This window comes from Acinetobacter sp. TR11 (assembly GCF_027105035.1).
GTDB lineage: Bacteria > Pseudomonadota > Gammaproteobacteria > Pseudomonadales > Moraxellaceae > Acinetobacter.
Genome location: NZ_CP114256.1, coordinates 2,189,796 through 2,305,138 on the forward strand (window position 1 = coordinate 2,189,796; position 115,343 = coordinate 2,305,138).

The 115,343-nt window shown below is 38.3% G+C and carries 102 protein-coding genes, 3 tRNA genes, 1 other RNA gene, 3 pseudogenes and 1 CRISPR repeat array (2 of these 110 cut by a window edge); of the genes and pseudogenes, 46 read left to right on the plus strand and 63 right to left on the minus strand.

Going from position 1 to position 115,343, the window contains the following annotated elements; genetic code table 11:
* A protein-coding gene (locus O1450_RS10440) for a CmpA/NrtA family ABC transporter substrate-binding protein (protein WP_269228356.1) crosses the window boundary here: on the plus strand, positions 1–1,153 show its 3' portion. It extends 221 nt beyond the left edge of the window; 1,153 of the gene's 1,374 nt are visible here — the last part of the coding sequence; its start codon lies off the left edge, out of view; the stop codon is at positions 1,151–1,153.
* 110 nt (positions 1,154–1,263) lie between these two features.
* Here O1450_RS10440 and O1450_RS10445 read toward each other — a convergent pair whose 3' ends face one another.
* On the minus strand, positions 1,264–1,443 hold the full coding sequence (locus tag O1450_RS10445) for a hypothetical protein (RefSeq protein WP_004663092.1): 180 nt from the start codon (positions 1,441–1,443) through the stop codon (positions 1,264–1,266).
* A 214-nt stretch (positions 1,444–1,657) separates the two neighbouring features.
* Here O1450_RS10445 and O1450_RS10450 point away from each other — a divergent pair, with 214 nt between their 5' ends.
* Positions 1,658–2,893, plus strand: a complete 1,236-nt coding sequence (locus tag O1450_RS10450) for a pyridoxal phosphate-dependent aminotransferase (RefSeq protein ID WP_005157664.1) — start codon at positions 1,658–1,660, stop codon at positions 2,891–2,893.
* 68 nt (positions 2,894–2,961) lie between these two features.
* Here the strand turns inward: O1450_RS10450 and O1450_RS10455 are convergent, their stop codons facing one another.
* Together O1450_RS10455 and O1450_RS10460 are read right to left on the minus strand one after the other, a co-directional pair.
* Entirely contained in the window at positions 2,962–3,381 is a 420-nt protein-coding gene (locus tag O1450_RS10455) for a GFA family protein (protein ID WP_269228357.1), read from the minus strand.
* A gap of 251 nt (positions 3,382–3,632) precedes the next feature.
* A complete protein-coding gene (locus tag O1450_RS10460; RefSeq protein WP_269228358.1) occupies positions 3,633–4,064 on the minus strand; it encodes a hypothetical protein in 432 nt (143 codons plus the stop codon).
* A 235-nt stretch (positions 4,065–4,299) separates the two neighbouring features.
* Between O1450_RS10460 and O1450_RS10465 the strand changes: the two genes are divergently transcribed.
* The 3 genes from O1450_RS10465 (at position 4,300) to O1450_RS10475 (ending at position 5,150) form a co-directional block, all read left to right on the plus strand.
* Positions 4,300–4,375 (plus strand) — tRNA-Asn (locus tag O1450_RS10465).
* 200 nt (positions 4,376–4,575) lie between these two features.
* A tRNA-Asn gene (locus O1450_RS10470) sits at positions 4,576–4,651 on the plus strand.
* A 58-nt stretch (positions 4,652–4,709) separates the two neighbouring features.
* Complete coding sequence (locus O1450_RS10475; RefSeq protein WP_269228359.1) at positions 4,710–5,150, plus strand: DUF2726 domain-containing protein; 441 nt, start codon at positions 4,710–4,712, stop codon at positions 5,148–5,150.
* A 21-nt stretch (positions 5,151–5,171) separates the two neighbouring features.
* Here O1450_RS10475 and O1450_RS10480 read toward each other — a convergent pair whose 3' ends face one another.
* From O1450_RS10480 to glnA, 5 genes and pseudogenes are all read right to left on the minus strand, one after another.
* Complete coding sequence (locus O1450_RS10480; RefSeq protein ID WP_269228360.1) at positions 5,172–5,378, minus strand: hypothetical protein; 207 nt, start codon at positions 5,376–5,378, stop codon at positions 5,172–5,174.
* 106 nt (positions 5,379–5,484) lie between these two features.
* A pseudogene (locus tag O1450_RS10485) lies at positions 5,485–6,430 on the minus strand (alpha/beta hydrolase family protein).
* A gap of 104 nt (positions 6,431–6,534) precedes the next feature.
* Positions 6,535–7,416: a 4-hydroxybenzoate octaprenyltransferase gene (ubiA, locus tag O1450_RS10490; protein WP_269228361.1), complete on the minus strand. Its 882-nt coding sequence runs from the start codon at positions 7,414–7,416 to the stop codon at positions 6,535–6,537.
* A gap of 15 nt (positions 7,417–7,431) precedes the next feature.
* Positions 7,432–7,923: a chorismate--pyruvate lyase family protein gene (locus O1450_RS10495; RefSeq protein ID WP_269228362.1), complete on the minus strand. Its 492-nt coding sequence runs from the start codon at positions 7,921–7,923 to the stop codon at positions 7,432–7,434.
* A gap of 125 nt (positions 7,924–8,048) precedes the next feature.
* Positions 8,049–9,464: a type I glutamate--ammonia ligase gene (glnA, locus tag O1450_RS10500; RefSeq protein ID WP_171062418.1), complete on the minus strand. Its 1,416-nt coding sequence runs from the start codon at positions 9,462–9,464 to the stop codon at positions 8,049–8,051.
* A gap of 623 nt (positions 9,465–10,087) precedes the next feature.
* On the opposite strand from glnA, the gene O1450_RS10505 reads away from it, so the two are divergent.
* The 8 genes from O1450_RS10505 (at position 10,088) to O1450_RS10540 (ending at position 16,966) form a co-directional block, all read left to right on the plus strand.
* A complete protein-coding gene (locus tag O1450_RS10505) occupies positions 10,088–10,672 on the plus strand; it encodes an aminodeoxychorismate/anthranilate synthase component II (protein WP_269228363.1) in 585 nt (194 codons plus the stop codon).
* A 347-nt stretch (positions 10,673–11,019) separates the two neighbouring features.
* On the plus strand, positions 11,020–12,378 hold the full coding sequence (locus tag O1450_RS10510; RefSeq protein WP_269228364.1) for an L-cystine transporter: 1,359 nt from the start codon (positions 11,020–11,022) through the stop codon (positions 12,376–12,378).
* A 258-nt stretch (positions 12,379–12,636) separates the two neighbouring features.
* On the plus strand, positions 12,637–13,686 hold the full coding sequence (gene trpD, locus O1450_RS10515; RefSeq protein ID WP_042862535.1) for an anthranilate phosphoribosyltransferase: 1,050 nt from the start codon (positions 12,637–12,639) through the stop codon (positions 13,684–13,686).
* 9 nt (positions 13,687–13,695) lie between these two features.
* Positions 13,696–14,502, plus strand: coding sequence for an indole-3-glycerol phosphate synthase TrpC (gene trpC, locus O1450_RS10520; RefSeq protein ID WP_269228365.1), 807 nt, complete (start codon positions 13,696–13,698; stop codon positions 14,500–14,502).
* A gap of 140 nt (positions 14,503–14,642) precedes the next feature.
* Positions 14,643–15,062, plus strand: a complete 420-nt coding sequence (locus tag O1450_RS10525; protein WP_269228366.1) for a hypothetical protein — start codon at positions 14,643–14,645, stop codon at positions 15,060–15,062.
* 198 nt (positions 15,063–15,260) lie between these two features.
* Complete coding sequence (locus O1450_RS10530) at positions 15,261–15,950, plus strand: Smr/MutS family protein (protein ID WP_269228367.1); 690 nt, start codon at positions 15,261–15,263, stop codon at positions 15,948–15,950.
* 90 nt (positions 15,951–16,040) lie between these two features.
* Positions 16,041–16,589: a GTP cyclohydrolase I FolE gene (gene folE, locus O1450_RS10535; RefSeq protein ID WP_017397502.1), complete on the plus strand. Its 549-nt coding sequence runs from the start codon at positions 16,041–16,043 to the stop codon at positions 16,587–16,589.
* A gap of 14 nt (positions 16,590–16,603) precedes the next feature.
* Positions 16,604–16,966 (plus strand): cupin domain-containing protein, encoded by a 363-nt coding sequence (locus O1450_RS10540; protein WP_269228368.1) that lies wholly within the window; start codon positions 16,604–16,606, stop codon positions 16,964–16,966.
* 36 nt (positions 16,967–17,002) lie between these two features.
* Here O1450_RS10540 and O1450_RS10545 read toward each other — a convergent pair whose 3' ends face one another.
* The 4 genes from O1450_RS10545 to hemE all read right to left on the minus strand — a co-directional run bounded on the left by O1450_RS10545 (position 17,003) and on the right by hemE (position 21,530).
* The gene (locus O1450_RS10545) at positions 17,003–18,883 is read right to left on the minus strand and encodes an Lnb N-terminal periplasmic domain-containing protein (RefSeq protein ID WP_269228369.1); all 1,881 of its coding nucleotides are present in this window, start codon (positions 18,881–18,883) and stop codon (positions 17,003–17,005) included.
* 79 nt (positions 18,884–18,962) lie between these two features.
* Positions 18,963–19,433 (minus strand): DUF3015 family protein, encoded by a 471-nt coding sequence (locus tag O1450_RS10550; protein WP_004663119.1) that lies wholly within the window; start codon positions 19,431–19,433, stop codon positions 18,963–18,965.
* A gap of 186 nt (positions 19,434–19,619) precedes the next feature.
* Positions 19,620–20,384, minus strand: a complete 765-nt coding sequence (locus O1450_RS10555) for a DUF817 family protein (RefSeq protein ID WP_420002356.1) — start codon at positions 20,382–20,384, stop codon at positions 19,620–19,622.
* 72 nt (positions 20,385–20,456) lie between these two features.
* Positions 20,457–21,530, minus strand: coding sequence for a uroporphyrinogen decarboxylase (gene hemE, locus O1450_RS10560; RefSeq protein ID WP_269228371.1), 1,074 nt, complete (start codon positions 21,528–21,530; stop codon positions 20,457–20,459).
* 200 nt (positions 21,531–21,730) lie between these two features.
* Between hemE and O1450_RS10565 the strand changes: the two genes are divergently transcribed.
* A complete protein-coding gene (locus O1450_RS10565) occupies positions 21,731–22,933 on the plus strand; it encodes a L,D-transpeptidase family protein (protein ID WP_269228372.1) in 1,203 nt (400 codons plus the stop codon).
* A 62-nt stretch (positions 22,934–22,995) separates the two neighbouring features.
* Here the strand turns inward: O1450_RS10565 and O1450_RS10570 are convergent, their stop codons facing one another.
* Positions 22,996–24,258 (minus strand): GGDEF domain-containing protein, encoded by a 1,263-nt coding sequence (locus O1450_RS10570; protein ID WP_269228373.1) that lies wholly within the window; start codon positions 24,256–24,258, stop codon positions 22,996–22,998.
* 162 nt (positions 24,259–24,420) lie between these two features.
* Here O1450_RS10570 and pyrC point away from each other — a divergent pair, with 162 nt between their 5' ends.
* The 4 genes from pyrC (at position 24,421) to O1450_RS10590 (ending at position 27,047) form a co-directional block, all read left to right on the plus strand.
* Positions 24,421–25,455 carry a dihydroorotase gene (gene pyrC / locus O1450_RS10575; RefSeq protein ID WP_034602647.1) on the plus strand — a complete coding sequence of 345 codons (1,035 nt, stop codon included), beginning with the start codon at positions 24,421–24,423 and terminating at the stop codon, positions 25,453–25,455.
* Positions 25,440–26,105, plus strand: a complete 666-nt coding sequence (rnt, locus tag O1450_RS10580) for a ribonuclease T (RefSeq protein WP_269228374.1) — start codon at positions 25,440–25,442, stop codon at positions 26,103–26,105. Before pyrC ends, rnt begins: the two co-directional genes overlap by 16 nt.
* A 19-nt stretch (positions 26,106–26,124) precedes the next feature.
* A tRNA-Glu gene (locus O1450_RS10585) sits at positions 26,125–26,200 on the plus strand.
* 163 nt (positions 26,201–26,363) lie between these two features.
* Entirely contained in the window at positions 26,364–27,047 is a 684-nt protein-coding gene (locus O1450_RS10590; protein ID WP_269228375.1) for a glutathione binding-like protein, read from the plus strand.
* Between the two features lie 5 nt (positions 27,048–27,052).
* Here O1450_RS10590 and O1450_RS10595 read toward each other — a convergent pair whose 3' ends face one another.
* The 6 genes from O1450_RS10595 to O1450_RS10620 all read right to left on the minus strand — a co-directional run bounded on the left by O1450_RS10595 (position 27,053) and on the right by O1450_RS10620 (position 37,220).
* Positions 27,053–28,297: an NADH:flavin oxidoreductase/NADH oxidase family protein gene (locus tag O1450_RS10595; RefSeq protein ID WP_269228376.1), complete on the minus strand. Its 1,245-nt coding sequence runs from the start codon at positions 28,295–28,297 to the stop codon at positions 27,053–27,055.
* A 111-nt stretch (positions 28,298–28,408) separates the two neighbouring features.
* Complete coding sequence (locus tag O1450_RS10600) at positions 28,409–30,004, minus strand: ABC transporter ATP-binding protein (RefSeq protein WP_269230463.1); 1,596 nt, start codon at positions 30,002–30,004, stop codon at positions 28,409–28,411.
* Positions 29,982–30,992 (minus strand): ABC transporter permease, encoded by a 1,011-nt coding sequence (locus tag O1450_RS10605; protein WP_269228377.1) that lies wholly within the window; start codon positions 30,990–30,992, stop codon positions 29,982–29,984. Before O1450_RS10605 ends, O1450_RS10600 begins: the two co-directional genes overlap by 23 nt.
* Positions 30,992–32,062, minus strand: a complete 1,071-nt coding sequence (gene yejB / locus O1450_RS10610; RefSeq protein WP_269228378.1) for a microcin C ABC transporter permease YejB — start codon at positions 32,060–32,062, stop codon at positions 30,992–30,994. Before yejB ends, O1450_RS10605 begins: the two co-directional genes overlap by 1 nt.
* Positions 32,063–32,078: 16 nt before the next feature.
* Positions 32,079–33,929: an extracellular solute-binding protein gene (locus O1450_RS10615; protein ID WP_269228379.1), complete on the minus strand. Its 1,851-nt coding sequence runs from the start codon at positions 33,927–33,929 to the stop codon at positions 32,079–32,081.
* 6 nt (positions 33,930–33,935) lie between these two features.
* On the minus strand, positions 33,936–37,220 hold the full coding sequence (locus O1450_RS10620) for a lytic transglycosylase (RefSeq protein WP_269228380.1): 3,285 nt from the start codon (positions 37,218–37,220) through the stop codon (positions 33,936–33,938).
* Positions 37,221–37,500: 280 nt separating this feature from the next.
* Here O1450_RS10620 and dnaQ point away from each other — a divergent pair, with 280 nt between their 5' ends.
* The 3 genes from dnaQ to nudC all read left to right on the plus strand — a co-directional run bounded on the left by dnaQ (position 37,501) and on the right by nudC (position 41,387).
* Entirely contained in the window at positions 37,501–38,862 is a 1,362-nt protein-coding gene (dnaQ, locus tag O1450_RS10625) for a DNA polymerase III subunit epsilon (protein WP_269228381.1), read from the plus strand.
* 126 nt (positions 38,863–38,988) lie between these two features.
* Positions 38,989–40,635 carry a chemotaxis protein gene (locus tag O1450_RS10630; RefSeq protein WP_269228382.1) on the plus strand — a complete coding sequence of 549 codons (1,647 nt, stop codon included), beginning with the start codon at positions 38,989–38,991 and terminating at the stop codon, positions 40,633–40,635.
* Complete coding sequence (gene nudC, locus O1450_RS10635) at positions 40,635–41,387, plus strand: NAD(+) diphosphatase (RefSeq protein ID WP_269228383.1); 753 nt, start codon at positions 40,635–40,637, stop codon at positions 41,385–41,387. The genes O1450_RS10630 and nudC overlap by 1 nt, the downstream gene beginning before the upstream one ends.
* Positions 41,388–41,404: 17 nt before the next feature.
* Here nudC and O1450_RS10640 read toward each other — a convergent pair whose 3' ends face one another.
* From O1450_RS10640 to O1450_RS10655, 4 genes are all read right to left on the minus strand, one after another.
* Positions 41,405–42,277, minus strand: coding sequence for an alpha/beta hydrolase (locus O1450_RS10640; protein WP_269228384.1), 873 nt, complete (start codon positions 42,275–42,277; stop codon positions 41,405–41,407).
* Positions 42,278–42,280: 3 nt separating this feature from the next.
* Positions 42,281–42,991, minus strand: a complete 711-nt coding sequence (locus O1450_RS10645) for a BON domain-containing protein (RefSeq protein WP_269228385.1) — start codon at positions 42,989–42,991, stop codon at positions 42,281–42,283.
* 70 nt (positions 42,992–43,061) lie between these two features.
* Entirely contained in the window at positions 43,062–43,469 is a 408-nt protein-coding gene (locus O1450_RS10650; RefSeq protein WP_269228386.1) for a YraN family protein, read from the minus strand.
* 13 nt (positions 43,470–43,482) lie between these two features.
* A complete protein-coding gene (locus tag O1450_RS10655; protein ID WP_269228387.1) occupies positions 43,483–44,415 on the minus strand; it encodes a penicillin-binding protein activator in 933 nt (310 codons plus the stop codon).
* Between the two features lie 16 nt (positions 44,416–44,431).
* Here O1450_RS10655 and rsmI point away from each other — a divergent pair, with 16 nt between their 5' ends.
* Entirely contained in the window at positions 44,432–45,271 is an 840-nt protein-coding gene (gene rsmI, locus O1450_RS10660) for a 16S rRNA (cytidine(1402)-2'-O)-methyltransferase (protein ID WP_269228388.1), read from the plus strand.
* 122 nt (positions 45,272–45,393) lie between these two features.
* Here the strand turns inward: rsmI and O1450_RS10665 are convergent, their stop codons facing one another.
* On the minus strand, positions 45,394–46,284 hold the full coding sequence (locus O1450_RS10665) for a LysR family transcriptional regulator ArgP (RefSeq protein WP_269228389.1): 891 nt from the start codon (positions 46,282–46,284) through the stop codon (positions 45,394–45,396).
* Between the two features lie 103 nt (positions 46,285–46,387).
* Here O1450_RS10665 and O1450_RS10670 point away from each other — a divergent pair, with 103 nt between their 5' ends.
* On the plus strand, positions 46,388–46,990 hold the full coding sequence (locus O1450_RS10670; RefSeq protein ID WP_269228390.1) for a LysE/ArgO family amino acid transporter: 603 nt from the start codon (positions 46,388–46,390) through the stop codon (positions 46,988–46,990).
* A gap of 62 nt (positions 46,991–47,052) precedes the next feature.
* Here the strand turns inward: O1450_RS10670 and O1450_RS10675 are convergent, their stop codons facing one another.
* From O1450_RS10675 to ubiH, 3 genes are all read right to left on the minus strand, one after another.
* Positions 47,053–47,301: a hypothetical protein gene (locus O1450_RS10675; RefSeq protein WP_269228391.1), complete on the minus strand. Its 249-nt coding sequence runs from the start codon at positions 47,299–47,301 to the stop codon at positions 47,053–47,055.
* 174 nt (positions 47,302–47,475) lie between these two features.
* Positions 47,476–48,708 carry an FAD-dependent monooxygenase gene (locus O1450_RS10680; RefSeq protein WP_269228392.1) on the minus strand — a complete coding sequence of 411 codons (1,233 nt, stop codon included), beginning with the start codon at positions 48,706–48,708 and terminating at the stop codon, positions 47,476–47,478.
* Positions 48,705–49,916 carry a 2-octaprenyl-6-methoxyphenyl hydroxylase gene (ubiH, locus tag O1450_RS10685; protein WP_269228393.1) on the minus strand — a complete coding sequence of 404 codons (1,212 nt, stop codon included), beginning with the start codon at positions 49,914–49,916 and terminating at the stop codon, positions 48,705–48,707. Before ubiH ends, O1450_RS10680 begins: the two co-directional genes overlap by 4 nt.
* Positions 49,917–50,184: 268 nt before the next feature.
* Between ubiH and O1450_RS10690 the strand changes: the two genes are divergently transcribed.
* A complete protein-coding gene (locus O1450_RS10690; protein WP_269228394.1) occupies positions 50,185–50,637 on the plus strand; it encodes a DUF6985 domain-containing protein in 453 nt (150 codons plus the stop codon).
* Between the two features lie 71 nt (positions 50,638–50,708).
* Here the strand turns inward: O1450_RS10690 and pepP are convergent, their stop codons facing one another.
* Both pepP and O1450_RS10700 read right to left on the minus strand, forming a co-directional pair.
* Positions 50,709–52,028, minus strand: a complete 1,320-nt coding sequence (gene pepP / locus O1450_RS10695) for a Xaa-Pro aminopeptidase (RefSeq protein WP_269228395.1) — start codon at positions 52,026–52,028, stop codon at positions 50,709–50,711.
* A 63-nt stretch (positions 52,029–52,091) separates the two neighbouring features.
* Positions 52,092–52,724, minus strand: a complete 633-nt coding sequence (locus tag O1450_RS10700) for a UPF0149 family protein (protein WP_269228396.1) — start codon at positions 52,722–52,724, stop codon at positions 52,092–52,094.
* Positions 52,725–52,790: 66 nt separating this feature from the next.
* Here O1450_RS10700 and O1450_RS10705 point away from each other — a divergent pair, with 66 nt between their 5' ends.
* The 3 genes from O1450_RS10705 to ssrS all read left to right on the plus strand — a co-directional run bounded on the left by O1450_RS10705 (position 52,791) and on the right by ssrS (position 53,896).
* Positions 52,791–53,345, plus strand: a complete 555-nt coding sequence (locus O1450_RS10705; protein WP_269228397.1) for a hypothetical protein — start codon at positions 52,791–52,793, stop codon at positions 53,343–53,345.
* 2 nt (positions 53,346–53,347) lie between these two features.
* Positions 53,348–53,635 (plus strand): cell division protein ZapA, encoded by a 288-nt coding sequence (locus O1450_RS10710; RefSeq protein ID WP_269228398.1) that lies wholly within the window; start codon positions 53,348–53,350, stop codon positions 53,633–53,635.
* Positions 53,636–53,714: 79 nt separating this feature from the next.
* Positions 53,715–53,896, plus strand: a non-coding RNA gene (gene ssrS, locus O1450_RS10715) — 6S RNA.
* A 109-nt stretch (positions 53,897–54,005) separates the two neighbouring features.
* Here the strand turns inward: ssrS and O1450_RS10720 are convergent.
* The 3 genes and pseudogenes from O1450_RS10720 to O1450_RS10730 form a co-directional block, all read right to left on the minus strand.
* A pseudogene (locus tag O1450_RS10720) lies at positions 54,006–54,446 on the minus strand (SMI1/KNR4 family protein).
* A 174-nt stretch (positions 54,447–54,620) separates the two neighbouring features.
* Positions 54,621–55,859 (minus strand): putative solute-binding protein, encoded by a 1,239-nt coding sequence (locus tag O1450_RS10725; RefSeq protein ID WP_269228399.1) that lies wholly within the window; start codon positions 55,857–55,859, stop codon positions 54,621–54,623.
* A 162-nt stretch (positions 55,860–56,021) separates the two neighbouring features.
* A complete protein-coding gene (locus O1450_RS10730) occupies positions 56,022–58,733 on the minus strand; it encodes a heavy metal translocating P-type ATPase (RefSeq protein ID WP_269228400.1) in 2,712 nt (903 codons plus the stop codon).
* Between the two features lie 100 nt (positions 58,734–58,833).
* Between O1450_RS10730 and O1450_RS10735 the strand changes: the two genes are divergently transcribed.
* Positions 58,834–59,214, plus strand: coding sequence for a MerR family transcriptional regulator (locus O1450_RS10735; RefSeq protein WP_269228401.1), 381 nt, complete (start codon positions 58,834–58,836; stop codon positions 59,212–59,214).
* A 56-nt stretch (positions 59,215–59,270) separates the two neighbouring features.
* On the opposite strand, the gene O1450_RS10740 is transcribed toward O1450_RS10735, so the two are convergent.
* On the minus strand, positions 59,271–59,471 hold the full coding sequence (locus O1450_RS10740; protein ID WP_005217587.1) for a hypothetical protein: 201 nt from the start codon (positions 59,469–59,471) through the stop codon (positions 59,271–59,273).
* Positions 59,472–59,877: 406 nt separating this feature from the next.
* Here O1450_RS10740 and O1450_RS10745 point away from each other — a divergent pair, with 406 nt between their 5' ends.
* From O1450_RS10745 to O1450_RS10765, 5 genes are all read left to right on the plus strand, one after another.
* Positions 59,878–60,465 (plus strand): 5-formyltetrahydrofolate cyclo-ligase, encoded by a 588-nt coding sequence (locus O1450_RS10745; RefSeq protein WP_269228402.1) that lies wholly within the window; start codon positions 59,878–59,880, stop codon positions 60,463–60,465.
* A 144-nt stretch (positions 60,466–60,609) separates the two neighbouring features.
* Positions 60,610–63,039: an endopeptidase La gene (gene lon, locus O1450_RS10750; protein WP_269228403.1), complete on the plus strand. Its 2,430-nt coding sequence runs from the start codon at positions 60,610–60,612 to the stop codon at positions 63,037–63,039.
* A 323-nt stretch (positions 63,040–63,362) separates the two neighbouring features.
* Complete coding sequence (gene rlmH / locus O1450_RS10755; protein WP_004663191.1) at positions 63,363–63,842, plus strand: 23S rRNA (pseudouridine(1915)-N(3))-methyltransferase RlmH; 480 nt, start codon at positions 63,363–63,365, stop codon at positions 63,840–63,842.
* Between the two features lie 100 nt (positions 63,843–63,942).
* Positions 63,943–64,716, plus strand: a complete 774-nt coding sequence (locus O1450_RS10760) for a DODA-type extradiol aromatic ring-opening family dioxygenase (RefSeq protein WP_269228404.1) — start codon at positions 63,943–63,945, stop codon at positions 64,714–64,716.
* Positions 64,717–64,897: 181 nt separating this feature from the next.
* Positions 64,898–66,004: an META and DUF4377 domain-containing protein gene (locus O1450_RS10765; protein WP_269228405.1), complete on the plus strand. Its 1,107-nt coding sequence runs from the start codon at positions 64,898–64,900 to the stop codon at positions 66,002–66,004.
* 88 nt (positions 66,005–66,092) lie between these two features.
* Here O1450_RS10765 and O1450_RS10770 read toward each other — a convergent pair.
* Positions 66,093–66,383: pseudogene (locus O1450_RS10770) on the minus strand (NADP-specific glutamate dehydrogenase); the annotation flags it as partial.
* Between the two features lie 103 nt (positions 66,384–66,486).
* On the opposite strand from O1450_RS10770, the gene O1450_RS10775 reads away from it, so the two are divergent.
* Together O1450_RS10775 and nth are read left to right on the plus strand one after the other, a co-directional pair.
* The gene (locus O1450_RS10775) at positions 66,487–67,287 is read left to right on the plus strand and encodes an RnfABCDGE type electron transport complex subunit B (protein WP_269228406.1); all 801 of its coding nucleotides are present in this window, start codon (positions 66,487–66,489) and stop codon (positions 67,285–67,287) included.
* A complete protein-coding gene (gene nth / locus O1450_RS10780) occupies positions 67,288–67,974 on the plus strand; it encodes an endonuclease III (protein WP_269228407.1) in 687 nt (228 codons plus the stop codon). It abuts the gene before it with no gap.
* Here nth and O1450_RS10785 read toward each other — a convergent pair.
* The 9 genes from O1450_RS10785 to O1450_RS10825 form a co-directional block, all read right to left on the minus strand.
* A complete protein-coding gene (locus O1450_RS10785) occupies positions 67,971–68,153 on the minus strand; it encodes a hypothetical protein (protein ID WP_034602651.1) in 183 nt (60 codons plus the stop codon). The genes nth and O1450_RS10785 overlap by 4 nt on opposite strands.
* 64 nt (positions 68,154–68,217) lie before the next feature.
* Positions 68,218–69,402: a VWA domain-containing protein gene (locus O1450_RS10790; RefSeq protein WP_269228408.1), complete on the minus strand. Its 1,185-nt coding sequence runs from the start codon at positions 69,400–69,402 to the stop codon at positions 68,218–68,220.
* 3 nt (positions 69,403–69,405) lie between these two features.
* Positions 69,406–71,763 (minus strand): DUF5682 family protein, encoded by a 2,358-nt coding sequence (locus O1450_RS10795; RefSeq protein ID WP_269228409.1) that lies wholly within the window; start codon positions 71,761–71,763, stop codon positions 69,406–69,408.
* 76 nt (positions 71,764–71,839) lie between these two features.
* Positions 71,840–72,922, minus strand: a complete 1,083-nt coding sequence (locus tag O1450_RS10800; RefSeq protein WP_269228410.1) for an ATP-binding protein — start codon at positions 72,920–72,922, stop codon at positions 71,840–71,842.
* Positions 72,923–72,954: 32 nt separating this feature from the next.
* Positions 72,955–74,592 carry a hypothetical protein gene (locus O1450_RS10805; RefSeq protein WP_269228411.1) on the minus strand — a complete coding sequence of 546 codons (1,638 nt, stop codon included), beginning with the start codon at positions 74,590–74,592 and terminating at the stop codon, positions 72,955–72,957.
* Complete coding sequence (locus O1450_RS10810) at positions 74,583–75,914, minus strand: SWIM zinc finger family protein (protein WP_269228412.1); 1,332 nt, start codon at positions 75,912–75,914, stop codon at positions 74,583–74,585. Before O1450_RS10810 ends, O1450_RS10805 begins: the two co-directional genes overlap by 10 nt.
* Positions 75,915–76,098: 184 nt before the next feature.
* Positions 76,099–76,752 (minus strand): adenylate kinase, encoded by a 654-nt coding sequence (gene adk, locus O1450_RS10815; protein ID WP_269228413.1) that lies wholly within the window; start codon positions 76,750–76,752, stop codon positions 76,099–76,101.
* Positions 76,753–76,835: 83 nt separating this feature from the next.
* The gene (locus O1450_RS10820) at positions 76,836–78,149 is read right to left on the minus strand and encodes a hypothetical protein (protein ID WP_269228414.1); all 1,314 of its coding nucleotides are present in this window, start codon (positions 78,147–78,149) and stop codon (positions 76,836–76,838) included.
* A gap of 63 nt (positions 78,150–78,212) precedes the next feature.
* Entirely contained in the window at positions 78,213–78,734 is a 522-nt protein-coding gene (locus O1450_RS10825; RefSeq protein WP_269228415.1) for a hypothetical protein, read from the minus strand.
* Between the two features lie 241 nt (positions 78,735–78,975).
* Between O1450_RS10825 and mrdA the strand changes: the two genes are divergently transcribed.
* Together mrdA and rsmD are read left to right on the plus strand one after the other, a co-directional pair.
* Entirely contained in the window at positions 78,976–80,976 is a 2,001-nt protein-coding gene (gene mrdA / locus O1450_RS10830) for a penicillin-binding protein 2 (RefSeq protein WP_269228416.1), read from the plus strand.
* Positions 80,976–81,524: a 16S rRNA (guanine(966)-N(2))-methyltransferase RsmD gene (rsmD, locus tag O1450_RS10835; protein WP_269228417.1), complete on the plus strand. Its 549-nt coding sequence runs from the start codon at positions 80,976–80,978 to the stop codon at positions 81,522–81,524. The genes mrdA and rsmD overlap by 1 nt, the downstream gene beginning before the upstream one ends.
* Here the strand turns inward: rsmD and O1450_RS10840 are convergent.
* Together O1450_RS10840 and O1450_RS10845 are read right to left on the minus strand one after the other, a co-directional pair.
* Positions 81,521–81,925: a hypothetical protein gene (locus O1450_RS10840; protein ID WP_269228418.1), complete on the minus strand. Its 405-nt coding sequence runs from the start codon at positions 81,923–81,925 to the stop codon at positions 81,521–81,523. The genes rsmD and O1450_RS10840 overlap by 4 nt on opposite strands.
* Before the next feature lie 79 nt (positions 81,926–82,004).
* Positions 82,005–82,610 carry a GNAT family N-acetyltransferase gene (locus O1450_RS10845; RefSeq protein WP_331276171.1) on the minus strand — a complete coding sequence of 202 codons (606 nt, stop codon included), beginning with the start codon at positions 82,608–82,610 and terminating at the stop codon, positions 82,005–82,007.
* Positions 82,611–82,755: 145 nt separating this feature from the next.
* Between O1450_RS10845 and O1450_RS10850 the strand changes: the two genes are divergently transcribed.
* Positions 82,756–83,106 (plus strand): hypothetical protein, encoded by a 351-nt coding sequence (locus tag O1450_RS10850; protein WP_269228420.1) that lies wholly within the window; start codon positions 82,756–82,758, stop codon positions 83,104–83,106.
* Between the two features lie 38 nt (positions 83,107–83,144).
* Positions 83,145–83,783 carry a DUF2238 domain-containing protein gene (locus O1450_RS10855; protein ID WP_269228421.1) on the plus strand — a complete coding sequence of 213 codons (639 nt, stop codon included), beginning with the start codon at positions 83,145–83,147 and terminating at the stop codon, positions 83,781–83,783.
* A 72-nt stretch (positions 83,784–83,855) separates the two neighbouring features.
* Here O1450_RS10855 and sohB read toward each other — a convergent pair whose 3' ends face one another.
* From sohB to O1450_RS10890, 7 genes are all read right to left on the minus strand, one after another.
* Positions 83,856–84,818 (minus strand): protease SohB, encoded by a 963-nt coding sequence (sohB, locus tag O1450_RS10860; protein WP_269228422.1) that lies wholly within the window; start codon positions 84,816–84,818, stop codon positions 83,856–83,858.
* Positions 84,819–84,964: 146 nt separating this feature from the next.
* Complete coding sequence (gene pstB, locus O1450_RS10865) at positions 84,965–85,879, minus strand: phosphate ABC transporter ATP-binding protein PstB (protein ID WP_269228423.1); 915 nt, start codon at positions 85,877–85,879, stop codon at positions 84,965–84,967.
* Between the two features lie 14 nt (positions 85,880–85,893).
* Positions 85,894–87,276 (minus strand): phosphate ABC transporter permease PstA, encoded by a 1,383-nt coding sequence (gene pstA / locus O1450_RS10870; RefSeq protein WP_269228424.1) that lies wholly within the window; start codon positions 87,274–87,276, stop codon positions 85,894–85,896.
* Positions 87,273–88,652: a phosphate ABC transporter permease subunit PstC gene (gene pstC / locus O1450_RS10875; protein WP_269228425.1), complete on the minus strand. Its 1,380-nt coding sequence runs from the start codon at positions 88,650–88,652 to the stop codon at positions 87,273–87,275. Before pstC ends, pstA begins: the two co-directional genes overlap by 4 nt.
* A 99-nt stretch (positions 88,653–88,751) precedes the next feature.
* Positions 88,752–89,783, minus strand: coding sequence for a substrate-binding domain-containing protein (locus O1450_RS10880; protein WP_269228426.1), 1,032 nt, complete (start codon positions 89,781–89,783; stop codon positions 88,752–88,754).
* Positions 89,784–90,304: 521 nt separating this feature from the next.
* Positions 90,305–91,837 carry a pyridoxal phosphate-dependent decarboxylase family protein gene (locus tag O1450_RS10885; RefSeq protein WP_269228427.1) on the minus strand — a complete coding sequence of 511 codons (1,533 nt, stop codon included), beginning with the start codon at positions 91,835–91,837 and terminating at the stop codon, positions 90,305–90,307.
* A gap of 3 nt (positions 91,838–91,840) precedes the next feature.
* Positions 91,841–93,211, minus strand: coding sequence for a diaminobutyrate--2-oxoglutarate transaminase (locus O1450_RS10890; protein WP_004652118.1), 1,371 nt, complete (start codon positions 93,209–93,211; stop codon positions 91,841–91,843).
* A 465-nt stretch (positions 93,212–93,676) separates the two neighbouring features.
* Here O1450_RS10890 and O1450_RS10895 point away from each other — a divergent pair, with 465 nt between their 5' ends.
* Together O1450_RS10895 and O1450_RS10900 are read left to right on the plus strand one after the other, a co-directional pair.
* Entirely contained in the window at positions 93,677–94,378 is a 702-nt protein-coding gene (locus tag O1450_RS10895; protein WP_269228428.1) for an SIMPL domain-containing protein, read from the plus strand.
* Positions 94,379–94,567: 189 nt separating this feature from the next.
* Positions 94,568–95,137, plus strand: coding sequence for a transposase (locus O1450_RS10900; RefSeq protein ID WP_269228429.1), 570 nt, complete (start codon positions 94,568–94,570; stop codon positions 95,135–95,137).
* Between the two features lie 185 nt (positions 95,138–95,322).
* On the opposite strand, the gene O1450_RS10905 is transcribed toward O1450_RS10900, so the two are convergent.
* Positions 95,323–95,943: a TetR/AcrR family transcriptional regulator gene (locus O1450_RS10905; RefSeq protein ID WP_269228430.1), complete on the minus strand. Its 621-nt coding sequence runs from the start codon at positions 95,941–95,943 to the stop codon at positions 95,323–95,325.
* A 113-nt stretch (positions 95,944–96,056) separates the two neighbouring features.
* Here O1450_RS10905 and O1450_RS10910 point away from each other — a divergent pair, with 113 nt between their 5' ends.
* Positions 96,057–96,524, plus strand: coding sequence for a hotdog fold domain-containing protein (locus tag O1450_RS10910; protein ID WP_269228431.1), 468 nt, complete (start codon positions 96,057–96,059; stop codon positions 96,522–96,524).
* Between the two features lie 53 nt (positions 96,525–96,577).
* Here O1450_RS10910 and O1450_RS10915 read toward each other — a convergent pair whose 3' ends face one another.
* Entirely contained in the window at positions 96,578–97,672 is a 1,095-nt protein-coding gene (locus tag O1450_RS10915; protein ID WP_005217637.1) for a fatty acid desaturase family protein, read from the minus strand.
* Between the two features lie 14 nt (positions 97,673–97,686).
* Positions 97,687–98,754, minus strand: coding sequence for a ferredoxin reductase (locus O1450_RS10920; RefSeq protein ID WP_269228432.1), 1,068 nt, complete (start codon positions 98,752–98,754; stop codon positions 97,687–97,689).
* Positions 98,755–98,892: 138 nt separating this feature from the next.
* Between O1450_RS10920 and fabR the strand changes: the two genes are divergently transcribed.
* The 3 genes from fabR (at position 98,893) to dps (ending at position 101,394) form a co-directional block, all read left to right on the plus strand.
* On the plus strand, positions 98,893–99,591 hold the full coding sequence (gene fabR, locus O1450_RS10925; protein ID WP_269228433.1) for an HTH-type transcriptional repressor FabR: 699 nt from the start codon (positions 98,893–98,895) through the stop codon (positions 99,589–99,591).
* 85 nt (positions 99,592–99,676) lie between these two features.
* The gene (locus O1450_RS10930; RefSeq protein WP_269228434.1) at positions 99,677–100,693 is read left to right on the plus strand and encodes an AI-2E family transporter; all 1,017 of its coding nucleotides are present in this window, start codon (positions 99,677–99,679) and stop codon (positions 100,691–100,693) included.
* 206 nt (positions 100,694–100,899) lie between these two features.
* Complete coding sequence (gene dps, locus O1450_RS10935) at positions 100,900–101,394, plus strand: DNA starvation/stationary phase protection protein Dps (RefSeq protein WP_269228435.1); 495 nt, start codon at positions 100,900–100,902, stop codon at positions 101,392–101,394.
* Positions 101,395–101,454: 60 nt separating this feature from the next.
* Here the strand turns inward: dps and rapA are convergent, their stop codons facing one another.
* A complete protein-coding gene (rapA, locus tag O1450_RS10940; RefSeq protein ID WP_269228436.1) occupies positions 101,455–104,283 on the minus strand; it encodes an RNA polymerase-associated protein RapA in 2,829 nt (942 codons plus the stop codon).
* Between the two features lie 186 nt (positions 104,284–104,469).
* The gene (locus O1450_RS10945) at positions 104,470–105,114 is read right to left on the minus strand and encodes an RluA family pseudouridine synthase (RefSeq protein ID WP_269228437.1); all 645 of its coding nucleotides are present in this window, start codon (positions 105,112–105,114) and stop codon (positions 104,470–104,472) included.
* Positions 105,115–105,483: 369 nt separating this feature from the next.
* Between O1450_RS10945 and O1450_RS10950 the strand changes: the two genes are divergently transcribed.
* Complete coding sequence (locus O1450_RS10950; protein ID WP_269228438.1) at positions 105,484–105,825, plus strand: DUF5713 family protein; 342 nt, start codon at positions 105,484–105,486, stop codon at positions 105,823–105,825.
* A gap of 43 nt (positions 105,826–105,868) precedes the next feature.
* Here O1450_RS10950 and hemL read toward each other — a convergent pair whose 3' ends face one another.
* The 6 genes from hemL to csy2 all read right to left on the minus strand — a co-directional run.
* Positions 105,869–107,170 carry a glutamate-1-semialdehyde 2,1-aminomutase gene (gene hemL / locus O1450_RS10955; RefSeq protein ID WP_269228439.1) on the minus strand — a complete coding sequence of 434 codons (1,302 nt, stop codon included), beginning with the start codon at positions 107,168–107,170 and terminating at the stop codon, positions 105,869–105,871.
* A gap of 51 nt (positions 107,171–107,221) precedes the next feature.
* Positions 107,222–107,833 (minus strand): thiamine phosphate synthase, encoded by a 612-nt coding sequence (gene thiE, locus O1450_RS10960; protein WP_269228440.1) that lies wholly within the window; start codon positions 107,831–107,833, stop codon positions 107,222–107,224.
* Positions 107,834–107,879: 46 nt separating this feature from the next.
* The gene (locus tag O1450_RS10965; protein WP_269228441.1) at positions 107,880–108,821 is read right to left on the minus strand and encodes a S1 family serine peptidase; all 942 of its coding nucleotides are present in this window, start codon (positions 108,819–108,821) and stop codon (positions 107,880–107,882) included.
* Between the two features lie 188 nt (positions 108,822–109,009).
* A CRISPR array of direct repeats spans positions 109,010–113,544; the repeat unit is 28 nt; unit sequence ATTCTAAGCTGCCTACATGGCAGTGAAC.
* Between the two features lie 131 nt (positions 113,545–113,675).
* Positions 113,676–114,290, minus strand: a complete 615-nt coding sequence (gene cas6f / locus O1450_RS10970; RefSeq protein WP_269228442.1) for a type I-F CRISPR-associated endoribonuclease Cas6/Csy4 — start codon at positions 114,288–114,290, stop codon at positions 113,676–113,678.
* 3 nt (positions 114,291–114,293) lie between these two features.
* Positions 114,294–115,307 (minus strand): type I-F CRISPR-associated protein Csy3, encoded by a 1,014-nt coding sequence (gene csy3 / locus O1450_RS10975; protein WP_269228443.1) that lies wholly within the window; start codon positions 115,305–115,307, stop codon positions 114,294–114,296.
* Positions 115,308–115,333: 26 nt separating this feature from the next.
* A protein-coding gene (gene csy2 / locus O1450_RS10980) for a type I-F CRISPR-associated protein Csy2 (RefSeq protein ID WP_269228444.1) crosses the window boundary here: on the minus strand, positions 115,334–115,343 show its 3' portion. Its footprint extends 878 nt past the window's final position; 10 of the gene's 888 nt are visible here — the last part of the coding sequence; the start codon falls outside the window, past its right edge; its stop codon occupies positions 115,334–115,336.

Consider the following 115,343-nt stretch of genomic DNA (forward strand, 5'->3'; position numbering starts at 1 on the left):
CGAAGTACAACCCAACTGGAAGCTATTATATACACGTGTACAAAAAGGTGAATTAGACGGCGCGCAAATGCTTGCTGCGATGCCACTTGCGTCCATGACTGCAACACCAAGCGGTACAGAAATTATCACGCCATTTACCATGTCTTACAATGGCGCAGGGATCACCGTTTCAAATGCGATATGGTCGGAAATGAAAAATAATATTCCTGTAGAAGACGGTAAACCGCAGCATCCGATTAGTGCATCGGCGCTTAAACCGATTGTGAATCAATACAAACAAAAACATAAGTCTTTTAATTTAGGTATGACTTTTCCAACAGGCACACACAATTATATGTTGCGCTATTGGTTAGCCGCTGGCGGTATCAATCCAGGTATGTATGATCCAAATAAAAATGATTTGAGTGGTAATATCGGTGCTGACGTAACCCTTTCCGTTGTACCACCACCAGAAATGATGGCAAAAATGGTAACAGGAACAACCTTAGGATACTCAGTCGGTGAACCATGGAATCAAAAAGCAGTGAAAAAAGGCTTTGGTGTTCCTGTCATTACATCTGATGTGTTATGGGATAATGGTGCTGATAAAGTATTTGGAGTTACAGCATCGTTTGCAGAACAAAATCCAAATACCACAGTAAAAGTTGTAAAAGCACTCATTCGTGCATCAAGTTGGTTAGATGAAAATGATCGTATTAACCGCAAAGAAGCCGCTAGGATAATTTCTCAACCCAATTATATTGGTGTTGATGAAGATGTGATTTTACATAGCATGACAGGCGTTTTTGAATACGAAAAAGGAGATATTCGTCCTTTAAAATCATTTAATACCTTCTTTACAGGACAGTACGGTATTCCTTACTATTCAGATGCAATTTGGTGGTTAACTCAAATGCGCCGTTGGGGACAAATTGCGGAGACTAAACCGAATAATTGGTACCTTGAAACCGCTCAAAAAGCCTATCGCCCAGACATCTACACAAAGGCTGCAAATAGTTTAATCGCTGAAGGCAAAATGAAAAAAGAACAATTTCCAAACCTTGCAACAGCAACATTCATAAAACCACCACAAACCAGTCGTTTAGATGGAGTTGTGTTTGATGCCAATAAACCAACCGCATTTTTAGCAGCGTTTAAGATTGGTAATAAATAAAAATTAATCAAATAAAAAAAAGCCAATGATACGTTTATATAAACATGTCATTGGCTTTTTTATCGACTCATCTTTTAGGAAGCTACTGCGAAAGTATGCTCCATCAAAAACTATCGTTTCCCCATCGAACGACGTGTACCACGCGGTGGCATCCAAGTACGATCTGCATATTGCTCAGGTTTTGGTCGCACCTGATTATGCGTAGCATCCTCACAATCATCCTGAGTAGATGGCATAGGGAAAGGTAATTTGACTAAAGCTTTCTTGGCTTTAGGTTGTTGCGCAGTCATTGAAATTCTCTCGAAATTTAAATTTCTAGCGCCTATTGTAATAGATTTTTATTATTTTGCTAAAAATAAAATATGTAAAAAAGTACTGTACGATCTAAACCTATAATTTGGTAACTTTTTATTCAATCAAGGTAAGTTTCAGCCACAAATAAATCGATTTAAGCTAAAATGAGCTGCTTTTTTATTTTCTAATCCCATAAGAAGGAATAATGCCGTGGACGTACGTCTCTCTGATCGTGTCAATGCTATCAAACCGTCCCCTACACTTGCAGTAACCAACAAAGCCGCTGAGCTTAAAGCTGCTGGTAAAAACGTGATTGGTTTAGGTGCAGGCGAACCAGACTTTGATACCCCTCAACATATCAAAGATGCTGCAATTGAAGCGATTAATAAAGGCTTTACAAAATACACAGCTGTAGACGGTACTCCGAGCTTAAAAAAAGCAATTATCGCAAAATTAAAACGTGATAATAACTTAGACTACCAACCCAACCAGATTTTAGTATCTTGTGGTGGTAAACAAAGTTTCTTTAACTTGGCACTTGCTTTGTTAAACAAGGGTGATGAAGTAATCATTCCTGCACCATTCTGGGTAAGCTATCCAGATATGGTAATTATTGCTGAAGGTACGCCTGTTATTGTGAAATGTGGTGAAGAACAACGCTTCAAAATCACACCAGAACAATTGGAAGCTGCTATTACACCAAATACACGTTTACTTGTATTAAACAGCCCTTCTAACCCAACAGGTATGATTTATACTAAAGCTGAATTAGAAGCTTTGGCTGAGGTACTTCGTCGTCATCCACAAGTATTAATTGCTTCTGACGACATGTACGAACCAATTCGTTGGGAAGATGAGTTCTATAACATCGCAACAATTGCACCTGACTTATATGATCGTACAATTGTTCTTAACGGCGTATCAAAGGCGTATGCAATGACAGGTTGGCGTATTGGTTACGCTGCTGGTCCCGCAAAACTCATTGGTGCGATGAAAAACATTCAATCTCAATCGACATCTAACCCAACTTCAATTTCTCAAGTTGCAGCAGAAGCGGCATTGAACGGTCCGCAAGATGTATTAAAACCAATGATTGAAGCGTTTAAACGCCGTCATGACTTAGTTGTAAATGGTTTAAACGAAATCAACGGTATCTCTTGCTTACCTGCTGATGGCGCATTCTATGCCTATGCAAACATCCGTCCATTGATTCGTGCCAAAGGTTTAAAATCTTGCACAGAATTCTCTGAATGGTTGCTTGAAGAAACTGGTGTAGCTGTTGTACCCGGTGATGCTTTTGGTTTAGGTGGTTTTATGCGTATTTCTTATGCAACTGCTGATGATGTATTAGTTGATGCTTTAGCGCGTATTAAAAAAGCAGCAGACTCAATTGATGGTGTAGATGCCGCAATTGCTTCGATTGCAGCAGAAAAAGCCGCTCAATAATCTGAGTTGCGATAAAAAGAAGCTTCTTAATGAAGCTTCTTTTTTTTCTTTATGAATCAGCTAAAAATTTATTCTTTTGCTTCTGCATTAAATAAAGCAACTACATCAGCTTCAGTCATCTTTTTCGTTGCATTTTGAAATGCGTAAAACTCAGGCTTACTATCAATATAGATTTCCAAATCAAAATTCAAATCTTGGGGTGACTCATTCAATGCAAAAACATTAATATTGCAATAATTCTGATCTTTAGTCCGCCAAAATAAATTTGTGCCACAAGCATTACAGAACCCACGCTCGCCCCAAGCCGATGAATTATAGATAGAGAGATGGTCTTGTTTTAAAAATTTTAAGCTGCCCTGTTTCACATCAATCGTCATAATCACACCACTGGTCTGTCGACGACAAATTGAGCAATGACAAGCATGTACGTCATGATTGCTTAATTCAACTTCAAATGTGGTTTCACCACAAACACATTGTCCTTTCATTATAAATGAACCTTTTATTCAAAATTGTTATCAATTAATTTTAGAAGAAAATAAAAACATTGAATTTAATAATTTCTGCAACACGATCTTATATTCATAAGATACTTCAAAATAGTTTATTTGCTTTTACTTGACATACATCAGCTTAATTTAGATTGATACAAAAATAAGGGCGATAATATTAAAAATTATACAGTGACATACATATACGCCCTTTAATTTTATGCTGTAGATTTATGCTTACTATGACTTCATGCAATCGCTTTATTTTCATGAAAGTTTTTTGGTCGTGAGCATAAGTGACTGAAAACAGCATATTGCCAAATACTCTTCACTTGTACAGCTACAATTTTATTTTCTGCAACTGACCAAGCCAATGCAGTATTTGCACCCAAAATAAGCTCACCACCGAGCTGAAATAAGTACAAAGGGAAATGCTCATTCACCGTTAATACATTTTTCTGCGTCAATAAATTTTTAGCGTTTTGGATTTTCCATTTATCACCAAACCAAAGTTGCAATAAATCACCTAGAAATAAAACTTGTTGCTTAAATGGAAATGTATTTAAAAAACAGTTTTCAACTGATGTGTAATACTGCTGAGGATCTTCAATGATTTCAAGATAATGATCTTGATAAAAAGATAAATTTGAAAAAATAGATTGAATGCTAAGAATAGTCATTTTGACCTCCGATTTAGCCATTTTAGTGCTGGCAAGTTGGGTTAAATCCACACGGTCTAGATAAAAATCTAAACACTTTTCTGTTTCGAATCTAACAACAGCTTGATCAAAGTTCAAGTTATTTTTCCGATTTCGCCCCAATTGTGCAAATAAAAAGCATACAGTGAAAAAATGAAAGAAACATGACACTTTTAGCTTGACCGATTTTAAAAGCTGCCTATAATGGCATTCAGATTCTCCCATAGCTCAGTCGGTAGAGCGACGGACTGTTAATCCGCAGGTCCCTGGTTCGAGCCCAGGTGGGAGAGCCAAATTCAAAGAAGCCTATATCCAATATGATATGGGCTTTTTTATTGACCGAAATTCCCTCTAGCTCCTACTAAAAACAAAGTATCCTATCCATTAAATTTATAAAAATGCTGATAAAAAGTACAATCAAATCAATATTTAAATTTTTTGTTATTCAGCTCTTGACCATACTCCTATTCATGCATAGAATGCCTATCCAGATTCTCCCATAGCTCAGTCGGTAGAGCGACGGACTGTTAATCCGCAGGTCCCTGGTTCGAGCCCAGGTGGGAGAGCCAAAATTCTAAAAACCCACTCTTATTGAGTGGGTTTTTTATTCATGTATTGATAATAAATATGTTTGCATCTAATCAGATTATCTTTTTGCTTATTGGCTTGATTAGCACAGTATTACTTTTAATTAGTTGTCTACGTTCTTTTCTACCACAGCAGAAGTTTTTTGCTCGCCCTGTTATTACCACATTTGAATCAAAGATGTTCACGAGGCTAAAACAGGCATTCCCTAACAATCATATCCTTACACAAGTCGCTTTCAGTGCTTTAATTACCAGCGATCATTATAAAATTCGTAGTCAATTCAATCGCAAAGTGACTGATTTCGTGATTTTAGACCAAGAAATGAATGTATTGGCAATCATCGAACTTGATGATCCAAGTCATATTGGAAAAGAATTAGAAGACAAAAAACGCGATCAAATGCTTTTAGAGGCAGGGTATAAAGTGCATCGCTACACTCAAATTCCATCTGTAAAACAATTACAGATGGACATTCGATAAATCAAATTTTCTAATTAAGGATTATTCAGACTGAATTGCTGATTCAGCATTTTTCTGTTTTTCAAATTTCTTTGCAATTTCTGCATGTTGTTGATCGTATTTTTTCTTGGTTTGCGCATCACTTTTTGCAGCTAGAAAAGCCATTCCTACAATAAAGATCGGGATCAGAAGCCCCAGACTCATTAATAACCAAGGTATCGGCTTCTTTTCAGTAGATTGTTGACTCATAAATGATCCAGATTCCAATAACACAACTCATCTTAATGTAACAATATAACAAAAAAGAGCCGCTATGAAGAGACTCTTTTTTGAAAGTTATGATCTAAATAAAAGCTTAAAATTTACCTGTAGACTGAGCATTTTGACCCGCATCTTTTTGATCATCAGTCAGCACAATCCCCGTACCTGCTGACATATATTTTTGAATAAATTCCACTGCTTTTGCATTTCTACAAATGATCGCCTGCGTATGCGTTGCATTTGGTACGATATCCAATAAATAATTTTCATCATAAGCTGCTTATGGAAAGAATTTTAAAGCATTCTCTTTCATATTCTTAACCAACAGTTGCGTAACTGCTGGCAATACCGCTTGATCTTTTTCTCCCTGAATAAGTAAGACAGGTGTCTTAATTACTTTTTCTTTAGTCGAATTGGTTGCAGGCTGAGTCGCCGCTAAGAAATTTTGCACCACAACATCTTCTTTAAACTTAGTTAGATCAATACCAAACTGTGTGATTTGATGTGTAGGGTCTACTAAGAAAGCCAAAATCCCCGCTTTAAATTTCTCCTGTAATCCATTAGCGCTATCTGGAGCTAGATAACTCAAGCATGCACCATCATCGCCGGTACGACCATATGCTAAATCTGCGATACCTAACCCCTCATAATCAGGTGCAATCACAACGTAACCAGCCACCAATAGAGTATCAGCAAGGATTCTACAACGAGGATTAATCATATTTTTGCTTGGTGCCCAACCATCACCCACCCCAACAGTTCCATGTTCCCACACAACAATACGATAACAATCTACAGGTTTAGCAACTTTAGGAAAAAGCACCATCGCTGTTGCAGTTGCTGTTCGCCCTTGAACATTTGCAATTTTACAGGTCATTACTTTAATCGAAGCAGCAGTATTAACCGTATCAATCGCATAATTGCTTTCATACAAATGGGGGTTACTCGAATCTACTCCAGTGTAATCATCATTACATGCAGTTAAAAAATAATGCTGGAATAGAGAGTGTCATTGCTAAAGCAATTTTTGACCGTTTCATAAAATATCCTTTTGTCTTTGTTTCTTGCGCACGAAACTAGATGCTGCTTTATTAATGCACAAAAAAATGCCCCATATAGGACACTTTTCAACCAACAAGTCATTTTAAGACATTAATTCCAAAAAGATTCCCAGAAAAATTATCATTCCTACCCAACGATTGTGACGGAATGCCCAGAAACAAATCTGTGGTTCTCGATGTTTAGTTTTATATGCCTGATAAACAAAATCCCCTGCAACAATAAGTAATGCAATCATTCCAAACGGTATAAAAATATGTTGCAGATACAAAGCTGAGCCAATTAATAACAAGCTAATAAACTGTAATAAACCAATTATCTGTATATCGTAATTACCAAATAAAATTGCGGTAGATTTCACACCAATTTTCAAATCATATTCACGATCAGTAATTGCATATTGTGTATCATAAGCTACTGTCCAAGCCAAATTACCGAAATATAAAAGCCAACAGGTTAAATCTGGCGTTTGCCCAACCGCAGTATATGCCATCGGGATTGACCATGAAAAAGCAGCACCTAAAAACACCTGTGGTAAATTGGTAAAGCGTTTCATAAAGGGATAAATAAACGCTAAAAATAATGCACCAAATGACCAATAAAAGGTTTCGATGGGCAGGAAAAATAGCAACATAGCACTTGCAGTAACTAAAGCTAAAAATACAAAAACAGCCTCGCGAGCACGAATTATACCTGTAGCTAAAGGGCGTGTTTTTGTACGTTCAACATGCGCATCAACTTTACGGTCAGCAAAATCATTGATCGCACAGCCTGCTGCACGCATAAAAATAACACCCAAAATCATAAGCAATAATATTTTAAGATCTGGTGTCCCTTTTGCAGCAATCCACAAAGCCCACATAGTCGGCCAAAAAACCAATTCTGTACCGATTGGCTTATCAAAGCGGCATAAATAATAATAGGCTTCTAAACGTTGTCGCCAAGTCGTATGTTGCACTGTTTCCATGATGAATCCTTAGAGTCAATGCTGTTGAATAAACTGCTCAAATGCTGGGAGAAAAGTCTCTTGCACGATAAATTTACAACCATGCCAAGTATAACAACTTTGTCTAGTCCAACCTTCTTCTAGATAAATAACCCTTCTTTCACAAGCTGGATTAGTTCGTTGAAATAAAAACCAACCGATTGGCTTATTACGGATATGCCGAAATAATCGAGCTTTCTTGTGTAAGCTTAAAATTGGAAAAATACTTTTTGCTTTCACCCAAGCCTGCACCTGATTACCATATAGATTCGTTTCACGTACCCATGCAATATGGTGTGCTGGCATTTGCATCCACTGGCTATCGTTAAAGGTGAGTCGTTGAAAATGCTCATTGAGTCGCTCGACATGAAATGCCCCCTCCCCCAAATCAGTCAATTGCTGAGTGAGAGAACCAGATGCATACAACCATTTTTTTAATTCAGCTGGGATCTCTCGCCCCTTAATTCTGTTTGGTCGTAAATTTCGCATGCTTGGCTCACTAAAAACATCGCAACTAGTTTACATGAATTTCTTTGGAAAAAGCGTATGACTTTCAATTGAATCAAAAACATAAAAAAAGCTCGCCGAAGCGAGCTTTTTCAGAATCTAATGTATTACAGGCTGTAGTACATATCAAATTCAACTGGGTGAGTAGTCGTATTAAGACGACGTACATCTTCAGTTTTAAGTTCGATATATGCATCAAGCATTTCTTTAGTGAATACACCACCTTTTAATAAGAACTCGTGATCCGCTTCAAGTGCAGCAATTGCCATTTCTAAGTTATGAGCAACTGTTGGGATTTTTGCTTCTTCTTCAGGAGGAAGGTCATACAAGTTCTTATCAGCAGCTTCACCTGGATGGATCTTGTTCTGGATGCCATCAAGACCAGCCATTAACAATGCAGCAAAACCTAAGTATGGGTTCATTAATGGATCTGGGAAACGTGCTTCGATACGCTTGCCTTTAGGGCTAGAAACGTAAGGAATACGGATAGAAGCAGAACGGTTACGTGCTGAGTAAGCAAGCATAATCGGAGCTTCGTAGTGTGGAACTAAACGCTTATAAGAGTTTGTACCTGGGTTCGTGATTGCATTCAATGCACGAGCGTGCTTGATGATACCACCAATGAAGAACAATGCCATTTCAGATAAACCAGCATATTCATCACCAGCAAACAAGTTCTTGCCATCTTTAGAGATAGACATATGAACGTGCATACCAGAACCGTTATCACCTACCATTGGCTTAGGCATAAATGTCGCTGTTTTGCCATATTGATGAGCAACGTTCCAAACTGCATATTTGAACTGCTGAACTTCGTCCGCTTTACGAACCATAGTGTTGAAGCTCACACCAATTTCTAATTGGCAAGAAGCAACTTCATGGTGATGTACTTCTACACGACCAGGGCCCATGATGTCTTCGATACGTGCACACATTTCAGCACGCATGTCTTGATGAGAGTCAACTGGAGGAACTGGGAAATAACCGCCTTTAACGCGTGGACGATGACCAGAGTTACCTGCTTCGTAATCTTTACCTGTAGACCATGCAGCTTCTTCAGCGATTAATGTATGGCGAGCGCCAGACATATCGATGTCCCATTTCACTTCGTCAAAAACGAAGAATTCTGGTTCTGGACCAAAGAATGCAGTATCACCGATACCAGTAGATTTTAAATATTCTTCAGCACGACGAGCAATCGAACGTGGGTCACGCTCGTAACCTTGACCAGTAGATGGCTCGATTACGTCACAAGTTACAACAACTGTTGGCTCAGCAAAGAACGGGTCAAGAAAACCTGTTTCAGCATCTGGACGTAAGATCATGTCAGAAGCTTCAATGCCTTTCCAACCAGCGATTGAAGAACCATCAAACATTTTACCGTCTTCAAATGTATCTTCATCAATTGTGTCAGCTGGGTAAGTTACGTGTTGCTCTTTACCCTTAGTATCAGTAAAGCGAAAATCGACCCATTTTGCGCCACTTTCTTTGATGAGTTGAAGGACCTTGTTCGCCATGCTCATTTGCTCCAATGAAATTTTTATGCACTTGTTAAGTGCGTGTTAGTTGTTGATATATAATTAGCAATTATCATACCAACAATTTTAAAGCATACCTAAAACATTGAAATTCTTTGCAGAAAAAATGCTTTAAGCTCCATGTCCTATGTCCACTATAATGTTTGCTTTCACAAATGCACCATATTTAAACATTCCGATCCCAGCTAGTCCCCAAAATAGACATAACGAACCAAAGTGGTGCAAAACATATAACAGAGAACTAATGTAGTGCAAAAGCACACCATCACTAGTTAGCATAAATTGGCTTTTTATATCATTCTTTTTAACTTCATTCCAATCAATTCATTTAGACTTTTGGTTCACTTTGTATATTTTCACCCAAGTCATTCAATTTATGAAATTTATTATCTGTTTCTATGGTTCTTTATATCCTCGGTTTATAAATCCATCAAAACATCTATTAAACGAAATATTCAACATTGATCATTTGTTTTTGTTATGATTATTGTCCTCTATATCTAAGAAATGCCTTTACGACGCATATAGCGCGAAAGGAATATCGTTTTTAGATAGGTTTATCAAAAGCAAAAGCACAATAAAGTGCGTATTTTCAAAAGGTTATAATCATGCTTTTAATGATTGACAACTATGACAGTTTTACTTACAACATCGTTCAATATTTTGGCGAGTTGAATCAAGAAGTAAAAGTTGTTCGTAATGATCAAGTCACATTAGAAGATATTGAACGATGGCAGCCTAAATACTTGGTAATTGGTCCAGGTCCATGCTCACCAAGTGAAGCAGGAATTTCTATTCCTGCAATTAACCATTTTGCGGGTAAAATTCCTTTATTGGGTGTCTGTCTTGGACATCAAGCGATTGGACAGGCATTTGGTGGCAAGATTATCCGCGCTAAAACGGTTATGCATGGTCGTTTATCTGATATGCATCACAGTGACAAAGGAATTTTTAGTCACTTACCTTCCCCGTTTGCTGCTACACGTTACCACTCATTGGTAATTGAGCAAGAAACGTTGCCAGAATGTCTAGAGGTGACGTGCTGGACGAACCAAACAGATGGCACAATTGAAGAAATTATGGGCGTGAAACATAAAAAACTTCCTGTTGAAGGTGTTCAATTCCACCCCGAATCTATTTTGAGCGAACATGGTCATCAAATTTTTAAAAACTTCTTAGATATTTACGCTTAATTACTAAGTTTTATTTAAAAACAGCTTATTTGTATAATAGGCTGTTTTTATTTTGAACATATAAAATCACTATATAACTCATACACACTGATTATTTTTTCAGCATTAAAATCAAGACTTAAAAATTTAATTCAAAGCAAATCATTCTTTTTAAAAAATTAAAATATTTTTCATGTATTTCAGAAGAAGAAATTCATCCTCATTTTTTCAGTTCTAGAATTCCTTTTTAATTTTTTAGATTAAGTATAGTCATAGGAATGATTAAGCTTCATGGGTGCTGAATGATAGAATCTGAATCATTATTTTCTAGAGATCTCCCCCTGAAATATCAATCAGGATAACCTATTGTGAATATCTTAGTTTTATTGAATATTATTGTTTTTTTCTTGCTGATTGCAGGATTGTTTTTTAGTTACCGACAAGATTGGAGTCTTTCTAAAAAAGTACTGATCGGTATGATCGTAGGTATTATTTATGGTTTAAGTCTTAAAGCGATTTACAGCAAAAGTGCAATTATTGAACAATCTGTTACATGGTTCAATCTCATCGGTAATGGTTATGTTCAACTTTTACAAATGGTGATCATGCCACTTATTTTTATCTCCATTTTAAGTGCGGTCGTCAAACTCCATCAAACCACCTCTTTAGGTAAAATCAGCGTATTTGTTATTGGTATTTTACTGGTTACCACAGCAATTGCTGCTTTTGTCGGAATTAGTATTACTAACTTATTTGGTCTGACTGCCGAGGGCTTAGTCCAAGGCACTAAAGAAACTGCGCGCCTTGCTGCAATTCAAAGCGATTACATTGGTCAAGTCACGAACCTAGATATACCTAAACTACTTCTCTCTTTATTGCCACAAAACCCTTTTGCAGATTTAACAGGTATACGACCAACATCAATCATTAGTGTGGTGATTTTCTCAGCTTTTTTAGGTGTTGCAGCATTAAAATTGATGGATAAAGACCCGATCAATGGTGAGAGAATTCGACATGGTATCGAAGCATTACAAGCCTTGATTATTGGCTTAGTGCGTTTAGTGATGCAATTTACGCCTTATGGTGTATTAGCACTCATGGCGAAAATGGTCGCAACTGCAAACCTTGCTGACATTGTTAAGCTAGGTGAGTTTCTAGTCGCTTCTTATCTCGGTCTTGCCGTTATGTTTATTGTACATGGGCTAATTTTATTATTCGTTCGTGTCAACCCAATTGAGTTTTTCAAAAAAGTTTTTCCTGTACTTACTTTTGCATTTACAAGCCGCTCAAGTGCAGCAAGCATTCCTCTCAACATTGAAACACAACATAAACAATTAGGTGTTCCAGAAGGCATCGCCAGTTTTTCAGCATCATTTGGAGCAACAATAGGTCAAAATGGTTGTGCTGGTTTATACCCAGCTATGCTTGCGGTTATGGTAGCGCCTACAGTAGGAATTAATCCTCTTGATCCTTTATGGATAGCGCAACTGGTGACAATCGTTACACTGAGTTCAATCGGTGTCGCAGGTGTTGGTGGCGGTGCAACTTTTGCTGCTTTAATTGTATTACCAGCAATGGGGCTGCCAGTCACATTGGTCGCTCTACTTATCTCAATTGAACCTTTAATTGATATGGGCCGTACGGCTTTAAATGTAAATGGCTCTATGACTGCTGGTGTGGCAACAAGCCAAATACTTGGGCTTAGAAACAGCATCAATAACGATTAATCAAATATTGTTTCAATCAAAGCCAATCATTCGATTCGATGATTGGCTTTTAATTTTATACAGATCATGATTAGAAAAGATTAAGAACCACTCTACCTAGCTATTTAAATTAAAATCTAAGCACAAACATAAAACTGAGACTATTTTCTGCTAACATAGTCGATTAGCAAGTGAGCCTTTCTCACAAAACCAAGTCCTTCTTCTTTTTTAACCCACTTCACTTAAGAATTTTAATCATTAATGCTGTAACTCATGACTATGAATATCCAACAGGCTCTTAATCACATTACCAAAAACATTCATCTTACCCAGCCACAAATGGAAGATGTCATGCGTAGCATTATGCAGGGCGAAGCAACTGATGCACAAATCGGTGCGTTAATGATGGGCTTGCGCATGAAAGGTGAAAGTATTGATGAAATCACTGCAGCAGCACGCATTATGCGTGAGTTTGCAATTAAAATTGATGTGAGTGATATTCCTCACTTGGTTGATATTGTCGGCACAGGTGGAGATGGTCAGAATTTATTTAACGTCTCTACAGCTTCAAGTTTCGTTATAGCTGCTGCTGGTGCAACCATCGCCAAACATGGTAACCGTGGTGTGTCGAGTAAGTCAGGTTCATCCGATGTACTCGAACAAATGGGAATTCAGCTTGATTTAGATATGCAACAAACCGAACGCTGCATCCGTGAAATGGGTGTAGGTTTCCTATTTGCACCAAATCATCATAAAGCCATGCGTTATGCAGTCGCACCTCGTCGTGAGTTAGGGATTCGTAGTATTTTCAATCTACTTGGCCCATTAACAAATCCTGCTGGTGTGAATCGTTTTGTGATCGGGGTATTTTCAGATGAGTTATGCCGCCCTATCGCTGAAGTATTAAAGCAGTTGGGTGCAGTGCATGTACTGGTTGTACACTCTAAAGATGGTTTAGATGAGATCAGTCTTGCAGCACCAACCACAGTTGCTGAACTGAAAGATGGCGAAATTACTGAATGGACTTTGACACCAGATGATGTAGGCATTCCATCTCAAACACTAACTGGCTTAGTGGTCAACAGTTCAGAAGAAAGCTTAAAGCTAATCAAAGATGCTTTAAGCCGAGATAAATCAGATATTGGTGAAAAAGCAGCAAACATGATTGCACTGAATGCAGGTGCGGGTATTTATGTTGCTGGTATCACCAAGACTTACAAGCAAGCAGTTGAGTTCGCTCAAGATATTCTTTATGGCGGACAAGCTTTAGAAAAAATGAGTATCTTGGCTGAATTTACCAAGACATTAAAACAATCTCAGGCAGACTAAGGACTTCTCATGATCGATATTCAAAATACCATTTTAGGTAAAATTGTTGACCGCAAACATGAGGAGCTTGCAGCACGTTTAAAACAACGTAGTTTGTATGATGTTGAACAGTGGGCAAAAGAAGCAACACCTGTTCGTGGTTTTGCCAAGGCTTTACAACATAAACGTCCAGCCGTTATTGCTGAAATTAAAAAAGCGTCACCTTCTAAAGGTGTGATCCGAGCAGATTTCAATCCTGCTGAAATTGCACAGCAATATGAACAAGCAGGTGCTGCTTGCTTGTCTGTATTAACAGATGTGGATTTCTTCCAAGGTGCGGATGAAAATATTGCAATCGCACGTAATCACTGTGGCCTACCTGCGTTGCGCAAAGATTTCTTGGTTGATCCTTATAATGTTGTTGAAGCACGTGCGCTGCATGCAGATTGTATTTTATTGATCGTGGCATGTTTATCAGATCAACAGCTTGAGGAAATGTCGAAAACTGCATTTGAGCATCAACTTGATGTGTTGGTTGAAGTGCATGATGAATATGAATTGGAACGTGCATTAAAGCTTTCTGAGCAATGTATTCTAGGCGTGAATAACCGCAATCTTAAGACCTTTGATGTTGATTTAAATACTTCATTACGTTTAAAGAAATTGTTACCTGCTTCGCGTGTATTGGTTACTGAAAGTGGTATTGCAACGCCTGCTGATGTAGAAATGATGCAAGCCAATGATATTCATACGTTCCTTGTTGGTGAAAGCTTTATGAAACAGCCCCGTCCAGATCAAGCGTTTGGTGAGTTGTTTGGAAAAACTGAACAGGTTTAAATTTATGAGGTTCAAGGTAAAATTTTGCCTTGAACCTTTTAAATGATGCTAGAACTAAATATAAGTTCTTAATAAAGAATAAAAATTAGAGTTAGAAAATACCAATAGATTAATCAACGATTAAAGACTGATGAAAAAACATGAGTAATTTTTTATTAATTCTAGGGCTGATCTTTTTAGTTAGCTTTCCAATTTATAGTCATCTCTATTGCTATCAAAAAATTCAGAAGTTCAAAAATCCAAGAGTATTTTATTTCTTTATTTTAATTCCTGGAGTCATCTTTATTAGCAGCGGAATGTACTTTTCCCCTGTAGATACATTTATTAAATCTGAAGAATGCGGTGTAGTAGAACAATATAAAACTTTTCAGAAACGGAGAGGTCACTTCGAGCGCCTTGCAATTGTGATGGATCAATCTGGTTATATTCGTTATTTTGACTTCGATGATACTTTACCCCGTGTTCAAGTTAACCAACATATTTGCTTTGAACTGTACGACCGTTTAAAAAATAAAGGCTTAAACCAATCACGAATTATAAGGATTCTAACTCCCTCTTAATAAATGAAAAATTACAAACGTAGCTTCCGTAGATAATGGATAAAGAAACTAAATCAATTTATCCCATCAATACTTTGAAGCATTTATCATCACTTTAAAGCTCATATCGCTCCATGAATGCAATTCAGTTCAAATCATCACGGTTTCGGACTATAATTTTTCCATCTCTCTCGTATCTTGCATATTTTCTTAAAAATTATGAGTAAACATGATTCCTCGCTTTCTAAAGATCAGTTTAACTTACTGAAAGCCTTTAAAAAGCAAATCTCTAACCCTCAATCTAGCGCTATTGCAAAACAAGTTGAGGCAAAAAAAACTCAGGCTATCAATGAAGAGTTGGAAGATACTGAGCTTTTTAAAAAAGCCCTACTTGGGGTAAAACCTATCGACAATCAAAATATTGCAGACACCAAAGTCACACGTCGCAAAAAAGTTGATGCCCAAACTTTAGCAAAACGCGCAGCAGCCGAAGGTGGTACTGAGCAAGAGCTTACAGAAATTTCGGATACTCAAGCGATCTTAAATCCAGTGGCAAGCCAAGCGACTTTAAGCTATCGCATTGCAACCTTGCAGCACAAAGTCTTTGAAGATTTAAAAACAGGTAAAACTCGTTGGTTTGAAGCAGTCGATTTACATGGCTGTACCGTTGAACAAGCCCGAGCAGCCGTTCTACAGATCATTCAAATGGCAAAAGATGAAAATCAAAATGTCATCAAAATTGTTCACGGTAAAGGACCTGAAGCCATTTTAAAAACCTATGTCAATGGCTGGCTTAGACAACATCGTGATGTACTTGCATTTGTCAGCGCACCTGACAATCAAGGGGGTACTGGTGCTGTTTTAGTGCTCTTAAAACGTGCAGAAAAGAACCCAAAGCACAAACAATAATCGGCATTTGGTTCAAAATTAAGTTTTTGAGTCGTTTTCTGATACAATTCCCGTTTTGTTCAACCCACCTAAGTGAACATTGTTATGTCTATGCAGCAATCGTACGCAAATATTTTAACTGCCGTTGGTGAAGATCTAAATCGCCCAGGCTTAAAAGATACGCCTATGCGTGCGGCTAAAGCTTTTTCTTTTTTAACTTCTGGTTATAGCAAAACCCTTGAAGAAGTTACAAATAGTGCGGTTTTCCCATCCGATAACCACGAAATGGTATTGGTCAAAAATATCGAGTTTTATTCGCTTTGTGAACATCACCTTCTCCCTTTTTATGGTCGTGTCCATATTGCTTATTTACCTGAAGGTCAAGTTTTAGGTTTATCTAAATTTGCACGTATTACAGAAATGTTTGCGCGTCGTTTGCAAATTCAAGAAAACTTAACACAGCAAATTGCAGAAGCAGTTGCAGAAGTGACTCAGGCACGTGGTGTTGCGGTTGTGATTGATTCAGCCCATATGTGTATGATGATGCGCGGTGTCGGCAAACAAGAATCAACGACACGTACAGTTTCTTTTGTGGGTGATTTTAAAACGGATAAAGATGCACGTCGTGAGTTTTTAAGTGCTGTTCCTGAAAGCTATTAAGCTGAGCAATTAGAATGTCATCAGTTCAGTTAGCAGGTTTCGGCGATTTAATCGTAAATGAAGCAAATATTGATTACCCTCGTCCCGATCGTCTGGTTCGAGGTAATCCTGAACGTCTCACCTATAGCTTATATGAACATCCACATATGGACTGCGGTATTTGGAAATGTGAAATTGGTGCTTGGAATATTCAATTCGCTGACAATAAACAAGAGTTCTTTCAAGTGATTGAAGGAATTGTCCGTATCCATGATGCAAAAACTCATTCTTTTATTGAAGTGACTGCTGGAAATGCAGGGATTATCCCACCCGCATTTGTCGGTACATTTGAAGTCGTTGAAGCAGTTAAAAAATACTATGTCATCGTTGAAGTCTAGATACTGGAAATTAGCCTGATCCTAGTGATATCTTATCTAAAAAAACAGAACATAGCCTAAACCTACTTTATTCCAGTCTTTATGATCTTGTTGTTCAAAATCCAAATTCAGACGCAGAGCATGATTTGTATTCACACTATATTGTAGCTGTGTACCGACTCTTAAATTCCACTGGTTATGATCTTGCCAATACGGCAGTTCAACTTGCACCACACTATTAATATTATCAGACCATACGTTCATACAGCCTACAGTCGGCCCAACTCCAACACGCCAGCCTTTATCTAAATTTTTACCGCCTTGAATATGGCTTTGTAGTTGGGCATAACACAGATGTCGACGATCATAATCTGCCACGCTATAACCAACTTGCATATTTAGATTCATCACGCCATGTTGCTCATCTTCACTCAACTGCCCATTTTCAATGGCTTCCTGTTTCCAACCTAGATTAAATCCCCAAGTTGACGGCGATTTAAAAGGTTGAACTGGATTATAAGAATTCACTGACAATAGATCTAAATGTTCGAGCTTGAGCTTGTCATCACGATATTGCAGACTACCATCTAAAAATAGTAATTGTGTGCCTGTGCGATAACCTCCTTGTGGATCAATCAAATCGTGATAAGCCTGACGATGACCCAGCTCCACAAACTTTTGTCCTTGCACCTCACCCACATTCACTGACAAATTACGTGCATGATGCCCTTCTACAGGCTGCATTTTTGGACGCTCTGGTTGTTGGCGTTGCTTTTCAACTTCAATCTGACTTCTTTCAGCAAGAAGCTGTCTTAATTTTGGCTGAGCAATATTGGCATCAACTTGACGGCTGATATATTGTAGATATAAATCATCGTAAGCCATTTCTAAAATTTTGGCCTGATCTTGTGGTTGATATGCTTTTAAAATGGGTTGAACCTGATCTGTCTCGGTAAAGGCAACCTGATGAGCAACTTTGGCTAAAGCTGTACCATGCTGCTTGGCTTGAGCAAGTAATTGGGTTTCCAAAGCTGGTCGATACACGACTTCTTTCACTAAGTCTTGTTGATCGACAGCCTTCAAGGTTTCAATTGGAATGGCAGCATAGTTAAACTGCTGTTTTAAATTTAAATTTGGACGTACTAAATCAATTAAACCGAGTAAACGGTAAGCACAGTTATCACTGACAAAATAATAGGGAAAACTCACATGCTGCATTTCCCAAATATGTTCAACCAAAAAACGAGTTTCTTCAGGTGTTAAATTGAGCTCATATTCCCATAGATCACGGCTTTCAAAATCACCATACTCTTTTACTTTACGATAATACGGCATTAGTGAATATTCACCGGGATACTGTCCTGTTAAGCCCTTCCATGCATAGGACCAGTTATCATCACCTTTCACTGTGGCAGCATAGTTCACGGCATAGGACACTAGATTGAGTTGTTTCTGATCTTTAGGATCTAGACGCAGCAAAGTATGCCCAAACATCGAACTCGGATTGCCCATAAAGTCAGTGGCATAAACCAAAGTGGCTTTATGCGGCTTGATTTGATTGATCCAATCGTTAAATTCAACACAATTTACTTTTGGAAGTTGTTGTACATCAATATCGAGTTGTTGCATTAACCAACGACTACGTGCAGGAAACTTACAACGGATGGATTGGTTATCTGGGGCTTCAAGAAACAAGGCTTTAATATTTGCTTGTAATTCACTCTTTAAATTTGTTTTGCCGTCTTTGGCATAAAAATAACCAGCATAAGTGACTTCGCTGTTTTGTTTTTGATCGGCATACATCAAGCGTTGCCATGTGGTTTGATGATCTAATTGTTTTTGTTGAGCAAGGTCTAAATACTTTTGTAAATCAGATTCAACCGAGGCATATGTAAAATGACATATCAAAGATGTAAATACAAAAGTAGCTAATTTCATTCAATCGCAATTTTTAAAAATAATCAGAATAAGTATAAGAAAACCCTGCCATTAAGACAGGGTTTTATCGTGCAACAAATTAAACGTATGCTTTAAGCACAGCGTCTTTTGCCATCACGCTTTGTAAAGCATCTAAAACTTGAAGTGAGTTTGTATTTTTGCTTGAATAAATTTCAGCAAAGTTTGCTTTAGACACAGCAAAGAAGCGAGCTTTGTCGTTGGCTTTAATTTGCATTAATTCGGCAAGTACATTTAAACTTTCGCCTTGACCAACTGCCATATCACGCGCTAAAGACTCTGCATTTTCATTGGTAAATGTCACAACTTGAGCCGTTACTGTACCACCTTGACGGCATCCTAAAGTACCGAACGTAATCCCTAATAATTGGTTGGTAAAAATTCCATTGGTTGTTGCTGCAAGGATTTTAGGTGCAATACCTTTTTGACCTGCCCAAATTTGTGTACCAGCACCGCAACCAACATCATTATCAGCCATTGCAACACTTGAGCCAGCTGCTAGCAAAGCTGCTAATGCAATTTTTTTTAACATAAGAAATGTCTCCAGTCTCAATTATTTTTAACTATTTGTTATCACTATTGTGCTGTGTAATTGTTCTTACACAAAGATTAACATAACGAGGTTAAACTTTTTTAGCAAATAAATTTTGAAATATATATGAAATATTTATAACAAAAAGGAGCTCAATAAAAGCTCCATTTGCACGACTATAATCTTTTAGCGCAATCGCCAAGATCCATTTTTATCCCGCACACCTAATATTTTTAAAACCAAGACTAAACTTAAAAGTAATAATAGATACCAAGAACCTAACTTGCCCCAACCCACCATATGCCAAGCATCAACTTGGCTTGGATAAAGCCAAATTTTATAGAAAGTACTGATGTTCTCTGCAATCCAAATCAAAAAAGCAAGCAACAATAAAATCGGTAGCATAGGCACTTTAAAACGATGTTGCTGCAACTGAAAATAAAGCCGAGTTTTCCAAAAAATTACGATGCTCCAAATAAATAGCGCAAGACGAATATCAGGAATAAAAAACTTGCTCATAAAGTTAAGGTAAGACAACACTGCCAAACACAGCATATTGCCAAAATTCGGCAAATTCTCGAATGAAACATTATAGAGTCGCAAAGAACGAGCAAAAAAACTACCCACTGCTGAATACATAAACCCTGCAAACAATGGCACAGTCAGTAATTTAAATATGGCTGGTTGAGGATATTGCCATGAGGCAATCGCTGGATGGGTCAAAAATATTTCCATTCCCATCGCCATGATGTGGAATAAAGCAATCACTTTCGCTTCGGCCCATGACTCGAGCTTTAAATAAATTAGACAGGTTTGAATAATCAGCGCATAAAATAACAAATAATCGTAACGAAAAAAGCCCCAATATTCATGACTTCCCATCGGTGCGGTGACTGCAAATGCAATCAAAAGCAACAACCCAAATAAGGCAGCCGAAGCTGCCTTAGTCATGAAATTTAGGGATAATACGATCAACTGCACAAAATGAATCCTAGCGTGTTTAGTCTTGAAATATGCTCAATATCAACCTAAATATTTTGCGCTGTATTCATGTACAGTATCGACAAAAATCTTAGGTTGGGCAGGATCAACCCATTGGGTAATGCCATGACCTAAGTTTGCGATATACCCTGTTTTCTCACCATTTGCATACGCATCATCCAACATCGCTTTCACAGATTTTTCAATTGAAGCAGCTGAACCATAAAGCACAGCAGGATCTAAATTCCCTTGTAAAGCAGCACGCCCTGCAACCACATCACGTGCAGTATAAAGCGGTGTAGTCCAATCTAGACCAAACGCATCCGCACCTGTGGTCAGCATCGTCTCCAACCACTGACCGCCACCTTTCGTGAACACAATAATCGGAATACGTCGACCATCTTTTTCACGTTGTAATCCTGCAATAATCTTGGTCATATAATTCAATGAGAATTCAACATATTCTCTATGCGCTAGCGCACCGCCCCAGCTATCAAAAATTTGAATCGCTTGAGCACCTGCATCAATTTGTGCATTCAGATAATCAATCACTGAATCAGCAAGATGATCAAGTAAGGCATGTAACACTTCAGGTTGCGCATACATCATATTCTTAATGAAGCGGAATTCTTTACTTGAACCACCTTCAACCATATAGGTTGCTAAGGTCCAAGGGCTGCCCGAAAAACCAATCAGCGGCACTTGTCCATTTAAAGCAGATCGAATCGTTGAAACTGCATTCATGACATAAGCTAGATCTGATTTAGAATTTAGTTTAGGTAAATTCGCCACATCTTGTTCAGTGCGCACTGTTTTATGAAACTTTGGTCCTTCACCTGTTTCAAAATACAAACCCAGACCTAAAGCATCAGGTATAGTCAAAATATCAGAAAATAAAATCGCAGCATCAAGCTCATAGCGGCGTAACGGTTGTAATGTTACTTCGCAGGCAAATTCAGTATTTTTACATAGAGATAAGAAATCGCCTGCCTGAGCACGAGTTTCACGATATTCTGGTAAATAACGCCCTGCTTGACGCATCATCCAAACGGGTGTGGTGTCTACAGGTTCACGTAATAAAGCTCGTAAAAAACGATCATTTTTCAACGTTGTCATTACCAATCTCTAAATTTTTTCATGTTGAGTGCATCATAGCAAAGTTAACCTCGAATTTATAATTGAAAACCCATACAACAAATCAGACTTCAACTATTTTTTTTACTTGGACACAAAACTGCTACTGCAAGCTGTTCTATTTTCTGTAATACTTGCAATATCTTATATCTCAATATGAATAATTCTTAAGGTTGAATTACATGTTTGTTCGCTCATTACTCGCTATGAGTTTAAGTTGTATTCTTGCTAATGTTGCTTTTGCTGCCCCAACAACTGAGCAACCATTAAATCCAAAAAAAATCTCAGCTCCAGTTCAAGATCCTATTGACCCATTATCTATCGAGCGTTCTGCTGCATCGAGTGTAATGGCTCAATCCGCATCAAGTGTTGCTGTTCAAGCTGCTTCTGAGCCACAAGTCAATACGGGAGCTGCTTCAGCAATATCTCAAAAACTGGAAAATGCACCCGATACCACGACTACAACAGCACCAGCTGTCAAAGTTTCATGGACTTTAGACAGTTTGAATACAGCTGACTGGTATGAAAATATTGGTAAAGGTCAATTTCCTGTATATGCACGTGCACATGTGATGCTCAATAATGCTCATGCTTCACCTGGTGCAATTGATGGCTCAAATGGTAAAAATACACTAAAAGCAATTGCTTCATTTCAACAAATGAATGGCCTTACACCAACAGGTCAATTGACTAAAGAAACTTGGGATGCTTTAGTCGCTCAACAAAACAAACCAACATATATTGAATACACGATCACGGATGCGGACTTAAAAGGTCCATATGCGGATTCAATTCCTGCTGACTATGCACTACAAGCAAAAATGAAAGGTTTGTATTACACACGCGTAACAGAAATGTTGGGTGAAAAGTTTCATATGGATGAAGGTTTCCTCAAAAAACTAAATCCAACTGCAACGTTCAAAAAAGCAGGCGAAAAAATTATTGTTGCCAATGTGCGCAATGATTTGCCAGAAGATATTCATTTAATTGTGGCACATAAAGGTGCTCGTCAACTTTATTTATTCAATAGTCGTAATCAAATGATCGCGTCATTTCCTGCGACAATTGGTAGTTCTGATACACCATCTCCAACGGGTACGTATAAGGTTGTAGGAGTGACTAAAAATCCATACTACAGTTATTCACCTTCAAATTTCGTTCAAGGCAATAACCTTAAACCGCTCATGTTACCACCTGGTCCAAACGCACCAGTTGGTAATATTTGGATCGGTTTAAGCAAGCGATCTTTTGGGATTCATGGGACACCGAATCCTTCTTTGATTTCGAAGACAGCATCGCATGGTTGTATCCGTTTAACCAACTGGGATGCAAATGATTTAGGTGGAAAAGTACGTTCTGGCGTTACTGTAAAGTTCTTAGAATAATTTAGATTATTCAATAAAAAACCGAATACCATCAGTATTCGGTTTTTTTATCACGCTTTCTTTTATTCGACACTGGGCAAGGGTTGATAATAGATTTGGTTACGTCCAAGTTGTTTCGCTCTATATAGCGCTTTATCCGCAGTATGAATCACCGAATCTTGACTAGTTTTAGGATTGCCATTAAACACCGTAATACCCAAACTAATGGTCACATGATTAGAAACTAATGATTTTTCATGCGGAATCATCTGCCGATCAATCGCTCGATAGATATTGGTTGCTACAGCATATGCACCTTGAGCAGATGTTTCTGGTAAAAGCACAACAAATTCCTCGCCCCCATAACGTGCAATGAAATCCATGTGCCGAATTGAGCTTTTAATCGTTTTCGCAATCGCGGAAATAACTTGATCTCCCATCTGATGACCATAAAAATCGTTATAGTTTTTAAAATAATCAATATCTATAAATAATACTGACATTGCCTTACTTTCTTTACATGCGAGTTCATAGTAATAACTAAACATTTCTTCAAAAGTGCGTCTATTTGAGACCTTGGTTAACTCATCATGTTGGCTTAAATGTAGAAGCTCAGATGCTTGGAACCGCAAAATTTTTTCATCAATTTCAGCTATTTTCGTTTTTAGAAATAATTTTCTTTCCTTAGAGCTGAGCATTACACTAATCGAAAAACCCAACAATAGACTTCCTATAAACGTACGCCCTAACATTAAAAAATCACAGGGTACTTTGAGAAAGTATAACGACAATAAGATCACAATTGCTGCTGAAGAACCAATCCATAACATATGTTTGGGTTTAATCCCACTCAAAATAAAACCTAGCATATATAAGAATGCAATCAACACCATCGCCTGGCTTTGCAACACTGCATTAGAAATACTCATCATCAATAAAGATGGAAAAAGAATTGTGCAAAACACAATCACACAGGTTGCAGGATAAAATAATGGGTTAAGCCGTCTAAAACGGGAAAATGCCCAAAATGAAAATAATGCAACACCCACCACAACCAAACTAAGAATGCTATATATAAGATCTAATAGAAAGTGAGTACTTGTTCGAATAACCAATAAGTTTGATGGTAAAATCAAAAGTACAAAAATCGTATACGTAATCACCCCTTGACCAAAGAACTGAATCGCATTAATTCTAGTTCGATCAATATTAAATTGCCAAAACTCATTTTCGAGTTGGGTCGGCAAATTTTTCTGTGTTTTCTTGGTTCTAGACTGTGTAATGACTAACTGTTCTAGATCTTCTTTTTCTTTACATAACTGCTTAATATCATATTGATTTTCCATCCCTTTCACTCTTCTTATAATACTGTATTCTTGTCCAACATAAAAATAACACAATTTCTTATATTTTCATGTGCTTTACGTAACCACTTATCCATAATTGTAGTTACCATTTTCGCACTATATGCATTATTATTTATATTATTTTTAAGCCTGAAGTACGCCTTGAATACGATTACACTTTTACAGCCAGATGATTGGCACGCCCACTTGCGTGATGGATTAGCTTTAAAACGTACTGTTCCAGATCTTGCGAAACAATTTGCACGTGCGATCTGTATGCCGAACTTGGTTCCACCAGTCAAAACTGTAGAAGAAGCTTTGGCATATCGAGATCGTATTCTCGCTCATGTTCCCGAAGGACTTCACTTTGACCCACGTATGGTGCTTTATTTTACAGATTTCACTTCCCCTCAAGAAGTTCTTAAAATTAAAGAATCTGAATATGTAAATGCGATCAAACTCTACCCCGCTGGCGCAACGACAAATTCAGATAATGGCGTTAGCGATATTCGTAAAGTTTATGCCGTGATTGAACAACTTGAAGAACACCAAGTCCCGTTATTGTTACATGGTGAGGTTACTCACAATCATGTCGATATTTTTGATCGTGAAAAAAGATTCTTAGATGAAATTTTGTCTCCGTTATTAAAACAGTTCCCAAAATTAAAAGTTGTGTTAGAACATATTACGACAAGTGACGCTGCAAATTTTGTACTTGAACAAGATCGTAATGTTGCCGCAACGATTACACCGCAACATTTGCTCTTCAATCGTAATGACATGTTGGTCGGTGGTGTGAAACCTCACTTCTATTGTTTGCCAATTTTAAAGCGTCAAACACATCAAACCACATTATTAGAAGTTGCAACTAGTGGTAATCCAAAATTCTTCTTAGGTACTGACAGTGCACCACATGCCCAGAATGCCAAAGAGAATGCATGTGGTTGTGCGGGTTGCTACAGTGCGCCAAATGCAATCGAATTGTATGCACAAGCCTTTGATCAAGTGGGTAAGTTAGAACGCTTAGAAGGTTTCGCAAGTATGTTCGGTGCTGACTTCTATGGCTTACCGCGTAATACTTCAACAATCACTTTGGTAAAAGAAGAAAATACAGTTGCTGAATCTTTTGATTATCTAGAAGATCAAAAAATCATTCCACTTCATGCAGGTAAAACACTGCAATGGAGAAAAGTGTGACACAAGAAGAAAACAAAGCTCCTGTGATTGGTCAGCGTTTTCGTGGATTCTTACCTGTTGTTGTTGATGTTGAAACAGCAGGTTTTAATTCTCAAACTGATGCATTACTTGAAATTGCTTGTATCCCGATTGTCTATGATGAGCAAGGTCAGTTCATACCTGGCCCATCATTCCATGCACACATCAATCCTTTTGAAGGTGCAAACTTAGATCGTCGCTCATTAGACTTCATTGGAATTGATCCTTTTAATCCGATGCGTGTAGCGATGGCCGAAGATGAGCGAACAGCTTTACGTCGTATTTTCAAATCACTCACGGAAGTCCGAAAAGCACAGCATTGTACTCATGCAGTATTGGTAGGACATAATGCTCACTTTGACTTAGGTTTTTTACAAGCTGCAATTGCTCGATCTGGTACAAAAAATCAGAATCCCTTTCATAGCTTTTCGGTATTTGATACTGTGACTTTGAGCGCAGTGATGTTTGGTCAAACTGTGTTAGCACGTGCATGTATTCAAGCTGGCATCGAGTTTGATGGTAAAGAAGCACACTCTGCTTTATACGATACGCAAAAAACTGCTGAACTGTTTTGCTATATTTTGAACAAACTGTCTCCTCATCTTCTTGACACTTTGGTGACAGAGCCCTAATATACACCCACCTCAAGAAGTCCCTATCGTCTAGAGGCCTAGGACATCGCCCTTTCACGGCGGTAACCGGGGTTCGAATCCCCGTAGGGACGCCAAATTTTAAAAAGCCACTGCATCTTTAAGACAGTGGCTTTTTTATTGGTTCTTTATAAATAGAGCTGCTACAAAATAATTATTTTGAAAAATCTATTTTATTATCCTTAGTATATTTTCTACCCTATACTGAAAACAGATCAAAACCATAATTTTAAACCTAATATGCAAATCCGTTTATTCCACTTACAAAATTCACGTTCTCAACGCATCGTTTGGTTTTTAGAAGAATTAGGACTTCCCTACGAGTTAGTCATCAACCACCATTCAAACGTAGATGAAAAGAAAAACACACCGCATCAATTATCAAAATTTCCTACCGTTGAAATAATAAATCAAGAGCAAATTTTTATCTTAGCCGAAACTTCAGCGATTATTGATTACTTGTCTTATCTATATCCTCAGTTAAAGCAAAGTAAATTATTAGGACCACAACTTCAAAGTTTTTATTATTGGAAAAATTATTGTGAAGCCACATTTATTCCAGACCTATTACTCAAACAAATTTTTCACCAAATTGTACAACGTACGCCATTTCCTGTTCGCTTCGTTTCAAAGTTTTTAAAATATGGATTTGATCAAGGCTATTTAAATCCATCGTTACAGCAACAAATGACCATGATTGATAAGCATTTAAAAGATCACTCATGGTTTGCTGGAGATCAATTTACGATTGCAGATATTTTGATGTGGTTTCCATTACTGGCTTGCTCGCAAAATGACCATCAATTTAAACATATACAGCGTTATTTAGCCCAAATAGAAAACAGACCCGCCTTTAAAAAATCTTTAATTAAAGGGCAATGGTCTGCTTCTACATTTCAGTCCTATTGGACAATTGCGTGGTAATTCAGTTATGCCGATTTACGCGAATTGACTCGACCTTTAACAACAGCCTTAATATTGCCTTTTGCATAATTTAAAAACACAATTAAAGGTGACAATTTAGGATTTGGTTTTTTACCTTGTCCAATGGCCTTGAATTGTGCTGCATACCAAATGATTTCCATGATTGCCATTTTATCGACAAAAGGAATCCCTGTTTTAATTTGATTCACGGCATAACGTACATCATTGCCTGCAATTAAACGATCTGTTAAATCAGTTTCAACTGCCAATGGACGTGCAATACCAATAAAATCACATGCACCACTTTGAAGTGCTGCATTCATTCCTGCTACTGTACGGAAACCACCCGTTACCATCAATTTACACGCCACATGTTGGCGAATCTTTTCAGCAAATTCTAAGAAATAAGCTTCTCGTGCAATGGTACTGGCTTTACGTGATTCAGCTTTAGCACCCGCCATTGCAGGTGCTTCATACGTACCACCTGAGATTTCAATAATATCAATACCAGCTTCATCAATGGTTTTGAATACGGTAATGACATCTTCCTCAGTAATCCCACCGCGTTGGAAATCAGCTGAATTAAGTTTCACAGAAATGATAAAGTTTTCTGATGTTGCAGCACGGACAGCCTTATAAATTTCAACCAAGAAACGCATACGGTTCTCAATCGAACCACCCCATTGATCGGTACGTTTATTGGTTAATGGAGATAGAAATTGACTAATCAGATAACCATGCGCACCATGAAGCTGCACACCTTCAAATCCTGCTTTTTCACACACTGCTGCGGCTGTTGCAAAACGTTGAATAATATCTAAGATTTCTTCATGTTTAAGTTCTCGGGGAGTTCCAAACATTGCTGCAAGCATGGGACTAAAAGGAACTGCTGATGGTGCAACAGTTTCTTTATTCAAACCTTTCGGACATTGGCGACCAGGGTGAGACAATTGAATTAATTGCACCATGCCATATTTTTTACCAACATCAGCCCATTGCTTTAATTTTGCTAAGTCACGTTCAGTTTCAATCGCAACCACACCAGGTTCATTCTTGGCAGCAATATTGACCATCACATTGCCTGTAATCGCACAACCTAAACCGCCTTTTGCCCATGCCTCATACAAGCCTATGTGCAATTCATTTGGCTGCCCTTCGTGATTAGCAAGTGCTTCACTCATTGCCCCTTTTATAATGCGGTTTTTAAATGTGGTATTACGAATTTGAATACTGTCTGCAATCTGACTCATGGTCATCCCCTGTCTCAATTAGAGTATTTACTCTAATTTAATCTGATTATTGTAAGTGTCAAGCGTTCTTCCGATAAACTGACAATATCACATGTCAATTTAATTTCAATGCTAATATTCACTCGCGGCAATCAATTGACGGGTATACGCCGTTTGAGGCTGACTAAATAAAAGTGCTGTTGCTTGATATTCCAATACTTTCGCCTGATGCATCACCATGACTTTTTGGCACAAGGCTTTAATGACTTGCAAGTCATGACTGATAAACACATAACTGATCTGCTCTTGTTGCTGCAAACGGCGTAACAGTTGAATCATCGCCATTTGAGTGCTGCGATCTAATGCAGAAGTCGGCTCATCCAAAATCATCAATTTAGGCTTTAAAACCAAAGCGCGTGCCAGTGCGACCCTTTGTCGTTGACCACCTGAAAGTTGATGCGGATATTTGTTTTTATCCTCCAAAGAGAGTTCAACTTTCGTTAAAACGTCATCAATTTCCTCATCAGATCGTTGCTTGGTAATATTTTGAAGGTGAAGCCCTTCCGCAATAATTTGCTCAACAGACATACGAGGATTCAAGCTACTAAATGGATCTTGGAATACAATTTGAAAATCACGGCGTAGGGTGCGAAGTTGTTTTTGATTGAGTTGATTTAAGTTATGGGAATGCAAGAAAATTTCTCCTTCACTTGAAATCAAACGTGCAATTGCCAAAGCCAATGATGATTTTCCCGAACCACTCTCACCAACAATACCCAAAGCCTCGCCTTTGGACAAATTGAAATTTATTGAGTCCGCTGCGACTTTATACGTTTTAATTTGGTTCAATAAACCACGTTTGATAGGATACTTGACCGTGACATTTTTTAGTTCAAGTAATTTTTCACTTGGTGCTATTAATAGAGCTTGTCCAAAATCATGATTAAGTAAATTTCGTGTGTATGCCGTTTGAGGATGTGTAAAGATATCAATGGTATTGCCCTGCTCTTCTACGTGACCTTGATTCAGAACAACGACATGATCTGTATATTGCTTAACAAGATTTAGATCATGGCTAATCAAAATCATCGCCATGTTTCGTTGCTCTTGGAGTTTTTTTAACAACGTGAGAATCTGAGCTTGCAACACAACATCCAAAGCCGTTGTTGGTTCGTCCGCAATCAAAATCTCTGGCTCTAAAGCTAGAGCCATCGCCAACATCACACGCTGTCGTTGCCCACCCGACAACTCATGTGGATAGCATTTAAGAATTTGCGCTGCTTCAGCAATCCCAACATCCTGCAATAAAGAAAGTGTCTGTTGTCGAATATCCGCTTTAGAAACACCTTGCAAGATCAGGCTTTCAGCCATCATTTTTTCGACACGATGCAAAGGATTCAACGCAGTCATTGGTTCTTGGAAAATAATGGCAATCCGCTTGCCTCGAATCTGCTGTAACTGAATTGGACTTAAAGACAACAGCGCTTGACCTGCAAACTCAACTTGTCCTTGTACTGTTAGATTATTAGGTAACAATCCCAATAAAGCTAACGCACTGATTGATTTACCAGACCCACTTTCTCCCACAATCGCAACAGTCTGTGCAGGATAAACATCAAAACTCAAATCTTCCACAAGACGATGTCCTGTTTCATTTTGAATACTGAGTCGCTTAACTCTTAATAAAGCTGGATTTGAAACAGTATTATCGTCTTGGGTCAAATGCATCACGTGCCGCCTCCCCAATATAAATCAATAAAGACAATACAATCGCCAAAGTAAAGAATCCTGAAAGCACCAGCCAAGGTGCATCGAGATTATTTTTGCCTTGCAATAACAACTCCCCAAGTGAAGCGGCATCAGCAGGTAAACCATAACCCAGAAAATCCAATGCAGTTAAAGCGATAATATTGGCGGTCAACATAAAAGGTATTTGCGACAAGCTAGAACTCATGGCATTGGGTAAAATATGCTTAAAGATAATTTGATGATCACGAACACCTAATGCTTGAGCCGCACGAACATAGTCAAAATTTCGGGCACGTAAAAACTCTGCTCTGACTAATCCCACTAACTCTGTCCAACCAAACAACAACATGATCAAAAACAACCAATACACACTAGGGCTAAACATACTGACCAAAATCATGACGATAAAAAGCATAGGTAAACCACCCCACACTTCCAGAATCCTCTGCCCAATCAAGTCAATCCATCCCCCATAATAGCCTTGTATTGCACCGACAATAACACCGATCACAGCGGAACAAAGTGTCAGAGCAAATCCAAATAGGAGAGAAACACGCAAACCGTAGAGAATACGAGCGAATACATCTCGTCCCTGATCATCTGTTCCAAGCCAATTTTGTGAACTCGGTTTGGAGGGAACTGGTACAGTAAGCGAAAGATTTGGTGACTGATAAGAAAATGCAACGAGTGGAGAAATCATCCATCCTTGATTCTGAATCAGCTGTTTTACCGCAGGGTCTTGATAATCTGTCGCCGTTTCAAAAACACCACCAAACGTGGTTTCTGGATAATCTTTAAAAATAGGAAAATACAAGGACTGCTGATAACGAACCAACAAAGGTTTATCGTTGGCGATCAATTCCGCAAATAATGACAAAATAAAAATGATTAAAAATAGAATGAGACAACGGACACCCAATTTATTTTGTCTAAAACGGTGAAATCGTGCGCGCATCAGCGGTGACATCATGTTCCACCTCTCGCTTCAAAATCAATCCGAGGGTCAATCATTTGATAGAGCAAATCGCCAATTAAACGTAAGATCATTCCAAATAAGGTAAATAAAAATAAGGTTCCAAAAATCACAGGATAATCACGTTGGGTGATCGCCTCAAAACCCAATAAACCAATCCCATCGAGATTAAAAATAATTTCGATAAATAAATTGCCGACAAAGAAAATACCGACCAATGCTTCGGGTAAAGCTGCAACCACCACCAAAATCGCATTACGAAAAACATGCCCATAAAGTACCTGATTGTCATTTAAACCTTTTGATCGTGCCGTCAGAACATACGGTTTCTTTAATTCTTCTACAAAAGAATATTTGGTCAGATAGGTTCGTGCAGCAAAACTCCCCAATACCATACTCAGAATCGGTAAACTCATGTGCCATAGATAGTCTTTTATTTTTGCCAATAGGCTGAGTTGAGTAAAGTTTTCAGAGACCAACCCTTGTAATGGAAACCATTGTAGATAACTGCCCCCAGCAAAAAAAACGATGAGCAGAATGGCAAAGACAAATGATGGAATGGCATAACTCACCGCAAGTAATAACGAAGTAGATTGATCAAACAGTAAACCATTGTTTTTGGCTTTTTTAATTCCCAGTGGGATCGCAATCAAATAAATGAGAAAAGTACTCCATATTCCCAAAGACAGCGTGACAGGCAACTTTTCATAGAGCAGTTGTGTTACAGGTTTATCTTTAAAAAAACTGGTGCCAAAATCCAAGGTGAGATAGCCCTTGAGCATTAACCAAAAACGTTCATATGCAGGACGATCAAAACCATACTGTGCTTTGATCTTTTCAATCATCTCTGGACTTAACCCACGCGCCCCTTGATATTGAGCCAAGGTACTCAAACTGGATTGGGCATTATTCCCAACACCTAAACCTTGCGCATTCTGAATTTGCTGAATGGCTTGTTCGACAGGGCCACCTGGTGCAATTTGCACAATCGTAAAATTAATCAATAAAATGAAAAATAAAGTTGGGATCATCAATAACATTCTTTTCAGAATATAGTGAACCATCTAATAAGATCCTTAATTATTTTAAGTCAGATTTTCGTATAGGTTGGTCGAGTTTCTTCGCTTTCGTTCCATCCACCCACCAATATTCCCATCCTATAGAAAGCTTCGGTTTAATTTGAGGTTGCTGATAGATATCCCAATAAGCAAACCATCGCTCAGGTTTACCATAGGTCAGAATTTGATAATAACCTGCGCGTAATAAACGATCGAGTACATGTGTATAGAGCACCACATCTTCACGGCTTTTGGCTGCCACAATTTTCTCGATCATCTGATCAATTGCTGGGTTCTTTATCCCTGAATAGTTATAATTTCCTGCTTCATCCGCAGCAGCACTCCCCCAAAACTGGGCTTGCTCCTTACCAGGTGTCAAAGTTTGTGGCAATTTCAACATCATCATATCAAAATCTTGGTGGCGGATTCGCTCCATATATTGTGGAACATCCACCTGTCTAAGATTGACTTGGATTCCTAAACGATTCAAATTACGCACAAAAGGCATCAACTCACGTTGTGGATTTTCTTGCTGCATTAATAATTCAATACGAACCGCTTTACCCTGTCGATCATATAACTGATTACGACGAATTACATAACCTGCATCTTTTAAAATCTGTTGTGCAACCAATAAATTCTGCCGATTAAAACCACTCGCATCCGAAATAGGATAATGCCAATCGGCTAAAAGCCCCTGTCGCATGACTGAATTTAGTTGAGCGAAGAAAGGTTTCAGTACTTTTAACTCTTTAGCACTGGGTCGACCTGTTGCAGCCAAATCTGTATTATCAAAATAGCTTTGCAAACGCCAATTTTGATTAAAGAATAAAGCCTTATTTTGCCATTCAAAATCATAAGCATACGTAAGTGCTTTACGAAGATGAATATCATTCAGTGGTGAACGACGAATATTAAATACCAAGCTTTGAATATCGAGTGGTGTCCCCAAACGTGCTTTGTATTTTTTGATCTGACCTGCTTGCACGGCGGGAAAATGATAAGCTGTAACCCAATTTCGGATATTTTTTTCTTCATACAAATTGAATTGTCGAGATTTAAAACCCTCAAAACTGACGTCTAAATTCCGATAATACACATATTTGAGTCGATCAAAATTATAACGTCCTTTATTGACAGGCAAATCTTTTGCCCAATAGTTCGGACTGCGTTTATAGGTGATACTCCGCCCTGCATCAATTCGATCAACAATATAAGGCCCTGAACCGACAATCGGTTGTAGTGTCACACGCGTAAAATCTTTATTTTTCCAATCCAATTTTGAATAGATCGGTAGACTCGCCAGAATCAGTGGCATTTCCACATTGTTCTTGGACTTAAAAATAAATTTGACCTGATACTTAGAAATCACTTCTGTTTTTGCTAAATCAGACAAATACATTTGAAAACCTAAATTGGCTTTCGTTTGGTAGGTATCAAAGGTGAATTTAACATCTTCTGCGGTCAAAGGCTGACCATTGTTAAAACGGGCTTGAGGATTTAAATGAAAGGTCACATCTTTAAGATGATCAGGATCATAACTCACCTTCTCTGCGAGTAACGGGTACATGACGCGTGGCTCATCTAAAGCACGATCCATTAAACTATCAAAAAGATAATTCACCCCTTCAGTAGAACTCCCTTTGCCATTCATGCTATTTAAATTATCGAATGTCCCCAAGCTAGATTGGCTAAGGATTCCACCTTTTGGCGCATTCGGATTGGCATAAGGCATCGAACTCAACTTTGCATATTTGGGTTGAACATGAATGGCTAAATAAGGTGTGGTCTGCATCGTCGCAAATGAAAGCTGAACAAAAAGGCTTAATCCATAAAATAGACTAAGCCTTTTAAATAAAACAAATGAATTCATTAACAATTACAGATTTGGTACTTTAATCACATCACCAATCCGCAATTGAGTACTTGGAGTGAGATCATTCATTTCAGCAAGCGCACTGGTATCCATCCCATATTTACTTGCTAAACCAATCAAAGTATCACCACGTTTTACTTTATATTCAGTCACTGTTTTAGGGACAGAAATACTTTGACCACGTTGTAAACTTGCATTGGCTTTCAGATCATTTAACTCTGCTAATTCACGACCTGACAAACCAAAACGGCTTGCAATACTATTCAAAGACTCGCCTGCTTTAACCGTATATTTTTCAGTATTCTTGCTTGGCACTGACTTTGAACTATTCTTACTATTTTCCGCTTTTGCTGTTTCTGCTTTTGGTACATCACCTGTGAGTTTCAGTTTTTGACCCACACGAACGCTACTACCACGAGATAAGCCATTTAAAGCGGTCACATAATCCAGTTGTAAATAATAGCGACTCGCAATATTGCCTAAAGTGTCTCCAGATTTAACTGTATAAATATCTGGCGCAGTTTCTTGCTTATCCTTATCTTTTGACTTGCTATTACTGCTCACATTATTTTTGCTTGACACGTCACCTGTGAGTTTTAGCTTTTGTCCAACGCGAACGCCTGCTGTGCGTTCCAAACCATTTAGATCAGCAATATAATTCACGGTAAGCTCATATTTACTGGCGATTGCATTTAAGCTATCACCAGATTGCACCACATACTGCTCAGGAATCGTTGAACCTGCTGGAATCTTTAAAACCTGACCTAAACGCACACTTTTATTGGTTTTCAGGTTATTCAGTTCAGCCAATTCACTCAATGTAATTTTAGATTTTGTTGCGATACTCGATAAAGTATCACCACGCTGTACAATATAGGACTCTGTTTTATAATGACTCGATGCAGTTACATTTTCATATTTAACCGTATTTTTAGGCTCAGCCACTTCTTCAGTTTTTGAGACCTCATGCTGTGGTACATTAATTTTTTGCCCCACAGACAAATTGCTATTCGCAGTCAAACCTGAGGTTAAATCAGCCAGCTCTTGATTAGATAAAGCATAACGATCAGCAATCAACTTTAAATATTCACCACGTTTCACCGTATAAGACTTCGTAGCAACCTTCGGGGCAATAGATGCTTTCGTTTCTGTGCTACGCGTTGATTGTGGTGGAGTCGTTGGAGTATTACGTGTATTATTTTTTGGTTCTTTTAACGATAATTTTTGCCCAACAAATAAATTATCAGTGACTGACAAATTATTATAGTCAGCTAACTGTTTCAGGCTTAAATCAAAACGTGCTGCTAAATTGGTGAGGTTATCTCCTGATTGAACCACATAACTCTCAGGTTTGCGCTCAACCACTTTCGGTGTCTCAATCACTTGTGGCTTTGCATCATACAAATACAAGCTTGCACCTACAAATAACGTACCTGTTGGATCAATCTGGTTCCACGTTGCGATATCACGCCAATTCACCCCGTTCTTTTGTGCAATGAATGCGAGGGTATCGCCAGGTAGTACAACGTAGGTGCTACGCTTGCCTTTCGGTGCAACCACAACCACATCGGTATCGGTTTTAATATACGGCTTTCCTTGATTGCGCTTCGCATCTTCACTATTTGCAGTTGTCGCATCTTCAACTAAGTTTTTCGGATACGCAAAGCCCTTGCTGACCTCAACTCCTTTCTGATCAGCAACAGATTGGCTGGTTTGAATTGCTGTTAATTTAATCTTGCCATCAAATGGGTCGACAATTTCTGTACCTTGTGGCGCAATCGCTTTGATTTCAGCAACGACTTGATCTTTTTCTGCTTGTGTCGCTTGTGGTTCTAATACTTGAGTAACTGTTTTCTTCTCGCCCGTTTCTTTTACAGCGGCAATAATTTGTTCACGCTCTTTAACCGAAATCGGTGGCTCAATCTTAACTGGCTTTACATTTTCTGCGGGTGTAATCGCAACAGGAATACGCGGGGCACTAGGCACATCGGCGGCAGCAGCAAATGAAGCTAATGCATCAGAACCTTTTGGTGTATTAGTTTTAGTCAGCGTTGATGTTGTTGGGCGCGTTGCTACTGTATTACTTGCTGTTAAAGGCGGTGGTGTCTTAGTTGACGGTGTAATCGTCTGACCAGAGTTGGTTGTTGTACGAACTGTTGTCGTAACCACATTCGATGGGTTATTCATCGCAGGTGGTTGGCTATTGCTTGCCCAGAAACCACCTGAACTGACTTTTCCAGAACGCAATTTCGTATCAACTGACGGACTTAAATCTGCGGGAATTAAAATGCGCATTGGACTGGTTGAGTCAACCATTTCTCCACGATGTGCAGGGTTTAATGCATAGAGTTCAGCACGACTTAAACCTGTAATCGAAGCAATTTGATTCAATTCTAAAGGCCCAGCCAGACCTACTTCACGAAAGTGAGGTCGGTTCGCAATTGGAGGTAACGCAACACCATATGCACTTGGATTTTTAATAATCTGCGCTACCGCTAAAAAGCGCGGTACATAGTTCATGGTTTCTTGTGGGAGCTTTAATGACCAATAATCTGTTGGCAAGCCTGCCGCACGATTACGGTTAATGGCTTGTTGAATGCGACCCGGCCCTGCATTATAAGCAGCCAAAGCCAATTCCCATGAACCAAATTGATTATATAAACTCCCTAAAAATTCATAAGCAGCACGCGTCGACTCAACCACATCACGGCGACCATCATATAAACTGGTTTGCTGCAAACCATAAATACGTCCCGTACTTGGGATAAATTGCCATAGACCTGCTGCTGCTGCACTACTGGTTGCAGCCGGGTCATAAGAACTTTCAATAACAGGAAGTAAAGCCAATTCGGTTGGCATACCACGACGTTCAGCTTCTTTAACCGTGTGATACAAATAACGACTGGCACGCGCGCTTAAGCGATCTAAATATGGTTGACGAGAAATAAACCAACTACGTTGTGCTTCAATACGAGAATCCCAATGGTTTAAATCCATTTTGAATCCAACCGTCATTCGCTTCCACACATCACCGTGCTTCAGTACCAATAAACGATCACCTTCAACAGCGCGCATATCGGTAGCTGATAATAAATCTTCTAAAGAATCTAAACTACTTGCATCCAAATAACCTGAACCAACTTGCTTAGATGAGGATACTTTATTTGACTGTGGAGTTGAGGAACAACCTGTCGTGATTCCCAACGCAGTTAGAGCAGAAGTGAGTACAGTGATTTTGAATAATGATGTTGCAGATGTTCGCAGCACCAATGTGTTCGATTTATACATAAAAACTTCCAGTCAACTCACGCTAGTTTATTTCTTTGATTTGCCATTGTAGTAAAGCATGTCACTTAGACAAGGCAATAATTTAACGTGATTTGCATGGAAATGTTACAAGAAATTAAAAAATATGAGTTTTGTAACCGTTCAACACCCGAATTAAGCTTTAAAATATAACTTATCTAGCTAGAGTGCTAAACTCTAGCCATGTACATTCAAATAAAACATCGTTTTTTATGAATGCAATCTCGCAATACAACACAAACTTTTAACTTTAGGTTCAACTATGTCTCAAACAATCACACTTTATGTTGATGGCGCATGTAAAGGCAATCCAGGTTTAGGTGGTTGGGGTGCATATATCATTACCGAACAGGGTGAACATAAACTTTGTGGCGGAGAACCTGAAACAACCAATAACAGAATGGAACTGCAAGCTGCGATTGAAGGCGTAAGTTTCTGCCCTACAGATGCACATTTGATTATTTGGACAGATTCCAATTACGTTAAACAAGGTATTACTGAATGGATTCATGGTTGGAAAAAGAAAAATTGGAAAGATGTTAAAAATCCTGATTTATGGAAAAAGTTAGATGCTGTCTGCGCTAACCGAGAAATTGAATGGAATTGGATCAAAGGGCATGCGGGACATGCTGGTAATGAAATGGCTGATCAATTGGCCAATCTCGGTGCCGAACAAACGGCCAAACAAATGAAATCTCTCGTGCAGGCTAACGCTGATACAAAAAAGCCTGAATCCGACTGGTTATTAGATGATCCATTTGGTCTCGACCTTGATGAAGATATCGATAACTTGGTTGAAGAAGTCGAAGAGTTCAGTATCGAAGAAAGTAATCCTGATGTAGCTGTACTAAGTCACTCAGCAAGCCCAAATACATCAACAACGACAGCTCACCCTCAGATTGTTATTACTGAGGCAAAAGTTCAGTTGCAAGGCCCTCGCCAACTTATTCTGGATACCGAAACTACAGGTTTCTATTTCCAAGATGGTGACCGTATTATTGAGGTTGGTGCGATTGAAATGATCAATCGTAAACTTACGGGAAGCTCAATTCATATTTATATCAATCCAGAAAAACCTGTAGGTGACTCTGAGGATATTCACGGTATCAGCGACGAGTTTTTGCAGGATAAACCTAAATATGCAGAAATTGCTGACACACTGTTTAATTTTTTACAGGGCGCTGAAATTATTGCGCATAACGCGACATTCGATATGAACTTCCTAAATATGGAGTTCAAACGTGCTGGGCTGCCATTATTATCAGATGTTTGCGAAGTTACAGATACACTGGCTTTAGCTAAAAATAAACATCCTGGGCAAAAGAACTCTTTAGACGCTTTAGTTCGCCGTTATGAAATTCCTGCACGTGATCGTACCTTCCATGGTGCGTTACTCGATGCTGAAATTTTGGCTGATGTTTATCTCGCAATGACGGGTGGACAAGTTTCTTTTGATATGGATGCCCTTTCACAAAATGAACAAAACCAAAATAAAACCACTCGTTCTCGTATCGAAGTAGATTTACCAATTATCTATCCATCAGAACATGAACTAAATGAACATGAGACTTGGGTCAAACAATTTGAGCAAAAACATGGAAACGCTTGCCTTTTTGCAAAATAAATTTGCTGTTGAGTGTAATTTTTTGTATTTCAAGTTTTAAAACTTAAGTTATATTAACTGTTAATGATTTTACCTCCTATTCTAGGAGGTTCATGGATATAACAACTTAGGAAAGGTGTAGGTCATATGTCTTACCAAACCTCGATTCATTTCGACCCAACTGCATTATTAATAATAAAAAATGAGATCGATAATTCGATTAAATTGGTGGAGACAGCAGTCAATACGCTTGCCGAAGAACAAGCATTGCCTTTTGGTATTGATGACGCACTTAATCAGTTCGAACAATGCACACAAGTACTTGCATTAATTGATATACCTCATGTAGCACAAATCACTCAATATTCAGCTGAGCTTATGCGCCAAATCATGGCTCAACCTCAACAAATTAAAACTAGCGATGTCGTTGCTCTCAGTGAAGGTACAACGATGTTAAAACGCTATATGGAATTTATTTGTTTACGTGAAGTAAGAGTGCCTCAGTTCTTAACAGATACACTCAATCGTTTAGAAAAAGCACTGGGGAAACCGATCACCAAAGAAGGACAAGCTCTGCAACCTTTCTTGGACTTCATGACACCGAATTTCAATTTGCCACAAGCACCAAGCTTGGAACAATCGAAGTATATCCACCAACTTTATAAATTATGCTTAAACAAGCTGATTAAACAAAGTGAATCTCCTCTCGATTTACAAGGAATTAAACTCGTTGGTGTTTACCTTGCAGGTTTAGCCAACAATCTACCGAGCCAACAATATTGGCAATTGGTCAATGTAGGCTTAGGACATATTGATGAGCTTTTGATTACAGAAGCACGTTTACGCACCCTTATTCAAATCGAAACGAATATTGCAAAATTCTTGGCTCAACCAACAACTTATCAAAACAGTATTGCTGATTTGGCAGATATTTTGACGATCTGCATCAGTCAAGAAGATGATTTATCACAACATATTCGTCAACAATTGAACATTGGTGATGAATTACTCAGTGATACTCAACTTCAAGTTTTGAGTCGTCATTTATACGGTCCTGACTATGAAACGGTACATACAATCAGTCAATTAATAACAAATGAAATGGCTCAAATTCGTAATGAAATTGAGTATAACCATCAAAATATGTCAGCTGAAAAAACCCAAGAACTACAGCAAAAGTTAACTCAACTTTCTAATGTATTTAAGGTACTTAACTTAAATGAAGCAGCGAAAGAATTAACTCAGCAAGCTGAAAAATTGAGTCAACCGAATACATTAACTGATGCAACTTCTATTCAACAGTTAATGAATAGTATTTTGGCATCAATGAATTCAATCGGTATCTTAGAGCGTAATTACACTTCAAGTCGTTTACAATTACGCGTCAATAATATGCAAATTTCTTTAGATCGTTTAGATGAAGCTCATCGAGCATTGTTGACTGAAACTAAGATTTTGATTGAAACATTGACTCAAACCTTAAGTTTGTATGTACAAGATCCAACAGCTAATACATTAGAAGCCCTTCCTGTATATCTGAATGAGTTATCAGGCGCTGCGTTATTCTTAGGTAGCTCTGCTCAACAAACTGCACTGTTAGGTGCAGCACATTTTGCACAGCATCGTTTGAATCAAAATGAAGCGATTGATGCTGAGCAAATTAACTGCATTCTAAATGTTGTTGCTAGTTTAGATTTACTCGTTGATAACCTGAACAATAAGCAACCTGTATTGCAATCTATGTTTGATGTGGCATTATCAAGCAGTCAGCAATTACAGAACATAGCCGCATAATGACTCAACTATCACTTGCTTATATTTTTCAACACCAAAAACTGCTAGTCGACCAAAATCTTCAATTGCCAGAAGTTGAAAAGTTAGCAAGTGATTTACCCTTGAATCATAATGATCACGTTATCGCGCGGGATCTACTTGAAAATGAAGCCATTCCCGATGGCTATCAGCTCGTTCCAATCCGTGAATTGATTCAGTCATGGTCAACTACAGAATTCCTTCAAGCCAGTCGAGCAGTTCAACTATTAGAATGGCGACGTAACCATAAATTCTGTAGCCATTGCGGTCATATGACTGAAATTCACGCCAAAGAATATGCAATGGTTTGCCCTGCTTGTGGCTATCATCAATATCCTCGCGTTCAACCTTGTATTATTACAATCATTACCAAAGGTGATGATGAAATCTTACTTGCGAAATCAGCGCATAATAAAAGTAATATGTACGGTCTAATTGCCGGATTTGTTGAAGTCGGTGAAACATTAGAAGAAGCTGTGCAACGAGAGGCTTTTGAAGAAGTCGGTTTAAAACTAAAAAATATTCGTTATATGTCGAGCCAACCGTGGCCATTTCCAAGTAATTTAATGATTGCTTTTCATGCTGAATATGATTCAGGTGATATTCAATTACAAGTGGAAGAAATTAGCGAAGCTCAATTCTTTAAGTTTGATCAACTACCTGAAACTCCATTTAAAGGTAGTATTGCACATGCAATGATTATGCAAATCGTAGAGAATAAAAAAGCATCTTAATCAAGATGCTTTTTTATTTACTCTTCTAAAGCTTCATCTAAGAAATGCAAAATCGTTCGCTTGGTTTTGAAGTAATGACTTACAAAACTGGCCAAAGTCGCCACAATGGTAATGTGTCCAGTCTTAGGAATAATCATCACATGGCTATGATTACCCTTTTCTCTCAATGCCTTATCAAGATCGAAACTATTATGATTACCAACCAACTGATCATTCTCAGCCATCAATAGATAATGTTTAATCTTATTCGGATTAATAAAATAATACGGCATCACTTGTTGATACGATGTTTTTTGATCAAAAGCATGTTCAGATAAAGGATCATTTTTATAATCAAAATGATACGGGCCAGCCAAGCCAACAATTGCCTTAATATTATCGATATATTTAAATTGCTGAGGCTGAGCAGAATACACCACAGACATCACATTAAAAGCACCCGCAGAATGTCCCATCAAAATGATGTTATCAGTTGAAATATTCAGCTTCGCTTTATTTTGATTCAAATAATGAATCGCTTGTGCTAGATCATCGACAAATGCTGGAAAGATATTCTCTGGAGCAAGTTGATAATTAATCACAGCAACATCAAAACCTTCTCGAGCAAAGGTTTCACCAATGAATAAATAATCTCTCTTATTACCATGTTGCCATGATCCACCATGTACAAAAACAATTAATGGTCTTTGTTTTTTGGGATTTTTTGTTCGATAAAGATCCAGTCGATTTCTAGCTTTTAATCCATAAGCAAGATGTTCTTCTTTTTCAAAAGTATCCTTTGGCGTCAGATAATTCATCGAATAGCTTGCTAAATCATATAGGCGAAATTCCTGATAAAAGTTTTTCGCCCGTATAACATTTTCTTGTACTTGTTGAATAAGTTGCTTCATAGATTAGGGTTTAGTCGGAGTAATAGTCGCTGGTTCAGTCTGATCGGGATCAATTGCAACTGGAGTTTCAACTAAAGGTTGTGTTGAAGCACCACCAATCATCGGTGTTGCTGCTGTAGCACTTGCTACCGTTCCAGATGGTTGATCAATATTATCAATCAGTGTCACGATTTTACTCACATTCCCAACTTTTTGTAAGACATCATCTAAATCTCTTATCTCAGCGGTATTTAAACGCCCCATCACATAAAGGATGCCATTTTCAGTATGAATTAATACTTTACTGTCAGATACAACAGGCGCTCTCATTAGCAAACCACGAGTATTTGCAGTCACAGTAGAATCCTGCATAATCGTGTTGTAATTTACTTTATCACCAACAGTAATGTAATTATGCACAGCTTTTACATCACTCATCGCTCTTAAATTGTCTTCTGCTAATTGTTTCAAATAAGGATCAGGAACTTGCCCTGTTAATAAAACATTACTATGAAAACTTTCAATATTGATTCGTGACTGCTTAAAGCGATGATCCAATTTATACAAATTAATATTTGCAGTGCGTTTAATTGAGGAATCAATAAAAACCTGCCCTAAACTACGTTCACCACTTTCAGTACCAATCGGCGAAGTTCCTGTACCACCTGAAATAAAACTCGCACATCCTGATAAACTTGCAGCACAAAGTAACGTAATCGTTAAATGTTTTAACACTTGGCAAGACTCCCTATCTTCAAACTTGTTAAATCTTTGGCATTTATCTTAAAAAATAATAAATTATTACTCAATCTAAAGTAAACGCATGTTGAATCCATTGCTGATCATACTGCAATTTGGAAAAATCTGGTTGTACTGTTTTTGCAAATTTCTTTGGAAAATCAAAACAAATCACATCAAAACGACAATCAAAATCATCATAATTAGGATGTTTTTGTAAAAAAAATTGTGCTGTTTTAATGATTTTACGTTGTTGCGCACGAGTAATAACTTCACAAGCTGTCGCATAACTCCCTAAAGATCTAGCCTTTACTTCAACAAAAACAAGCTCTTTACCTGATTTTACAATCAGATCAATTTCACCATATCTAGAATGATAATTTTGATTTACATATTGGTAATTTTCTAATTCCAATAATTCCCTTGCTTTTTGTTCTGCCCAACGCCCCAAATCCTCAACAATATCTTCTGCCATACTACGACCATTTTTATTTTAAAATTTGAATTTCATTTTTTTGTTGTTGATAACAATAGGGTTGCCTATCAATTTTTCCATCTTTAACGCTAATCTTACCTGTACGTCCTTCAAAAGAGAATTTATGCGCAGGATTTTCTAACAATTGTTGACTTATCGTCCAAGCATCTCCTCCAAAAGCTAATAAACGTTGAAATGCCATTGTTTCTGGTTGTTTCTTATAGGCTTCGATTAAATCTGCCCATTGCCCATTATATAGCGCGGGTGTATCACAGAAACTTAATCCGATTGGAATAGATTGTCCCTGCTCAATACTCATCGGTGTGACGTAAATATTCTTTTCGGGCAATGTACCTAATTGTTCCACCCAATGGTGACTCCCTAACAATAATACCCCTTCTTTACTTGATCGTTTTTGTGGTACTTCATCAACAAATTCTATTTCTGATGCAAATTGATCCTTTAGTGCAGAGAGCAAAAGTTCTGTTGCTGACTCAGTTCCTGTTTCTCGAACGATAAAAAGTTTTTTGATGCGATCTTTTTGAAAACGATGATTTAATGCTGCCGCATCTTGTTGCTTTGCTAAGCTAAATTGCCATACTTTATCAATTTGAGTATTAACATCATTTAAAGCAAGCACAGGAATTTGAGGATTCATTTGAATCACCTCTTCAATTTCAGTTCGTAGTATGGGCCCAACAATCAAATGGACGTTATGATCTATTTTTTTCTTAAAAATCGTATCGATGCTATTTTTAGTTGAATCTACAAAAATAATTTTTTCTTTACTGCCAGATGCTGTATAAGCACTCAGAAAACCGCGTTTGATGCTTTGACTCGCTCGCGCCATCTTACCCGATTCAGGTAGAATAACGAGTATGTCCGCATATACAGGACTTACAAGCGCTGCCAAACCTAGCAGCAAACAATATTTTTTGTAATACATGAGGGAGTTACCTTTTATGAGTGCTCAATTATTTGTTGTAGCAACCCCGATTGGGCACTTAGATGACATGACCTTTCGTGCGATTGATATTTTAAAGTCTGTATCGGTGGTTGCGGCAGAAGACACTCGTCAATCTGCTCAATTATTTAAACACTATAATATCTCAACACCGTTAACAGCGTGCCATGATCACAATGAAAGTAACAAAATTGATCAACTTATACAAAGAATGTTAAATGGTGAAAGTATTGCTCTGATTAGTGATGCGGGAACACCATTAATTAGTGACCCTGGATTTAAATTAGTACGCGCAGCACAAGAACATAATATCCGCGTCATTCCAGTACCAGGTGCCTGTGCTGCAATTGCAGCTTTGAGTGCTGTAGGTTTACCAAGTGATCGCTTTAGTTTTGAAGGTTTCTTACCGTCAAAGGCTTCGCAACGAATTAGCCAACTCGAAAAACTAAAAGATGAGACACAAACACTCATTTTCTATGAAGCACCACATCGTATTTTAGACAGTATTAAAAATATGGCTGAGGTATTTGGTGAAGATCGCCCAGTAGGTTTTGCTCGTGAAATCACAAAGACCTTTGAAACTATTAAAAAAATGACTTTAAAAGAGTTAGTCATATTTATTGAAAATGATCACAACCAAGAGAAAGGTGAAATTGTAGTCGTGGTGGGTGGTGCCACTGCTGAAAAAGACATGGAACAAGATAAATTGGATGAGTTGCTAAAACGCTTATTACAAGATTTATCAGTTAAGGCCGCATCTCAATTGGCTGCTGATTTGACAGGTATCAAAAAGAAAGTTGCTTATCAACGTGCTTTGGAATTAACCCAAGCCGAATAGTAAGCGTGATGCAAGGTAATTAATTTTGGATAGATTACCTTGCAAATAATTAACAACGTGAATACTTGCAACCTATCATATAATTAACTTTAAACAACATTCATCACAATTAAAAAACACAACTATCTCAATATTTTCTGAGCTGCTTGGATAATTGTTTCAGTCAATATTTCTAATTGTTGAGACTGTCGTTTCCAATGATGCCAATACAAAGGAATATCAAGTTGGACATCAGGCATAATATCAACAAGTGTTCCATTTTCGAGTAGTGGTTGAACCTGCAACTCAGGCACCATGCCATAGCCTAAACCTAATTGGATTGTTTTGACGAAAGCATCTGTTGCTGGAATAAAACTATAGGGATAACTTTGCATCGGTAAGCCATACCCCTTTAATAAAATCTCTGAATGCATTAAGTCTTTATGATTAAAAATAACTGCAGGTGCATATCTCAAATGCTCCCTATTAATCCCTTGTCTAAACCAATATTTAACAAAATCCGTCGAAGCCAACATTTTATAACGCATTTTGCCAAGTGGTTGTGCTAAACAGCCCGATATCACTTCAGCCTCAGCAGAAATACACGCATTAACTTGACCTGTTTCTAACAAAGAATGTGTATGCGATTGATCATCAATTTTCAATTCAAGTACGATCTTTTCTTCAATGAGTGTTGATTGAATTGAAGGTAAAAGCCATGTTGCCAATGAATCAGCATTTGAGGCCAAGGCAATTTTATAAAATTCAGAATCAGAAGTTTTACCCATTAAACCTTGTAATAAATTTTGCTCCATTAATCGGGTATGCCGCAAATGGTCGAGTAAGGTTACTCCTGCATATGTAAGCGTAGATGGACGACCACGAAGGATTAGAACTTGCCCAAGATATTTTTCTAAAGCCTGTACTCGTATTGACACAGCAGAAGGTGTAATAAATAAAAATTCACCAGCAGCATCAAAACTTCCCAATTCAGCCACCGCAAGAAAAGCTTCACATTGCTTACTATCGAGCATATTAACCTAAATTATTTTTAGCCAAACCTAAATATTCTTAATTCTACTTATTTTAAGTTTAAAAATCAGATAATTCTCTCATCTTATTTTCTCTTCTTTTTTTATGATCTCTCTGGGTGTATTTCTCAAAGGTTTTGGAATCGGTAGCGGTCTGATTGTCGCTATTGGGGCTCAAAATGCTTTAGTCCTAAAACAAGGGCTCAAACAGCAATATGTATTTTGGCTATGTTTTATCTGCGCGCTTTCTGACTCTATTTTAATCGGATTAGGTGTATTGGGCTTTGCTGAAAGCATGACCGCATCTTCAATTTTAATGACACTTGCTCAATATTTTGGTGCAATTTTCTTGTTTGTTTATGGTGCTAGATCATTCTATGCTGCATTTAAAACAACTCATAGTATACAACTCGACCAAAATCACCATCAAACATTAACCAAAGTACTTTTAACTGGGCTTGCATTTACATGGTTAAATCCTCACGTTTACTTAGATACCATTGTACTTATTGGCTCACTAGCTACACAGTTTGAGGATAAAATGAGTTTTGCTTTAGGCAGTATTGTTGCCTCATGGATGTTCTTTTTTAGTTTAGGTTATGGATCTAAATTCTTAAAACCGCTATTCACTAACCCAAAAGCATGGAAAGTATTAGACTTTATTATTGGTTGTATCATGTGGGGTATTGGTACATCGTTACTTCTCTAATCTAAGTCTTCGAGCAACAGAGAAAGCACCACGATTGTGATGCTTTTTGAATCTATTTAAGCTTATTCTTGGCTTTCGCCTGGCGGAACTTCAGTAATGCGCCCACCACGTGCTAGAAACGCAGCCACTTCATCTTCTAAAGCTTGACGCTGTTTTAACTTTGCAGTCACTGTTAATGTTTCTGCTTCAGCCAAATCTGCATCATTGGCACTTGACTCTTCGCTATCCGCACCAGTTTCCGCGGCTTTCGCCTCTTCATCGTCTACCGCAGAATCTTCAGTGTTTTCGTCGTAATCATTCATTTCCGTCATATTACTCTCCCCACAATGACTAAACTCTCATCATCGTTATTTGGTCATCAGAACTTGATGAAATTTAACAAGCTCTTCTCATTTATCAAAGCAAAATATTCATCAAATTGTGCTTTTTATGACCAAATTCACTCTGATTTATAAATGATTGTTTAAAAAATATCTACTGTTTTTTTAGCAAGCATAGCTTGTATGTTCTAAGGCATCTAATCCATTGGCTTGTCGCATAAAGCGATCTTTAAACCAATCGAATTGTTCAACTTGTTTTAGACCAAAGTTCCGTGCCCAAACAAAGGGAAATAATTCTGCACTTTCTAACCAGCCAATCGCTGACATACTATGCATCATCGCATCATTTTGTCCCTTACGCTGATGTTCATAGCGTAATAAGGTTTGTTCATTTGCCCATACACCACGTTTTAAATCATGGAGTAATACATCACATAGAACTGCGGCATCTAAGCAACCAATATTCACACCTTGTCCAGCCAAAGGATGAATGACATGTGCTGCATCGCCGATTAATGCCAAGCCTGATTTAACGTAACGCTGCGCTGCACGAGCTTTCAATGGGAATTGCGCTCTTGAACGCACCTCAACAACCTCACCCAACATATGCAGACTCTCTTGTGTGAGTAGTCGCATAAAGTCTTGATCATTTAACGCTGAATACTCATCCGCATAGTCATCTGGTAAAGTCCACACAATCGACTGCCAATAGCCATTCTCTTGCGAATCAAGACTCGCCATTGGTAAGTAAGCCAATGGCCCTGTAGGCAAGAAAATTTGTCGAGCGACATATTGATTTGGCTGAGTGGTCTTAATCGCACAGCTGATCGCAGCTTGCTTGTAATCCAGTACATCTAAATCAATATAAGCTTGCTCACGTACAAATGAATTTGCGCCATCTGCGCCGATCAATAACTTGGTTTTTAATGTTGTCCCATCAGCCAGTTGAATCGACCAGCCTTGTGAAATCTGCTCGATACGTATCACTTTCACTTGAGTACGATAGTCTTTAAGCTGCTGCAACATTTTCTGCTGAATCGCAACATTCAAGACACTCGGCTCAACCATCGAACTCAAAGCCTGATCTGATTGAGGTTGCTGTTCTGAAGCATGTCCAAAATTAATTTCGCCATAGCCATTTTTATTCCAGACCTGCATACCTGAATAAGGCATTTGACGTGCTAAATCATTCCAGACATCCACTGTTTTAAGTAAATGAATGGTGGCTTGACTCAGAGCCAATACACGTGGATTCATCACTGCCAACGTTTTTTCTTGATTTAGCACAGGTGCAGCATCCAATACCGTCGCTTGTACGCCACCTTGAGCCAACAATAAAGCGGTTAATCCACCGACTAAACCACCGCCAACAATCACAACATCTAATAACTCACTCATGCTTTCAGCCCCATTGCATAATTGGCAACCAAAGGCTTAACACCCGGAATCACATCAAATGCAATCAGTCCAGTATTGCGTAATAATTTGAGTATTGGATTTTGATTGCTAAAGCCACGTACCACTGAATCACAGAATTTAATCACCCGTTGCTGATCAGTTAAACGTGCTTGCTCATAAGCCAATAAATTATCAGGACTGCCAATATCATCGGACTTCGCCAATTGCTCCATCAAGAAACGAACCAACACATCTGCATCACGTAGACATAGGTTAAAACCTTGCCCTGCAACTGGATGGATGGTATGTGCCGCATTCCCCATCAACACCACACGCCCAACGGCTTGCTTATGTGCCAAGACCTGTGCCAGTGGATAGCTAAAGCGCTTGCCTGTTTTTTCAAACTTACCTGCACGATCACCATAGGTTTCCTGTAAAGCATCCAAAAAATGCTGATCGTTTTCTTCACCTAACCATTCTGCCTCAGTGCCCTTTTTCACAGGCCACACCACGGAACGGCGGTATTCACCCGGTAAAGGTAAGAGAGCCAATGGCCCTAAAGCACTAAAACGTTCAAAGCCAACCTGTTGATGTGGTTTCGAGGTTTGTACAGTAGTGACGATGGCTACTTGGTCATAATCATGTTCATCTACACCCACACCAATCGCTTGGCGGCAGAATGAATCACGACCATCAGCCGCAATCACTAATTTGGATTTTAGCGAATGAATATATTCACCATTTCGCATCGCTTCAATTTGGACTTGTTCTGCATCTTGTGCCAGTGAAGTTACTTGTACACCATCAATCAACTCAATCAACGGCTGTTGACGTACTTGAGTTAGTAATACTCTACCCAACCATGCGTTTTCAATCACTTGTCCAAAGCTTTCTACTTTTTCTTGTTCTGCAACTAAGCGTGCCTTACCAAAACTCCCCTGCTCAGTAATATGCACTTGTAAGATCGGCGTGGCATATTGCTGAAGTGCTTCCCACAAACCCAATTTTTGGTAAATCTGTACACTACGGCGTGACAATGCGGTATTACGCGCATCAAAACTAGAATGATAAGGGGCAACATTTTCGTCATCATAATTTGGATATTTCACAGCTTCTAATAACTTTACTGCGATATTAGATTTTGCCAACATTAGAGCAAGGCTGAGTCCAACCATACCTCCACCGACAATGATGACTTGTTGCTGCATAATATTATTCCTTATCAGTTTTTCATGACTTGATGTTTCGGGACTATCTTACTCTAACTCAAATCAGGATTGGAATTTGTACTTTGTTTGGTCTATGTTTTTAAAATATATTCAAAAGTAGGTTTGAACATCAACATAAAGAAAAATTTTATTGTGTTCGCTTTATTATTTTTATTCTTACAGCATAATCATACCAAGTACCTTTCTTAACTTAATTTTCTTAAAAAGTATATAATCAATCAAATAAAAAACACTAAAGAGCCCCTCCATGATACAAAGTATAGAACCATTTGGGTTTCTAGATTCTAATTTAAACTTAACACAACCGAAGAGTTTTTGTATTTGGGCTGCTATAAAGGAAATTACATTCACTCTTAGTGGTTATGAAATTAGTGATATTACCGAACAACAAAAACAAGCCTACAATGAATTCATTGCGAATCCGATTGAATATATTAAAATAATTGAGACTTCTTTGTTCGATTATTATGTATTAAATAGGGATGAAATCTATAAAGATTTATTAGATGATAAAATGGCACCTTGTATTAAAAATCCCTCGGACCTAAGAATAATTTTTGATTGGAATCAGCTATATTTTTTAGCTAATAAAGGAATAGTATTCATGTTTGAAGTGAGTTTTGAACCAGAAATGGGAATCGGTGTTTTAATGGCTAATAAAGAAGTTCAGTGTATTGATGTTCAAGCACACTTCATTTGAATAAATATTTTCTATTTTATTTTGTTCCACCATTTAAATGATGGAACAAAATTGATTTAAGCAACTATTTTTTAAATTTTAGCCATCAAACTTTCAATTTCTTCAACGGTTTTGACTACATTCTTAGTCAAGACCAATGGTCCATTTTCGGTCACAACGATATCATCTTCGATACGAATACCAATACCACGCCATTTGGCATCAACCGTTTCATCATCAGGCGCAACATATAAACCTGGTTCAACCGTCACGACCATGCCTGCTTCATAAGTACGCCAATCTTCGCCAATCTTATACGCACCGACATCATGTACATCCATACCGAGCCAATGCCCTGTACCATGCATAAAGAACTGACGGAATGCTTCGCTTTCAACCAACTCATCCACATTACCGTTTAATAAACCAAGATCAACCAGACCTTGAGTTAAAATCTTTACAGCCACTTCATGTGGATATTTATAGTGATTTCCAATACGGGTTGCATCAATCGCTGCAAGTTGAGCATCTAAAACAATATTATAAAGTGCTTTCTGTTCAGGGCTGAATTTCCCATTCACAGGGAAAGTACGGGTGATATCCGATGCATAAAACTCATATTCACATGCCGCATCAATCAGCACTAAATTGCCATCTTTTAAAGGCTTATTATTTTCAACATAATGCAAGATGCAAGCATTTTCACCACCACCGACAATGCTGTTATAAGCAGGTACACAACCATTTTTACCAAAGATATAATTCAGCTCTGCTTCAAGCGCGTATTCCATCATCTCAGGTTTAACGCTTTGCATGGCACGGGTATGCGCTTCAGCACTGATATTGGCTGCGATCTGCATCAACTCAATTTCTTTTGCTGATTTTTTCAAACGCATTTCATCAACAATACGATCTAACTGAACCACTTCAGCGGGTGCAGCGCCACCACGACGCTGCTGTGCATCTGCTTTTTGGATCCATTGACTTACACGTGCATCAAATTCCGCATTTTGACCAATACGATAATAAAGACGCTGTTTATTTAACAATTTGTCGATAATTTCTTCATCAAGCAGATCAATTGCATACGCTTCATCTGCATCATAGATTTCAATCGCACCATCAATCCCAGCACGATAGCCATTCCAGATTTCCATTTCACGATTACGTTCACGGCAGAATAAGCTATAGCTATATTCCTCACCTTCTTCAAAGGTTTCAATGATTGCAACGGCTTCTGGCTCGGCGAATCCAGTCAGATAATAAAAACTACTGTCTGCACGATATTTATAGTCAGCATCACGATTACGATACATTTCTGCTCGAGTCGCAATAATTGCAATGCTATTGCTGCCTATTTGATTAGCAAGAAGATCACGGCGTTGTTTAAAATCAGCTTGAGTTAATTTCATATTATCCTACAGCTAGAAAGTCCCTCTTTTATAAAGAGGGATTTAGGGAGATTTTAAATCGCCTTAACTCGGACGATGTGGAGTAAACATTTCGACAACAGTTTGTGGATCAACTGCTGTATCTTGATTTCTGCTTTTAGCATGAAAGTTTTTCAATAATGAACTTTCAGCGACAGGAATCTTGGTGCGACCAATTGATAAACTCACAGGAATCAAACGTACAAACTCATACAATTCCTGATAGCTTTCTTCACCCTCTTCATCATTATCGGAGTCTTCAAACTCAACTGCTGCAACATCTTGTAAATGTTCAATCAGCTCTTGTTCTTCACCACGAATATGACCTGAAGCCAAACCAAAACCGAGGACTACGCCTGCGCACCAATCTGCCAACGCCTGCACACGATCTACAAGCAAATGGCTATCATCTGGAAGCATAGGTAAATAATCTAATTCATCATCTGACAAAGCATGAGCAACATCTTCTGCTTCATCGGTTAGACCTTCCAGTGCCTCTGGCTGTAAAGAAGGCACATTGAGGGTGTTTAAAATTTGTGACCATTCATCGGTGGTTGGTGCTTGTGTGACACAAACTATACCTGTGAGTAAACCATGTAACTCACTTGGACTTGAAATTTCTTCAATCCCAGTAAAATGAGCATTCCATTCCGTCCAACCTGAAATATCGTCTTGCATTCGTTTATCCAATCTCTATACTGCTGTATATATTACCTTTGATTGCAACTCTGTGCGACCTTCGTTATGTTAGAACAATTACAGCGTCTACAAGCGCATATTGGTGTTTTAAAAACACGCTTACATCATTTAGAGCGAGAGAATACTTCGCTTACTGAGGCTAAACAATTAGCTGAAACTGACCACCATGCACAAGTTGTGCAGAAAAATAGCATCATCACGCAAAAGCAGGAAGAAGTTGATAACTTAACTGAACAATTGTCTCAGTTACAAGATCAATTTAAACAACTGAATCAAGATGCAACAACTTTAGCGGAACGTTATAGCCGTTTAGAGAAAAGCACCACTGATTTAAAAAACCGCTTCCAAGAGATTTTGGCTGAGCGTAATGACTTACGTGTAAATAAAGAGAAGTTACAAGCACAGCAACGTCATAGTCAGCAAGAAATTCAAGATTTACAACAAGATCGTGATCGCTTGTTACAGAAAAATGAGTTGGCAAAATCTAAAGTTGAAGCGATTATTCAACGGCTTGCAATTTTAGGTACTGCACAAGATCAACATGCACAAGAAATTCAGCAACTCGCGCATCCAAATGCTGAAACCCAAGAGGAAACCTGATCATGAGTGAACCCATTGTTGTTGAGCTTCGCTTAATTGAACAGACTTTCCGTCTTAACACGACTGAAGATAAGCGAGAAGAACTTGAGCGTGCCGCTGAATTTTTAAATCAAAAGTTTCATGATATGCGCCGCAACGCACCACGTGTTGAACATAATAAACTAGTCATTATGGTTGCACTACAAATGGCGCAAGAAGTGTTTAGCTTAAACAAATCATTACAGGAATATGCACATTGTGAGCATTTAATCCAAACGATTTTGGAAGATATAGAACAAAGTGTTGAGTAAAATTGCACAAAGCCTCAACAATTAATAATTATCTTTACAAGTAGTGATTGTCATCGTGTAAAGATCGGTTATACTAAAACTGTCTCTAGGGTGTTCGCCAGTACGTCTAGTCCCCTGCCGATACTTAAATTTATGGATGTGTCCTGTATATTTTGAGTGTATGCCTACCTCGAGTAGGAAACCCAGTAAGTATGCGTCACCTCCACCTTGAACTCATCGGGTTCAGGGTAACGACCATGCAGCGGCATCTCTGGAGCAATTTTTTAATTATAAAAATAATGATTTCACCTCAAGTATTTTTAATACACTATTTATTTTGAATAGAATTTATACCCTTAAATTAATTCCCATTAAATTTTCTAAATATTTTTTATAATAGTTCATCACTATCAATTAAATATTGCTGCAAAAATGCTGTGAACGTATCCGCAACTTTTCTTTTTGATGACCCCGCCACTTGATATACCACACCATCTATTCCCATTTGGTCTAGTTGCACGGCATACCCCCAACACCACATTGAATAATCTGAAAATACAAAACAGTTCTGATATAAAATCTTATCTTTATCATAGCAGCTTGAAATGCTTTCAACAGATTGGAATTCCGCTAGCGACACGAACGTAAAATAATTATCATCCATATCGCGGTCAGCTATACCATTAAATTCCAAAAAGTAAGCTGTTAAAATGGGTGATAATTTAACTTGATGCTTATATTCAAAAGCTAAAATCTGTTGCCATGTTGCTGGTTTATTTAACTAAATACCTTGTTTGATCAATTTATTTTTGAGTTGAAAAATTATATTCATGATTGATCCTATAGCTCTTCATTTCTATAAAATAAATCATTTCTATGAATCAAATGATCAATTCTCTGGATATGACTTATCACTTGATTGATCAAAGTTGGAAATACCAAGTTTATAACTTAATCCTGCTATTTCCATGATTCTCTTTTTCTATAATGTCAAATGACTTAAAAATTACTCATCTTTCAAAGCACATTCATAATTACTAGGATCTTGTGAACAACGAACCTGTTTCAGCAACTTCATCATATCTTTATCGTAAAAACCTTCTTTGGTCATTTGAATACGTGCTTCACGCATCAATCTGACATAACCAGGTTTATCACTTTCATGTAAGTTCAACCAAAATTTATCTGGAACTTTCGCTTCAATCTTATCGACAAATTCAAATGCAGGATTTAACTGTTTTGAGATAACTTCACGCGCAATAGAACCCATTCCTGCGGGGAATTTATTACGATGCATAATCAAAGTTCCTGTCACTTGAATCACAGGAAACTTGATAATTCCTCCAACAGCTTTGCCCGATTTATCTGTCATCCCTTTTTGTAGCTCAAGCGGTTCAAATAAAATAGCTGGCCCCGCCATAATATCAACTTCTTTATTATTAAACTTACCTCCAACAGTGACTAAATCCACTGAAACAGGTTGAGCACCTACACTCTGTACCAATTTCTTTTGAGTTTCATCAAATTGGAAAACCGCAACTTTTTTACCTGCTGCTTTGGCTAAAGTATTAATATTACGATCAGTCACCATAATATAAGCGGCACCAAGTGGCACAATACCAACGACTTCATAATCTTTATTTACCATTTTTTCATCAAATTTTGGATTTGCCAAAACCTGAATCACCGAACTCAATTGCTTATAGGTTTGTAATGCGCCAATCGCATCAATACTTCCTACAAATTTATTAAATTGTTTTGCACGCAGATTACTAATCCCTGCACCATCACAACGTTTACTACGGAAATCTTCTGTTAATACCGCTTCATTGGTATAAACTTTTAAATTAACCAAAGTAGACGCTGATTTTTTAAGTTTTGGATAATCAAAATCTAATTTGAACTGTAAATGAGATGGTCGTGTCACATTCATATTGACACCAAACTGCTTGGCTACACGTACCATACGTGGAATTTCAGTGATGTAACTTGTAGCCTGTTCAAAAGCCTCACTATGCTCCCCATTTGGAGAGAACACACATAAAGTGACTTGATTTGGAATTTGTTGCCACGTTTTAGGATCGTTAAGTAGCTGTTTAATCTTATTTTGTGAATGTGCAGAAAGTGTTAAATCCAGTTTACCTTCAGGTGCTGCATGAGTCGCATTCGTCAATAATAATGATGATACGATAATACTTGAAGTAAAAAGTGATTTTACAACACGACTAAATTTATTGTTTTGCATCTTTAGATCCATCCTTAGCTATTTCCCAATAGTTTTGATTCAAGTTAAGGATAAAACAGAGAAATAGAATTGACTGCATTCATTTTGATGATGTCAATTGGGTCAAAATAAAGACCCTACTCTCAATTTATGAGAATAGGGGCTTTATTCTTACAAAGTGAATTATGATTTATTTAAACGTAAAGCATTCACCACAACAGAGAGCGAGCTTAATGACATTGCCACTGCAGCAAACATTGGTGTAAGCAATAATCCTGTGAGTGGATAAAATAAACCTGCTGCAACAGGAACACCTAATCCATTATAAACAAAAGAGAATGCAAGATTTTGCTTCATATTTTTTACCCCTAATTTTGCTATATGAACTGCTTGTGCAACCCCTTGAATGTCCCCCTTAACTAAAGTCACTTGCGCTGTTTGCTTGGCAATATCTGTTCCTGTTCCCATCGCAATACCAATATTCGCCTGTGCCAGTGCTGGTGCATCATTGATACCGTCCCCAGCCATTGCCACAATTTTTCCCTGAGCTTGCGCCTGTTTCACAATTTCAAGTTTTTGCTGAGGATCAAGATTGCCATAAACGGTTTGAATACCCAAAAGACCTGCAACCATGTCTGCATTCTTTTGATGATCACCCGTTGCCATAATCACTTCAATGCCATCAGCATGCAGTTGCTCAATCACAGTTTTAGCATTTTGTTTGATTGCATCATGAATCGAAATATAAGCGATTAGCTCTTGTTCTGACATCAGAAAACTAATCACATCGCCTTGTGCACGTTTTTGATCCAACTCATGGATTAAATCAGCATCTAAGGTTAAAGCTAACTGTTCAATAAGCTTCTGACTGCCAATATACAAGGTCTGGTGATCAATACTTCCTTTCACGCCAAAGCCTGCGACATCTTCAAAATCAGAAACATTGAGTAATTGATTTGCATCAACTAATTGAGTTAAGGTCTGGGCAATTGGATGCATCGAATATTGTTCAATCGATGCAATCCATAATTCAATTTGTGCTTGGTTATAAGTTTGAGATAAAAGCTGAATCTCTTTTAAACTTGGTTTACCTTCAGTTAATGTTCCTGTTTTATCAATAATCAAAGTATTGACCTTACTTAAAGCTTCAATCGCCTCGGCATCTTTAAATAACACGCCTTTTTGAGCGGCTCGACCTGTGGTTGCCATCACGGACATTGGTGTTGCCAAACCTAAAGCACATGGACAAGCAATAATCAAAACTGCAACAGCACACATTAAGGCTAAATCAAATTGTGCTTTCCCAAATACCATCCATGCAATAAAAGTCAAAACACTCATACTGAGTACGGCGATCACGAAGTATTTCGCCACCACATCTGCAATTCGTTGCAATGGTGCTTTCGAACGTTGAGCATCGGCAACGGTCTGAATCATTTTGGCTAATGTGGTATTCGCCCCGACTGCAGTGGTTTGGATTCGAATAGCACCTTGTTGATTAATTGTCCCGCCAATGACTAGATCATCTCTTTTCTTTTTCACAGCAACAGGCTCACCGGTCATCATGGATTCATCAACATAGGTCTTTCCATCAACCACGACACCATCTAATGGAATTTGTTCACCCGATGATATTTGCAAAATATCACCTTGTTTGACCATCGCTATATCCACTTCAACAACTTGACCATGCTGCACAAGTTTCGCTTTAGCAGGTTGTAAACGGAGTAAAGCTTTTAATGAATTTGCTGTTTGTGAACGTGCTTTTAGTTCTAAAATTTGTCCCAACAAGCTTAATGAAACAATCATACATGCTGCTTCAAAATAGACAGCAACACCATGCCCTGTTTTCGCTTCAATAGGGATGAATGATGGAAAAATCGTAGCAACAACACTATAAATAAATGCTGCAATTACCCCAACACCAATCAAACTCCACATATTCAGATGTCCTGTTTTATAGGACACCCAACAACGTTGTAAAATAGGATAACCCGCCCATAACACCACAGGCAAACTTAAAAGAAGTTCAATCCACGGCTGAACATGTGGCGAAATAAAGGCATGAATATGTGAACCCATGGCCAAGATCATCACCAACAAACTCAAAGGTAATGTAGTCCAAAAACGTCGACTAAAATCTACTAGCTCAGGATTTGGTCCATCATCCAAAGTGGGTTGCATCGGCTCAAGTGCCATCCCACAAATTGGGCAAGTTCCTGGCCCTTTTTGTACAATTTCAGGATCCATTGGACAGGTATAATCCATATCCATTGCCCCCTCAGGTACAGGACGCTGATCAACTGGAATTAGATAAAATTCAGGATCATTTTTAAATTTATCTAAACAAGATGGATTACAGAAATAATAGGTTTTGCTTTGATAATCTGTTATTAAATCTGTCGTGGTTTTGACTGACATACCACAAACAGGATCAATCTCTGTATCCACTAAAATGCTTTCACTTGAATGATCATGCTTTCCACCACAACAAGAGGAAGATTTTTTAGCTTCATCTTGAATAGATGGTACTTCTGGTTTAGGGCCACAACATGAACTTAGCTTTTGCTCCATTGGTTTTGGCGCACAACAAGATGATGCTTTGACTGGCTCAATCTTCTGCTCTGATTCACCCTCACCACATGAAGATTGTTTTTTTTCTTTAGCGCAGCAAGACGATACTGTTGATGGCACGTTATTTCGTTTTAAGAAGCTTTCAGGTTGTAAACTAAATTTCTGTTGGCAACCTGCTGAACAGAATAAATAGCGGATACCTAGATAATCAAAATAGTGCTGCGAGTTTTCATCGACTGTCATACCGCAAGCTGGATCAATATATTCGTACACAAGCGGTACTTCATTTTTAGAACAGCATGAAGATGGTTGTTGAGTCATGACGACACCTATCTTTTCTTTCTTGATAGGGCTAGGATAAAGTCTGTACCTAGGTACAGAGTCAAGTGCTTTTTCACTATCCCAACACAGGTATGAGAAAATGAACCTAACAATCGGAAAATTAGCAAAATCCTGCCACGTTAATGTCGAAACCATTCGTTATTATCAACGTATCGGCTTAATGCGTATCCCTGAAAGTACGCAAAGTTATCGTTATTATAATCAACAGGATTTGGAAACCTTGAGTTTTATTCAGAAAGCGAAGGATGCTGGATTACAACTGAATGAAATTAAAGAATTGCTCACACTGAATTTAGAGGATCGTGTCCAAGTCAGACATGTCATTGAACAACGATTGAGCAAGATCGATGAAAGAATTCAGGAACTTGTGGGTCTTAAGCAAAGACTTTCCACATGGTTAGACGAATGTAAAACGACAGAAAATGAATGTTGCCCAATATTGATGGAACTCAAACAATAAGTTCCATCAATAAAGCTAAGCAGTTGAATCAATACTCATCAAAAAAGTACATAACACTAAATAAATGACCAAATCACATTTTCATCCTTTTGTTTCAATAAGAAACTGGTTTGGTAATCATCAGCGACGATGAGATGCTGATTAGAGATCATCATTACTTTCAACAGCGTATCATTATGATAAATCAAATCATTTTTACCTTCTTTAGTTAAGATAAGCATTTGATCTAAGACAATTACATTTTTTGAATCAAACATACTTTTTCCCTCTAAACCTTACCCTATGGTCTTTTAAATATTTTTATAAAGTGACACAGTGAATATCGTAACGAATGAAATAAAATACCCCGCTCATTCATAGCGCTAAAATATTCCTTTTAATTGTTTAAACATGTGAAATAGCAAAGTATTTGCGATTTTCACGGTAAGATTATAGATCACTTTTTACGCAATTTGTGAATTTTTTGTCATATGAAACTAAAATTTGTTATTTTATTCTTATTTTTGACAACATAGTGATTAGGTCGAGTGTTACAGCTTTGTGATTACTTTAAGTTGTCAGAATCCATAACTGATCAACAACATTAGAACTTCAATTTATTTAGATACTTAAGCACACTTAAATCAAGTATGATTCTCGAGGCTTTGTTTTATTTTGAATACGATGAATAGTGATTTACATGTACTGAGAAAAGATATTCGTTTAAAAAGAAAACGAGTGAATCGCTTTGAACATAAAAAAAGTGAACAAGACGCTGTAAATCGCCTCAGATCAATACCCCAATTCAAGTTTGCAAAAAGCGTTGGATTATATCTTCATGCTTTTGGCGAAGTGCATACTCACAAACTCATTCAGCTTTGTTTTAAACACAAAAAACTCGTTTACTTACCCATGATTTGCACGATGAATCAAGAACTTGTATGGGTAAAAATAAACTCTAAGCAATACTCAAATCAACGTTTTTCCCATCATCCTCTCGGGATGAAAGAACCCATGGCAAGTCGCGGTCATCATATATCCATTTTGGATCTTTTAATTATGCCTTTACTTGCCTGTGATCACTTAGGGACACGAATCGGCATGGGAGGTGGTTTCTATGACCGTACTTTGGCAAGTGCGCCGCATCGACCTTTCCGTTTGGGTCTCGCCCATACATTTCAATATATTGATCAAACCTTACCTAGACAAAAATGGGATCAACCGATGCATGGTTTACTAACACCTAAAAAGTTCTATATTTTCAAGCCTTAACCTTATTGTTCTAATATTTTTTAGAAAAAAACCGACCAATTTAGTCTTTTTTTAATATTTTCTAAGTAAAAACCCTTGTAATTTTTGAAATGCACATCACTATAAAAAACATGGCAACACCGTTGTCACTCATTAGGAGTGCCCATGTCTGAATATATTTTAAATAATGAATCAAGCTTAGAGCCACAGGTTCCAAGTGTATTACCACTATTAGCATTACGTGATGTTGTGGTCTATCCACACATGCAAATTGCGCTATTTGTGGGTCGTGAAAAATCGATCAATGCAGTGGATGTGGCTCGTAACGGTGACAATTTAGTATTTGTAGTTGCGCAAAAAGATTCGCTTACAGAAGAAATTGATCACGATAACCTCTATCAATACGGAACTGTGGCTAAAATCGTACAAGTCGTAAATCATGAAAATGATGAAAACTGCATTAAAGTACTGATTGAAGGTCTGCATCGTTCTAAACTAGAGCGGATTATTGATGGTGAAGAATACTTGACTGCTGAGCACAGTCTCAGTCCAATGACATTACCATTGGACGAGGAAGCTCAAGCAACTCGCTTAAACGAATTACGTACCCTATTCGCTCAATATGCTGAAGCGAAATTACGCAATGCACGTGAGCTTGTTGCAGCAGCAAATAAAATCGAAGACTTATTACAATTAATGTTCTTTGTTGCAACTCGTGTACCTTTAAATATAGAAGTGAAACAAAAGTTTTTAGAGCACGACGAATTTGAAGCGCATTTTAAAGAGTTAATGAGCTACTTGATGAATCAATCTGCTGAACAGCAAATTGAACAAACGTTGCATGACAGTGTTAAACGTCAAATGGAAAAGAATCAACGAGAATACTTTCTAAATGAAAAAATGAAAGTTATTCAACGTGAACTTTCTGATATGAACGGCGGTGCTGAAGATGACGTTGCGGAAATTGAAAAACGTCTTGCTGAAGCAGATTTGCCTGAACATGTACGCAAAAAAGCTGAAGCTGAGTTTCGCAAACTGAAAGCAATGCAACCTGCATCAAGCGAAGCTGCCGTTGTTCGTAACTATTTAGAAGTCATTCTGGATACCCCATGGAACAAAGCGAGCAAAGTCAGCATTAACTTAGCAAAAGCACAAGAGATTCTTGATGAAGATCATTACGGCTTAGATGACGTCAAAGATCGTATTGTTGAATATCTTGCAGTGCAATCTCGTGTGAAAAAACTCCGTGGTCCTATTCTTTGTCTAGTTGGTCCTCCAGGTGTGGGTAAAACATCACTTGGTGAATCTGTTGCCAAAGCAACAGGTCGTGAGTTTGTTCGCATGGCGCTTGGTGGTGTACGCGATGAGGCTGAAATCCGTGGTCACCGTCGTACTTATATTGGTGCGATGCCGGGTAAAATTGTACAGTCTTTAACAAAAGTTGGCGTGAAGAACCCACTGTTCTTACTCGACGAAATTGACAAGATGGCACAAGACTATCGTGGCGATCCTGCATCGGCATTATTGGAAGTACTTGATCCATCACAAAACAGTAAGTTCAACGATCATTATTTAGATCTGGATCTTGATCTTTCAGAAGTCATGTTCATCTGTACTGCGAACAGCATGAATATTCCTGAAGCATTGCTTGACCGTATGGAAGTCATTCGTCTACCGGGTTATACCGAAGATGAGAAAGTGAATATTGCTGAACGTTACCTTGTTCCAAAAGCGATTAAGAACAATGGTCTACGTGCAAAAGAATTGACTGTTCACGAAGAAGCAATCCGTGACATCGTACAACGTTATACACGTGAAGCGGGTGTCCGTAGCCTAGAGCGTGAAGTGTCTAAAATTGCACGTAAAGTGGTGAAAGAAGCTGTAAGCAAGAAGTCTAAAAACTTACAAGTTGATGTCACTTCTGCCAATCTTCCTGAATATCTAGGTCCGCACAAATTTGACTTTGGTATGGCTGAAGATGAAGCACAAGTCGGTCGTGTAAATGGTTTAGCTTGGACTTCGGTAGGTGGTGAATTGCTTACTATTGAAGTTGCAGCCGTGAAAGGTAAAGGTAAATTCATTACGACGGGTTCGCTCGGTGATGTGATGAAAGAATCGATTACTGCTGCAATGACTGTAGTTCGTACTCGTGCTGATGAATTAGGTATTGAAGCATCACGTTTTGATGAAACTGATGTCCATGTTCACTTACCTGAAGGTGCAACGCCAAAAGATGGTCCATCTGCTGGTCTAGCACTCACAACTGCACTTGTATCAGCATTTACAGGGATTGCGATTCGTCCAGATATTGCGATGACAGGTGAAACGAGTCTAGGTGGTCGTGCGATGCGTATTGGTGGTCTAAAAGAAAAACTTCTTGCAGCTCACCGTGGTGGAATTAAATTAGTTTTTATTCCGCAAGATAACGTTCGTGACTTAGCCGAGATTCCTGACAATGTAAAAGAAGGCTTAGAAATCAAAGATGTAAAAAGTATTGATGAGATCTTACCTTTAGCATTGACGGATACGCCGAAGCCTTTACCTAAAACACCTATTGTTAAACCAGTAGAAGAAGCAAAGGCTGCGCGTCATTAAACAAGTAAGTAGATGAAAATTAAAGAGAGCTTCGGCTCTCTTTTTTTGTTACATAATTTGGTTGAAAAACAACCAAATTATTGCATAATAAAATAGAGTCGATAAAAATAAAGATGAAGCTTGACTCAGTGAACCCATTTTTTAGTGTCATCCGAACTCCAGACTGATGACACTTTGATCGCAGCTCAAACGCAATTTTGAGCTGCGTTTTTTATGCAACATAATCAATAAATACACTTTCAGCGACTATTCCCTTTTATGCTGATCACTATCCATAAAGAACACTGTTTATAATAGGCGTAATTTCTCGATCTATTTATTCTATGAAAATTCGTATTCTGACTATTGGGCAAAAAATGCCTGCTTGGGTGTTAACTGGATTTGAAGATTATTTCAAACGCATTCAACCTTTTGTACAAACTCAAGTGATTGAACTCCCAATGGCAAAACGAGGCAAAAATGATTCAGAAGCAGATATTTTAAAATATTGTCAAATTGAAGGTGATAGTATTTTAAATGCACTTAAACCCAATGAAACATTAATTGCCTTAGAAGTAGGTGGTCGAGAACTCAGTACAGAAAAACTGGCAGATACCATGAAACAATGGATGCTTGAAGGCAATGATATTGCTCTTGCGATTGGTGGTCCTGATGGACATTCAGACGCAGTTCGTAAAGCAGCAGCTTGGCATTGGTCTCTTTCTAAATTAACCATGCCACATCCAATGGTTCGTATTCTACTGATTGAACAACTTTATAGAGCGATGAGTATCAATCATAATCATCCTTATCATCGCGCTTAAAATTGTTCTGATTATAGAACAATCTGTTGATGTTTAAGGGCTGTCATTGTTCCCATGAATTTGTCACGATAATGATGTATTTCTAATCAGGTGCTTATCTATGAATTTCCAGACTTTACCCGGGTTATTTATTTCTCATGGTTCTCCCATGCTTGCACTTGATCCTGAACAAGTGGGTTCCGCATTGCATCGTTTAAGCAATAATTTACCAAAACCTCAGGCAATTATTGTGATGTCTGCTCATTGGGAAAGTCAAGCGCTAGAAGTGAGTACCTCAACCCGAGCTCAAACGTGGCATGATTTTCGTGGTTTCCCCCCTGAACTTTATGAGATCCGTTATCCTGCTGCGGGCGCTCCAAAACTTGCTGAGGAAATACTGACTCTATTTGCAGAAGCAGATATTCCTGCACATGCCAATAGCACGCGACCACGAGATCACGGTGTATGGATGCCTTTATTGCATATGTATCCAGAAGCCGATATTCCTGTGATTGAAATTTCCTTACCCATTGAAATGAATGCTGACCAGATTTACAAAATTGGGCAAGTTTTAGCACCTTTACGTGAACAACAAATTTTATTAATTGGCTCTGGTAGCATTACCCATAATCTCTCTGAACTTTCATGGCATGCAGATGCTGCAGTTCCAATATGGGCAAGCACATTTCGAAATAGTGTGGTCAGTAAACTGAACCATCAAGATTATGACGCTGTACTTAACTGGCCATCTTTACCCTACGTGCAACGAAATCATCCTACCCTTGAACATTTTGCACCATTATTCTTTGCAATGGGAACAGGACATCGTTTTAGTATCGTGCATAGTAGTTTTTCAATGGGGTCATTAGGTATGGACATTTATCGTTTTGATTAAAAACCAAGCATCATGTTTTTTAAATGGCTTACTTATATTTGAGTAAGTCATTTTCCTAATTAATTTTCTTAAAATTTACAATTGGATACATTTAACGAACTTAATCCATAAACGGATTACATTTTCTTTTTTTAAGAATACTTTAAGCTAATGACTGTTATTTATTTACTGTTGTTTGACTATGAAAATTAAATATTTAGTTCTTGCTTTATTGCCACTTTCTTTGATGGCATGCCAAACAGTACAAAATGTGACTGATAATGTTATTTCTCAAATGAATACAACTGCTGCAAAAAATTTAACTGAATATAATTGGACTTATCAAGGTTCAAAAGCATCAAAACCTTTAGTTTTATCTTTCGATGATAATCAACGATTATCTATTCAAACTGGCTGTAATAATCAAGGTGGGACTTGGAAAGTTGAAGGTAATACCATTGTAACCTCACCACTGGCATCAACAATGATGGCATGTGCGGATGATTTAATGCAACAAGAACGCTTATCTGCTGATATTTTTAGTGAGAAAAAAGTTCCTTTCACACTCAGTACCCAAAATGATCAAGCGATCTTGACAGTAACTGATAGTAAAGGTCAAAAACATGTATTTACAGGAAGCAAAATCGTGAATACGAGTGTGTTAACAAACTATACTTGGTCATATCAACCAACTGATACAAAAAAACCAATCGTATTAAGTTTTTTAGCCAATGATCGTTTATCTGTAGATACTGGTTGTAACCGCTTAAATACCTCATGGAAAATTGAAAATGGTTCAATTGTTACAGGTAACGGCGCTTCAACAATGATGGCATGTGAACCAGCGCTGATGAAACAAGAGCAATTTGCAGGTACACTTTTACAAAAACGTAAGGTTTCATTTGAAATTAATGCAACAAATTTAGACCAGCCGAGCTTAACTTTAAGCGATGCAAACGGTCAAAAATATACGTTCCTTGGTAAAATGACAGCTGAAGCAAAATACCAGTCTGAAGGTAAAATCGTTTTCCTCGAAATTTCACCACAAACTAAATCATGTACGGGTGTAGCACCACAAACTTGTATGCAAGTTCGTGAGATTAAATATGACGATAAAGGCATCAAAACCTATGCTGATAAAAATTGGTCACTTTACTACGGTCAAATCGAAGGCTTTGAACATAATCCAAACCAACGTGTGATCGTTCGTGTTAAACGCTATGAAATTAAAAATCCAGCAGCAGATCAATCAAGCTTAGCTGATGTCTTAGATATGATGGTTGAACAAGAAACCGTGAAAAAACCATAATTTTAATCAGTTAAAAAAATCCGATGTTTCAACATCGGATTTTTTTATGAAAAGTCTCTCTTTATTAAAGCGGGAGTTTAGGAGACCCTTAATAAATACCCTGCACGAGAATGGCATCTGCTACTTTGACGAAACCAGCAATATTCGCACCATCAACATAATTGACAGTCCCGTCTTCTTTGCTTCCATATTTTAAGCAATTGGCATGAAGATCTTTCATAATCGCATGTAGGCGTTCATCGACTTCACCATATGTCCAACCGAAACGTAACGCATTTTGAGACATCTCAAGACCAGAAGTTGCAACTCCGCCCGCATTTGATGCTTTACCTGGTGCATACAAAATCTTAGCTACGATAAATTGTTCAACTGCGTCAATTGCAAAAATAAAAAATCTATAAAAATAGATTTAAGCAACGATTGCCGCCGATTAAACTATTCTTTGCTATAATAGCGACACTGTTTTTATCCTATCTTCTTTCATGTCAGTTTCAGCACAACAACTCTCTCTTATCGTTCAGGTAGACCAACTTTTACCACAAACACAATGTGGTTTATGTGGACATCGTGATGGTTGTTTACCTTATGCAAAGTCGATCGTGGAAGGTGAAGATGCAAACAAATGCGTTCCAGGTGGACAACCCGTTGCAGATGCACTTGCGACATTATTAAAAAGACCAACAATGATTGCGGAACCGAGTGTTTGGGATATTCAAGCAGATGGTCGACCGCAACAAATGAAAGCGATAATTCGTGAAGATGAATGTATCGGGTGTACTAAATGTATTAGTGCCTGCCCTGTTGATGCCATTATCGGTAGCGGAAAATTAATGCATAGTATCTTGACTGATCTATGTACGGGTTGTGAGTTATGTATTCCACCCTGTCCTGTAGATTGTATTGATCTAGTCGCAGATACCAATCCATTACCTACAGTTCAACAACGTAATCTTGAACAAGATGATCTCAGACATCGTTACTATGCGCATATCCAACGAGAAGAAAAACGTCGTTTGAGTCGTAAAGGACCGATTGTTCGTGCTGAAATTGATACCGAATTTTTTGCTCAATTTTCTCAAGCACTTAACAATGTACCCGTGATCACACTCATGGATAAACCGAAAGAAAATCCTGTATTAGATGCAAAAACGACAATTGAACTTGCGAAAATTAGAACGCAAATCAAAAAGTTAGAAAAACAATTAAGCGTACGTGCTGATGAGCAAAAACAGGCACAATTACTCGATTTACAACAACGTTTAAATGAATTACAGGGAATCTAAATGCCTGTCAAAAATATGACCAAAAAACAAATTCAGACTTTTTTTGAACGTTTACGTACGCAAAGACCACATCCCCAAACTGAGCTGAACTACAGCTCTCCTTTTGAGTTACTGATTGCTGTTTTGCTTTCTGCACAAGCAACCGATGTCAGTGTCAACAAAGCGACTGATAAACTCTATGCCGTTGCTAATACTGCACAAGCTATTTTAAATCTTGGGGTTGAGGGCTTAAAAGAATATATTAAGACGATTGGTTTATATAACGCTAAAGCTGAAAATGTGATCAAAACTTGTCAGATTTTACTTGATCAATATCAAGGACAAATTCCAGAAACGCGAAAAGAACTGGAAGCTTTACCAGGTGTAGGGCGTAAAACGGCAAACGTCGTGCTCAATACCGCCTTTGGTCATCCCACTATGGCAGTCGATACCCATATTTTCCGTGTTGGCAATCGTACTGGTTTGGCAGTAGGTAAAAATGTTTTAGAAGTCGAAGATCGATTAATTAAGGTTATTCCTAAAGAGTTTATTATTGATGCTCATCATTGGCTGATCTTGCATGGACGTTATTGTTGTATAGCACGTAAACCTAAATGTGCTGAATGTATCGTATCCGATGTCTGCAACTGGCCTGATCGTTTTGAATTTGGAGCCGTAAAAACAATTCCAACAAAAAACCTCAGTTAATCCTGAGGTTTTTTACGCTGCTGTAATTTGGGATGTAGCTGACGTTCTCGACCATTTTTCTTATTTTCCAAAGCCTGTTGTTTCTGCACATGACGCAGCATTTTTTGACTTTGATACAATAAAAACAACAGTAAAGCTAAACTTAAAATTACCACCACAATCAAAATAATTTTCAGCAACGACCTATCCTCAATCAGCTCACACGTTTCGACTTGCATAGCGAAACGTCATCTTCATATTCTATTATGTCAGATTTTGTTGGGTTGCATACCATGCATGAATATCTCGTTTTTCAATTGCAGTTGCCATCAATTCTGGGAACTGATCAGGTGTACAAGCAAAGGTTGGGATACCCATATCCGCAAAGATCTGTGCATGTTGGGTATCGTACCAAGGCGCACCATCATCAGACAATGCCAGTAATGCAATCACTTGCACACCACTATCTAGCATTTCAGCGACTTGCTTGAGCATTTGCTTGGCATCACCACCTTCACACAAATCACTGATGAGAATAAAGATGGTATCTTCTGGACGAGTAATTTTACCACGACAATATTTAATCGCTTTGGCAATATCGGTTCCCCCACCCAACTGCGTTCCAAACAACACATCCACAGGGTCTTCGAGCAAAGGGGTTAAATCGGCTAACTCAGTATCAAATACAATCATTTGCGTACTGACTGCACGAATACTTGCCATCACCGCCGCAAAGACACTGGAATAAATCACCGAAGGTGCCATCGAACCACTTTGATCGACACACAGCACAATGTCTTTTAAAGCCGTTTGTTGGCGTGGATGTCCATGTAATTCATGTGGAATAATGGTTTTAAAATCTTCCTGCCAATGTTTCAAATTGGCTTGAATGGTGCGTTTCCAGTTAATGTCTTGCATGCGTTTAGGACGACGCGTATGTGCTGAACGATTGATACTGCCTCGAATCGCTTGCTGTAATGGTTGTTTTAAACGGTTTTCAAGCTGTTCTACCAACTGACGTACCACGATGCGTGCAGTTTCTTTGGTTTTTTCAGGCATCAAATGATTGAGTGAAATTAAGGTAGAAACCAAATGAATATCGACCTCTACACTCGCCAACAATTCAGGCTCTAACAACATTTGTTGTAAATTTAAACGCTCTAAAGCATCTTTTTGAATAACTTTTACCACAGAAGATGGGAAATACTGGCGAATATCCCCCAACCATTGCGCCACTCGAGGACTAGAATGCCCTAAACCACCACGGCGATTGGACTGTTGCGTCTGATAAAGCTCATTCAAGCATTCTTGCATTTTGGTATCTTGCACCGACCAATTCGGTAAATGCGAGGTCGAATTTGGGACTTGCCCTAAAATTAATCGCCAACGTCGTTCTTGTTCCGCAAGGTCAGGTTGTTCTAAAGTGATCAGTTCTTCATTCATATTCATGACTTAACCCTCTACCACAACAGGCTGTAAATACGCATAAATTTCATCTAATACCGTTTGAGCACGTGCGATGTCTAAAGCACCGACCTCTTGTTTGACTGCGGTCGATTTTTGCGTCACTTTCTGAATTAATTGCTGCGCTTCAGCAGGGCTAAAACTTGAAGCTGTTCTCGCCAAAATCGGTAACAATTCAATGAATTGCTGCTCTTGTAATTGATTGACCCATTGGCTCACCGTATCCCAAAGACTTTGCTCATGAATCAATAGCAAAGCTTGATGAGTCAAGAAACCTTCAAACCAAGCTGCACTATAATCCGCCGTCTGCCCAAGCGATAAAGCTCGAGACAGAAACCCCTGTGTTTGCTCTACATCAATCAAGTGCTGTTCTCGTGCTAAACGCACACAACAACCATGCAAATAACCTTGCATCTGTTCCAACTGCAATAACTGATGTAAGGTCTCTTGCCAAAGCTGTAACAATTCATCTTGTTGTAATTGTTCTAAAAGTTCATATAAATTTTGTAGTTGTTGGGCAAACTGCTGCGCCATTTCGGCATTCAGTTGTACACAATAACTTGGCAAACTCAACATCAAGCGAATCGCTAAATGTTCTACCACTTGATGTAAATGTTGCATTGAAAATTGGCGCACACTGCCATAACGAATTGCCGTAATCAGTGGCTTTAAAGTTGCCAAAATAATACTAGGGTCTTGATGCTGGGTAGTGAGTTCATTCAATTTATCCAAAGCCAAATTTAAGCTTTGATCTAGACCAGACAATAAAATGCTCTCAATCAGTTGTGCAATTTGCGCCACATCTTCACATTGTCGAATCTGATTTTCTAAATAACTTTGTGTAGCAAGCTGAATACTATTGCCCCACAGCGACATTTCATTCAGATATAAACTACTCTCAGGCTGCCAAGACAATTGCCATGCTTCTTTAAAATTGCCTTGCTTCGAGCCTGTACCTGCCAAGTCTGCCCAAGCAAGACCGAGTAATTTCACGCAGTGTAAAAATTGACTTTTTGCCAAGTCGAATGCTTCACGCAAATCAAGACTAATGTCACGATGAGGTGCTTCGAGCTTTAAACGGAAATGCTTCACTTGCTGCAAGAAATCTTTTTGAATGGGTAGCTCAATCAATTCATCGGGTACTTGCCCCAATTGCTCGTCTTCAAGCAATTTGGCTAAAATCGGTTGTGGAATATCTAAACCATGATTCAAGACCGAGCGAATCACCTCAAATAAATCTTCCAAATCAGGAATACGGCGTCCACGTAATTGCAATAAAGATTGAATTAGTTGTACCGCATCAATAATCTGAGCACTAGAGGCATCATGACCTGCTTGGCGTAAGGCTTGGGCAAATTTGCTTAACCAATCAATGCTAATTTTCTCGCCATCAACATTTTCGTCTAAAGCTTGTTGATAATGCTTCCAAAGATGGGTATACCATCCCACCGCTTGTACACCTGCACCATAGCCACTGTCTCGGCTCAATCGCCCATGTGTCCACGCAATCCATGCAGCATCCACTTTTACTTTGGGCAAGCCTTTGAGCAAAGCGGTATCTGCTTTATTTTGCGCTTTTAAATCTGCCAACACAGGTGCATGCCATGCACCACAAATCACTACAATATTTTGGTAGCCCTGCTTTTCTGCCTGCTTGATCACTTTGCGCATATAGGCTTCGCGATACTGCTCCAGCAATTGATCTTCGCTGCTATAGTTTTCAGGCTGCTGGCTCAGTAAATAATCTCGTAAAGCTGCCATCGCATCAGTAATTGCGGCAAACATTTGTCCAGCATGCGGTTGCTGTTCAACCAAATGCTCCCAAAAACGTTCGCTATCTTGATAGCCTGCCTGTTCCGCCAACAGTTGAATTGGATCTCGGCGAATCGAAAGATAATGCTGTTCCATATTCTGCGCTGCTTCATCAGCCACTTGCAGCTCTGGCTCAATCTCAGCATCGTCTGCGAATGTTTGTTCATCTGCTGAAGCTTGTTGTAAACGTTGTTCTGCCCATTGTTTTTCCAGTGCAAAACGATGTTGCAAAGGCAGATCCATAAACTCTACTGCAACTTGCTGACGCAACGCATATTGCAAAGCTTGCCACTCAGGCGAAAATTCAGCAAAAGGATAGAAGACTGCCTGTGATCGCACTTCTTTTTGTACAGGGGTATTCAACAACAACGCCACAGGCGGCTTAAAATCGGCATGTTGCAATTGGGCAATGATTGCATTGGCATCAGGTGGCCCTTCAATCAAAATACAGTCAGGTTGAATCGAAGCCAAAGCATTACATACACTACGTGCCGAACCAGGCCCATGATGACGAATACCGAGAATATGCAGCATTTTTCTATCCTTTATTTCGATCACATCTTCTCCTTGTCAAGGAGAAGATTGGGATGAGGTCATTTATTATTTGGTTTTATTCTAAGTCACGACAAGCACGATACAGGTCTTGCCAACCCTCACGTTGTTTAATCACGGTTTCCACATATTCCTTCCAAGGCACAATATCTTGAACAGGATCTTTTAATACTGCACCTTGTAGACCTGCTGCGAGTTCATGATCCGTAACATTGCCCGAACCAAAATGCCCTGCCATCACCCAACCATGACTCATCACTGAAATGGCTTCAGCCGTGGATAAAGTCCCTGTGGTGGTTTTGAGTTTTTGCTTGCCATCCAAGGTTTGCCCATGACGCAACTCTCTAAAAATCGTCACCAGTTTTTGAATTTGAGCATCTAAAGGCTGAATCTCAGGTAGTTGTAAACTTTTACCTAATGAATGAACACGTTTTTGTACGATTTCCACTTCTTCAGCGATGGTGGCAGGCGGCGGTAAAATCACCGTATTAAAACGACGCTTTAACGCAGAAGAGAGTTCATTCACCCCTTTATCACGGTTATTGGCTGTTGCAATCACACTAAAACCTTGTACCGCTTGATACTCAATTCCCAACTCAGGAACAGGCAAATTTTTCTCGGAAAGTAAGGTAATCAAGGTATCTTGGACATCGGCAGGAATACGAGTCAGTTCTTCCACACGCGCGATCTTGCCTTCTTGCATCGCACGTAACATCGGACTTTTCACCAAAGCATCTTCGCTTGGGCCTTTGGATAAAAGTTGCGCATAATTCCAACTATAACGTAAGGTATCTTCGCTCGTACCTGCCGTACCTTGAATCAATAAAGCACTATTACCTGAAATCGCAGCAGCCAAATGTTCAGATACCCATGATTTTGCTGTGCCTGGTACGCCTAATAACAACAAGGCGCGATCAGTCGCCAATGTCGCAACAGCAATTTCCATCAAACGGCGATTACCAATATATTTTGGTGAAATTTCTGTTCCATCTGGCAGTGTTGTACCCAATAAGTAATCTACGACTGCTTTAGGCGAAAGTTGCCATTGTGGAGGTTTTACTAAACTGTCATGTGCTTTTAATGCATCTAATTCATGAGAAAATTGTTGTTCTGCACGCGCACGTAAAACTTGTTGAGACATGTTGATTATCCTAATTTATGATTTCTTGATCATTAAGCAATAAGTTTTTGTTTGTACTGATTCAATTGAATGAGTTGTTTCCATTCAGAAATAGAAAAAAGAGCTTGTAAACTACTGATGTCGATTGGATAAGCTTGCAAAATCAGCCATTGGGCCTGCTCTTTTAATAATGCAAATTTCTTCTGATCCTGCTGCAAATCTAAGTTCGCATATGCATGTTGTAATAACACGACCGCCATTTCTGTGATGTTATGATATTGATACAAAGACTTGGCACGTTGCCAAACAAACCAAAAATGTTCTACATCTTGATTTTGGTAATGGGACTCGAGTTGCTTTAACAACAATCCAATTGCTGGTTCTTGGTCTAGTAAAGTAAAGAATAACTCACGTTCAAACATGTTCCCACTTGATGCCGTTACAGCTTCACACCATTTGACTTGATGTTGGTAAAACCATAGAGCTAAATCATGTCGTTGCTCTCGATAACAACACACAATAAACGCATTCCAAAGCGAATCTTTTTGCTGTGAATGCAATGAAAGTAAATGATCCCAAGTACCAAATAATTCTAACCAATACGCAAGCGGCAATTGAATTAAAATTCTTTTGAGATAAAGTACGCCCTGCGGACTTGCACAAAATGCCTGATAAGCTTGCTCAACTTGAGCACTTTGGTAAGCCGTTTTTAAACTTTTACGGCTTTCGACCAAATTAGCTTCTCGATCAAAAAAGCCATAATCATTCAATGCATCATCTTGATCTAAGTTAATGTTGAATTTAACTTTTTTAGCTTGAGCATCGTAGCTCAAACATACACGCAGTAACGCCATAACTTCATGATAAAGCGCGTTATCTTGATAATATAAATAGAAAGCTAATGCAGCATTACTACTTACTGTCGCTGCATTCTGTGGTTCTAATGTTTTTACATGCTGGTATAAAGCTTCAAATTGAGTCACTGGGATATTATATGTCACAAGACTTTCAGCATGACTTTGCAAATGATTTCTCTGAATCGATTGTGACCAAAACTCTGCTATATGTTGATGAATAAAGTTCGGCAATTGACCGCATAATTGGCTCATCAACAAAGACCATTCGCTACTTTTTGATTTCTGTAATTGACGGATCAATGGTGCTGCGTCTTGTTGTTTCACATATTTCCACACCCTTTTTGCATCATCCAAACGCGTTGTCACATCGCCCTGAAATGCAAATTCAGGTAAGACTGATGCCAATAACACTGGGTTTCGACACAGTGGTAAAACTTTTAACACCAAATAACGAGGAATCACTTGCTGCTGTAGTTGAGCAAGTTTGAAAATTTGAATAACCCAATCTTGATATAAAAATGGCGACTCTTGTGCAACAACCCATTTCAAAATTTGCACAAGTTGATTATCCAATTGCTTTTCATTTTCTATCTGATCAATCTCAGCAATATTCTTTTGTAAGGTTTCAGGTACACCTTGCGCTTGATAACCTGCTTGTTGCATCAACACCCAATATTGATTCAAGACTAATAAATCTTGAGCTGAATCAATCTGCTGAGGCACATAGATTTGCAATTCACTCGGTACTTTTACAGTCTGTTTAAACTGCTGCCCTAGCGTCAGTTTGAGTAATAACTGCTGATTAAACTCACTGTATGATATGCTCAAAGACATTCAAAGTGCCCTCCTTGCCAAATACTCACCAGTTTAAGTTGCAATCCATTCCATTCAACGCCTGCACTAAATGGCTCAGTCCCCACTAAAAACCATAACTCAACAAATTGTTTAATCTCAATTTCACACATTTTTTGATCCTGATCGACCAAATAAATTACTTTGTCATGTTTAACTAAACGCAATTGCTCTAGCCAGAAAAAGCGTACTAACTGCAAAGGATATTGTTTTAAGCCATTCGCATATTGAGTAAATGCTTGATCAAAATTTTTAAAGCCTTTTGGCGCAACCGGCATTAGATTCAAATCATTGAATGACATTAAATTATCTTCTAAACGAAGACGTTGTTGGCTTACCACTGGATAAAGTTTGGCATTTAAAGCCAGTTGTTTTTGGAAAGGCAACGTTAAGCCAAAGTTTGAATAAGGCGGAATTTCAAAATCTAATAGCAAATAGTCACGTAAATTTTGACTATCCCACAGCCATTGACGACGATAACGTCCACGGGTATTCACCAACTCCTGTGTGACTTGTCCCAATACATACACATTTAAAGACTGTACTGCAATTTGACCCCACACATCAGTTGGTAAATTCACACCAAAGAGCTGTTTAACTTCTTCATACAGTTCTGGCTGAAGTTTCTGACGGTTTTGCCATAAATGAACGGCTGTTTGTAATTTAGCTAACCAAAATGAACTCTGCATTTGCCAATTGCTTTGATACAGCGCACTCGAAAACTCATCTAAATAGCTGACTAAGCCTGCAATTTGAGCATCGACCAAACGACTTTGAATATCGCGGAACTTTTCATGTTGTTGCTGACGTAATCTCCCAAGTCCCATCGTGACAACATCATTCAACCATGTTTGTAATGCCTCAATGCCTGCATCCATTTTTTTCTCACGTGCCAATTGGCGTTTCGAACGTGCTTCTTCATCAATCGGTTTATCAATCTTGTTTTCTTTTTTCTCAAGTGTTTTGGTTTTTTTATCTCGCCATTTTTGTACTCGATCAGGTATGCTTTCTTCATCTGATTGCACAGTAAATTTATCTTGATACTCGGTATAGACAAACAATAGTGCTAAAGCATGTTTACAAGGTCGTTTAAAACTTGGACAACTACATTCGCATTTAAGTTCAGGTAAAAAAACTGCGCTTTGATAAATCGCACTGCCCTGAATTTCTCCCCAAATCCATTGATCAGTCGAACCCGAGATATTGTTCCATGCTTCGAATTTTGCGAGTTTCTTGGCTGATTTTGCCGAACTTGCATCTGGAATAATTTGCTCGACTTGATCAGATTGAATCGTCAGCAACATAGTTAACCCTTTAAAATAATTCTAAGTTTCAGTATTTTTAAATTGTACGCTTGAATGAAATATAACGTTTTTTGTTTAGTTTTTATATCATTTAATCTGACATAGCGACATTTTATGTCGTAGATAATTATAGGTATAAAAAAACTGTCTTATGGCTACATAAGACAGTTCTATCAAAACTAAATTATTTATCTAAAATAGCAAATAATTCTTTTTGAACTTCTTCGATTGCACGTAAGCCATTCAATTTATCATAAGATGGTGCATTTTCACCTGAAGCAGCACGACCTTGATAAAAACCTACTAGCTGTTCAGTTTCACTATGGTATGAACCTAAACGCTTGCGAATCGTTTCTTCTTGATCATCTGGACGTTGTACCAAGTCTTCGCCAGTTTCATCATCCTTACCTTCTACTTTAGGTGGATTATAAACAAGATGATAAACACGACCAGAAGCTGGGTGCTGACGACGACCTGAAAGACGTTGAACAATCTCTTCATCTGGAACATCAATTTCGATCACATGATCAATTGAAATACCCGCCGTTTCCAAAGCTTCGGCTTGTGGAATCGTACGAGGGAAACCGTCAAAAATACAACCGTTCACGCAATCTGGTTGAGCGATACGCTCTTGAACCAAACCAATAATGAGTTCGTCTGATACTAAACCACCAGACTCCATAACACTTTTCGCTTTAAGACCTAGTTCAGTTCCTTCACGAATTGCAGCACGGAGCATATCACCGGTTGAAATTTGTGGGATATTGTAGCGCTTACAGATCAACTGAGCTTGAGTACCTTTACCTGCCCCAGGTGGTCCGAGTAAAATAATGCGCATAAAAGAACATCCTCATTTAAAAACAATAAATCTTAAATTGAGCAATATGATACAGATTTATTGCTCAACCAACATCAAATTAATTATAAGAAAGCAACAAATAAGTGGATTAAACCTGCAAAAAAACCAGTCACACCACCCAATACAATTAGGATCCACTCATCTTCTTGGAACGCAGGTCGCAATAGATTCTGAAACTCTTTCGGTGTCAGTTCACGGATGCGGTCTCTAAACATTTGAAAGATCTTCTGCGCACGACTTGCATTCAGAGCTGGATCACATACTGGACCCATAGTAATTTCAATTGAGCGATCAATCAAGTCGGTCTTGAGTCTAGCATATTCTCTTGGACCTAATGAAAGCTGCAATGATGTTCTAACCAATGGGGTTTCCATGATTTCATTGATATGGCGCTTGACAATACGACGAGTTTTGTCTTTTTTACTGCCATACATCATTTCAGTCATGATGGATTTCAGAGTAATTAAGTCTTCCGTAACCACGCTCGCAAAAACATCCGAAACTTCCTCTTGGCGTTTCATGAATGCACCTTGAACGTTATATGTACCAAGCTTTAGCACAGGAACAATCCAAGGAAACTTACGATCTTTGGTCAAACGAAAAATCTGCGGATAACGAATATAATGCGGTTCAATCGGATTAAATACCATCCAAATTGCGATCCAGTTGGTCAAAAAGCCCCAGATCGCAGCCCAAAAAGGAACTGTCCAATGCCACGGTACAACGAACCAAACGATCATTTGGAAAACACCAAAGAACATTCCAATTAAAGCACTGATATGCCAAATAAAATTAATTTCTTTTTGGCCGACTTTTTGGAACATGCGCACCATCAAACGGCGATCATTTTCCATTTGGCTCACCACCATTTCCCGCATGTCAACAAGTGACTCCACGTTCATGGTCAGCTCAGTCACAAGTTCCTTTAAAGTATTTGGAAGCTGTTTATGCGCTTGCGCATAAATACGACGCTTAATCGAATAAGGTAAGTTTTCCCACAGCACCGCATTTCGATCAATCATGACTTCATCAATCAAGTGCTCAAGTTCAAAACCAACTTGCTCACCAATGATCATTGCCATATCTTCTGGATCCATTGCCTCTAAAAACTCACGCAATGAACCCAACTTAGATAATGTATTATCAGTAATGATGCCTGAAATACGCCCTGCTTTACGCGGCACAATCCCCTGCCAACCTACAGGTAAAGGTCCTAGATGGAATCCCCAAAAGTTAATTGGGTAAAATACCATTTTTAAAGCCATCCATACGTGAGCCCATGTTACTAGGGCTGTCACTGGAATAATACTTAGGACCGCCAGATGGTCAGGTCGATTTAAAAAAATCTGCCACAATTCATTGACGTAATCAAACATGCATGACTCTCAGAATTATTGATACATTAAGACTTATAAAAGAATGAACAATCAGTCACGCCCCTATAAGCCAAAACTTAACGTGTAAGAAATCTGAAAAACAGGCTCTGCTTTTTTTACAGTCTTCCCATTTCCATCTTCTATCTTGTCACGCACTCCCGCTCCCACACTAAATGTACTGATTCGATCACTATTCAACCAAACAAATGCTAAATCAGTACCAACACCTAAATTCCCTTTTTGTTTACCGCCATAGTTTTTACTATCTAAATGACCAGCATACAGACCAAGGTAATAACCATTTTTATCTGTACCTGTTAAATAATATGGATAACGAAAGCCAATTTGCGCACCAGGTTCATTATCATCATTTAAAAAAGCGCCTACTTTTGCATAAGCAATGCCGTATGGGTTTACCCATTCAAGATTCGCATGTAGTAATTTTTTAGTAAAACCAGCACCAATATTCCAAGTTGCTACGTCTTTTGCCCCTTTTAATTTTGCTTCAGGCATATATGGATTTTCTTCAGCATGGACAACGCCGTTGAATGCTAAAACCGCTAGTAAAAGGTAAGATTTTTTCATTATTTTCTCCATTTTCCCTAAGAATGTATCTTGGACAATCCTATTTCAAACAGTTTGAGACTTTAACAGAATTATTTTGCATCTAATATACAAGTCCCTACAATTTTAATGTCTGCAAAGTCAAAAACTATCGCGTCATCATTCAGATGATGTATTGAAAATACTACAGTATGATCATGCAACTTACGTTAAAATAACGCGCCTTTTATATTTTCTCCCTTGTAATTTAAGTCGACACCCTATGAAACAGCACTTTCCTTTAAAAAACATGCAGCAAGAAAAGCGCATTTACAAGGGTCGAATCTTCTTTGCTATATTTGTCGTCGCTACTTTTCTACTTTTATTAATTTGCCGTTATGCATATTTACAGATTATTCATTACGACGACTTTACAACAGCCTCTGATAAAAACCGGATTCGTTTACAGCCTCTTCCACCCGCACGTGGCTATATTTATGATCGTAATGGCGTACTCTTAGCGGATAATTATCCTGTTTTTACAGCAACACTAAGTCGTACAGATGTCACAGATATTGATGGAACCATTGCACGTTTAATTCCAATACTGAGCTTAACCCAAGAAGATGTCGATCGTTTTAAAAGTCGCGTAAAAACTGCACGTAAAACGGAAAGAATTGCCATCAAGTTAAATCTGACTGAGGCAGATATTGCGAAATTCAGCGAAGTTAAATACGACTTCCCGGGTGTAAAAATTGAAACACAAATGACACGTTACTATCCTCATGGCGAATTATTTGCCCATGTGATTGGTTATGTGGGGCGAATTAATGACAAAGAACTAAAATCTATTGATAAAGATTTATATGCAGGTACCAACCTGATTGGAAAAATTGGTGCAGAAAAAAGCTATGAAGAGTTATTACATGGAACACCAGGCTATGAATCAGTTGAAGCCGATGCACATGGTAATGTACTACGTCATTTAGGTCGTCAAAACCCAACGCGCGGAAATGATCTTTATTTATCGATAGATTATGGCCTTCAAACCATTGCAGCTCAACAGTTGGCAGATCGTCGTGGTGCAATTGTAGCAATGGATCCTCGAACAGGAGAAATTTTAGCACTGGTTTCTAGCCCGAGTTTTAATCCAAATTTATTTGTTACAGGCATCAGTTCAAAAGATTATAGTGGGCTACGTGACAACTTAGACCAACCACTTTATAACCGTGCCGTACAAGGCGTTTATCCACCGGGTTCGACGATTAAACCGATGTTCGGACTTGGTGGAATTCATTACGGACTTGTCGATTGGGGCACAGCAATTTCTGATCCTGGTTATTTTAATTTACCAGGAGATAGCCACCGCTTCCGTGATCATAAAAAGACAGGTCATGGTGCTGTAAATTTACATAAAGCTGAAGTTGTATCCTGCGATACCTATTTCTATATCCTATCTTATCGTATGGGTATCGAAAAAATGAATGACTGGATGCGGCAATTTGGCTTTGGCGCAAAAACAGGTGTAGATTTACCAAGTGAAAGCACAGGTCTATATCCAAGTCCAGACTGGAAAATGCGTACACGTAAATCGAAATGGTTAAAAGGCGAAACTATTTCTGTGAGTATTGGACAAGGTGCATTTACTGCTACCCCATTACAACTTGCGATGGCTGTAGCAATTACTGCCAACAAAGGATCTCATGTTACGCCTCACGTTTTACGTGATAATAAGGGCGCAAAAAAATATTCTGTGCACAATGCTCCTGACGGTAAAATTCAATTTAATGGTACAGAACAAGATTGGCTCAACATGCATGCTGCTATGATTGATGTCATTCAATCAGGAACAGGTCGTGGGATTAAAGGCGGTTTACAGTACTCAATTGCAGGTAAAACAGGTACAGCGCAAGTCAAAAGTATCGCTCAAGGCAAACGCTATAATGAAGCCGCTCTTTCCTCTCGACAATGGGACCACGGTTTATTTGTTGGCTTTGCACCAGCGGATAATCCTCAAATCGCAATTGCTGTCGTTTGGGAAAATGGTAAACATGGCGGATCGGCGGCTCAACTTGCACGTCCAGTCTTTGATTACTGGCTAGTCACTCGTAAAAATAATCCTATTCGTCCAGCCAACCATCAAGTGAGTGGCGGTTTAATGACGGCTGGTATTAAACCTGGTGAACTACCAAATAGTTCTGATTCACCTGCATCGACACCAGCAGCGTCAAGTTCCGTTACAACAACTGCTGCTTCTCATTCCAATGATGGAGTCACTGAATAATGAAGAATCAATTACGTATTATCGGTGGTGAATGGAAACGCAGAACACTTCCATTTGCTAGCATTGATGGTTTACGCCCAACCCCAGATCGCGTAAGAGAAACATTATTTAATTGGCTCATGTGGGATATACAAAATTCACAAGTTTTAGATTTATGTAGTGGTTCTGGCGCATTGGCTTTTGAAGCTTTATCACGCGGTGCTGCAAAAGTTGTGATGATCGAACCCAACCCGATTCAAGCTCGCTTTTTAAAAGAAAACATTCAGTTGCTAAAAGCAGACAATTGTCAGCTCCTGACACTCACTGCACAACAAGCATTAAAGAAATTAAACACTCATTTTGATGTTGTTTTTTTAGATCCCCCATACGACCTAGCATTATGGGAAGAACTTGCTGAATTAGCTGATCCAATTATTACGGAAAATGCCTTTATTTATGTAGAAGCAGATCGAGAATTATCTCAATTAAAACTTCCATCTAGTTGGCAAAAAATTAAAGAAACCAAAGCAGGAATTGTCAGAGCGGGTTTGTACCAGAAAAAATCTTAAAAAATGCGCAACCAAAATAATCGAATTAATTGCCCCCGATCAAATGGAAAACTGGAAAGATATTCGTAACCAATCCGATTATTCTTATTCAATTGATACACCATACCGTATCCAAGTGAAATCGAAAAATCATCTAAAGAGAGATTGCTTGTATCTCCCGTTAACATCTTTTGATTAAATTGATTGGTTTGGTAAGCGGTATAGTTATAAACACGCCAACGATCATCTTGGAAAAACAGATTATGCAAGATTGAATAATCTGTTTTAATTTGGGGATAAGCAGCATCAAACATACTTTCCATTGCATCATGATCTTCTGCAAAAAAATCATAATCTTTGGCACTTGCCAAACAAGAGCAACAGATTAGCAAGACATATAAAATAATGTTTAAAACTCGCATAAGAATTTGGATTGATGATGCTCATGCATAGCATAACGTGAAATCGTAGTTGTTATAAATATTCATATTCTAGATCGTGTTAGAAATACCATTCCATCCGTCTACCATTTGGCATTCTTTGAGTGTTTTCATCCTTAAAAGCTGTTTCCTCTACAACCTTAAAACCGATTCGCTCATATAAGCTTTGCCCTTTTGGATTTGCTTTAGAAACATCTAAAGACAACCCAGAATATCCTTGTTCAATGGCATGCATTTTAAGATGTTGTAATAATTCAGTGCCGATTCCTTTACTACGATAATTTGGATGCACACCAAAATTTGCCACATGTAAGCTCGTCTCACTGGGTTTTGTTACCACTGAACTAGAATTTAGTGCTCGTATAAACACACGAGGAAACCGAAATTTATACATCTTTAAAATATTTTTAATGGTTCCATTATCCATACGAGACAAATCTTTTGTTGCATAGCATGCCACGACAGCAATCACTTTCCCCTGATGCTCAACAACCCAATGCAAGTTATAGCTGGTATACCCATATTCAGACAAAAACTCTTTGTGAATAAAATGCTCCGCCGTAATTTGTTCATGCCGATAAATGTAATCAAATAGAGGCACGCCCGCACTATAGATCAATGGAACACAATCATATACGTCTTTTTTCTCTGCTTTTCTTATGTACATCATGATTCTCAGATTATTTATTTTTTTAAAACAAAAATAAATTATTAAAAATTACTTAATTTTTTTGTGTTGGACATTAAGAATTAATTTATTAAATTAATTTAATATACAATAATACAATAACTCAAATTTTACCTTATTTATCATGAAGCTTTTTTTCTCGTTTGTGCTCGCAATCTGTTTAACTGGATGTGTTTTTGGCAAATCCAGTGAAGTCAAACGTGCTGAGAAAATCTTACAAGCTTTCCAATGCAAAAACATTGAAGCAAATCAGCTTGCCCCCTCTTCAATGTCCAATTTTTATCAACAAACGCTTGCAGCAAACAAGGAAAAAGCTTCAACTTATATTGAACAATATAAAAATGGAGAAGACCTTTTTGACATCCCACTAGATGAGGTTGTACAACAAAAATATCAATTATATAAACAAGCTTGTCAGGCACTTGGTGGTATATCTACAGTAGAAGAACCAATTGACATAAACGCGACCAAGTAAGGTAAATCTCATTTGTCTTAATTCATTTTGGATATGGCATGATCGAAAAACAACTGAATTTAAAACACTACCTCGCTTTAGCTAGCATTGTACTGAGTGTCATAATCGCAAGTATTCAACCTTTAGAGTTTGAATCCTATTTATTGCATCAAGCAGGTACTGTTCTGATGCTGATTGCCCTGTTAGTTACACTGAAAAAGATTGGCATCAATTTTTATAGTTTCTGTCTCTATCTCGCCTTCCTTTTTATTCATATTATTGGTGCACATTACCTATATTCTTATGTTCCTTATAACGATTGGATCAATACACTTTTTCACTTCGACCTAAATCAAAGTATGGGCTGGTCACGTAATATGTATGATCGCTTTGTACATTTTGCTTATGGCTTGTTGCTGTACCCATTTTTTTATCGATGTTTTCAAGTATGGTTACCCAAGGTAAAACCATTCTCTCTATTTTTATTAGTGATTCAATTTGTCATGGCAAGTAGCTTATTTTATGAATTGATTGAATGGTGGATTGCGATGGGTTTATCTCCTGAAGATGCTGAGAATTACAATGGACAACAAGGCGATCAATGGGATGCTCACAAAGATATGTTTCTTGCTACGCTTGGTGCGATTATTATGGGGATGATTCAACTCTACAAAAATAAAACGCTTATCGATAAATAAGCATGTTACTTAACTAAAGAAAAAACCAGCCTAAATAGACTGGTTTATCAAAATACGCAACATAAAATCTAATTAAAATTTTGGATCACGCATTTGCACAAGTGAACTATTTGCCTTCACTAAACTATCAGCAAGTTTTCCGATTACTGTTGGGATTAAACTCTCAGCCATTTGCGCAGCTTGTAAACCTAATTTTTCACCAAAAGTTGGACGTTTACGCGTATTAATCACATACACATCATGTTTTGGTAATAGACTTAACAAATATTCATCAGAGGTCTGTAATTTATCGACCAAGTTCAATTCACGTGCATCTTCACCATACCAATGTTCACCTGTTGCAACTTTAGCAACATCTAATTGTGGACGATATTTCTCAACAAAGTGTTTAAATAAAGCATGGGTTTGTTGCAACTCTTCTTCAAACTTAGCCTTACCTTCTGGTGTATTCTCACCAAACATCGTCACGGTACGCTTGTATTCGCCCGCTGTATACAGCTCAAAATCAACATTGTGTTGCTTCAATAAACGATTGAAGTTTGGAACTTGAGCAACCACTCCTATTGAACCTACAACAGCAAAAGGAGCAGAAATAATTTCATTGGCAATACATGCCATCATATAACCGCCACTTGCAGCGACTTTATCTACACAAATCGTGACGTTAAAACCGGCATCACGTAAACGAACCAATTGGGCAGCAGCTAGACCATAACCATGAACCATGCCACCTGGACTTTCTAAGCGTACAACCACACGATCGTGCCCTGCTTTTGCAGTTGCCAAGATTAGGGTAATTTCTTCACGAATGGTATCGACAGCAGATGCTTGTACATCGCCTTTAAAGTCGAGCACATAAATTTTTTGATCATTCTTTTTACGAACTTTTGCTTCTTTAGCGAGTTGTTGAACGAGTTGTAGTAATTCCAAACGAGATGCTGTTGTTTGTGCAATTCTTTTTCTTTGTTCATTCACACGCGCATTTAAATGACTAATACGAATTTCAGCAGGAAATTTAGGTAAATGGAATAACATAAAGTAAGTGCTCTATAAGTTCGGCTTTATTCGACTAAGATGTGGTCTGTTGAATAAAAATTCAATAGTGATTTTGCAAAATAGATTCATTTTCATCTATCTCATAAAAAAAGAGCCCGAAGGCTCTTTTTTTTATTCAGCAAGAATCAACCAAAACGACCCGTAATATAAGCTTCAGTCAATTGATGATCTGGTTGTGTAAATACTTTTTCAGTTGAATTGACTTCGATCAAATCACCCAAGTGGAAGTATGCAGTACGATCAGATACACGTGCAGCTTGTTGCATCGAGTGAGTTACGATTGCAATGGTATATTGTTCAGAAAGTTCTGAAATCAACTCTTCAATTTTTGCTGTTGCAATCGGATCAAGCGCTGAACAAGGCTCATCCATTAAGATCACTTCTGGACTAACAGCAATAGTACGTGCAATACATAAACGTTGTTGCTGACCACCTGATAAACCAGTACCTGGTTGGCTTAGACGATCTTTGACTTCATCCCATAAACCCGCTTTACGTAAGCTGTTTTCAACAATTTCTTCCAAGTCATATTTATCACGTGCCAAACCATGTAGTTTAGGTCCATAAGCAACGTTATCAAAAATTGATTTTGGAAATGGGTTTGGCTTTTGGAATACCATACCAACTTGAGCACGCAGCAACACTACATCAAGATTTGGATCGTAAATATCTTGGTTATCAAGTGTTACTTTACCAGTCACGCGACAGCTATCAATCGTGTCATTCATACGGTTTAAAGTACGCAAGAAAGTCGACTTACCACAACCAGATGGCCCAATAAACGCAATCACTTCATTTTGATAAATATCAATATCAATACCTTTAATTGCCTCTGTTTGACCATAATAAACATGGACATCCTTGGTACTGATTTTCACATCACTGACTTTTGGTTTTTTATTCGATGATGCTGTTTCAAACTGAGAGACAAACACAGTATTAGATTGCTGAACTTGCTCTTCAGATGAGGTAAATTCTGTTTGCTGTGGATTCACTGACTTATCCTTTTCTACGGCGTTCATAATGTCAATCGTATTCATTATACTCTCCTCAATTACCAACGCACTTCAAATTTCTTACGAAGCCAAATTGCAAGGCTGTTTAAACCAATCATTAATGCAAGTAACACAATAATCGCAGCAGCTGTACGTCCTTCAAAGAAGTTACGTAATTCGTTGCCTTGCCATAAATAAACTTGTACAGGTAATGCAGTTGCTTGATCTAAAGGTGTTGCTGGAACACTTGCAACAAAAGCACTCATACCAATTAAAAGTAATGGCGCTGTTTCACCTAAAGCATGTGCTACACCAATAATCGAACCTGTCATGATACCCGGTAATGCCAATGGTAATACGTGATGGAACACCGTCTGTACTTTTGATGCACCTAAGCCTAAAGCTGCTTGGCGAATCGAAGGTGGCACAGCTTTTAAAGATGCACGTGTTGTAATAATCACAGTTGGTAAAGTCATCAGGCTTAGAACCAAACCACCCACTAACGGTGCAGAAAGTGGTAAATGCATCCAACCAATGAAAATCGCAGCACCCAATAAACCAAATACAATCGAAGGTACAGCAGCCAAATTATTGATATTGACCTCAATAATGTCCGTCATGATATTTTTTGGTGCAAATTCTTCAAGATAAATCGCACTCGCAACACCAATTGGGATCGAGATGATAATCACAATAAGCATCATGAATAAAGAACCCATAAATGCACCAGCTAAACCACTTGTTGCAGGTGAACTACGAGAGTCTGGGCTCACAAATAAATTGGTATTGAATGTATTTTCAATAATCCCTTTTGCTTTTAATTGGTCAGCAATTTGACGAACTTCCAAATCAAGCTGCTGTTGGTCATCTGGTAAAGAACGATCAATATTACCTGCTAACCATACATCGACATTGGCATCAGCTAAGAATTTAATCTCATCCTTAGTACCGATCAATGATGGATTTTCAAGCACCATATCACGTAAACGATAGGCTTCAGAACTCGTATATATACTGTTCAAGTAATCACGTTGGGATTCTAAAGCGGGATCTTTTGCAACCATACCGTTAACAATAAGTGCATCCCAATCCACCATTCCCATCTCAGTTTGCCAAGCAACAAGTCGCTCCTCAAAATGAGCAGGTGTTTCTCCTGCAATTGGTTTTGGTTTTGCCCCAACATTAATAATTGTAGGATCAAAATAAACCGGAACAGTCATGCTACTTTGCCAAAATGACGGCAACCCTTTCGCTAAAATGCTGCCAAACAATAAGGCAACAAAAGCGAGACCAATCATGACAGCTGAGAAACCAGCGATACGGAATGCTTTTTCTTTACGATGGCGTTTAGCTAAAGAGTTTTGGATTCTTTTTTTACGCTGTTCAGCAGCCACTTGCGGATCCAATACATTCTGATCCAGAGGAGATGTATTTAAACTCATTCGTATTGCTCACGATATTTACGCACGATATATAGTGCAATAATGTTTAAACCCAAAGTGATCACAAACAAGGTTAGACCAAGTGCAAATGCGACTAATGCTTGTGGACTCGCAAAGTCAGTATCACCTGTTAATTGCTTAACAATAGTTACTGTGACGGTTGAAACAGCTTCGAATGGATTCGCATGCAGTAATGGGCTATTCCCTGCTGCAAGTACCACAATCATGGTCTCACCAACCGCACGAGAAACAGCAAGCAAAAATGCACCAGTGATACCAGGTAATGCTGCCGGTAAAACAACCTGACGAATCGTTTCTGATTTGGTTGCACCTAAGCCCAGAGAACCATCACGTAGCGCACGAGGAACTTGAGTAATAATATCGTCTGATAATGATGAGACGAATGGAATGATCATAATCCCCATCACAAAACCAGCGGTTAGAGCACTTGTTGCATTGATATCAATACCAACTGTCTCACCGATCATTTTGAAAAATGGACCAATCACCATAAGTGCAAATACACCATAAACAATGGTTGGAATACCTGCTAACACTTCAATCGTTGGCTTTGCCCACGAACGTAAGTTAGGTGATGCATATTCAGCAAGATAAATCGCAATCATTAAACCAACAGGTACTGCAACAGATAATGCAATACCACTCACCATTAAAGTACCCCAAATTAATGGCAAGATACCGTAGCTACCTTCTGCATTTCCTGAAGTGCTAAAACCTGGATTCCACTCTGTACCAAAGAAAAAATCCGCTGGGCTAACAAACTTAAAGAAGTGTAAAGCTTCAGTCAGCATTGAAAGTACAATACCGATGGTAGTGAGAATGGCAACACCAGAACACAGAATTAAACCAACATTAATGGCTTTCTCAACTTGGTTACGCGCGCGAAATTGCTGACTGACATGACGTTTTGCCCAAACTAAACCGCCCAATCCCGCACTAATTACGATTGCTAACTTTGCAAAAGAACCAATTGTTTCAAATTTCGCTAGCTGTTGAGCTGCTGCCACTTCATATGCAGCTGCTTGATCTGTAACCCCAAAACCAGAAGCAATCGCTTGAACACGATCAATTAAAACATCGCGTCCTGCTTCATCCAGAGTAGCACTGACAGATGCAGGAATATTATTAAAGATAATATGTTGTAGGATACTTGGTTCGACCAAATTCCAAATGATCAAAATTAAAAAAGCAGGAATACCGCACCACAAAGCCACCAACGCACCATAATAACCTGGACGTGAATGTAGTGTTGCTGAGTTATTTCCCTTACCTGCTAGGTTACGGCTTTTACTCAGCCCGATTTGATATGCAATTGCCACAAGGGCCAATAACACACCGATAAGTAGCAGATTCATGTAATCTCCACTGTTTTCTCAATTTTCATCATTTGAAAAAACTTAGTTAGACAAAAAGGCTGATGAACCCAAGTCTCATCAGCCTCCCTTTTAACAATATTACTTAACTGTTTTACCCGCTTTGAAATCAGCTAGAACTTTTGCACGTTCTTTATCGCTCATAGTGATCAAACCAGCTTTTTCTAATTTAGAACCTTTACCTGAAGCTTTCTTATTCAGGAAGTATTCTACGTATTGTGGTAAACCTTTAATTGATTTTAAGTGCTCACCCTTTACATAGAAGTAAAGTGCGCGAGATACTGGATATTGACCGCTTAAAACTGTTTTCTCTGAAGGTAAAACACCATTTACAGTCGCAACACGTAACTTATCACGGTTTTGATCATAGAAACCTAAACCAAATACACCCACTGCATTTGGAGAAGTTTTTAAACGAGCAAGTGTTTCAGTGTAGTCACCTGCAATTTCAATCACACGACCGTCTTTACGGAAGTTTGCACATGCTTTTTTCTGTTCTTCTTTATCTAAATTTTTGAAATAAGCAAATGATTCACAACCCGCTTCAACCATTTTTTCTTGGAACACTTCACGCGTACCATGGTTTGTTGCTGGAATAACTAAAGTAATCGGTTCATTTGGTAAGTCATCATCAATTTGGTTCCATCGTGTATATGGGTTTGGAACCAATTTACCACCTGAAGGAAGCTGTGCAGCCAATGCTGTAAATACATGCACTGGGTCTAAGTTATAAGCACCCTTTCTTGAGTTAGACGCAAAAACAATACCGTCATAACCAATTTTGATTTCTTGAACTTGATTTACGCCTGCTTTTTTACATGCAGCAAGCTCTGAATCTTTAATTTTGCGTGAAGCATTTGCGATATCGATCGTGTTATCACCAACACCTTGACAGAATTGCTTCAAACCACCTGAAGTACCACCTGAACCAACAACCGGTGCTTTAAATTGCGGGAAAGTATTACCAAACTCTTCAGCAACAATACTTGCATAAGGCAATACAGTTGAAGAACCAGCAATTTGAATTGTATCACGAGCTGCATTTGCAGTTGTTGCTACGGCTACTCCAGATACAGCTAATGCAAGTGCAATATGACGTGGGTTTAAGCGCATTCTGTTTTCTCTCATTTGTACAATTTGATTTACAACTCTTTTTAATTTAAGTGTTGTACTTTAGTTAATTGCATTTTGAGCAGATAATATGACAATTAAGTGACAAATTTATGACGCTTTTATGATGATCATTTTTATTTGAAAATTTTCAGTCATAAAGAAAAGAATTTTTTGATAAAAATAGCGAAAGAAAATTATCTTAATGATTGTAATTTATAATTTTTCACTTACAACAAGACATATAAGAAATCAAACTAGAAATACAAATTTGACGACCTTAGTAATGAAAACTATATGACAGATTCTTTGTAATATTAGTTTTAATCCTTCAATTCGGCTCTAAATTAACTAAAATTAGGTTTCCAATAGCCATTACACATCTATCTTAAGCTATTCCGAAAATTACTTGAGATTAAATTAAAGCTATACTCAGATGAGCTAAACCTTTCCAAGCTCAATCTCCAAGACTAAAAAAATAAAAAAGGCACATGAATGTGCCTTTCTCTTAGAAAGCAAATTGATTAGTCAATCGCTGGAACATAAGTTCCTGCAACAATTGCATCTTTAATACGATCAGCTTCTGCAAGCACCAATGCAAGCAAGTTCTGAACGTTTTCAAGTGTTGCAACTGGGCTTAAAGTGGTCATCTTCAATGATTGAACATTACCCACTTTGGTTACACCAATATTCGCTTCACCACGAGCAAACAATTCATCTGCCACGTTTTGATTTAAGCTATCGATAAATTCAGCAGGATAAGCTTCTGGTACTACACGGAACAGGACTGAAGCGAATTGTGGTTCAACCAACAATTCAAGACCAGCAGTTGCTTTAATATAATCAGCAACTTCACGTGTAAGTTTCACACCATGATCAATCATTGAACCATAAAGCTCTTCGCCTAATGCTTCAACCGTCATCCACAATTTCAATGCATCAAAACGACGAGTCGTTTGCAATGATTTAGACACGAGGTTAGGTACACCATGTTCTTCATCATAAGCAGAGTTAAGATATTCTGCTTCATAATGCATAAAGCGATAGTTTGCTTCGTCTTTCAATAAGAAAGCGCCACAGCTAATGCTTTGGAAATAATGTTTATGGAAATCTAGCGTGATTGAATCTGATAATTCAATACCATCCAACATTGCACGATGGTCATTTGAAAGAATCAGTGCACCGCCCCAAGCTGCATCAATATGCATCCATGCACCATATTTCGTGGTAATTTCACGGATTTTCTTGAGTGGATCAATTGCTCCAGCATCAGTCGTACCTGCTGTTGCAACAACACACGCGACGATTTTGCCTTCAGACTGAAGATGCGCCATGGTTTTTTCCAGTGCATCAACATCCATCTGTGCATTTTCATTCACAGGAACAGTGACAACAGACTGGAAGCCCATACCCATCATCGCCATGTTCTTTTGCACAGAGAAATGTGCATTTTCAGAACAGATGACTTTGACGTTCTTCATTGCTTCTGCTGGGATACCATCACGCTGAACAGACCATGGCTTACCATTTTCGTCTTTCCAGTTTTTCGATATACACCAGTCACGTGCCAGCAATACACCCATCAAGTTTGACTGTGTACCACCAGAGGTGAACACACCAGCTTGACCTGCACCATAACCGACTTTTTGACGAAGCCAATCAATGAGTTGAACTTCCATCAAAGAACCCGCTGGGCTTTGATCCCATGAGTCCATCGACTGGTTGGTTGCATTGATCAACACTTCCGCAATCTGGCTCATCACCATGGTTGGGCAGTGTAAGTGTGCAAGTGAATGCGGGTGATGTACTTTTAAGCTTTTGTTGAGGAAAAGCTCAACCATACGTTGTAATGATTGCTGTACACCTAAACCTTGTTTTGAAGGAGCAAAAGAGATTGCTTCGCGCAAATCTTTAATGCTACCGCCAGTGTACATTTTATCATTTTGCAACCATGCTGAAACGGCAGTTACCGCCTCGCCCATTGCTGACTGATAGTCAGCAATAGATTGAGCATCATTGCAGAGTAACGCTTTACGATGTTCTGCAAAATCAACCATGAATTAGCCTCGTACTGCTTTTAATGCTTCAGCAACAGCTTTCTTGAAGCGAGCAACCGCCTCTACGCACTCTTCTTGATTGATAATCAACGGGCAAAGTAAACGAATTACAGTACCGTTACGGCCGCCTTTTTCAAGCAATAATTTATTGTTGAAACAAGCTGTCTGGATTGCAGCAGCCAATTGAGCATCCGCAGGTAATGAACCCATATGATCCGCAGGTTTACGCTCGTCAACGATCTCAACACCGATCATCAAACCACGACCACGTACGTTACCAATACATGGGAATTCTTGAGCAAGTTTCTTGAACTCTGCTTGTAAGAAATCACCACGCTCTTGCGCATTTTGAGCAAGGTTTTGTTCTTTGATCACTTGAAGTGATGCTAAACCTGTACCCATCGCAAGTTGGTTACCACGGAAAGTACCCGTGTGACCCGCAGGCTGCCAAGCATCAAACTTACGTTTAATACCCAATACTGCAAGTGGTAAACTACCACCGACCGCTTTAGACATCACCACAACATCAGGCTCGATTCCAGCATGTTCAAAGGCAAACATTTTACCTGAACGTGCAAAACCAGCTTGAACTTCGTCCAAGATTAAAACGATGTTGTGCTTTTCAGTCACTTCACGGATTTTTTGCAACCATTTTACCGGTGCAGTAACAACACCACCTTCACCTTGAATCGCTTCAAGGATCACAGCTGCAGGCTTGGTTACACCACTTTCAACATCTTCAATGAAGTTTTCAAAGAAATACGTTAAAGCGTCAACACCTGCTTCCCCACCTAAACCAAGTGGGCAACGATATTCATGTGGGTATGGCATAAATTGCACGCCTGGCATTAAGCCATTGACCGCATTCTTTGCAGACAAGTTACCTGTCATTGCAAGCGCGCCGTGCGTCATACCATGGTAGCCACCAGAGAAACTAATCACTGTGCTACGACCCGTATAAGTTTTCGCTAATTTAATCGCTGCTTCTGTACCATCTGCACCAGATGGACCACAGAATTGTAGGCAATATTCTTCTTGACCGCCTGGCAAATAAGCCAAAAGCGCTTCAGTAAACGCATCTTTTAAAGGAGTCGTTAAGTCTAAAGTATGCAATGGCAAACCGCTTGCCAATGTGTCTTGAATACTTTGAATCACCGCAGGATGATTATGGCCCAAAGCCAATGTCCCTGCCCCAGCTAAACAATCAAGGTACTCTGTACCTTCAACATCAGTAACCCAACAGCCTTGTGCTTTTGCTATCGCTAACGGTAATTTACGTGGATAACTACGAACATTCGATTCCATCTGACTTTGGCGAGTCAGATAATATTCGTTAGTTGCATTAGCGGCAGGATTTACGGAAGTAACGCTCATATCGAATTACCATCTCTGATATGGGTAAAAGAAATAAGTCTGGTGACTTGCGGTCGTTTGACTCGGTGCTTTTTAGAATCTAGTGAGACACAAATTTTATATCTTTCAACTAGGAGCGAGATGATACCTAATTTTGAAATAAAATAAACTCTTTTTATGCCTGACATTCATCTAATATTATTGAAAAAATGCTTCATTCCAATAACTATGATGAATTATCATCATACTATGTGACAAGCGAAAGAAAGTAAGCTTTTTTTAACAGCCTTAATTTTTTTAGATAAATGGTCAAATATATATAGCTAATTATTTAATTTTAAATATTTTTTAATTAATTTTTCTGTTGCAAAACACTGTTAATATATTACAAAGACACCACAAAAAATGCAAAAGTTCCCCATCAGTTGTTTCTAATATCAGACTTGTAAAAATAAATGTTTAATACCAAATTTTAAGGAATATTTTATGCGTACTTTAGCACTTGCGACTATGATGATCGGCGTAGCACTCAGCCCGTCCCTTTTTGCTCAAGAAACAGAAAGCTTAAATTATAATATTGTGAATATCCAAGCAGATGCAGCACGCCAAGTTGCGAATGACGAAATGCGTGCTGTGCTTTATATTGAAAGAAGCAATAAGCAACCCGCAGAGCTTTCGAATCAAATCAATCAGTTGATGAATCAAGCGCAAGTAATTTCTCGTAAATATCCACAAGTAAAAGTCGAAACAGGTGCTCAAAGTACCTACCCTATTTATGACAATGATAATAATAAGTTAAAAGAATGGCGCGCGCGCGCAGAAATCCAAATTGAAAGTAAAGACTTTAAAGCAGCAAGCCAGTTGATTAGTGAACTACAACAAAGCTTTCAGACCCAATCGATTAGTTTTAGCGTATCTGACGAACAACGTAAAAAAGTTGAAAATGAACTGATGATTGAAGCTTCTAAAAACTTTCAGCAACGCGCACAAGCGATTACTCAGGCTTGGAATAAAACGCAATATAATCTTGTCAGTTTAAATTTGAATACAAGTAATTATTTTCCTCAACCAATTATGCGTGGTGGCATGGCAAAATTTGCGATGGCTGAAGCAGCTCCAGCACAAGACATGGCTGCTGGTGAATCGAAAATTACTGTCAGTGCTAATGGCTCAATCCAATTTAAATAATTAAATATTCACATAAGGGCGTATCAGATACGCCCTATTTCTATAATATAATCCATTCAATATATAAGTAAGAGCTAAAAAGCAAACATGTTTTTTATTTAAATTAATAAATAAAATACAATCACTTATGGTAGTTTTTTGATTTTTTACGCATGTTTAATTGCTTAAATACACTTAAAGATAAGAACAATGAATACCTATACCGCAAATATACATCACAGAAAAACTATCCGCCTAAAAGGCTATGATTATTCACAAAATGGAATGTATTTTATTACAATTTGCTGCGCAGACCGACAATGTATATTTGGTCAAATTACTGAGCAAGAAATGACGTTAAATCAATTTGGTCAAATCGCCTACAATAAATGGTTAAATACAATCAATTTAAGAAACAATGTTGTTTTAGACCATTTTATTATTATGCCTAATCATATGCATGCAATCATCCATCTAAAAAAGCCAGATATAAAGAATATTTCTATTACTCAAACTACTGATAATCTAAACATGTGTAGTGATTTGGGCGTATGCAATACGCCCCTACGATCACCATCTAATAATATTGGTGCGATCATTCGTGGCTATAAGGCTGCAGTTACAAAACAATTTAATCAACTCGATTTTAGTCAAAAAGTATGGCAAAGAAATTACTATGAACATATCATTCGTAATGAAAAATCCTATATGGTGATTTCTGACTATATTATTAATAATCCTCGAACATGGGAAAATGATCTCTTTCATATTGATTCATAATTGTAGGGACGTATCGCATACGCCCAATCAAGAATTTAATTGCTTTTTACTCACTGGCAAAGGTGCTGTTTGAATGATATGAACACACCGAATATGAGCAATTTTAATTTTATTTAAGCAAAATCTAAGAGAAAATTTTGAGTCTCATTCTTTCAATTTGTGCAGTTCAAAATAATAGTGCCATGCTATAAGTTCTGCAACGAATCCCAAGCAGCCTGGGCCAAGTTTTCCCGATAAACATTTGGGTTGGTAAGCACTTTTTCAGATAACCATGCTCGACAATAACTTTCAGTTGCACCAATCACCAATGAGATCATCAATTCAGGCGGTACTGATTTCAATAACTTAGCATTGCTATATGTCGACATATAGCTCACGATTTTTTGATTTCTCAGTTTATTTTTTTCATTTAACAATGGTCGGTACTCACTTTGCATCACATTAAAATGAGCAAGCATTAAAAATTTTGCAAAATGAGGTTGATCAGAAACCCAATCAACGTAACTATAAATTAAAGCATTCAATACATCTCTTAAAGACTGTGTACGCTCTAGATATTGATCTCGTAATGCTGCTTGATCATCTAAAGCAGCAAAAACAAGTGCAGCAATCACCCCCTCTTTGTTTTTAAAATGGTGATAAATTGCCCCGACACTACTTTCAGATTTGTCTCGGATCATTTCAATACTGGTCGCATCGAGACCATATTCAAGAAAATATACCAATGCGTCCATTAAGATTTGTCTTTTTAACAATGATCTACGTTGTGGATATAAGCGTTCTAATAATTGCTGAGCCGTTTGCATAAGTTATTTAAATTTACCAACTATCGGAACTATTGTGTATGACTTGACCACAACTTGTAAACAGAATTATATTCCGTAAAAGAATTTAATTCTGTTTTGTAGGGAATCATCTAATGGCATCAACTTTGGAATTATGGAATAAGGTTTCAGTTTTACCTGCTGGAAAATGGACGTTCACACGTATGCTTTGTTTAAAAGCACCTTATTTCAGTAGCATTTCTCCTTTATTTGAAGAATTGAAACCGAACTTTTGTAAAATATCCATTAAGAAAAAACGCGCAGTGCTGAATCACATTGGTACAGTTCATGCGATTGCAATGTGCAATATGGCCGAACTTGCAGGCGGTACGATGACTGAGGTGACTGTTCCAACTTCACATCGCTGGATTCCAAAAGGTATGACCGTAGAATATTTAAAAAAAGCAGAAACTGATTTGATTGCGATCGCCACCCCAGTAGAGCAGCACTACGATTGGGATAAAGCTGGAGAATATCTGGTGAATGTTGATGTAATTGATCAACAGAATGAAAAAGTCTTTCACGCCACCATTACCATGTGGGTTTCAAAAAAGAAAAAATAAAAGTAAAAAGCCCCGAACACGGTATTCGGGGCTGTTCTACTTGAGTTATTTTTTTACTTTTTAAAAGGAAGCGCATATTTAAAAATACGCCCTACAACTTCACCGAATTGTTTTACAAAGCTAGCATTATTGTAATTTAAACCATATTTCTCACATACAGCTTCCACTTTAGGTGCAATTTGACGATAGCGGCGAGCGGGAATATCTGGGTATAAGTGATGTTCAATTTGATGGCTCAAATGCCCTGTCAAAATATGAAATGCTTCTGAACCTGTTAAATTAGAAGAACCACGAATTTGACGCATGTACCAATGACCGCGACTTTCATTCTGTAAAACAGTTTTTGGGAAGACCTCAGCATCTTTAGTAAAATGACCACAAAAAATAATACTAAAAGTCCAAATATTACGAATCCCATTAGCAACTAAATTTCCAGTAAAAACTGGGATCGCTGAAGGTCCTGCAATCAATGGGAAAAACACATAATCTTTAAAAAGTTGCTTCGCTATTTTTTTCTGTGCTGGTTGCCATTCTCGTTTAAATTGCGTCATTGATTTACGTTTATAAATCACTTTGCCGAGTTCAAGATTTTGAATCGCAACTCCCCACTGGAATAATAAGCTGAATGGCACAATATAAATCGGTTGAATTAAAGTAAACTTTGTCCAACGTTGTTCGGGAAATAAACGAAATACACCATAACCCACATCATCATCCATACCTTTCACATTGGTATAAGTATGATGTTTGTAGTTATGTGTTTGACGCCAATTATCTGAGGTTCCAACGGTATCCCATTCGTAAGTCTGACCATTAAATTTTGGATCATTCATCCAGTCATATTGTCCATGCATCACATTATGACCTAACTCCATGTTTTCCATAATTTTGGCAAAACCCAATAGCCCCGTTCCTAATAACCATGCTGGTGGAAACCATCCTGCAAACAACAAAGCTCGTCCGAGTAAGCTGCTATAACGGATTGACGAATAAACACGACGAATATACTTCGCATCTTTTTCGCCTAAGTCATCCAATACTTCTTGCTTGATCTGATCTAATTCTCGTGCAAAAGCATCTAATTCTGAAGCAGTTAAATCACGATTTTTAGGATTTTTAAAATATTCAATTTTAACAGGCATATTCATAATTAATTTCTCATTTATAGATCAATCACTAGATCAGACTGAGCGGAATTTACACAAATTTTTAATAGTTGAGCTGGTTCATGATTCGCTGAACCATTCAACAAACTCTTCGTTGAGCCTTGCGCTTTAGTGCAGGCGCATTTATTACAAATGCCCATACGACAACCATGATTAGGTTTAATCCCTTGATGTTCCAAACTAGAAAGAATGGATTGCCCTTTAGGTATCGCAACCGTTTTGTTGGATTGAGTCAATCTCACATTTATAAAACCAGTCTCCGAAGCATCCACATCAAATTGGCTTAAACTAAAAGCTTCGGTTTGAAGCAAAGCAGCACAAGAAAATAATTTTTCTGCTGTACTCACAAAACCCGATGGACCACAGGCATATACAGTGGTTTCATTTAAAGCTGAAATTTGCTCTACATGATTTTGATTTAAACGTTGATCTTGCTCTTGGGTATAAAAAATTTGATAACTGAATTGAGAGAAATTTTCTGCCGTTTCTTTTAAATATTCAGCATAGGCGGCATCGGCCTGAGTTTTCACCCAATACATCAACTGGACAGATGTCGTCGAAAACTGCTTGGTTTGACTCAAACTTTCGATCAGGCTCAGCATCGGGGTAATGCCGCTACCTGCTGCAAGTAATAACAGGTTAGGAGTTTGAATATGCTGCTGCATATCGCCATAAGGTTGCCCTAAATAGACAATATCCCCGACTTTAGCTTGCTCAACCAACCATGAACTCACCAAACCTTGATCAACTTTTTTGACGGTTAAACAGAGATGATCTGCATCTAATTGCATCAAACTATACGTGCGTTCGTAATGACGCCCTGCTATTTCAACCGTGACAGGATGATGTTGTCCTGCTGCACCACGCTGTACATGACGATTGCATTGCAAAATAAGACTTACTGTATCCTTAGCTACCGTTTGTTTTTTTACAACTTTGGCGAGTGATTGATTCAAAGACCACAGTGGATTGATTTTTTGTAGCCAAAAATTGGCATCATGGTTCGTAATTACGCTTTGGGCTATTGAATTGAATAGAGAAATTCTCTTTTCGACTGCTTGCATGAGCGGGAACTCTGATCATTTTTTAATTATTATACATGTGTATATATATTTGTATATATATTCGTATAAGAATTTACATTTCCCAAGTAGTCAGACAATCGCTATAATCCCGAGTAGCTTACTTATATTTTGAAAATAATGGTTCAGTCTTCTACTTTTTTACCGCTCGGTAATGACACACTAAATGAACAAGATGTCATTGCTATGAAATCTCCTGTACGCTCGGTTGGTAGAAAAGCAACCATTACCAAAGAAGAACTTTTTCAGGCAACACTGAATTTAATTGGCCCACAAAAAAGTATTGCATCTTTGAGCTTACGTGAAGTAGCGCGTGAAGCAGGTATTGCACCAAATAGTTTTTATCGACATTTTAAAGATATTGATGAACTGGCTATCGCTCTCATCGATCGTGCAGGTTTGGTATTACGTAAAATCATTCGCGAAGCGCGTTTACAAGCCTCTATGCAGCAAAGCATTATCCGCAGTTCGGTTGAAGTTTTCATTCAACAATTAGATGCCGATGAAGGCTACCTCAGCTTATTACTTCGTGAAGGTTATACAGGTTCTACCTCGTATAAATCGGCTGTAGATCGTCAGCTGAATTTCTTTCAGCAAGAATTACAAGAAGACCTGATTCGCTTGGAACAAATGAATGATCGTAAAATTAGTCATGCTGATATTGCAGCTAAAGCAATTACTCAATTGGTTTTCAATATGGGTGCAAAAGTAATTGATTTACCCTCTGAACAACGCACTGGAGTTGCAGAGCAAACCATGGTGATGATTCGTATGATTTTAGAAGGTGCTCGTCATTTTGATAAAATGGAAATTGATTAAGCAATTTCATCAGCATAGACTATCGTCATTAAGTATATATCTTTGTCATTTATCATAACTACAAGCAAATTTAGGCATACAGATCATGACCCTTCTCAATGACCGTCAAAGTATCATCGCCAGTTTTATTCTGATGTTTTTATTTTTAATGATGGTCATTCCCCTGCATTTGTTGCCTAGTTTTTTTGCAGGTTTCTTGATTTTCGAAATTATTAACAGTCTAAGCTCAATTGTTGAAAAACATATTGATGGACAACGCGCGCGCATCTTTATCAGTATTATTCTTGGAATTTTGACCACATTTTTGATTGGCTTTTTTATTACCAGTTTAATTAGTTTTGTGATCTATGATTTAAAAGGAACAGGTCTTAACTCGTTTAACATTAAGATTGATCAAACCCTCATTAAATTCCAAGCTGAAATGAGTCAATATGTCCCTGGTTATCTTCCTCATAGTGTTGCTGACATCAAAAATCAGATTCTTTCATTTATCAAAAATAATATTTCAATTGTAAAAAATACAGGTACCGATATTCTGCATAACTTAGCAACCATGCTGATCGGTTTAATTGTAGGTATCTTGGTTTCAATTCAGAACTTTAAGCAGCACGCACCACAACCTGTCTTTAAAGCTGCTATTTTACATCGTATTCAGAAGCTTTCGATTTCATTCAAAAATGTTGTCTTTGCTCAAGTAAAAATCTCTTTAATCAATACAGCACTATTTATCATTTTTGTTTTTATCATTTTGCCTCTCTTCCATATCCATTTACCTTTTGCTAAAACACTGACTATTCTGACCTTCATTTTTGGTCTTTTACCTATTATTGGTAACTTGATTTCGAATACTTTGATTATCATGGCTGGCTTAACCATTTCACTCTCTGTTGCAGCCATCGCTTTAGCATATTTAGTCATCATTCATAAACTTGAATATTTCGTAAACGCAAAAATCATTGGTACAAAAATTAATGCCAATGCTTGGGAAGTACTCTTGGCTATGCTCATTTTTGAATCAATTTTCGGCTTGAGTGGCTTAATCGTTGCACCGATTTTTTATGCTTACATTAAATTAGAATGCAAAGATGCTGGTTTGATCTGAATTATATTTGAGCTATTCAGATTCAATAGATCAATCTATTATTTCAACTCATTTAGCAAAGTAATAAAAAGAAAAATAATGATAAGCAAAATTACAAAATCCTTGCGAATTAAAACATTAACATGCCCACTCAAAGCATATGCTAAAGACTAAATGAATCATTTTATTCACGATGTTTCATCACATTATAATTGAATGAGGTAACTATGAATTCTTCAGCAGCGGCTTTGAAAGTATATACACGTAATAATTTAGATGATGCCATCAAAGAAGCCACCGTTAAAATATTAAATCAAATACTTGCTAACCTTATTGATCTATCATTGCTTACCAAACAAGCGCACTGGAACATGCGTGGGAGCAACTTTATTGCAGTGCATGAAATGTTAGATACATTCCGCACCTCAATTATTACGCATTTAGACAATGTCGCAGAGCGTGCGGTACAGATTGGTGGAACAGCGCTCGGAACAACACAAACGGTTTCAGAGACCTCACATCTCAAGCCTTATCCTGTTGCAATCCATGCAGTGCAGGATCACTTAAAAGAGTTGGCTGATCGTTATGCTGTCGTTGCAAATCATCTTCGAGATACAATCGAGCAAATTAAAGATCCAATCTCTGAAGATATTATCCATGCAGCACTCGAAGATCTGGATCAATATTTATGGTTCTTAGAAGCCAATATTGATCAAAACTAAGTTTATTCAAGGCAATAAAAAAGAGGACCATTCGAGTCCTCTTTTTTATTGCTGTTTTAGTTAAGGCTTAACCACAACTAAGACTTGAATCGCTTCTGGGGTCACAGAAAGACCATCTAATAAGCCTAGCCCCTCTTTCTGGAACTTTTGTAAACGCTCAATTTCATCTTGACGAATACTTGGATTAAATTGCTTAAGATAAGTTAAACGGTCAATTTCATATTGCCATTTACTGCCATAATGTTCTTTTGCTTGTTGCATCAACTCTGGCAAAGAGGTTTTGGCAATATCTAAAGCTTGTGCGTAACGCTGTTCAATTACATCACGGCGTGCTTTCACAACTTGACGGCAGCTATTGCCATCGAGATGATGCAAATATGGGCGCAAAATACTTGGATCGATCTTGGCAGATAAATCCTGACCAGTTTCACTCAGTAATACGCGAATCAATTGCTTCGGCAAACTTGACGGTAAGTTCAACCCTTTTGGTGCAACGACATCGACCTTAAACCAAACTTCCAATAAAACTGAACCTTGTTTTAACGCATTCGATTTGAGTAATGCAACGTTAGTACTCCCAAATGATTGTGTACGGATCATTTCCATCACACTTTCAATAAATGGGTGTTCCAAAGTCAAATATTGTGCATCTTCACGGATCTGAGCCTGATCACGATAGAAGGTTGCTGTCATGCCTTCTTCATCCAAGGTGATTCCTTGAACTTGCATTTGATCAGTTGGTTTGATGATCACTGTACCGTTGCTTTGCTCATCAAAATCAATATTGGTTGATGACATGAAACGCTTCACGAACATTGGTAAAGTCGTGTTGTCATCATAGTCTTCAAGTGCTTGTACAATGCCCTGTGCAACGACTGGGCGACAAGAGTTGTATTCAAGCAAACGATCACGACCAGCTTGTAACTCAGCTTCCAAAGCTTGACGTTGTACATTCACCTCTTCAAGTAAATCCTCAAACGTCTGACCTTGATCTGCTAATAAACAGTCTTTCAATTCAACAATAAAGTTCTCTTGCAGCGTTTGTGCGGTTGGAGAAATATTGCTAAAAATATTGAGTGCTTCGTTATACCAGCGGAACATGCGCTCTTGCGCTGTACCAATCAAATATGGCACATGAATTTGAATGCGATTTTCCTGACCAATACGATCTAGACGACCAATACGTTGTTCTAGTACGTCAGGGTTTGCAGGTAAATCAAATAGGATCAAGTCACTGGCAAACTGGAAGTTACGACCTTCAGAACCAATTTCCGAACAGAGAAGAATCTGAGCGCCATAGCTATCTTCAGCAAAGTATGCCGCCGCTTGGTCACGTTCCAATAAGCTCATGCCCTCATGGAACATGGCAGTACGAATACCTGCATGTAAACGCAATACATTTTCAAGCGCTTCAACCACTGGTCCACTACGCGCAATCAACAATACTTTTTTATGTTTTAAATCTTTGCGTAGAACTTCCATCAACCATGGCACACGAGGATCATTTTCCATCCAAGCACCATCGAGTTGACCTTCTTCTGGCCACATTTGCTCACGCATTTTGCCATCAAATGACCAATCTTCTGGTGCTGGCAAAGGTGCTGGCTGGCAATCACGACCTGGGAAGCCTTGAATCGCTTCACGTGTGTTACGGAATAAAATACGACCTGTACCATGACGATCTAATAATTCATGAATCGCACGCATACGCTGTTCAGGCTGATCATCAATACGATGACCTAATAAACTATCCAGAGCAGCAAGATGTTCTTCAGTCAGTGCTTCATCTGACATTAAGACTTCGGCAACTTTAGCTGTTTGCTGATATTGTTCTTCTTCGTCAAGGAAACGATCTAAGCTACTAAAACGTTGCGGATCAAGTAAACGTAAACGTGCAAAATGGCTTTCTACACCTAATTGTTCAGGCGTTGCAGTGAGAAGTAAGACACCCGCTGTTTGTTCAGCCAACTCTTCGACAAGATCATAACGATCATTACCGCCGTCTTCTTCACTCCACATCAAATGATGTGCTTCATCGACAACCAGTAAATCAAAACCTGCCTCAACCGCTTGCTCACGCAAGTCATCATGGTCAACCATCAAATCGACACTGGCAATAATGCATTGTTCAGTCAGGAATGGATTTAGATCAGGATCATGTTCTTTGATCGAAGCAGTACGCGTTAAATCGAATAGAGAAAATTGTAAATTGAAACGGCGGCGCATTTCAATCATCCACTGATACTGTAATGAATCAGGCACTAAAATTAGGATACGCTCTGAACGTCCTGTTTTCAGTTGTTGATGGATAATCAAACCCGCTTCAATGGTTTTACCCAAACCGACTTCATCGGCTAACAATACGCGTGGTGCAAAACGTTTACCCACTTCGTGTGCGATATACAGTTGATGTGGAATCAAACCCACACGCGCGCCAAGGAAGCCACGTAAAGGACTGGTATGCATTTGCGCTTGCAATAGCATCGCTTCAATACGAAGGTCATACCATTCTTTATAATCAATTTGGCTCGCTAACAAACGCTCTAAAGGTTTTGATAGCTGAATTTGTGCACCGATACGGGTTTCGTTCAATGACTTACGTTCTTGTTCGCCATTTTCTAGGCTACGAACCACATCATAACGCAGCACGCCATGACGATCTTCAACCGATTCAACAATCCACTTAACACCTTCTTGATCTTGCACTTCATCTTTGACATTGAAGATGATACGAGACAAAGGCGCGTTGTTACGTGCATAAACACGCGTTTCATCACTTTTCGGGAATAAAATACTGATAGAACGTTCATCTACATCAATAAGAACACCTAGACCGAGTTCAGTTTCTGTATCCGATAACCAACGTTGACCAATAGCAAACGGCTGCAATTTATTCCACCTTTTTTCATGTTAGCCCACATATTGTATGCCTTAAACTGATGAAAGTTTAAGCTACTTTATGTAGTTTTAAATTTGGTATTATGGTGAAAATGAATCACCCAATAACCTCAATATTTTGACATAAAGCTGACTGAAATAGCGCGCTTTACATCTAGTTTGATCAAAAAAATACGATTAAAACGGCACTGGGTAGTCAAAACTGAGTTGAGTGCCTGTTTTAGGATGAGTGAAGCTAAGTTGTGTTGCATGAAGACACAAACGTGCATAAAGCTGTTGCTGTTCAGGAGTTGCATATAAGGTATCTCCTAGTATTGGATGACCTAAATATTGCATATGCACACGAAGCTGATGGGAACGACCTGTAATCGGAGTCAATTTAACTCGCGTTACCGCTTGTCCTTGAATTTCTAAATGCTCAATGGCTTGCCATTCTGTTAATGCAGGTTTGTGATATGAAGCATCAACAATATGCAGCGGTGGACGACTTGGATCATAAATCACAGGAATATCGACTGTGCCCTGACCTTCTAAATGTCCAACAACCAAAGCTTGATAAATTTTTGAGGTTTGACGATCTTGAAATTGACGTGAAATATTGCTTTGTCCAAATTTAGATAAACCGAAGACTAGAATACCTGAAGTGTCACGATCTAAACGGTGAATAAGTAAAGTTTTGGGTTCTAGTTGTAATAAACGATTGATTAAACAATCTTGTAAATCAGGTGTTTTCCCCGGCACTGTCAGAAGCCCAGCAGGTTTATGGATCACCATAAAATCTTCATCACGATGAATCAAATGTTCACTTAGAAAATTACTCAAGCGTACCTTCCAACGACTGGATGAAAACAAGCGGGCAATCATAAAAAGCTTGGAGAGAAATTACAATCAAATTTTAGCTAACTCGGTTATTTTTTAGCATGACTCACATTTAAGTCCCAAATAATACTGATCGTTTTCTCTAAATGGTGTACGCCACCATGAGCTCAATAGTTTTAAATAAAGTTTTTTAAATTTGATTTGATATCAATATCGAAATTACAAAAAATAAAGTAACTTAAACTAGCATTGACCTATCAGCATTGCACAAGACACTGCGAGTATAAGATTGAGTTTAGCGATTTAATTTTACTATCTCGCTATTTTTTATATAGAAAATATCAAATAAACTTAAAATATTGAGAGAAAAATATGCAACTTCAAAATGAGAAAATGGCAAATTATGCTTTCTTAACAGATATGTACGAAGATTCATATTTCCCTGATGATTTGGTGAGAAAAGGTGAAAATATTCTCATCGCACTTTGTCAAAAAATTGAGCTAACACAGCCCAAAACTTTGGCAGAACTCTATGTTTTGACTCATGCAACAACTGACCAATTTAATGAGTTGCAAGAAGAGTTTTGGGAAAAAGAAAGTGAAATCGAAACGGCAGCACGAGAGGCAATTGCGCATGATTTTGATGTGATTGCTGACGCTTATGGGTTTGCTGATGCAGATATAGAAGAACTTATAGCAACTCGAGATTGGTAATTTTTGTAAAGCAAGCACACTCAGTATGCTTGCTTTTTATATATTAGCCTTTCATCTCTGCAAAAGTTTCTTTTGCTGCCTGAATGGTCTCTGCAATATCTTGATCTGAATGCATAGATGAAATAAATCCAGCTTCAAATGCAGATGGTGCAAGATAGACACCACGCTTTAACATGCCATGGAAGAACTTCTTAAATGCTTCAACATCACAAGCTAACATCGAATCAAAGCTGGTAATGTCCTCTTGATCGGTGAAATACAAACCGAACATGCCACCGACTTGTTGCGTTTTAAATGGAATACCCGCTTCATCTGCCGCAGCTTGTAATCCTGTAAGCAATTTCGCTAACTGTGCCGAAAGCTTGTCATAAAACTCTGGTTCACGGAGATGCTTGAACATCGCAATCCCTGCACGCATTGCCAATGGATTCCCTGACAAAGTACCTGCTTGATAAACACCGCCTAAAGGTGCGATGCATTCCATAATTTCACGTTTACCACCGAAAGCACCGACTGGCAAACCTGCACCAATAATTTTTCCTAAAGTCGTTAAATCTGGTTTTACGTTATAAACCGATTGTGCGCCGCCTAAAGCAACACGGAAACCCGTCATCACTTCATCAATAATAAATACTGATTTGTACTCATCACATACATCACGAATCGCTTGTAAGAAACCATTAATTGGCGTAACCAAGTTCATGTTGCCTGCAACTGGCTCGATAATCACACCTGCAATCTCATGCCCAAACTTGCTAAAACATTCTTTCAGCGCTTCAATATTGTTATATGGCAGCGTTAAAGTATGCTTTGCAAAATCAGCAGGTACGCCTTTTGAGGTTGGTTCACCTTCACCTAAAGTGAGTAAACCTGAGCCTGCTTTCACCAATAACGAATCTGAATGACCGTGATAACACCCTTCAAATTTTACAATCTTGTCGCGCCCTGTATAACCACGTGCCAAACGAATTGCGGTCATGGTCGCTTCTGTACCTGAACTGGTCATACGCACCATTTCAATTGAAGGCATGATCTCGCAAATCGTATCCGCTAAAGTGGTTTCATGTACGGTTGGCGCACCAAAACTTAAACCATCTTCCGCCGCAGTTTGTACTGCCTGAATAATATCAGGATGTGCATGACCTAGAATCATCGGTCCCCATGAGCCCACGTAGTCCACATAACGTTTGCCATCTACATCCCACAAGTACGCACCTTTTGCCTTTTCGATAAAGACAGGCGTACCACCAACACCGTTAAATGCACGTACAGGTGAATTGACACCACCTGGAATATGTTTATTTGCTTGTTTAAATAACTGTTCTTGCTTTGGAGATAAACTCATAAAAGACTCAACCTAGAATCGAAGAATAAAATGTCGAAACGATGCAAAAAATTATGCAAATAACTTTGCCCATGCATTTACACGAGCAGGAATTTCGGCTGTTGATCGTCCTAATATATCACTAATGACTGCACAAAGGCTCGCCCCAGCATCAATCACAAGCTGAGAATTTTCAACTGTCAGACCACCAATTGCACAAATGGGTACATCAAATTTTTGCTTTGCCTGCTGAATCACTTCAATCCCAACATTCCCCGCTTCAGGTTTAGTTGAAGTTGCATAAACTGCACCAAAAGCCACATAAGTTGCACCTTCAACAATTGCTTTCTCAGCCAATTCTAATGAATTAAGACAGGTACGACCAATAATGACACCTTGTGATAAGCGTGCAGTCGCATCCGTAACTTCACCATCAGACTGTCCAAGATGTACACCTAAACCAAATTGCTCAGCCAATTCCAAGTCATCATTAATCACAAATGGAACTTGGTATGTTTCACAGAGGGCTTTGATTTGTTCAACTTCATCAGGCTGATCAGCTTTTGCGACTTTCTTACGACGATACTGTAAAATCGCAATATTCCCTGTCGCAAAAGCGACCTCTAATTTTTCTAATAATAATTGGAGGGGATCATCATTGGTAATAAGATAAAGACCGCGCATAGTTCAAACTCATCAATTTCATGTATGAAAGTATAAAGCAAAAATATTAAGCACTTTTAATAAAGCGCCAACGTACAATCGCCAACATTACTAAGAATAAAATCATGAACACACTGACACTTCCACCACCCGATTGGTTTGTTTGGCTACTTTTTTGTTCGGGAACGGTACTTGGATGCAGATAACCGTTTAACCAATCTGAATAGTTCGCAACTCGAGTATACACACTAGGATAACCAACCTTGGCACAACCAATTCCCCAACTCGCAACACCTAGCAAATATGGTTTTTCTAAATTATTAATCGTTAAACCTGCACCGCTATCACCATAACAAGCATCTGTAAGACTGTCTTGCATCGGTGATTCTGCACAAAGCATATTCTGAGTGATTTGTTGCGCGCTATATAATGATGATGAAGATAGACAATTGGCTAATTTTAGCGTGGTATATCTTAAAGTTGTTGGATACAGCGCAGGGTTTCTAATGCTTTTTTCTTCATAATCTTTACAAGTCTGAGATTGAGTATTGTCACAATCTTCTAATACGCCCCACCCTGCAATCTGTACCATATTTACAATCAATGCATTTTGTTGTTCTAAGACGGGATTCATAATGTCAATCGTTTGGCAATTTACACCACACTTTATAAAATCCACATCACCTTCTAATTCTAATAGTGCAATATCGTTATCATAAATACGATTATTATATTTCTCATGTATATGCCCCTTTTTAACTTTAATAATTTGTCCTGCTTGAATACTTTGCAAATTTTGTGCGCCAATCAAAATATAATAATCACTGTTTTGTTTTTCGAGTGGTTCAATACAATGTGCTGCTGTCACCACCCAATGATCTGCAACTAGACTTCCTGAGCAATGGTAGGACTGGTAAGGTTTTAAAGGGTTAAGTACAACTGCAACTTGCCACGGGATTTGTGCTTCTGTAGTCGTATTACCATTGATAATACGAGCTTGCGGACTCATATTCGCCCATACGCTTTGTATGAAACTAAATAACAGAATACTTAGAATAACAGGATATTTTCTCACAAATATAAGTCCCCAAAAATAACATTGAATTACGCATTAAATAATAAAGCATAAACTCTTTTTATTTTTTTATTTTAACTAATAAAATATAACTAAGAAATAAAAATCCATTTAATTTAAACGTTCTAAGCTGCCTACATGGCAGTGAACCCTAAAGGTGGTGTAGTGCTTGATCCGTTTATTTTCTAAGCTGCCTACATGGCAGTGAACCAGTAGCTCTTTGGATTAACCAATAAGCTTTTTTTCTAAGCTGCCTACATGGCAGTGAACACTCATTAGAATTAAAGAGGATTCTCTATATCTTTCTAAGCTGCCTACATGGCAGTGAACGTTCTCAAGTCACGTGTTTAGTAAAGATGGCTTTTCTAAGCTGCCTACATGGCAGTGAACGTCCATTAAAAGAGCCTGTAGTGTAGCCATTCTTTCTAAGCTGCCTACATGGCAGTGAACAGCCAGTATAACCGTAAGTTTCAGAACGAAAATTTCTAAGCTGCCTACATGGCAGTGAACTATTCAGCAGAATTTCGATAGTGTGCAATGTTTTTCTAAGCTGCCTACATGGCAGTGAACATTCGTACAATGGTCCATGTGTTAGCGCCATTTTTCTAAGCTGCCTACATGGCAGTGAACCCCTCTTGTGATGCACGTCTTGCAATACTTTTTTTCTAAGCTGCCTACATGGCAGTGAACGGTGAAATGTTATGATCAAGAACAAATTTTTATTTCTAAGCTGCCTACATGGCAGTGAACCCATTGGTACAGCTTCTAAATATCTAATCATTTTTCTAAGCTGCCTACATGGCAGTGAACATCCGTCTTTTGATACAACGCAATATGTTGATTTTCTAAGCTGCCTACATGGCAGTGAACGTAAGTTATGCTTATGATGCAGCAACAAGTAATTTCTAAGCTGCCTACATGGCAGTGAACGCTAAAGAGCTGTTTCTAGGTAAACAACAAAATTTCTAAGCTGCCTACATGGCAGTGAACACTTCATCACGTACTTTTTTAGGATCACCAAATTTCTAAGCTGCCTACATGGCAGTGAACCTAAGGTAATTTTGTGTTATGAGTATTCTTATTTTCTAAGCTGCCTACATGGCAGTGAACCGAAAATATTATGACCTTGTAAAAACTTGGTTATTCTAAGCTGCCTACATGGCAGTGAACCGAAGAAATTATAATGCCTAATGTAAACCCTAATTCTAAGCTGCCTACATGGCAGTGAACAGGTAGACCCTTCTGTGGTTGTTTCTGCATTTATTCTAAGCTGCCTACATGGCAGTGAACGCTTGCGTCTTACATATCAAGCTTGGCTAAATATTCTAAGCTGCCTACATGGCAGTGAACTTAGTGTAGTTATGTCTGTTTCAGTAGCAGCAATTCTAAGCTGCCTACATGGCAGTGAACGTACTTCGTCATAAAAAATAGAAGAACCGTCAATTCTAAGCTGCCTACATGGCAGTGAACAACCTCAGCCATTGCAGAAGCCATACTTGCAAATTCTAAGCTGCCTACATGGCAGTGAACTTGCTTTGTAGTAAGCGAGCTATGAGCGAGGAATTCTAAGCTGCCTACATGGCAGTGAACGTACATGGTCAAGAATATGTATTCAATGCACAATTCTAAGCTGCCTACATGGCAGTGAACGTGGGCTTTTTTAAGAATTTGGTGCGAGAGCTAATTCTAAGCTGCCTACATGGCAGTGAACATACTAACCATTAAATATGTATGTATTCATTAGATTCTAAGCTGCCTACATGGCAGTGAAGATTTTTAAGAAGAAATTGGATTACGCTCGTAAATTCTAAGCTGCCTACATGGCAGTGAACATTCTAACAACTCAGGAATCATTAATTCTTTAATTCTAAGCTGCCTACATGGCAGTGAACATTTTATAAGTGAATCGCGCACAATTTTTTCAATTCTAAGCTGCCTACATGGCAGTGAACCAGCCATGGTGATCTCCTTCTTAGATCATTGTATTCTAAGCTGCCTACATGGCAGTGAACTTCATGGATTGATCGTGGATCAATCCCTGCTTATTCTAAGCTGCCTACATGGCAGTGAACCATTCAATGAATATGTTGGGCAAACCTTAACAATTCTAAGCTGCCTACATGGCAGTGAACTTATCAGGATTAGTCACTATCAGATTTGGTACATTCTAAGCTGCCTACATGGCAGTGAACCAGGACAAGGCTTTGTCTTGGTGGATGGCAGTATTCTAAGCTGCCTACATGGCAGTGAACGGCACAGAAGCAGCTTCAGCGATGGCTGTATTGATTCTAAGCTGCCTACATGGCAGTGAACCTAATTGTTCAGGTGCTGCAGCTGCTTGTGTTATTCTAAGCTGCCTACATGGCAGTGAACGTCATTGCATATCTGGCGAGCTTGAACTCTCAATTCTAAGCTGCCTACATGGCAGTGAACATAGAACGTATGACAGCCTCTATTCGTAAGGCATTCTAAGCTGCCTACATGGCAGTGAACTACAAAATATAAAAATGGAAATCCGATTGATTATTCTAAGCTGCCTACATGGCAGTGAACGAAAGAAGCAAAAGCGGATACGGAGGGGTGAATATTCTAAGCTGCCTACATGGCAGTGAACTGGAATGACAGTCGGTCAGGCAATTGATAAATATTCTAAGCTGCCTACATGGCAGTGAACTTGAAGCTGTAAGACCTACTGGAATTGATGTAATTCTAAGCTGCCTACATGGCAGTGAACGCGGATCCGCAACTACATTTTCCAAAGATTTAATTCTAAGCTGCCTACATGGCAGTGAACATAAATGGCTTGGTGGAGTTTTAGCACCTAATATTCTAAGCTGCCTACATGGCAGTGAACGAATTTATCAAGAAGAACTTGGGATTTCTTGGATTCTAAGCTGCCTACATGGCAGTGAACCTGGTTGGAACTATTAACAAAGAAATCATATTATTCTAAGCTGCCTACATGGCAGTGAACGATAGTACAGAGCAATATGCTCAAGATATTAAAATTCTAAGCTGCCTACATGGCAGTGAACCAAAGCATGTTTGATTGTTTTCTAGGTTTTTAATTCTAAGCTGCCTACATGGCAGTGAACAAAAATGCAGACCCGACCAACAGTTTTTAGATATTCTAAGCTGCCTACATGGCAGTGAACTCTCGTCGGCTCGCGCGAGTGCGGTGCGACAAATTCTAAGCTGCCTACATGGCAGTGAACTCTATGTGATTTCTATTTAGACTGGAGAGATTATTCTAAGCTGCCTACATGGCAGTGAACGTGAAACGCTTTCAAATCCTGCCATTTTAACAATTCTAAGCTGCCTACATGGCAGTGAACCACGTATCGTTTTGAGTGAGTCATGGATTGGTTATTCTAAGCTGCCTACATGGCAGTGAACACTTATCACCTTTTTTCACTTTTACACCATTTATTCTAAGCTGCCTACATGGCAGTGAACATCTTTCGCCAAGCTTGCTGCGCCTTGACCTTATTCTAAGCTGCCTACATGGCAGTGAACACCAAGACAAATAACAAATATCCGCCCATCCTATTCTAAGCTGCCTACATGGCAGTGAACGGAAGGTTGATTGCTTGCTGAGATTTTTGTTCAATTCTAAGCTGCCTACATGGCAGTGAACCCAATAATTTTAATAAACGCTTTGCTTCATTGATTCTAAGCTGCCTACATGGCAGTGAACAAAAGAATTGTTTTTAGTAGAGTCTAATGTATATTCTAAGCTGCCTACATGGCAGTGAACTTATTTATCTAGGATATTTGTATTTTCACGTCATTCTAAGCTGCCTACATGGCAGTGAACTGATTTAATCCCTTTTGGCCCCCTTGCATCGAATTCTAAGCTGCCTACATGGCAGTGAACGACGTGTCCCAATCTTCCGTGTTGGCGACATAATTCTAAGCTGCCTACATGGCAGTGAACCAAACGCAAATGAATTTAGTTTGGGTGTTGATATTCTAAGCTGCCTACATGGCAGTGAACCGCATTGACCATATTTCCCAAGAAGGAAATATATTCTAAGCTGCCTACATGGCAGTGAACCCACCTGCCCAACTTGCCAATCGTCTGTACATATTCTAAGCTGCCTACATGGCAGTGAACCCAACTGCAAAAGACTGGGAATTTTAAAGATAATTCTAAGCTGCCTACATGGCAGTGAACAAATACAGATGCCGATGCCACCAGTGTAAGATATTCTAAGCTGCCTACATGGCAGTGAACTCATAACAATTGAGCAGATTAGAAAGCATATCATTCTAAGCTGCCTACATGGCAGTGAACGCACTTCATCATCAACAAAAGGCAATGATTCAATTCTAAGCTGCCTACATGGCAGTGAACACCAACTGAGATCGAACTACCACTAGAACCAGATTCTAAGCTGCCTACATGGCAGTGAACTGCTTGAATTGGCTGACTTAAACCTTGCACATATTCTAAGCTGCCTACATGGCAGTGAACATATTACGCTTGCCAATACCAATTTGGCTTTGATTCTAAGCTGCCTACATGGCAGTGAACACCCTAAAACAGTTACTTATAAAATTGATTTTATTCTAAGCTGCCTACATGGCAGTGAACGATGATGTTGCTGTGGGTAGTTTCACGGTTCAATTCTAAGCTGCCTACATGGCAGTGAACAATAAAATTAACACAAAAAATAAAGTTATAACAGTGAGTTAAGCTTTAAATCTAATAAAAGACCAAAGTTTTAACCCACGTTTATAACTTATTGATTTTATTAAGCTGTTAAAGAGTATAAAAATATTGGGTTAAAATTCGGGTATAGAACTCTGCGAACTTAAACCATAAGTACTAAAAACCTGAGTTTCAGATTTTTCAGCAGATTTCTTTTCAATGAACAACTTAAACCATCTCTTATCTTGTTCATCAGAAGTACTTAAACTTTGCAATTGGATATAAGGTAAATCCGTTGTTGTTACAACATTACTATAACGAGCCAATGCTTCATCAAAACCAATATCACCACGCTTCACACGGTGACGAGCCAAACGCTGTGGATTAGTTTTCACCTGTTTACGCCTATAAATGGCATAGCCTGTGATTCTCTTTTCAGGGACAGGACGTACACTCGTGATATGTGTGTAATCTAATAAACGATCTAGCCATTTTCGGATATCTAATTTTTGTAAATCTATTTCAGATATAGCAAAAATACGTAGTTTCCCACCTAAACCAACTTTAGATCTTTTATTTTCCTTTGTTTCATACACATAATCAGGAAAAGAAATTCCTATCGGCACTTGATTGTGCTGATCTTTCATTTCTACTAAAGCAAAATGTAACTGCGTATAGATTTTTGACCAAAGGAAATAAGGTGAAATCTCAGCTTGATCAATCAAGGTGATTTCTTGGTAATAATCCATTGATTACTCCTTACCACTTTGACCAAATACTCCACCACGAACTAAAACTGCCATCACATAGTGTTCTTGTTCAGCATTAGCCAGTGATTCACCTAAAGCATACTTATCAAATAAATTGAAAAAATCGACTTTATCTTTCGGTGTTCTATACGCTTTTCCTAGATTTGTAACAGCACCATATGGTTCTATCGCAATTGCTGTTTTTTTCTCATCAAATTCAGGGTACCAAGTATCAATTGTACGTAGTGCATTACCGATTTTTTGAGAATGCATTGCAGCAACATCATTTACTTGATAAAGAATTTTACTCTTATTGCCTTTTCCTTTATCTAATACCAACTCTTCACTTGGATAGACTTCTTGTGCTTTACCAACTAATGCATAAGCTTCAACTTTAATTAATAGATAAGCGGTTTCACCCTTTAAAGCCTGTGCAATTTGGTTCGCTAAGTTTTGTACTTTCTCATCAATCTGATCAAAGTCATGCAATGGATATTCCAAAGCATTAAAAGTGATTGCTGCTTGATCATTAATCGTAACAACAACTTCTACTTTTTCAGCTCCAACACGATTACGCCATAAAAACCGAGCATTGGCTATATTGAGTGCGTAGCGTTTAGCAAGCTCAGTAAAACCATATTGTTCGATGTAGTTTTTTGCTACAGCTTGATAAGAATTTAAAAATATTTCGTTATTACAAGCAGATGGGTTTTCAACTCCACCGAGTACTTTCAACGTAAATGAAACTTTTAACGTGTCCTGATTTTCTCCCAAAGCACATGCATCTACAGTTTGTAAATTGGCTTTTTCAACCTCGGCATTCAATTTTATTGGGTCACCTGCAACGGCAGGTTTTAAACGGTTTGAAATCGTTCCTCGTACAGATTTTTCAATCAGCTTTAATGCTGTTTGTTCATTACGATTAATCCAAGTTGTTCCGTAAAAATAACCATCAGATGGAACAAGTTTCTTTTCAAATGCCAGTACACTTGCAATTGCTTTTTCATTTTTAGCCATGAGTTTTTCCTTTTTTCAATATAAAATTAAGTTGTT

What these genes read in the sequence shown, in the direction of transcription:
- O1450_RS10790 (WP_269228408.1), bottom strand. Translation starts at nt 69,402, where the DNA reads ATGAATATGAATGAAGAACTGATCACTTTAGAACAACCTGACCTTGCG.
- rlmH (WP_004663191.1), top strand. Translation starts at nt 63,363, where the DNA reads ATGAAAATTCGTATTCTGACTATTGGGCAAAAAATGCCTGCTTGGGTG.
- O1450_RS10915 (WP_005217637.1), bottom strand. Translation starts at nt 97,672, where the DNA reads ATGAATATGCCTGTTAAAATTGAATATTTTAAAAATCCTAAAAATCGT.
- O1450_RS10845 (WP_331276171.1), bottom strand. Translation starts at nt 82,610, where the DNA reads ATGTACATAAGAAAAGCAGAGAAAAAAGACGTATATGATTGTGTTCCA.
- O1450_RS10540 (WP_269228368.1), top strand. Translation starts at nt 16,604, where the DNA reads ATGTCATCAGTTCAGTTAGCAGGTTTCGGCGATTTAATCGTAAATGAA.
- O1450_RS10725 (WP_269228399.1), bottom strand. Translation starts at nt 55,859, where the DNA reads ATGCAAAACAATAAATTTAGTCGTGTTGTAAAATCACTTTTTACTTCA.
- O1450_RS10630 (WP_269228382.1), top strand. Translation starts at nt 38,989, where the DNA reads ATGTCTTACCAAACCTCGATTCATTTCGACCCAACTGCATTATTAATA.
- O1450_RS10670 (WP_269228390.1), top strand. Translation starts at nt 46,388, where the DNA reads ATGATCTCTCTGGGTGTATTTCTCAAAGGTTTTGGAATCGGTAGCGGT.
- O1450_RS10800 (WP_269228410.1), bottom strand. Translation starts at nt 72,922, where the DNA reads ATGTCTCAACAAGTTTTACGTGCGCGTGCAGAACAACAATTTTCTCAT.
- O1450_RS10675 (WP_269228391.1), bottom strand. Translation starts at nt 47,301, where the DNA reads ATGACGGAAATGAATGATTACGACGAAAACACTGAAGATTCTGCGGTA.
- O1450_RS10895 (WP_269228428.1), top strand. Translation starts at nt 93,677, where the DNA reads ATGCGTACTTTAGCACTTGCGACTATGATGATCGGCGTAGCACTCAGC.
- O1450_RS10555 (WP_420002356.1), bottom strand. Translation starts at nt 20,384, where the DNA reads ATGACTAAGGCAGCTTCGGCTGCCTTATTTGGGTTGTTGCTTTTGATT.
- O1450_RS10615 (WP_269228379.1), bottom strand. Translation starts at nt 33,929, where the DNA reads ATGAATTCATTTGTTTTATTTAAAAGGCTTAGTCTATTTTATGGATTA.
- O1450_RS10840 (WP_269228418.1), bottom strand. Translation starts at nt 81,925, where the DNA reads ATGCGAGTTTTAAACATTATTTTATATGTCTTGCTAATCTGTTGCTCT.
- nudC (WP_269228383.1), top strand. Translation starts at nt 40,635, where the DNA reads ATGACTCAACTATCACTTGCTTATATTTTTCAACACCAAAAACTGCTA.
- O1450_RS10700 (WP_269228396.1), bottom strand. Translation starts at nt 52,724, where the DNA reads ATGCAAGACGATATTTCAGGTTGGACGGAATGGAATGCTCATTTTACT.
- pstC (WP_269228425.1), bottom strand. Translation starts at nt 88,652, where the DNA reads ATGAATCTGCTACTTATCGGTGTGTTATTGGCCCTTGTGGCAATTGCA.
- O1450_RS10475 (WP_269228359.1), top strand. Translation starts at nt 4,710, where the DNA reads ATGTTTGCATCTAATCAGATTATCTTTTTGCTTATTGGCTTGATTAGC.
- O1450_RS10825 (WP_269228415.1), bottom strand. Translation starts at nt 78,734, where the DNA reads ATGAAAAAATCTTACCTTTTACTAGCGGTTTTAGCATTCAACGGCGTT.
- O1450_RS10495 (WP_269228362.1), bottom strand. Translation starts at nt 7,923, where the DNA reads ATGCGAAATTTACGACCAAACAGAATTAAGGGGCGAGAGATCCCAGCT.
- O1450_RS10655 (WP_269228387.1), bottom strand. Translation starts at nt 44,415, where the DNA reads ATGTATTACAAAAAATATTGTTTGCTGCTAGGTTTGGCAGCGCTTGTA.
- csy3 (WP_269228443.1), bottom strand. Translation starts at nt 115,307, where the DNA reads ATGGCTAAAAATGAAAAAGCAATTGCAAGTGTACTGGCATTTGAAAAG.
- trpD (WP_042862535.1), top strand. Translation starts at nt 12,637, where the DNA reads ATGAATATCCAACAGGCTCTTAATCACATTACCAAAAACATTCATCTT.
- O1450_RS10530 (WP_269228367.1), top strand. Translation starts at nt 15,261, where the DNA reads ATGAGTAAACATGATTCCTCGCTTTCTAAAGATCAGTTTAACTTACTG.
- O1450_RS10905 (WP_269228430.1), bottom strand. Translation starts at nt 95,943, where the DNA reads ATGCAAACGGCTCAGCAATTATTAGAACGCTTATATCCACAACGTAGA.
- O1450_RS10550 (WP_004663119.1), bottom strand. Translation starts at nt 19,433, where the DNA reads ATGTTAAAAAAAATTGCATTAGCAGCTTTGCTAGCAGCTGGCTCAAGT.
- O1450_RS10740 (WP_005217587.1), bottom strand. Translation starts at nt 59,471, where the DNA reads ATGTTTGATTCAAAAAATGTAATTGTCTTAGATCAAATGCTTATCTTA.
- O1450_RS10850 (WP_269228420.1), top strand. Translation starts at nt 82,756, where the DNA reads ATGAAGCTTTTTTTCTCGTTTGTGCTCGCAATCTGTTTAACTGGATGT.
- mrdA (WP_269228416.1), top strand. Translation starts at nt 78,976, where the DNA reads ATGAAACAGCACTTTCCTTTAAAAAACATGCAGCAAGAAAAGCGCATT.
- rsmD (WP_269228417.1), top strand. Translation starts at nt 80,976, where the DNA reads ATGAAGAATCAATTACGTATTATCGGTGGTGAATGGAAACGCAGAACA.
- O1450_RS10445 (WP_004663092.1), bottom strand. Translation starts at nt 1,443, where the DNA reads ATGACTGCGCAACAACCTAAAGCCAAGAAAGCTTTAGTCAAATTACCT.
- nth (WP_269228407.1), top strand. Translation starts at nt 67,288, where the DNA reads ATGCCTGTCAAAAATATGACCAAAAAACAAATTCAGACTTTTTTTGAA.
- O1450_RS10590 (WP_269228375.1), top strand. Translation starts at nt 26,364, where the DNA reads ATGCAAATCCGTTTATTCCACTTACAAAATTCACGTTCTCAACGCATC.
- pepP (WP_269228395.1), bottom strand. Translation starts at nt 52,028, where the DNA reads ATGAAATTAACTCAAGCTGATTTTAAACAACGCCGTGATCTTCTTGCT.
- thiE (WP_269228440.1), bottom strand. Translation starts at nt 107,833, where the DNA reads ATGCGCGGTCTTTATCTTATTACCAATGATGATCCCCTCCAATTATTA.
- O1450_RS10795 (WP_269228409.1), bottom strand. Translation starts at nt 71,763, where the DNA reads ATGCTGCATATTCTCGGTATTCGTCATCATGGGCCTGGTTCGGCACGT.
- rsmI (WP_269228388.1), top strand. Translation starts at nt 44,432, where the DNA reads ATGAGTGCTCAATTATTTGTTGTAGCAACCCCGATTGGGCACTTAGAT.
- O1450_RS10710 (WP_269228398.1), top strand. Translation starts at nt 53,348, where the DNA reads ATGAGTGAACCCATTGTTGTTGAGCTTCGCTTAATTGAACAGACTTTC.
- lon (WP_269228403.1), top strand. Translation starts at nt 60,610, where the DNA reads ATGTCTGAATATATTTTAAATAATGAATCAAGCTTAGAGCCACAGGTT.
- O1450_RS10605 (WP_269228377.1), bottom strand. Translation starts at nt 30,992, where the DNA reads ATGTCACCGCTGATGCGCGCACGATTTCACCGTTTTAGACAAAATAAA.
- folE (WP_017397502.1), top strand. Translation starts at nt 16,041, where the DNA reads ATGCAGCAATCGTACGCAAATATTTTAACTGCCGTTGGTGAAGATCTA.
- O1450_RS10930 (WP_269228434.1), top strand. Translation starts at nt 99,677, where the DNA reads ATGACCCTTCTCAATGACCGTCAAAGTATCATCGCCAGTTTTATTCTG.
- O1450_RS10965 (WP_269228441.1), bottom strand. Translation starts at nt 108,821, where the DNA reads ATGAGTCCGCAAGCTCGTATTATCAATGGTAATACGACTACAGAAGCA.
- pstB (WP_269228423.1), bottom strand. Translation starts at nt 85,879, where the DNA reads ATGAATACGATTGACATTATGAACGCCGTAGAAAAGGATAAGTCAGTG.
- O1450_RS10950 (WP_269228438.1), top strand. Translation starts at nt 105,484, where the DNA reads ATGCAACTTCAAAATGAGAAAATGGCAAATTATGCTTTCTTAACAGAT.
- yejB (WP_269228378.1), bottom strand. Translation starts at nt 32,062, where the DNA reads ATGGTTCACTATATTCTGAAAAGAATGTTATTGATGATCCCAACTTTA.
- O1450_RS10745 (WP_269228402.1), top strand. Translation starts at nt 59,878, where the DNA reads ATGAATAGTGATTTACATGTACTGAGAAAAGATATTCGTTTAAAAAGA.
- fabR (WP_269228433.1), top strand. Translation starts at nt 98,893, where the DNA reads ATGGTTCAGTCTTCTACTTTTTTACCGCTCGGTAATGACACACTAAAT.
- O1450_RS10570 (WP_269228373.1), bottom strand. Translation starts at nt 24,258, where the DNA reads ATGGAAAATCAATATGATATTAAGCAGTTATGTAAAGAAAAAGAAGAT.
- trpC (WP_269228365.1), top strand. Translation starts at nt 13,696, where the DNA reads ATGATCGATATTCAAAATACCATTTTAGGTAAAATTGTTGACCGCAAA.
- O1450_RS10890 (WP_004652118.1), bottom strand. Translation starts at nt 93,211, where the DNA reads ATGAGCGTTACTTCCGTAAATCCTGCCGCTAATGCAACTAACGAATAT.
- O1450_RS10525 (WP_269228366.1), top strand. Translation starts at nt 14,643, where the DNA reads ATGAGTAATTTTTTATTAATTCTAGGGCTGATCTTTTTAGTTAGCTTT.
- O1450_RS10730 (WP_269228400.1), bottom strand. Translation starts at nt 58,733, where the DNA reads ATGACTCAACAACCATCTTCATGCTGTTCTAAAAATGAAGTACCGCTT.
- O1450_RS10760 (WP_269228404.1), top strand. Translation starts at nt 63,943, where the DNA reads ATGAATTTCCAGACTTTACCCGGGTTATTTATTTCTCATGGTTCTCCC.
- O1450_RS10705 (WP_269228397.1), top strand. Translation starts at nt 52,791, where the DNA reads ATGTTAGAACAATTACAGCGTCTACAAGCGCATATTGGTGTTTTAAAA.
- O1450_RS10855 (WP_269228421.1), top strand. Translation starts at nt 83,145, where the DNA reads ATGATCGAAAAACAACTGAATTTAAAACACTACCTCGCTTTAGCTAGC.
- O1450_RS10920 (WP_269228432.1), bottom strand. Translation starts at nt 98,754, where the DNA reads ATGCAAGCAGTCGAAAAGAGAATTTCTCTATTCAATTCAATAGCCCAA.
- O1450_RS10650 (WP_269228386.1), bottom strand. Translation starts at nt 43,469, where the DNA reads ATGGCAGAAGATATTGTTGAGGATTTGGGGCGTTGGGCAGAACAAAAA.
- O1450_RS10805 (WP_269228411.1), bottom strand. Translation starts at nt 74,592, where the DNA reads ATGTCTTTGAGCATATCATACAGTGAGTTTAATCAGCAGTTATTACTC.
- O1450_RS10910 (WP_269228431.1), top strand. Translation starts at nt 96,057, where the DNA reads ATGGCATCAACTTTGGAATTATGGAATAAGGTTTCAGTTTTACCTGCT.
- O1450_RS10765 (WP_269228405.1), top strand. Translation starts at nt 64,898, where the DNA reads ATGAAAATTAAATATTTAGTTCTTGCTTTATTGCCACTTTCTTTGATG.
- O1450_RS10665 (WP_269228389.1), bottom strand. Translation starts at nt 46,284, where the DNA reads ATGCTCGATAGTAAGCAATGTGAAGCTTTTCTTGCGGTGGCTGAATTG.
- O1450_RS10545 (WP_269228369.1), bottom strand. Translation starts at nt 18,883, where the DNA reads ATGAAATTAGCTACTTTTGTATTTACATCTTTGATATGTCATTTTACA.
- O1450_RS10880 (WP_269228426.1), bottom strand. Translation starts at nt 89,783, where the DNA reads ATGCGCTTAAACCCACGTCATATTGCACTTGCATTAGCTGTATCTGGA.
- O1450_RS10885 (WP_269228427.1), bottom strand. Translation starts at nt 91,837, where the DNA reads ATGGTTGATTTTGCAGAACATCGTAAAGCGTTACTCTGCAATGATGCT.
- dps (WP_269228435.1), top strand. Translation starts at nt 100,900, where the DNA reads ATGAATTCTTCAGCAGCGGCTTTGAAAGTATATACACGTAATAATTTA.
- O1450_RS10480 (WP_269228360.1), bottom strand. Translation starts at nt 5,378, where the DNA reads ATGAGTCAACAATCTACTGAAAAGAAGCCGATACCTTGGTTATTAATG.
- dnaQ (WP_269228381.1), top strand. Translation starts at nt 37,501, where the DNA reads ATGTCTCAAACAATCACACTTTATGTTGATGGCGCATGTAAAGGCAAT.
- O1450_RS10820 (WP_269228414.1), bottom strand. Translation starts at nt 78,149, where the DNA reads ATGTTTGATTACGTCAATGAATTGTGGCAGATTTTTTTAAATCGACCT.
- O1450_RS10620 (WP_269228380.1), bottom strand. Translation starts at nt 37,220, where the DNA reads ATGTATAAATCGAACACATTGGTGCTGCGAACATCTGCAACATCATTA.
- O1450_RS10810 (WP_269228412.1), bottom strand. Translation starts at nt 75,914, where the DNA reads ATGTTGCTGACGATTCAATCTGATCAAGTCGAGCAAATTATTCCAGAT.
- O1450_RS10775 (WP_269228406.1), top strand. Translation starts at nt 66,487, where the DNA reads ATGTCAGTTTCAGCACAACAACTCTCTCTTATCGTTCAGGTAGACCAA.
- cas6f (WP_269228442.1), bottom strand. Translation starts at nt 114,290, where the DNA reads ATGGATTATTACCAAGAAATCACCTTGATTGATCAAGCTGAGATTTCA.
- ubiA (WP_269228361.1), bottom strand. Translation starts at nt 7,416, where the DNA reads ATGGAAACAGTGCAACATACGACTTGGCGACAACGTTTAGAAGCCTAT.
- glnA (WP_171062418.1), bottom strand. Translation starts at nt 9,464, where the DNA reads ATGAGCATGGCGAACAAGGTCCTTCAACTCATCAAAGAAAGTGGCGCA.
- O1450_RS10735 (WP_269228401.1), top strand. Translation starts at nt 58,834, where the DNA reads ATGAACCTAACAATCGGAAAATTAGCAAAATCCTGCCACGTTAATGTC.
- O1450_RS10600 (WP_269230463.1), bottom strand. Translation starts at nt 30,004, where the DNA reads ATGCATTTGACCCAAGACGATAATACTGTTTCAAATCCAGCTTTATTA.
- O1450_RS10690 (WP_269228394.1), top strand. Translation starts at nt 50,185, where the DNA reads ATGATACAAAGTATAGAACCATTTGGGTTTCTAGATTCTAATTTAAAC.
- O1450_RS10505 (WP_269228363.1), top strand. Translation starts at nt 10,088, where the DNA reads ATGCTTTTAATGATTGACAACTATGACAGTTTTACTTACAACATCGTT.
- hemL (WP_269228439.1), bottom strand. Translation starts at nt 107,170, where the DNA reads ATGAGTTTATCTCCAAAGCAAGAACAGTTATTTAAACAAGCAAATAAA.
- O1450_RS10565 (WP_269228372.1), top strand. Translation starts at nt 21,731, where the DNA reads ATGTTTGTTCGCTCATTACTCGCTATGAGTTTAAGTTGTATTCTTGCT.
- adk (WP_269228413.1), bottom strand. Translation starts at nt 76,752, where the DNA reads ATGCGCATTATTTTACTCGGACCACCTGGGGCAGGTAAAGGTACTCAA.
- ubiH (WP_269228393.1), bottom strand. Translation starts at nt 49,916, where the DNA reads ATGCAGCAACAAGTCATCATTGTCGGTGGAGGTATGGTTGGACTCAGC.
- O1450_RS10595 (WP_269228376.1), bottom strand. Translation starts at nt 28,297, where the DNA reads ATGAGTCAGATTGCAGACAGTATTCAAATTCGTAATACCACATTTAAA.
- pstA (WP_269228424.1), bottom strand. Translation starts at nt 87,276, where the DNA reads ATGAGTTTAAATACATCTCCTCTGGATCAGAATGTATTGGATCCGCAA.
- O1450_RS10455 (WP_269228357.1), bottom strand. Translation starts at nt 3,381, where the DNA reads ATGAAAGGACAATGTGTTTGTGGTGAAACCACATTTGAAGTTGAATTA.
- O1450_RS10460 (WP_269228358.1), bottom strand. Translation starts at nt 4,064, where the DNA reads ATGACTATTCTTAGCATTCAATCTATTTTTTCAAATTTATCTTTTTAT.
- hemE (WP_269228371.1), bottom strand. Translation starts at nt 21,530, where the DNA reads ATGACAACGTTGAAAAATGATCGTTTTTTACGAGCTTTATTACGTGAA.
- O1450_RS10900 (WP_269228429.1), top strand. Translation starts at nt 94,568, where the DNA reads ATGAATACCTATACCGCAAATATACATCACAGAAAAACTATCCGCCTA.
- O1450_RS10640 (WP_269228384.1), bottom strand. Translation starts at nt 42,277, where the DNA reads ATGAAGCAACTTATTCAACAAGTACAAGAAAATGTTATACGGGCGAAA.
- sohB (WP_269228422.1), bottom strand. Translation starts at nt 84,818, where the DNA reads ATGTTATTCCATTTACCTAAATTTCCTGCTGAAATTCGTATTAGTCAT.
- O1450_RS10680 (WP_269228392.1), bottom strand. Translation starts at nt 48,708, where the DNA reads ATGAGTGAGTTATTAGATGTTGTGATTGTTGGCGGTGGTTTAGTCGGT.
- rnt (WP_269228374.1), top strand. Translation starts at nt 25,440, where the DNA reads ATGGAGAAAAGTGTGACACAAGAAGAAAACAAAGCTCCTGTGATTGGT.